The organism is Acidimicrobiales bacterium (genome assembly GCA_040219515.1).
Lineage (GTDB): Bacteria > Actinomycetota > Acidimicrobiia > Acidimicrobiales > Aldehydirespiratoraceae > JAJRXC01.
The window spans coordinates 288358-374454 of sequence record JAVJSI010000007.1; the positions used below are offsets into that span (position 1 = coordinate 288358).

85 protein-coding genes (1 of these 85 only partly in view) are annotated in these 86097 nt (G+C 68.0%); 34 read left to right on the forward strand and 51 right to left on the reverse strand.

Annotated features, from left to right (window positions below):
• Together RIB98_05840 and RIB98_05845 are read right to left on the reverse strand one after the other, a co-directional pair.
• Window positions 1–455, reverse strand: partial view of an error-prone DNA polymerase gene (locus RIB98_05840; protein MEQ8840481.1) — the 5' end (the start) only. Its footprint begins 2890 nt before the window's first position; the window shows 455 of its 3345 coding nt (coding positions 1–455); its start codon is at window positions 453–455; the stop codon falls past the left edge of the window.
• The gene (locus tag RIB98_05845; protein ID MEQ8840482.1) at window positions 400–1749 is read right to left on the reverse strand and encodes an O-antigen ligase family protein; all 1350 of its coding nucleotides are present in this window, start codon (window positions 1747–1749) and stop codon (window positions 400–402) included. Before RIB98_05845 ends, RIB98_05840 begins: the two co-directional genes overlap by 56 nt.
• Before the next feature lie 68 nt (window positions 1750–1817).
• Between RIB98_05845 and RIB98_05850 the strand changes: the two genes are divergently transcribed.
• From RIB98_05850 to RIB98_05860, 3 genes are all read left to right on the forward strand, one after another.
• On the forward strand, window positions 1818–3047 hold the full coding sequence (locus tag RIB98_05850; GenBank protein MEQ8840483.1) for an acyl-CoA dehydrogenase family protein: 1230 nt from the start codon (window positions 1818–1820) through the stop codon (window positions 3045–3047).
• A 72-nt stretch (window positions 3048–3119) separates the two neighbouring features.
• Window positions 3120–4004, forward strand: a complete 885-nt coding sequence (locus tag RIB98_05855) for a transposase (GenBank protein ID MEQ8840484.1) — start codon at window positions 3120–3122, stop codon at window positions 4002–4004.
• A gap of 117 nt (window positions 4005–4121) precedes the next feature.
• Complete coding sequence (locus RIB98_05860; protein MEQ8840485.1) at window positions 4122–5558, forward strand: ABC transporter substrate-binding protein; 1437 nt, start codon at window positions 4122–4124, stop codon at window positions 5556–5558.
• On the opposite strand, the gene RIB98_05865 is transcribed toward RIB98_05860, so the two are convergent.
• Genes RIB98_05865 through RIB98_05875 form a run of 3 tightly spaced genes read right to left on the reverse strand, consistent with a single transcriptional unit; the run spans window position 5548 to window position 11874 of the window.
• A complete protein-coding gene (locus RIB98_05865) occupies window positions 5548–8409 on the reverse strand; it encodes a branched-chain amino acid ABC transporter permease/ATP-binding protein (protein MEQ8840486.1) in 2862 nt (953 codons plus the stop codon). The genes RIB98_05860 and RIB98_05865 overlap by 11 nt on opposite strands.
• Before the next feature lies 1 nt (window position 8410).
• On the reverse strand, window positions 8411–10636 hold the full coding sequence (locus tag RIB98_05870; protein MEQ8840487.1) for an MFS transporter: 2226 nt from the start codon (window positions 10634–10636) through the stop codon (window positions 8411–8413).
• A 35-nt stretch (window positions 10637–10671) separates the two neighbouring features.
• Window positions 10672–11874, reverse strand: a complete 1203-nt coding sequence (locus tag RIB98_05875) for an acyl-CoA dehydrogenase family protein (GenBank protein ID MEQ8840488.1) — start codon at window positions 11872–11874, stop codon at window positions 10672–10674.
• Window positions 11875–11900: 26 nt separating this feature from the next.
• Here RIB98_05875 and RIB98_05880 point away from each other — a divergent pair, with 26 nt between their 5' ends.
• On the forward strand, window positions 11901–13133 hold the full coding sequence (locus RIB98_05880) for an amidohydrolase family protein (GenBank protein ID MEQ8840489.1): 1233 nt from the start codon (window positions 11901–11903) through the stop codon (window positions 13131–13133).
• A gap of 60 nt (window positions 13134–13193) precedes the next feature.
• Here RIB98_05880 and RIB98_05885 read toward each other — a convergent pair whose 3' ends face one another.
• The 8 genes from RIB98_05885 to RIB98_05920 all read right to left on the reverse strand — a co-directional run bounded on the left by RIB98_05885 (window position 13194) and on the right by RIB98_05920 (window position 22480).
• Window positions 13194–14333, reverse strand: coding sequence for a hypothetical protein (locus tag RIB98_05885; GenBank protein MEQ8840490.1), 1140 nt, complete (start codon window positions 14331–14333; stop codon window positions 13194–13196).
• Window positions 14333–14785, reverse strand: coding sequence for a sigma factor (locus tag RIB98_05890; protein MEQ8840491.1), 453 nt, complete (start codon window positions 14783–14785; stop codon window positions 14333–14335). Before RIB98_05890 ends, RIB98_05885 begins: the two co-directional genes overlap by 1 nt.
• A gap of 89 nt (window positions 14786–14874) precedes the next feature.
• Window positions 14875–16743 carry an ABC transporter ATP-binding protein gene (locus tag RIB98_05895; protein MEQ8840492.1) on the reverse strand — a complete coding sequence of 623 codons (1869 nt, stop codon included), beginning with the start codon at window positions 16741–16743 and terminating at the stop codon, window positions 14875–14877.
• Complete coding sequence (locus RIB98_05900) at window positions 16743–18536, reverse strand: ABC transporter ATP-binding protein (GenBank protein ID MEQ8840493.1); 1794 nt, start codon at window positions 18534–18536, stop codon at window positions 16743–16745. Before RIB98_05900 ends, RIB98_05895 begins: the two co-directional genes overlap by 1 nt.
• Window positions 18533–18970, reverse strand: a complete 438-nt coding sequence (locus RIB98_05905) for a MarR family winged helix-turn-helix transcriptional regulator (GenBank protein ID MEQ8840494.1) — start codon at window positions 18968–18970, stop codon at window positions 18533–18535. Before RIB98_05905 ends, RIB98_05900 begins: the two co-directional genes overlap by 4 nt.
• Before the next feature lie 10 nt (window positions 18971–18980).
• Window positions 18981–20168: a hypothetical protein gene (locus RIB98_05910; protein MEQ8840495.1), complete on the reverse strand. Its 1188-nt coding sequence runs from the start codon at window positions 20166–20168 to the stop codon at window positions 18981–18983.
• A gap of 39 nt (window positions 20169–20207) precedes the next feature.
• Window positions 20208–21779, reverse strand: coding sequence for a DNA polymerase Y family protein (locus RIB98_05915; protein ID MEQ8840496.1), 1572 nt, complete (start codon window positions 21777–21779; stop codon window positions 20208–20210).
• Entirely contained in the window at window positions 21779–22480 is a 702-nt protein-coding gene (locus RIB98_05920; GenBank protein MEQ8840497.1) for a hypothetical protein, read from the reverse strand. The genes RIB98_05915 and RIB98_05920 overlap by 1 nt, the downstream gene beginning before the upstream one ends.
• A 195-nt stretch (window positions 22481–22675) precedes the next feature.
• On the opposite strand from RIB98_05920, the gene RIB98_05925 reads away from it, so the two are divergent.
• On the forward strand, window positions 22676–22879 hold the full coding sequence (locus RIB98_05925; GenBank protein ID MEQ8840498.1) for a hypothetical protein: 204 nt from the start codon (window positions 22676–22678) through the stop codon (window positions 22877–22879).
• 309 nt (window positions 22880–23188) lie between these two features.
• Here RIB98_05925 and RIB98_05930 read toward each other — a convergent pair whose 3' ends face one another.
• From RIB98_05930 to RIB98_05940, 3 genes are all read right to left on the reverse strand, one after another.
• Window positions 23189–23380, reverse strand: coding sequence for a hypothetical protein (locus RIB98_05930; GenBank protein ID MEQ8840499.1), 192 nt, complete (start codon window positions 23378–23380; stop codon window positions 23189–23191).
• 313 nt (window positions 23381–23693) lie between these two features.
• Entirely contained in the window at window positions 23694–25436 is a 1743-nt protein-coding gene (locus tag RIB98_05935) for an S-layer homology domain-containing protein (protein MEQ8840500.1), read from the reverse strand.
• A gap of 112 nt (window positions 25437–25548) precedes the next feature.
• Window positions 25549–26211, reverse strand: a complete 663-nt coding sequence (locus tag RIB98_05940) for a winged helix-turn-helix transcriptional regulator (GenBank protein ID MEQ8840501.1) — start codon at window positions 26209–26211, stop codon at window positions 25549–25551.
• Window positions 26212–26328: 117 nt separating this feature from the next.
• Here RIB98_05940 and RIB98_05945 point away from each other — a divergent pair, with 117 nt between their 5' ends.
• From RIB98_05945 to RIB98_05960, 4 genes are all read left to right on the forward strand, one after another.
• Entirely contained in the window at window positions 26329–26715 is a 387-nt protein-coding gene (locus RIB98_05945; protein ID MEQ8840502.1) for a hypothetical protein, read from the forward strand.
• A 65-nt stretch (window positions 26716–26780) separates the two neighbouring features.
• A complete protein-coding gene (locus RIB98_05950) occupies window positions 26781–27335 on the forward strand; it encodes a TIGR03086 family metal-binding protein (protein ID MEQ8840503.1) in 555 nt (184 codons plus the stop codon).
• A 119-nt stretch (window positions 27336–27454) separates the two neighbouring features.
• Complete coding sequence (locus tag RIB98_05955; GenBank protein ID MEQ8840504.1) at window positions 27455–27838, forward strand: metalloregulator ArsR/SmtB family transcription factor; 384 nt, start codon at window positions 27455–27457, stop codon at window positions 27836–27838.
• On the forward strand, window positions 27835–28320 hold the full coding sequence (locus tag RIB98_05960; protein ID MEQ8840505.1) for an SRPBCC domain-containing protein: 486 nt from the start codon (window positions 27835–27837) through the stop codon (window positions 28318–28320). Before RIB98_05955 ends, RIB98_05960 begins: the two co-directional genes overlap by 4 nt.
• 6 nt (window positions 28321–28326) lie before the next feature.
• Here RIB98_05960 and RIB98_05965 read toward each other — a convergent pair whose 3' ends face one another.
• Window positions 28327–28779 carry a hypothetical protein gene (locus RIB98_05965; GenBank protein ID MEQ8840506.1) on the reverse strand — a complete coding sequence of 151 codons (453 nt, stop codon included), beginning with the start codon at window positions 28777–28779 and terminating at the stop codon, window positions 28327–28329.
• Between the two features lie 59 nt (window positions 28780–28838).
• Between RIB98_05965 and RIB98_05970 the strand changes: the two genes are divergently transcribed.
• Genes RIB98_05970 through RIB98_06010 form a run of 9 tightly spaced genes read left to right on the forward strand, consistent with a single transcriptional unit; the run spans window position 28839 to window position 37840 of the window.
• Window positions 28839–30269 carry a hypothetical protein gene (locus RIB98_05970; GenBank protein MEQ8840507.1) on the forward strand — a complete coding sequence of 477 codons (1431 nt, stop codon included), beginning with the start codon at window positions 28839–28841 and terminating at the stop codon, window positions 30267–30269.
• 18 nt (window positions 30270–30287) lie between these two features.
• Complete coding sequence (locus RIB98_05975) at window positions 30288–30725, forward strand: nuclear transport factor 2 family protein (GenBank protein ID MEQ8840508.1); 438 nt, start codon at window positions 30288–30290, stop codon at window positions 30723–30725.
• The gene (locus RIB98_05980) at window positions 30722–31465 is read left to right on the forward strand and encodes an NUDIX domain-containing protein (GenBank protein ID MEQ8840509.1); all 744 of its coding nucleotides are present in this window, start codon (window positions 30722–30724) and stop codon (window positions 31463–31465) included. Before RIB98_05975 ends, RIB98_05980 begins: the two co-directional genes overlap by 4 nt.
• Window positions 31462–33801, forward strand: coding sequence for an HAD-IC family P-type ATPase (locus RIB98_05985; GenBank protein ID MEQ8840510.1), 2340 nt, complete (start codon window positions 31462–31464; stop codon window positions 33799–33801). Before RIB98_05980 ends, RIB98_05985 begins: the two co-directional genes overlap by 4 nt.
• A gap of 38 nt (window positions 33802–33839) precedes the next feature.
• Entirely contained in the window at window positions 33840–34679 is an 840-nt protein-coding gene (locus tag RIB98_05990; GenBank protein MEQ8840511.1) for an SDR family NAD(P)-dependent oxidoreductase, read from the forward strand.
• Entirely contained in the window at window positions 34676–35506 is an 831-nt protein-coding gene (locus RIB98_05995; protein ID MEQ8840512.1) for an enoyl-CoA hydratase-related protein, read from the forward strand. The genes RIB98_05990 and RIB98_05995 overlap by 4 nt, the downstream gene beginning before the upstream one ends.
• A complete protein-coding gene (locus RIB98_06000) occupies window positions 35485–36168 on the forward strand; it encodes an SDR family oxidoreductase (protein MEQ8840513.1) in 684 nt (227 codons plus the stop codon). Before RIB98_05995 ends, RIB98_06000 begins: the two co-directional genes overlap by 22 nt.
• Window positions 36165–36977, forward strand: a complete 813-nt coding sequence (locus tag RIB98_06005; GenBank protein MEQ8840514.1) for an SDR family oxidoreductase — start codon at window positions 36165–36167, stop codon at window positions 36975–36977. Before RIB98_06000 ends, RIB98_06005 begins: the two co-directional genes overlap by 4 nt.
• Window positions 36974–37840, forward strand: coding sequence for a YegS/Rv2252/BmrU family lipid kinase (locus RIB98_06010; GenBank protein ID MEQ8840515.1), 867 nt, complete (start codon window positions 36974–36976; stop codon window positions 37838–37840). The genes RIB98_06005 and RIB98_06010 overlap by 4 nt, the downstream gene beginning before the upstream one ends.
• A 31-nt stretch (window positions 37841–37871) precedes the next feature.
• On the opposite strand, the gene RIB98_06015 is transcribed toward RIB98_06010, so the two are convergent.
• Together RIB98_06015 and RIB98_06020 are read right to left on the reverse strand one after the other, a co-directional pair.
• A complete protein-coding gene (locus RIB98_06015; protein MEQ8840516.1) occupies window positions 37872–38783 on the reverse strand; it encodes a formylglycine-generating enzyme family protein in 912 nt (303 codons plus the stop codon).
• Window positions 38780–39127, reverse strand: coding sequence for a WhiB family transcriptional regulator (locus tag RIB98_06020; protein MEQ8840517.1), 348 nt, complete (start codon window positions 39125–39127; stop codon window positions 38780–38782). The genes RIB98_06015 and RIB98_06020 overlap by 4 nt, the downstream gene beginning before the upstream one ends.
• A gap of 247 nt (window positions 39128–39374) precedes the next feature.
• On the opposite strand from RIB98_06020, the gene RIB98_06025 reads away from it, so the two are divergent.
• Window positions 39375–40034 (forward strand): alpha/beta fold hydrolase, encoded by a 660-nt coding sequence (locus tag RIB98_06025; GenBank protein MEQ8840518.1) that lies wholly within the window; start codon window positions 39375–39377, stop codon window positions 40032–40034.
• 26 nt (window positions 40035–40060) lie between these two features.
• Here RIB98_06025 and RIB98_06030 read toward each other — a convergent pair whose 3' ends face one another.
• The 4 genes from RIB98_06030 to RIB98_06045 are packed head-to-tail and all read right to left on the reverse strand — an operon-like array spanning window position 40061 to window position 44434.
• Window positions 40061–41257 (reverse strand): CoA transferase, encoded by a 1197-nt coding sequence (locus tag RIB98_06030; protein ID MEQ8840519.1) that lies wholly within the window; start codon window positions 41255–41257, stop codon window positions 40061–40063.
• 2 nt (window positions 41258–41259) lie between these two features.
• Entirely contained in the window at window positions 41260–42726 is a 1467-nt protein-coding gene (locus RIB98_06035) for an aldehyde dehydrogenase family protein (protein ID MEQ8840520.1), read from the reverse strand.
• A gap of 11 nt (window positions 42727–42737) precedes the next feature.
• Window positions 42738–44051 (reverse strand): bifunctional diguanylate cyclase/phosphodiesterase, encoded by a 1314-nt coding sequence (locus RIB98_06040; GenBank protein ID MEQ8840521.1) that lies wholly within the window; start codon window positions 44049–44051, stop codon window positions 42738–42740.
• Window positions 44048–44434: a hypothetical protein gene (locus RIB98_06045; protein MEQ8840522.1), complete on the reverse strand. Its 387-nt coding sequence runs from the start codon at window positions 44432–44434 to the stop codon at window positions 44048–44050. Before RIB98_06045 ends, RIB98_06040 begins: the two co-directional genes overlap by 4 nt.
• Before the next feature lie 607 nt (window positions 44435–45041).
• Here RIB98_06045 and RIB98_06050 point away from each other — a divergent pair.
• Entirely contained in the window at window positions 45042–46241 is a 1200-nt protein-coding gene (locus RIB98_06050) for an acetyl-CoA C-acetyltransferase (GenBank protein ID MEQ8840523.1), read from the forward strand.
• Between the two features lie 77 nt (window positions 46242–46318).
• Here the strand turns inward: RIB98_06050 and RIB98_06055 are convergent, their stop codons facing one another.
• Window positions 46319–47113, reverse strand: coding sequence for an amidohydrolase family protein (locus RIB98_06055; protein MEQ8840524.1), 795 nt, complete (start codon window positions 47111–47113; stop codon window positions 46319–46321).
• Window positions 47114–47132: 19 nt separating this feature from the next.
• Here RIB98_06055 and RIB98_06060 point away from each other — a divergent pair, with 19 nt between their 5' ends.
• From RIB98_06060 to RIB98_06080, 5 genes are all read left to right on the forward strand, one after another.
• A complete protein-coding gene (locus RIB98_06060; GenBank protein MEQ8840525.1) occupies window positions 47133–49589 on the forward strand; it encodes a DUF87 domain-containing protein in 2457 nt (818 codons plus the stop codon).
• 231 nt (window positions 49590–49820) lie between these two features.
• Window positions 49821–51320 carry a sugar transferase gene (locus RIB98_06065; GenBank protein MEQ8840526.1) on the forward strand — a complete coding sequence of 500 codons (1500 nt, stop codon included), beginning with the start codon at window positions 49821–49823 and terminating at the stop codon, window positions 51318–51320.
• Window positions 51245–52624 (forward strand): MFS transporter, encoded by a 1380-nt coding sequence (locus tag RIB98_06070; GenBank protein MEQ8840527.1) that lies wholly within the window; start codon window positions 51245–51247, stop codon window positions 52622–52624. The genes RIB98_06065 and RIB98_06070 overlap by 76 nt, the downstream gene beginning before the upstream one ends.
• Before the next feature lie 26 nt (window positions 52625–52650).
• On the forward strand, window positions 52651–53898 hold the full coding sequence (locus RIB98_06075) for a cytochrome P450 (protein MEQ8840528.1): 1248 nt from the start codon (window positions 52651–52653) through the stop codon (window positions 53896–53898).
• Window positions 53898–54716, forward strand: coding sequence for an SDR family oxidoreductase (locus tag RIB98_06080; GenBank protein MEQ8840529.1), 819 nt, complete (start codon window positions 53898–53900; stop codon window positions 54714–54716). The genes RIB98_06075 and RIB98_06080 overlap by 1 nt, the downstream gene beginning before the upstream one ends.
• Window positions 54717–54735: 19 nt before the next feature.
• On the opposite strand, the gene RIB98_06085 is transcribed toward RIB98_06080, so the two are convergent.
• Both RIB98_06085 and RIB98_06090 read right to left on the reverse strand, forming a co-directional pair.
• Window positions 54736–55362 (reverse strand): DJ-1/PfpI family protein, encoded by a 627-nt coding sequence (locus RIB98_06085; GenBank protein ID MEQ8840530.1) that lies wholly within the window; start codon window positions 55360–55362, stop codon window positions 54736–54738.
• Window positions 55359–56381 carry a DJ-1/PfpI family protein gene (locus RIB98_06090; GenBank protein MEQ8840531.1) on the reverse strand — a complete coding sequence of 341 codons (1023 nt, stop codon included), beginning with the start codon at window positions 56379–56381 and terminating at the stop codon, window positions 55359–55361. The genes RIB98_06085 and RIB98_06090 overlap by 4 nt, the downstream gene beginning before the upstream one ends.
• A gap of 140 nt (window positions 56382–56521) precedes the next feature.
• Here RIB98_06090 and RIB98_06095 point away from each other — a divergent pair, with 140 nt between their 5' ends.
• A complete protein-coding gene (locus RIB98_06095) occupies window positions 56522–58981 on the forward strand; it encodes a DUF3516 domain-containing protein (GenBank protein MEQ8840532.1) in 2460 nt (819 codons plus the stop codon).
• 13 nt (window positions 58982–58994) lie between these two features.
• Here the strand turns inward: RIB98_06095 and RIB98_06100 are convergent, their stop codons facing one another.
• Window positions 58995–59228: a hypothetical protein gene (locus RIB98_06100; GenBank protein ID MEQ8840533.1), complete on the reverse strand. Its 234-nt coding sequence runs from the start codon at window positions 59226–59228 to the stop codon at window positions 58995–58997.
• A 140-nt stretch (window positions 59229–59368) separates the two neighbouring features.
• On the opposite strand from RIB98_06100, the gene RIB98_06105 reads away from it, so the two are divergent.
• Entirely contained in the window at window positions 59369–60208 is an 840-nt protein-coding gene (locus RIB98_06105) for an SDR family oxidoreductase (GenBank protein ID MEQ8840534.1), read from the forward strand.
• Here RIB98_06105 and RIB98_06110 read toward each other — a convergent pair.
• From RIB98_06110 to RIB98_06120, 3 genes are read right to left on the reverse strand one after another with little or no spacing between them, the layout of a single operon-like run.
• On the reverse strand, window positions 60191–60580 hold the full coding sequence (locus RIB98_06110; GenBank protein MEQ8840535.1) for a DUF952 domain-containing protein: 390 nt from the start codon (window positions 60578–60580) through the stop codon (window positions 60191–60193). The genes RIB98_06105 and RIB98_06110 overlap by 18 nt on opposite strands.
• A complete protein-coding gene (locus tag RIB98_06115) occupies window positions 60577–61299 on the reverse strand; it encodes a hypothetical protein (GenBank protein ID MEQ8840536.1) in 723 nt (240 codons plus the stop codon). Before RIB98_06115 ends, RIB98_06110 begins: the two co-directional genes overlap by 4 nt.
• Window positions 61296–62012 (reverse strand): maleylpyruvate isomerase family mycothiol-dependent enzyme, encoded by a 717-nt coding sequence (locus RIB98_06120; protein MEQ8840537.1) that lies wholly within the window; start codon window positions 62010–62012, stop codon window positions 61296–61298. Before RIB98_06120 ends, RIB98_06115 begins: the two co-directional genes overlap by 4 nt.
• Before the next feature lie 39 nt (window positions 62013–62051).
• Here RIB98_06120 and RIB98_06125 point away from each other — a divergent pair, with 39 nt between their 5' ends.
• Window positions 62052–62870: an SDR family oxidoreductase gene (locus RIB98_06125; GenBank protein MEQ8840538.1), complete on the forward strand. Its 819-nt coding sequence runs from the start codon at window positions 62052–62054 to the stop codon at window positions 62868–62870.
• 26 nt (window positions 62871–62896) lie between these two features.
• On the opposite strand, the gene RIB98_06130 is transcribed toward RIB98_06125, so the two are convergent.
• A complete protein-coding gene (locus tag RIB98_06130; protein ID MEQ8840539.1) occupies window positions 62897–63586 on the reverse strand; it encodes a hemolysin III family protein in 690 nt (229 codons plus the stop codon).
• 59 nt (window positions 63587–63645) lie between these two features.
• Between RIB98_06130 and RIB98_06135 the strand changes: the two genes are divergently transcribed.
• Together RIB98_06135 and RIB98_06140 are read left to right on the forward strand one after the other, a co-directional pair.
• Window positions 63646–65163, forward strand: coding sequence for an MFS transporter (locus RIB98_06135; GenBank protein ID MEQ8840540.1), 1518 nt, complete (start codon window positions 63646–63648; stop codon window positions 65161–65163).
• Between the two features lie 17 nt (window positions 65164–65180).
• Window positions 65181–66008, forward strand: a complete 828-nt coding sequence (locus tag RIB98_06140; protein ID MEQ8840541.1) for a L,D-transpeptidase — start codon at window positions 65181–65183, stop codon at window positions 66006–66008.
• Here RIB98_06140 and RIB98_06145 read toward each other — a convergent pair.
• From RIB98_06145 to RIB98_06180, 8 genes are read right to left on the reverse strand one after another with little or no spacing between them, the layout of a single operon-like run.
• Window positions 65971–67176: an MraY family glycosyltransferase gene (locus RIB98_06145; GenBank protein MEQ8840542.1), complete on the reverse strand. Its 1206-nt coding sequence runs from the start codon at window positions 67174–67176 to the stop codon at window positions 65971–65973. The two genes, RIB98_06140 and RIB98_06145, sit on opposite strands and share 38 nt — an antisense overlap.
• Window positions 67177–67200: 24 nt before the next feature.
• Window positions 67201–68454 (reverse strand): serine hydroxymethyltransferase, encoded by a 1254-nt coding sequence (glyA, locus tag RIB98_06150; GenBank protein MEQ8840543.1) that lies wholly within the window; start codon window positions 68452–68454, stop codon window positions 67201–67203.
• A 49-nt stretch (window positions 68455–68503) separates the two neighbouring features.
• Window positions 68504–68959: a ribose 5-phosphate isomerase B gene (gene rpiB / locus RIB98_06155; GenBank protein MEQ8840544.1), complete on the reverse strand. Its 456-nt coding sequence runs from the start codon at window positions 68957–68959 to the stop codon at window positions 68504–68506.
• Window positions 68960–68968: 9 nt separating this feature from the next.
• Window positions 68969–69562: an L-threonylcarbamoyladenylate synthase gene (locus RIB98_06160; protein MEQ8840545.1), complete on the reverse strand. Its 594-nt coding sequence runs from the start codon at window positions 69560–69562 to the stop codon at window positions 68969–68971.
• 2 nt (window positions 69563–69564) lie between these two features.
• Window positions 69565–70455 carry a peptide chain release factor N(5)-glutamine methyltransferase gene (gene prmC, locus RIB98_06165; protein ID MEQ8840546.1) on the reverse strand — a complete coding sequence of 297 codons (891 nt, stop codon included), beginning with the start codon at window positions 70453–70455 and terminating at the stop codon, window positions 69565–69567.
• Between the two features lie 6 nt (window positions 70456–70461).
• Complete coding sequence (prfA, locus tag RIB98_06170) at window positions 70462–71526, reverse strand: peptide chain release factor 1 (protein ID MEQ8840547.1); 1065 nt, start codon at window positions 71524–71526, stop codon at window positions 70462–70464.
• A gap of 39 nt (window positions 71527–71565) precedes the next feature.
• Window positions 71566–72276: a hypothetical protein gene (locus RIB98_06175; protein MEQ8840548.1), complete on the reverse strand. Its 711-nt coding sequence runs from the start codon at window positions 72274–72276 to the stop codon at window positions 71566–71568.
• A gap of 60 nt (window positions 72277–72336) precedes the next feature.
• The gene (locus RIB98_06180; GenBank protein MEQ8840549.1) at window positions 72337–73110 is read right to left on the reverse strand and encodes a hypothetical protein; all 774 of its coding nucleotides are present in this window, start codon (window positions 73108–73110) and stop codon (window positions 72337–72339) included.
• Window positions 73111–73155: 45 nt separating this feature from the next.
• On the opposite strand from RIB98_06180, the gene glpX reads away from it, so the two are divergent.
• Window positions 73156–74148: a class II fructose-bisphosphatase gene (glpX, locus tag RIB98_06185; protein ID MEQ8840550.1), complete on the forward strand. Its 993-nt coding sequence runs from the start codon at window positions 73156–73158 to the stop codon at window positions 74146–74148.
• On the opposite strand, the gene RIB98_06190 is transcribed toward glpX, so the two are convergent.
• Entirely contained in the window at window positions 74149–74979 is an 831-nt protein-coding gene (locus RIB98_06190) for a hypothetical protein (GenBank protein ID MEQ8840551.1), read from the reverse strand.
• A 78-nt stretch (window positions 74980–75057) separates the two neighbouring features.
• Here RIB98_06190 and RIB98_06195 point away from each other — a divergent pair, with 78 nt between their 5' ends.
• Both RIB98_06195 and RIB98_06200 read left to right on the forward strand, forming a co-directional pair.
• Complete coding sequence (locus tag RIB98_06195; GenBank protein MEQ8840552.1) at window positions 75058–75861, forward strand: polyphosphate kinase 2 family protein; 804 nt, start codon at window positions 75058–75060, stop codon at window positions 75859–75861.
• Window positions 75862–75893: 32 nt separating this feature from the next.
• Complete coding sequence (locus RIB98_06200; protein ID MEQ8840553.1) at window positions 75894–76817, forward strand: phosphoribosyltransferase family protein; 924 nt, start codon at window positions 75894–75896, stop codon at window positions 76815–76817.
• Here RIB98_06200 and atpC read toward each other — a convergent pair.
• From atpC to RIB98_06255, 11 genes are all read right to left on the reverse strand, one after another.
• Window positions 76792–77187, reverse strand: a complete 396-nt coding sequence (gene atpC, locus RIB98_06205) for an ATP synthase F1 subunit epsilon (protein MEQ8840554.1) — start codon at window positions 77185–77187, stop codon at window positions 76792–76794. The two genes, RIB98_06200 and atpC, sit on opposite strands and share 26 nt — an antisense overlap.
• The gene (gene atpD, locus RIB98_06210; protein ID MEQ8840555.1) at window positions 77187–78635 is read right to left on the reverse strand and encodes a F0F1 ATP synthase subunit beta; all 1449 of its coding nucleotides are present in this window, start codon (window positions 78633–78635) and stop codon (window positions 77187–77189) included. The genes atpC and atpD overlap by 1 nt, the downstream gene beginning before the upstream one ends.
• Before the next feature lie 19 nt (window positions 78636–78654).
• Window positions 78655–79638, reverse strand: coding sequence for a F0F1 ATP synthase subunit gamma (locus RIB98_06215; GenBank protein MEQ8840556.1), 984 nt, complete (start codon window positions 79636–79638; stop codon window positions 78655–78657).
• A gap of 11 nt (window positions 79639–79649) precedes the next feature.
• Entirely contained in the window at window positions 79650–81272 is a 1623-nt protein-coding gene (gene atpA / locus RIB98_06220) for a F0F1 ATP synthase subunit alpha (protein ID MEQ8840557.1), read from the reverse strand.
• A gap of 28 nt (window positions 81273–81300) precedes the next feature.
• Window positions 81301–81825 carry an ATP synthase F1 subunit delta gene (gene atpH, locus RIB98_06225; GenBank protein ID MEQ8840558.1) on the reverse strand — a complete coding sequence of 175 codons (525 nt, stop codon included), beginning with the start codon at window positions 81823–81825 and terminating at the stop codon, window positions 81301–81303.
• 40 nt (window positions 81826–81865) lie between these two features.
• Window positions 81866–82390, reverse strand: a complete 525-nt coding sequence (locus tag RIB98_06230; protein MEQ8840559.1) for a hypothetical protein — start codon at window positions 82388–82390, stop codon at window positions 81866–81868.
• Between the two features lie 11 nt (window positions 82391–82401).
• Window positions 82402–82920 carry a F0F1 ATP synthase subunit B gene (atpF, locus tag RIB98_06235; protein MEQ8840560.1) on the reverse strand — a complete coding sequence of 173 codons (519 nt, stop codon included), beginning with the start codon at window positions 82918–82920 and terminating at the stop codon, window positions 82402–82404.
• A 19-nt stretch (window positions 82921–82939) separates the two neighbouring features.
• Complete coding sequence (atpE, locus tag RIB98_06240) at window positions 82940–83164, reverse strand: ATP synthase F0 subunit C (GenBank protein MEQ8840561.1); 225 nt, start codon at window positions 83162–83164, stop codon at window positions 82940–82942.
• Window positions 83165–83293: 129 nt separating this feature from the next.
• Complete coding sequence (atpB, locus tag RIB98_06245) at window positions 83294–84049, reverse strand: F0F1 ATP synthase subunit A (protein ID MEQ8840562.1); 756 nt, start codon at window positions 84047–84049, stop codon at window positions 83294–83296.
• A gap of 11 nt (window positions 84050–84060) precedes the next feature.
• Entirely contained in the window at window positions 84061–84573 is a 513-nt protein-coding gene (locus tag RIB98_06250) for an ATP synthase subunit I (GenBank protein ID MEQ8840563.1), read from the reverse strand.
• Window positions 84570–84878, reverse strand: coding sequence for an AtpZ/AtpI family protein (locus RIB98_06255; protein ID MEQ8840564.1), 309 nt, complete (start codon window positions 84876–84878; stop codon window positions 84570–84572). Before RIB98_06255 ends, RIB98_06250 begins: the two co-directional genes overlap by 4 nt.
• Window positions 84879–85045: 167 nt before the next feature.
• Here RIB98_06255 and RIB98_06260 point away from each other — a divergent pair, with 167 nt between their 5' ends.
• Window positions 85046–85942, forward strand: a complete 897-nt coding sequence (locus tag RIB98_06260; protein MEQ8840565.1) for a glycosyltransferase family 2 protein — start codon at window positions 85046–85048, stop codon at window positions 85940–85942.
• Window positions 85943–86097 lie beyond the last annotated feature (155 nt).

Sequence of the window (86097 nt, forward strand, 5' to 3'; positions counted from 1 at the left end):
AGGTGCTCCCCCACCGGATCGGCCGGGCCGGGACGCGAGAGATCACTCGTCGATCCCCCCGGAGAGGAGCGATCGAGTGTGAGCTCGGCGCCGAAGACGGTGGGCAGCCCGACCGCCCGAGCGGCCTCGGCGAAACGGACGATGCCGTAGAAGCCGTTGTGGTCGGTCAAGGCCAACGCCGTCAGGTCGAGTCGAGCCGCTTCCTCGGCCAGTTCCTCGGGGTGTGAGGCGCCGTCGAGGAACGAGAAGTTCGAGTGGCAGTGGAGTTCGGCATAGGGCACCCGACTCCGATGACGGGGCGCCTCCGGCACCGGCTCGTAGGCCGGACGCTTGCGCGACCACGCCGGACTGTCACCCCCGTCGCCCACCGGAATGGGTGGGCGATCACTGGCTGGGTGATCAGAGAGCGTCCGCTCGAGGTCCTTCCACGGGACGTCGGGGTTGTTCCATCCCATCGCCGTGACCGTAGGCGAACACATGTTCGTTCTCAAGTCGGTCGATCTGGGCCACGATCGCCCCGACTGCGAGCACGTAGAAGACCAGCGGCGACGCAGTCTCGAAGACCGAGTCGGTCAGCGAGAAGACGGCGTAGCCCACGACCACCACGAGACCGGCGCCTCCCAGCGCCCGCACGTCGTCCTGGCGCCGCAGGAAGGAACGCAGACAGATCCAACCCGGCACCGCCAACAACGCCAGCAACGTGATCAAACCGACGATCCCGCCGCTGCCGAGATGCGACAGATACTGGTTGTGGGGATGATCGTGCTCGGCGATGCGTTCGGCCCGCACCCCGGCGTCCACGTCCTCGGCGAAACGATCGTCCATGTTGCCCCAGCCGATGCCCAGGGTCGGCGACTGGCGAAACCCGGCGAACGCGCTGCGCCACATCTCGAACCGCGCACCGACGGACGTGGATCCGCTCTCGTCGGCGCCGTGGTTGACCATGTACTCCACCGTCTCGGACACCCCCCGGTCGAAGGCTCGCAGGGCGGCTCGATCGTTCGCGGTCACCGCGATGGCCATCACCGGGGTCAGCACCAGCACGAGCACCGCGAGATAGCGGGCCAGTCGCTGGTTGGGCGACCGATAGTGATGGATCGCGGTCACGATGAGGATGGCCGGCAGGGCGACCCAGCCGCCGCGGGCGTGCGACAGCACCGCGGCCACCAGCGACGCCAGGATCGCCACGAATGTCCAACGATCGATGTTGCGCCGGTTGCCCACGGCGAGCCCTCGGGTGATCGCGGCGATGAAGCCGAGTACCAGCGCCATCTCGCCGAAGTGGATCGGATTCACGTAGGACGTCGGTCGCCCGACCTCGGCGATCACGAGCATCAGGACGGCAAGTCCGCCGGCCGCGATCGAACCCAGCACCGCGCCCAGCCAGATCGCCGGTCGCAGATCGACCCGGGCCGAGCCTCGTACGACAGCAAAACCGATCGGCACGAGCGCGAAACGAGCGATCTCGGCGGCGGCACCGAAGCCACCGTGACCGGCCAGGCCCGACCACAGTCCGGCCAGGGCGAACGCGACGCCGGTCACCATCAGATCGTTGCTGGCGAACCGTGTTGCCTGAGGCCCGGCGTGGCCCCGGATCAGCCGGAACACGACCATCGCGGCCACGGCGAGAACGAGGAGATAGTCGGGAGCGACGATGATCAGCACGGGCGCGACGAGAGCGGCACCCAAGTACCACCCCGCCTCGCGGCTCTCCGCCGGTCCGCGGGCCGCTGCAACGCTGACCGCCATGCGCGAATCGTACGCACACGCGCGGCCAAATGGACGTCATGGTGACCAGTGGCACTACGGTCCATGCCATGACGATCAGAGAGACGGTTCGCGCCTGGGCGGCCGCGAAATGGGACCCGGAGATGACGGTCGCCGAGTGGTGGCAGATCCTCGCTGACGAGCGCTATTCGCTGCCCTCGCTGCCCGAGCACGCCCACGGGCGCGGCTACTCCCGTCAGGAAGAGAACGAGGTCAAACTCGGCCTCAACGACGCCGGCACCCTCGGTCCGCCCGGCGGCATCGCGACGATGATGGCGGCACCCACGATCGCCGCTCACGGCACCCCTGAACAGATCGACCGGTTCGTGAAACCGATCGTGAACGGCACGGCCTCCTGGTGTCAGCTGTTCTCCGAACCGGGGGCCGGATCGGACCTCGCCGGTCTCCAGACGAAGGCCGAACGCGACGGTGACGAATGGATCGTCAACGGTCAGAAGGTCTGGACCAGCCTCGCGGAGGGCACCGACTTCGGCATGCTGCTCGCCCGTACCGATCCGAACCAGCCGAAGCACGCCGGCATCACGTGGTTCGCGTTCCCGATGATGCAGGACGGCGTCGACATCCGGCCGCTGGTCGAGATGACCGGTCAGGCGTTCTTCAACGAGGTGTTCATGGACGACACCCGCGTGCCGGACGCCAACGTGATCGGTGATCTCAACAACGGTTGGCGAGTCGGCAACACCACGCTCGGCTTCGAGCGCGCCAGCCTCGCCGGTGCCGGCGTGGAACTGCCCTTCGCCCGCGCCGGTTCCACGTCGGCGGACCTCACGAAGCCCGCCGGAAGCTTCGGTCTGCGCACCGAGGGCGGTCCTCGACTGAAGATCGACGCCGCGCCCACCGCCGTCCGCTTCGGGCGCTACGCCCGCGACCTCGGCCTCGACGACGCCACCCGGCGCGATGCTCGCGTGCGGCTCCACATCCGCGAGGAGGTCAACCGCCTGCTCGGGCTGCGGTCACGTTCCGGCGCGGTACCCGCCATCGGCAACCTGGGCAAGCTCGCCATGAGCGAGATCGCCCGCATGAAACGCGAGGTCGGCAACCAGTCCATCGGCGCCCACGGCATGCTCACGGGCGCCGACGCCGCGGCGGGCCCCGGCAACGGCGAGGTCCAGGCCTCGACCCTGCACTCGCCCGCACCGGCCATCTACGGCGGCACCGACCAGGTCCAGCGCAACATCCTGGGAGAGCGCTTTCTCGGCCTCCCCAAAGAACCCGGCCCCGCCAAGACCACCCCCTTCAAAGACCTCCCCAGAAACTGACCGTTGCATTGGGGGTCAGACCCCCGTTGCAGTTCGGGCGCAGTGTCACACCGACTTCCTAGGTTCGCGTCCATGGCGAGACGCACGAGATCTGCAGTGGAGGCCGACTGGCACCATGTGATGAACCGGGGCGCGAGAAAGCTGCCGGTGTTCGGTGACGATGCCGACCGCCATCGTTTTCTTCACCTGTTGGCCGATGCGGCCGCAGGCGTAGGAGTGGAAATCCACGCCTACGCCCTGATGGGCAACCACTACCACGGGCTGTTCCGATCGCAGGTCTCGGCGCTGTCGGCGATGATGCAGACGACCGGCTCGAGATACACGCAGTCCTTCAACGCCAAGTACGGGCTCGACGGCCCCTTGTTCCGGGGCAGATTTCGGTCACAACCGATTCTCGAGGAGACATATCTCTGCACCGTCGTGCGCTACATCCATCGCAATCCGATCGCAGGATTGGAACGCTTCGACCGAGCGGCATTCGACTGGACGAGCCATCCCGCCTACGTCGGCGAGGCGAGGGTGCCGGCGTGGCTCAGGACCACGACGCTGCTACGACTGATCGGCGGCACTCCCGATTCGTTCCGGCGCTTCGTCGAAGGTCCCGAACCGGTCGACCACTTGCCGACCCCGATCCGGTCGATCTCTGGGCCTCGCCCACTCCGTCCGGCCGACATCGAGGCGGCGGTGGGGGTGTCGTCGCCGATGGAGTTCGAACTCGTCCGGGCGGGCGGGCGAGGCATCCGCGATCCGTTGCGAGCCGCCACGCTGATTCTGTGTCGAGAGTTGACCGACGTCACCGCCGACGAGCTCGCGTCTCGATACGGCTACCGCAGCGGAGGTAGCGTTCGCAGCGCCGCGACCCGAGCGGCTCAGCGCTTGGCCACCGATCCGCTGCTGCAAGAGTTGGTCGACGATGCCCGACGGAGGCTCATCCCGTCCGTGCGCCGGAGCGCGTAGACCCCGGCACGCCTCAACCGCAACGGGGGTCTGACCCCGAGTGCAACGGTGTGACGGATGACACGTTGGAGCGAATGCGTGGTACAACATGGCAGTTGTTGGACCAAGGGGGGCTCCATGACCACACGCCGCACTCGACGGGTTTCGTCGCTTCTGGCCGTCTTCACGCTCTTTGCACTGCTCGCTGCCGCGTGCAGCAGCGGTGACGACGGGGGCGAAACCGAGAGCGGCGAGGGGGCAGAATCGTCCACCACCACCGCCGCGCCCGACGACGGGACCACCACACCGCCCGACGACACCGAGGACACCTCTACGACCGCCGCACCCGCGGACGACGTCGAACCGTTCGACTCGTACCGCGGCGTCACCGCCGACACGATCACCGTCGGCGTCGTCAGCAGTGACCTCGACGAACTGCGGGAGCTGGGTCTGGTCGACATCAACAACGGTGACGTCCCGCTCATCTGGGAGACCCTCATCGCCGACGTCAACGCCAACGGGGGCGTTGCCGGCCGCCAGCTCGAGATGATCTACACCGAGTACAACCCGGTGTTCACCGCGTCCGCCGACGACGCGTGCGTCCAACTCACCCAGGACAACGAGGTGTTCATCGTGCTCGGTGGTATCACCGGGCCGGCCATCGACAGCGTGATGTGCTTCGTGCAGCAGAACGAGACGATGATGATCGGCGGCACCCACACGCCGGCCCACTTCCCCCAGGCGACCGTGCCTTGGGCCGCGATCGCCATGAGCGCGGAGCGTCGCCATGAGGGAACCCTCGCGCTGTACCAGGAGCTCGGCCTGCTCGACGGCAAGGTCGCCACCTACGACGACTCGTCGGAGAACCAGTCGATCACTCAGGATGTCGTGCTTCCCGCACTCGCGGATCTCGGTGTCGAGGTCGTCGAGTCGTTCACGAGCACCATCCCGCAGGGCGACGAGGTGGCTCTCGCCAACCAGGCAGAGATCTACGCCGAGGTAGCGAAGGACGAGAACATCGACACCCTGATCGTCGTCCAGTCGCAGCTCGCGTTCGGCATCGCCCACATGCGAGAGGCCGGATTCGAGGGCAACATCGTCGCCATCGACACCGGCGAGACCGTGTCGACGATCGGCGGCTTCGACGAACGCGACCCCGCCATCTACGACGGCACCTACTCGCCGATGGGGGCATCACGCGACGAGTCGTGGGACCTCGAGGCATCGCAGGCGTGCTACGACATCCTGCGCGAGGCCGAGGGCATCGAGGTGCTCGATCCCGCCGACGTGCCCGACGGCGAGGCCAACTGGGCCGGCGGGATGCAGGCGCCCTGCGCGTATCTCTCGGTACTGAAAGCGGCCGGCGACCGGGCGGGCGGGGACCTCAATCCCGACACCTTCCTGGCCGGGTTGGAAGCGATCGGGGCGATCGATCTGGCCAACATCCCGTTCGCCAGCTTCGGCCCGGGCAAGTACGACGCGGCCGACGGGCTGCGCATCGGTCAGTTCGACCCGACGCTCGGCGAGAACGGCGGCCTGGTCGAGGTGACCGAGCTCACCGACATCACTCAGTGATCGCGCCGCTGCGATCGATGGCCCGGCGATCGGTCCCGAGGTAGCTCGCGATCACCGCGGGGTTCGACCGCACCGTTTCGGGGGTTCCTTCCGCGATCACGATGCCCTCGTCGAGGCAGTACACCCGATCCGACAGCGACATGATCAGACCCATGTCGTGCTCGATCACCACCATCGTCGCCCCGAGCTCCTGCTGGATCGACTTGATCAGCGGTCCGAACGCCTCGGTCTCCCGTTGGGCGAGGCCGGCGGTCGGTTCGTCGAGGCACAAGACATGGGCATCGAGGGCGAGCAGGCCGGCGAGTTCGACGATGCGGCGAGTGCCGGTGGAGAGCTCGTTGATGAACGTGTCGGCGTAGCGGCCGAGGCCGAGGAAGTCGATGAGGTCGGCGGCCTGGCTGCGCTTGACCCGGTCCCGCCGGATCGCGCCGGGCCAGAACAACGCGGTGGAGACGAGGCCGGTCCGGTGTCGGGCCTCGAGGGCGACGAGCACGGTCTCACGCACTGTGAGCTCGGGGAAGAGGTCGGCCGCCTGAAACGTGCGACCGAGGCCGGCCCTGGCCCGTTCGTGCGCGGCCAGACGAGTCACATCGCTGCCGTTGATCTCGATCGTTCCGGTGGCAGGGACATATCCCCCGATGGCGTTGAGCAGCGTCGACTTGCCGGCGCCGTTGGTTCCGATCAGACCGACGATCTCGCCGTGGTCAGCGTCGATGCCGACCCCCGAGACAGCCAGGATCCCCCCGAAACGGACCTCGATGTCCGTCGCCCGCAGGGCGACCTCGCCGCGGCGCTCCTTGGGCTCATGGGTGACGACCGTCGCCGGGGCGGGGCGGGAGACACGCACCGGCGGAGGTGGGCGGCGCGCCGCGACCCAGTCGACCACGGCGTCTCGTGCCACGTAGCCCACGTGCACGAGACCGGCCGGGAAGTAGAGGAGCAGGACGAGTAGGCCGATGCTCGAAGTGAGAAGCGGGACGAGCTCGTTGTCGGGCCAGAAGGACGGGAGGCCCACGACCCAGAACGCCCCGATCAGCGGACCGAGCAGCGTTCCGAGCCCGCCGATGACGACCATCGCCACCACCTGGAGCGAGTCGTCGAGGGTGAAGAAGCGGTTGGCCAGCGGAACGCTCTCGATGATGCCGGCCAGCAGTGCCCCGCCGAACCCCGCGATGCCGCCGGCGAGCGCGAACGCCATGAGCTTCATGCGAATGGGCGACACGGCGTAGGCGCTGGCCGAGTCCTCGTTGTCGCGCACCGCGATGATGCTGCGCCCGATGCCGGAGCGTCGGAGCCGAGCGACGACCACCAGCAACACGACCAACGAGATCATGGTGAAGTAGTAGAAGTCACGCTCGCTCTCGACCTCCCACCAGCCCACCTTCCCCCGCTCGAAGGCCACCGAGGACCCCTCGCCGTCGTCGAGGGCGTCGCGCCGGAAGAGATACACCTGCGCCGCCAACGCGAAGGCGAATGTGCTCACCGCGAGGAGCAGTCCGCGCACCCGCAACGAGCCGACCCCCACGATCGCGGCGATGCCGGCCGTGACGAGCGCGGCCAGGAACATGGACACCAGGAATGGCAGGTCCGGAAGAGTGACGTCGAACCATTGCCACTGCCCCCACCCGACGCCGAAGTGCAGGCCCCTGCTGAAGCCGGCGGCGAGGAGCGCACCGAATCCGGCGAACGCCATCTGGGCCAGCGACACCTGGCCCGACCATCCGGTGATGACGGTGACGGAGACCGCACAGACGGCGAAGGCGAGCACCCGGGCGTAGATGCGATGCCGACTCGGCAGGTCGATCAGCAGCGGCACGACGATCCCGGCGACGAGCAGCAGTGCCGGTCCGAGGTGCACGAAATGACGGACCCACCAGATCGAACGAAGGTGCTCGGGAACGGGGCGCCGCTTGGAGATGAAGGCGAACGAGGCCCGGCCCTCGCCGTCAGCCCTGTTCGAGAAAACGATCGCGGCGACGACGAGCACGAAGAGCACGAGATCGAACAGGCCCGGATCGGTGAGGTGGATTCGCACGATGTGCGTCTCCAGCAGACCGATCCCGATACCGGCCGCCACCGCACGCGGGAACGAGTACATGCCGGCGAGCACGGCGGCCGCGAGGGCACGCGTCATCGTGACGGGACCGAGGTTCTGGATGCCGGTCGCCTCACCCCGCCGACCGGCCAGCAGGATCATGGCGACGGCGCCGACGAAGCCGGCGACCGTCCACACGAACAGCGAGACCGTGCGGGGGCTGATGCCCTGGAGGCGGGCCAGATCGGCGTTGCCGGCCGAGGCCTGCACGGTCTGACCGAACACGGTCCGGTTCAGGAAGAGCGCGAGACCGATGGCGATGATCGGCACGACGACGATGACGGTGAGGTCCGGGCCGTCGACGCTGATACCCCAGAACGGCTCCCAGGAGGAACCGACCGGGATCGGATAGCCCTGCCCGGTCTCGGGCGTGGGGTCGGGCAGGGCGAACAGGATCGCCTGCATCAGCTGGGCGATACCGATCGTCGCCACGAGCAGGATCACCCTCGGAGCGTCGAAGAGGCGACGAACCACCGCGAGTTCGAGGATCCCGCCGCCGATCGTGCCCACCGCAACCGCAACCGCAAGTGCGATCCAGTACGGGAAGTCGTAGTTGACGACCATGATCACCATCAGCCCCATCGCGGGCAGACCCATGTTGCCGACGGCGAGGTTGATGACCTTGGTCGAGCGGTAGATCAGCACGATCCCCATGGCGATCAACCCGTAGATCAGGCCGATGGTGGCACCGTTGAAGACGAGCTGCCACGAGCTCCGGTCGACCCACCAGGCCCAGATCGCGTCCCAGATCGCCATGTCAGCCGCCCTCGTCGCCGAGGAACACGGCCCGGGCGATGTCGTCCCGCTCGAGCAGCTCGCGGGCCGACCCCTCGAAGCGGATCTGGCCCTTCTCGAGGAAGATCGCCCGGTCGCTGATCTGCAGAGCGATGTTGATGGACTGCTCGACGACGATCATCGTCTGCCCCGCCTCCCGCAACCGGTCGATGAGCTCGAGCAGCTCCGACACCACCGACGGGGCGAGCCCGAGTGACAGCTCGTCGATGAGGAGTACGTCGGGCTCGTTGAGCATCGTGATCGCGAGGGCGAGCATCTGCTGTTGCCCTCCCGACAGGGTGCCGGCCTGGTCGTTCTCGCGTCCGACGAGCGCCGGGAAGAGCTCCTGCACCCGCTCGATGCGACGACGCACGTCGGCTCGGTCCTTGCGGTACTTGTAGGCCCCCATGACCAGGTTCTGGCGCACCGTCATGTCGGCGAAGACGCCACGTCCGCCGGGGAGCTGCTGGATGCCGAGCTGCGAGCGCACCTGGGGGGAGCTGAACGTGATCGTGCGCCCGTGGTGGCGGATCACCCCTCGCGACGGGGTGCCGAGTCCGCTGATCACCCGCAGGACCGTGGACTTGCCGGCACCGTTCGTGCCGAGCAGCGCCAGCGACTCGCCCTTGGCGAGCTCGAAGCCGACGTCGAAGAGCACCTGGACCCGGCCGTAGCCGAAGTCGAGGTTGTTGATCTGGAGAGCCGGGATCGCGTCGGGTGCCGCGGCGCGGCGATCGGATTCCTCGAGCTCCTCCTGGAGCTCCTGCACTACCTGTGAGAGATCGCGTTTCACGAACGAGGCAGCCCTCATCATGAGCCCCCCGCCGACGATGGTGGTGGGCACGCTCAGCACCAGCACAGTGGTGCGGGCCCCCCAGGCGTCGGCGAACAGCAACGCGACGAGTCCACCGCCCAACGCACCCGTGAAGAAGATGTAGAGGGTGCCGAGGGCGGCACCCAGACCGCGGAGCCGGTACGGAATGATCGACTGGAGCATCGGCTGCACCATCGCGAAGGCCGAGAACAGCATCACCTCGCGGGGGATCGACATGATCACGAACGCCGGCACGTTGGGCATGAAGTACTGCACCGGCATGAGGAAGGCCGAGAAGAAGACGAGCCCGCCGACGAGACGCAGCACCAGCGACGGGTCGCGTCGGTAGAGCCGATCGAAGCGGGGACCGATGAACACGAGGGCGACCATGACGAACACGCCACCGGCCGTCTTGGCGATGCCCCGGTCGAGTGCTTCGAGGTCGAAGCGATCCTCGAGGAAGATGTTCTCGAGGAACGGCGCGGTGAAGATGCCGAAGCCCATCGCGCTGAACCCGACGATCACCCCCTTGAGGGTCCGGATCTGCCAGAGCCGGGCGAAGGCCGCGTCCATGCTCGGCGGGAGCGGATCGTCTTCGGCGATGGCCTGGCCGAGCACATCCTGCTTCTCCCACTGCCCGCGCGTCGGCTCCTTCAGCCGGAAGGCGGCGAAGGCGAAGAACAGAACCGGTACGCCCAGGATGTAGTAGGCCCACCGCCAGCCGTCGACCTCACCCGGACCGTTGGCGATCTCGACGATCACACCCACGAGCAGGGGGCTCAGCACGGCCACGCCCCGACCGGCGATGGCGGTGATCGCACCGATCCGTCCGCGGATACCGATCGGGTAGGCATCGGCGATCATCGAGCCATGGACCGGGATCGTGTTGGCCTTGGCGATGCCGACACCGAAGCGGGCCCAGAAGAATGCGAAGGCGTTGGGCACCATGCCGCTCAGGAAGACGCTGATGCTGAAGGCCAGGCTCGACCAGCCGATGACCGGTCCCCGCCGGAACCGGTCGGCGAGCCAGCCCATCGGTACGGCGCCGAGCACCACGAACGCCGCCGAGATGGCACCGATGAACGTGATCACGCCGTCGCCCACGCCGAAGTCGTCGCGGATGTCGGGGGCGAGGAGGGCGAACGCGGAGGCCTGGAGTTCGTCGAGGGAGTTGAGCACCAGGAGCACGACGAAGGTCGCGGCGCCGCCCCCCATCACCAGGCCCCGCTTGAGGCTCAGCTCCTCGCTGCCGACGCCGGGCAGCAGTTCGTCGGCGAAGAGGATCTCCTCCACCTCGGACGCGTCGCGTCGTGCCGCTTCCTCCTCGAGCACCAGACCGGCGAGCGCGGACGCATGCGGTCTCGACTCAACGGTGTTGTCGTCCCCCTCGGCCATCGTCCCCCCGGATCGGCCTGCTTCTCGATGTTGCCTTAACGCTCTGCCCTGTCTGCCTGACGATCCGTTTTCTGTGCCTCTCGCCAGGTCAGCCCCTGCTCCACGTCGATGTCGTGAGGCAGGCCAAGTAGCCGCTCGGCGATGACATTGCGTAGCACCTCGCTCGTCCCCCCACCTACCGTGAGCGCCGGCGAGAAGAGGAAGCCGTCGTTCCACTGGGCCCAGCTACCGTCGAGCGGCCCATCGGCCAGCATTCCCGCCGCACCCTCGAGATCGACGGCCAACTCGTAGACGACCTTGCCGTGCGGGTCGGCCAGTGCCTTGCGCAACGACGCATCCGGCCCGGGCGTCTGGTTCACCTTGGCGGCCACCAACGCGAGCCGGTGGTAGCGGAGAATCTCGCCCTCGATGTAGGCCCGAACCAGGCGATCGCGGTGGGGGCCGGGTGCGATGCCGCCGCGCTTCTCGACCGCCTCCACCAGGTCACGAACGGTCGGGCCGTGACCCCACCGCAGTCCGCCCTGGCTGAGTGACACTCGTTCGTTGGCCAGCGTCTGCTTGGCCATCGACCAGCCGTTGTGCTCCTCGCCGATGAGGTTCTCGGCCGGGATCCTCACTTCGTCGAAGAACACCTCGTTGAACAGGCCGCCACCGCTCATGTTGACGATGGGTCGTACCTCGATGCCCGGCGTCGCCATGTCGACGATGAAGTAGCTGATGCCGGTGTGCTTCGAGACCTCGGTGTCGGTGCGAGCGATGAGGATGCCGAAGCGCGAGACGTCGGCCAGCGAGGTCCAGATCTTCTGCCCGTTGACGATGTACTCGTCGCCGTCACGCACCGCCCGGGTGGAGAGGTTGGCGAGGTCCGAGCCGGCCTCGGGTTCGCTAAACAGCTGGCACCACATCTCCTCGCCGGTGAGCATCGGCGGCAGGTAACGCTCCTTCTGGGCGTCGGTGCCGTGGACGATGATCACGGGCCCGCAGTGGCCGGTGCCGATCGGGTTGATCGGCTTCCTCGCCCCTGCCCGCTTCATCTCCTCTTCGATGATCAGCTGGTGCACCGGCTCGGCGTCGAGGCCCCACGGGGTCGGCCAGTGCGGCACCACGAGACCGGCGTCGCGGAGCTGCGCCGGTGTGGGGTCGGGATGATCGGAGAACCACGAGCGGAGTTCCTGGCGTCGTGGGTCGTCGTCTCCCGGCAGCTCCAGGGTCATCGTCGATCCGGGACTGGCAGCCATGCGGCACATTAGGTCAATGTGGAGGCATGACCGCCACCGACGCATCGACTGAGCACTACACCGTCATCTCCGCCGACACCCATGCCGGCGGGAGCCACCAGGCATATCGCGAGTACCTCGCCGAGGAGTTCCGCGACGAGTTCGACGCCTGGCGCGGAAAATACAAGAACCCCTACAAGGATCTCGGCGACAACCGTCGGCTCCGCAACTGGGACAACGACATGCGCAACCAGGCGCAGCTCGACGAAGAGGGCGTGGTCGGCGAGGTCATCTTCCCCAACACCGTGCCGCCGTTCTTCCCGAGCTTCGTGCTGTTCGCCCAGCCCCCGACGGCCGAGCAGTACCGCCAGCGTCGGGCCGGTATCCAGGCTCACAATCGTTGGTTGAAGGAATTCTGCGAGGACTATCCCGAGCGGCGCGCCGGTGTGGGCCAGATCTTCCTCAACGATGTCGACGACGCCATCGAGGACGCCAAGTGGATCAAGGAGAACGGGCTGCGCGGCGGCATTCTCCTGCCCAACATCGCCCCCGACGTCAAGTGGGTCAAACCGCTCTACGACCCCTGCTACGACCCGCTGTGGGAGGTGCTCACCGATCTCGACATGCCGATCAACATGCACTCGGGCACCGGCAACCCCGACTATGGCAAGTACCCGATCTCGATGCTGCTCTACATCGGCGAGGTCGGCTTCTACACCCAGCGGCCGCTGGTCCACATGATCCTCGGCGCCGTGTTCGAGCGCTTCCCGACGATGAAGTTCGTGCTCACCGAGATCGGCGCAGCGTGGATCCCGCCGCTGCTCGAACAGCTCGACGGCACCATCTCGCGCATCCGCGACACCGGTGAGACCGGCGAGATCAAGTACGACCGCGGAGTGCTGCCGTCGATGCTCGCCTCGGAGATGTGGGCCCAGTGCGGCTACGTCGGCGTGTCCGGTCCGGGGGCGGGCGACATGGAGGCTCGCCACGCGGTCGGCGTCGACCGTTTCATGTGGGGCAGCGACTACCCCCACGACGAGGGCACCCATCCGAACACCAAGGAGCACCTGCGTCGTCGCTTCGCCGACATCCCCCACGAGGACTGCGTGAAGATGTTGGCCGGCAACGCGGCGAAGCTCTACGACTTCGATCTCGACAAGCTCGCGCCGCTGGCCAAGCAGTACGGCCCGACCCGGGAAGAACTGCACACCCCGGTCGACGGCCCCGACGACGCCGACTACCTCGGCATCGGCGAAGACATGGACACCGACGCCCTCTGACCGTTGCATTCGGGGTCAGACCCCCGTTGCAGTTGGGGTCAGACCCCCGTTGCACCACTTCTAGGAGACTGCGCGGCGAACGATCGTCGTCGGGGAGTCCTTCGTCGCCGACCAGATCACATTCGGTTCGGCGCCACGGCCGACCGCACCCGCAGCGACTCCATCGATCGTCCGGATCGCCCTGCTGCCCCGATCGATGAGGAAGGTGGCTCCGTCGGCGGCCAACGCGAGGACACCGGCATCGATCTCCAGTAGGTCGATGGCGCGGGTCCCCAGGTCAATGGTGTCGAGCAGCTCGCCGTCGGCGATTCCAACAACATAGACACTGTTGTCCTGGCCGTTCCCTCTGATCCATACCTCGTCGCCGAGAATCGCCGATCCTGCCAACGGCACACCCAAGTCGGCGATCTCTCGTCCGCCGCCACGAACATCGGCGACGGTCACGATCCCGTCGTACGGGCTGGTGAGCACGGCGATGTCATCGCGTGCGGAGACGAACAGCGGTGGAGTGAGCTCGCCGCCCTTGAGACCGCCGCGATAGCCGCCGTTCTCGCCACCGATGTACTCCACCGATCCCACGCCATCGAGCACCCATGCACCCATCGTCGATGCAGCGATGCCGCCGTCCGTTTCTGTGGTCCTCTCGATCGGGGCGTACGTGCCGTCTGGGGAGATCTGGACGAATCCCGATGGAATCGACATCCATCCGGCCGTTCGGACCCACACCGAGTCGGCGCTGAACGCAATGTCGGTGGGCTCGCCGGTGACCCTGATGTCGTCGACGACGTCGCCGGTCACCGGGTCGAGGCGAAGCACATGACCCATGCCGCCGGACTCCTCGGTGTCGATCGATCCTCCGACCACCCAGAGGCTGCCGAACGCCTCCCCCAATGCGGTCGCGGCGAACGGCACCTCGATCGTGAGGTCGGTGAGCTCTGACGTCGCCGGCCCGTCACCGGCCGCCCCGCCGGTCGTCGGCGATGTCGTCGTCGTGGGGCTGGTGGCAACGTCGGGCCCGTCGGTGCCGACTGGCCACACGGCGAGGACACCGGCCGCGACGAGGAGCCCGGCCAACAGGAACCCCGCACCGAGCCGCCGGCGTCGGCCTCGGTTCTGCGCAACGGCGGCGGCCTCGACCGCGGCCGCGCCGCGAACCGTGCCTCGCACTGCGAGTCGACGAAGTTCGTCGCGATCGTCCATCAGGCCAGTCCTTCCATGTCGAGTTCGTTTCTCAGCCGGGTCCGCCCACGGCTCGCCCGAGCTCGAGCCGCCTCCTCGCTGCACCCGAGCACGGCTGCAACCTCGGCGTACGTGGCGTTCTCGACGTCGACCATCCAGAGGACCGCACGCACCTCGGGCGCCAGCCGGGTCAGATCGCTCACGTCCGACGGGTAGCGATCCGCGCTCGTCGTGTCGGCGGTACCGATACGCACCAACGCTCGGCGAAGTCGGCCGAGCGACCGGCGTCGATTGGACGCCAGATTCAGGATCGACCGACGGAGGTACGCCTCCGGGTGTTCGACAGCCCGGTCCGATCGTCGCCGCAGCATTCGGGCAAGCGCCTCCTGGACGAGATCATCGGGTTCATCCTCGGACGGCCCGACGACCGCTGCGAACGCCCGCAACCGCGGGTAGAGCGCAGCGAAGTCCATGGCCGTCATCATCACAGAGACACCGAACCGCTCGGATTCGTGACAGGTCGTTCTCAACTGCAACGGGGGTCTGACCCCGAATGCAACGGTCAGGTGAGGCCGCCGGTTTGCCACATGTCGGCGAAGTGGCCGCCGGCCGCGATCAACTCGTCGCGGGTGCCGACCTCGGCGATGCCACCGTCGGCGACAACCACGATGCGATCGGCTCGCATGGTGGTCTGGAGACGGTGGGCGATGATGATCGCCGTGCGGCCCTCGAGGACGACGTCGAGCGCGTGTTCGACGGCCTGCTCGGTGCGCAGGTCGAGCGAGGAGGTCGCCTCGTCGAGGACGAGCAGTCGCGGCTGTGACAGGAAGGCGCGAGCGAGCGCGAGCAGCTGACGTTCGCCGGCCGAGAGCGAGACGCCACGCTCGTGGCACGGGGTGTCGAGTCGCTCGGGGAGTCGGTCGAGGAGGCGGCCGAGACCGACCTGCTCGCACGCGGCTTCGAGCTCGTGGTGTTCGAGGTCGCGTCCGCCCATCAGCAGGTTCTCGCGAATGGATCCGGCGAACAGGAATGGCTCCTGCGGCACGACCCCGATCTGGCGCCGCAACGACGCGAATGTGACATCGCGCACATCGTGACCGTCGATCGTCACCCGGCCGACCTGGGGGTCGTAGAAGCGGTTGAGCAGCTTGGCGATGGTCGACTTTCCCGCACCGGTGGGACCGATGACCGCGATGGTCTCGCCGGGGTGGATCTCGAGATCGACATCGGCGATCACCGGCACGTCCGGGTCGTAGCCGAACGTGACGTTCTCCAGCCGGATCTCGCCGACCACCGGGGGCAGCGGGTGAGCGCCGTCCTTCTCGGCGACCGTCGGTTCGCTGGCCAACACGCTGTCGATCTTGACCACCGACGCCGCACCCTGCTGGTAGATGTTGAGGAGGGCCACGATCTCGGTGATCGGCGCGAAGAACGCACCGACGTAGAGCACGAAGGCGATCAGTTCGCCGAGCGTCACGCGACCCTCGAGCACGAACTGGCCGCCGATGACGAGCAGGACCATCTGGGCGAAGGGTCCCATTGCCTCGGAGCCCGGGCCGTAGACGCCGTTGATGAAGGCCGTGCGATCGTTGGCATCGAGATACTCGCCGGCCTCGTTGCGATGCTCGACCACGGTGCGCTCTCGCCGGTTGTGGGCGGTGACGAGCCGGATGCCGGCGAGGCTCTCCTGAAGGTGGGCCAGCACGTCGGCGATCGTGTCGCGCACGCGGATCTGGGCGATCTCCGCCACCCGCCGGTACCAGAGCGACAGGGCGAGCGTGCCCGGGATCACCGCCACGAGGGTGATCAATGCCAGCAGCGGGTTCAGCAGGAACAGCGCGATGGTGACGGCCACGAGGGTCACGCCCTGGACCGCGAGTTGCACGAGCCCTTGTTGGAACAATTGCTGGAGAGGCTCCAGGTCGCTCGTCATGCGGCTGAGGAGGCGCCCGGCCCGCTCGTTCGTGTAGTAGTCGATGCTCAGCCGCTGGAAGTGGGAGAACATCTGCACCCGTAGGTTCGCCATGATCCGCGCGCCGACCCGGCCGGCCACCATGGTGCGGATCGTGCCGACGACGACCGCGACGGGGACGAACACGGCGAAGACGACGCCCAGCGTCACGACGAGGCCGCGGTCGCCCTTGCGGATGCCCTCGTCGATCGAGATCTGGAGCAACAACGGCCCGGCCTGCGACATGACCGCCTCGAGCGTGACCAGCAGGAACACACCGAACAGCGGCAGTGCGTAGGGCCGCAGGAAGCGGGCCATCGTGAAGCGGCGATGGCTGTAGCGGGTCTGGCTGAACTCGGGCGGGTCGACGGCGACGTCGGGAGGACCTTCGGCCATCCATTGCTCGACCTTGTCGCGCACCTCGGGCGGCACGCCGCTGAATCCGGTGTCGGCCGCGCCTCCCCATCCGGCGTTGGACATCAGTCACCACCCTCGTCGAGATGGGCGAGCAGTTCTCGGTAGCGCGGCTCGCCGGCCATCAGGTCGTCGTGGGTGCCGGTGGCGGCAACGACACCGCCCTCGAGGAACACGACCCGGTCGGCGAGCGCGATCGTCGACAGCCGGTGGGCGATGACGATCACCGTTCGGCCGGCGGTCGCTTCCCGCAGTCCCGAGTGGATCTTCTCCTCCACGCGGACATCGATGGCGCTGGTCGCGTCGTCGAGCACGAGGATCTGCGGGTCGTGCAGGAGCGCCCGAGCCAGCGAGATGCGCTGGCGCTGTCCGCCCGACAGGGTGTAGCCCCGCTCCCCCACCACCTCGTCGAAGCCGTCGTCGAGTTCGTCGATGAACTCCATCGCCTGGGCCGCGGCTGCCGCGGCGCGGACCTGCTCGTCCGGTGCGGTGGGATCGGCGAACGCGATGTTGTCGCGAATGCTCATCGAGAAGAGGAACGGATCGTCGAATGCCACTCCCACGGTCGCCCGGAGACTGCGCAGCGTGGCGTCGCGGACATCGATCCCGTCGATCTCGATGGCACCCGATCGAACGTCGTAGAACCGGGGTAGCAGGCGGGCCACGGTCGACTTTCCCGACGCGGTTTCACCGACGAGCGCCACGGTCTCACCCGCGGCGATGTCGAGTGTGAATCCGTCGAGCACGTCGGCGTCGCCGCCGTAGCCGAAGTGCACATCGCGAAACGTCACCGCGCCTCGGGCCCCGGCGAGGTCGACCGCGTCGTCGCGCTCGACGATGGTCTCGGGCTCGTCGAACAACTCGTAGACCCTCATCGCCGAGGCCTTCGCCCGCTGGGCCATCTGCACGAGATGCCCGATGAATCGGAACGGCACCTGCACCATCACGACATAGGAGCTGAAGGCGACCAGCGCGCCGATTCCGAGGGTGCCGTCCTCCACCAGGAGCCCGCCGTAGAGCAGGACGATGGCGAAGCTCAGGCGGGGCAGATGCTCCAGGGCGGGGATGTAGCGGGCCGACACGTCGGCGCCCTTGACCATCGCCCATCGGAGCTGGTCGGCGACACCGGCCATGCGAGCGACCTCGTGCTGCTCGCCGGCGAAGTTCCGCACGACCCGCACACCGGCGATGTTCTCCTCGACCAGTGTGGCGACGTCGGCCTGTCGAGCCATCACGAGCCACCACGCCGGTAGTTGCGGGTGACGACTCCGAAGTCCGATGACCGCGACGAACGGCACCGGAATGATGGTGACGAGGGTCAACGGGACACTCACCGAGAGCATCAGCACCAGCGCGAAGCCGAGACTGGCGAGCGAGATGACCATGAACGGGCCGAAGTTCAGGAACATCTGCACGGCACGGATGTCGCCGTTGGCCCGGGCGAGGAGCTGGCCGGTCTCGCTGCGGTCGTAGAAGTCCGCCGACAGGCGCGAGATGTGGTTGAAGACGGCGTAGCGGAGCGCGTTCTCGACGCGGAAGGCCACCTCGAACATCGCCCGACGCGCGTAGAAGCCGCTGAGCGCTCCCAGCGCCGTCAGCCCCGCCAGGGTCCACGCGTAGGGGGCGATCGAGGCGGTCCGTTCGTCGAGCGCGTCGTCGATCGCCAGCATGAGAACGGCCGGCACCAGCATGCGCGCCGCCATTCCGACGGTCGTGCCGATCACCGCAACGGCGAAGCCCCAGCGCAGCGGCGACAGCACCGGCCAGAGGCGACGCAGCCAACCCTTCGACGCGTCGGGATCGGGGCGTCCCTGCGGCTCGGCGTAGCGGGCCAGCGCGTCGGTGGCGAGCGCGGTCACGGCGCGGTCCGCTTCGCATCGAGGGCGTCGCGCCAGAGGTCGAGCCCCGCCAGGGCCGCTTCCCGCGCCGACTTGTCGAGCGACGACGCCAATGACGCGAGCGCGCCGTCGGCGGCTGCGTTGGCCTCCGTGAGCGCGTCGACACCGCTCGGCGTCAGCTCGTAGTCGACTCGGCGGCGATCGTCGGCTCGGCGGGTGCGGGCGACGAGACCGTCCTCGACCAGGCCCTGCATCACGGTCGTGACCGTCGGCGGGCGCACGGCGAGGAACCGGGCGAGTACGCCGCTGTTGGTGATGCCCGCACGGACCAATGCCAGTGCCCGGAACTGCGAGCTGGTCAGGCCTGTCTCGTTGACCGCGATCTCCATCGAGCGGCCGAGCGCGATCACCGTGACCGCGTGGGCGCGGTCCGTCGCGGTTCCCTTTGTCCCCATAACTATTAGCTTAGCTAATGACCCTCTCGGGGACCAAGACCCGGAGGTACACGGCCCGCACCGCGAGCGCCTCGCGGATCTCAGACATCATCCCCTCGGCGAAGTCGGCCCGGTACGCCTCGTCGGTCACCACCTGCACCGCGAACTGCAGGCCCGACATCATGCCGATGAAGGCCGACACGAGCACGAGCTGACGCGTGAAGATCAGTTCCGACCCGAGGACCGACCAGCGCTCGGCCCAATCGAGTTCCGCCGTCAGTGTCTCGGCCGTCGTCCACTGGAGCAGCGTGGTCTCTCGCACGGTGAACAGGCCGAACACCAGGTAGAAGGCCATGATCACCAGAGCAACCAGCAGGATCTGGATCGCCTGGGAGACGAAGAGCAACAGGGCGACGTTGAGTTCGGCCCGCCGACCGAGCCGGAGAGCTCCGGGCGGCGGCGCATCGTCGCCGGGAACCAGGTCGGCCACCGGCGTGTCGCCGCAGTACGGCCGCACCTCGGACCAGCGCTCGAAACGGGCCAGGTCCACGGTGATGCGGCGCACCGCCACCATCACGAACGCGCTACCGATCGACAGAACGATCACCAGCACGCACAGGAAGTAGGGCATCGTGAAGTCGTTGGCGACCTGCCACATCTCGGCGTTGAGGAAGATGAAGGCCGAGAAGATCAGCAGGATCGGCAGCGACTTCATCGCCAGGGTCGCGATGTCGTTGATCTGGGCCCAGACCTGGCCGATCGACCACCGCAACATCGGGATGATGCCCCAGGCGGTGAGCACGAAGCCGACGACGAGCACGCTGGCGTTGAACGCGAACAGCCACAAGAGGTTGTCGCTCCACGAATCCTCGGCACCGATGGCCGTGGGGATCGCGGGCAGCAGGAAGAAGAGGAGCAGTTCCGGGATGCCGACGTCATCGGGCAGCATCCAGAGTGGTCGCCCCCGCAACCGGTTGACCACGAGGAACGCGCCGACCATGAGGGCGAGGCCGCCGACGACGGCGAGCGCCTGCGCGACCCCGACCCATCGATCGCCGAAGACGAGGAACACCTCGAGGAACACCACGAGCGACAGGAACGGGAACATCCGGGTGAGCACGTCTTCGCGCACCGAGTAGCGGTCGATGAGATACGGCAGACCCTGACGAACGAACCAGCGCTCGGTGCGGCCCCTCTGCATCTCGTCGGCGGTCGTCATCGCAGTGACCCTGCCACAGAACCGCCGGCTCGCGACGGCTCAATCCCAGAGTGCGGTGACCCACCATCGGCCCTGCTCGAGGGTGACGAGACGAGCCTGACCGTCGTCGGTGAGCAGCTGGAACCGGGCCCGGCGTCGATGGTCGTCGGTGTCCCACCAGCGCTCGTCGACCGGCCACGGACCGGCCCACCCGACGATCGACAGCGTGCGGCTGCGGATGCCCAGCGTTACCGGTGCCCCCGAGGCCATTCCCCGGCCGGTGACGGTGACCATTTCGCCATCGCCGTCGAGGAGCTCGACCACGCGGGGCTGCGCCGGGACTCGACTCGGCGAGGGCGCCGGGAGCCGACCGGGCCACGGGGCCGGTCCGTCGCCAGCCCGGTCGCCGGACGGCGCAGCGACCGAACGGCCCCGCAGCTCGACCGTGGACGCCGATACGAGCACCAGCTGTTCGCCGGGGTGACGGCCACCCCGACGCTCGGGCACCTTCACCGCGTCGGCACCGAGCTGGCCCTGAAGACGGGCCGCCACCCGCGCGGCCCGCTCGTCGACCTCGGTCTCGCCGCCCCAGAAACCGAGCTGGCGGCCTTTCGCCGGCACGATCTCGTCAGGGAGCAGCGTGACCCGGGAGATGCCGCCACTCGGCCGGGTGGCGGCCGAGCCGTTGAGCCAGCCGTCGAGCTGCCATCGCACCCGATCGGCGATCGCCCCCGCCGACAATGCCCCTTCGTGGCGCCAGAGACGCAGCAGGGTCTCGCCGAACTCGGTTTCCGCCTCGATGGCGATGCGCACACACGAGACGCCTTCGCGTTCGAGCCGCTGATGGAGTTCGTCGGCCAGACCCCGGGCACAGAACGCCACCCGATCGATGCGATCGGCCGGCGGGTCGATCTCGGTGGTGATGGACCAGTCGGGCGGCGTGAGCCGAGCGTCGGGCGGGCGCTCGTCGAGACCCGACGCGAGCCGATGCGCGCACCGTCCCTCGTCGCCGAACCGGGCGAGCACATCGGCCGGCGGCAGCTCGGCGAAGGCACCGAGGCTGCGCAAGCCGAGCCGTACCAACACGTCGGTGAGTTCGGGCCGGTCGAGCACGGAGATCGACATCGGGGCGAGGAACGCGGCACTCCCACCGTCGGCGACGATGTGCACCGGACGGGCGGCCCGAGCAGCGAGCCCGGCCGCGAACGGGCCGTCGGCGATACCGATGCGAATCTCGGTGCGGCCGTCGAGCACCTCGCCCATCCGCTGCCGCATCAGCGTGGCCACCGCCTCGTCACCGCCGAAGTAGCGCGAGGGACCGCGCATGGCGATGGCACAAGTGCCGGGGCGGGTGACCTCGACCCTGGGGGTGATGTCGTCGAGCGCGGCGAGGACCGGCTCGAACGTGCGGGCCTCGCGCGCCTCGTCGCGCTCGAGCACCTCGAGCTCGGCACAGCGGGACTGGGCGACCCGGCGACGCAGGTCGCGCACCACACCGTGATGACGCGCGGCCGGCGATGAGGCGACGACCCGGTTGGCGTGCACGACCGCCACGGGTTCGTCGAGCGGGCGACCGAGCGCGACCACCGGCCAGTCCGGACACCAGGCGACCAGTGTGCGAACCGGCCCCATCAGGCCAGCGCCGCCAGCTCGGGCGGGTCAGCCGACGCAGGCGCAGGCTCGCCCAGCGGCACCGGCTGACCATGCGGACCCGGCAACAACAAGGCCGCGCCGCGAGGACGGGCCGCCGACCCGCGGCCGCTGGACTCGACTCGCACTCGACGGACCCGGAGCAGTCCATGGCCGATGCCCAGCCCGCTCCATTCGGACTCGACGATGCGCAGGCCGATGTCGACCCCGGGCTCGTCGAGCGCGCCGAGGCGGATCAGCACCGAACCCCGTTCCCGCATCCGGGCCGACAATCGGCGCAGGTCGGCCGGTCGGATCCGCACCCCGGGGCCCACCAGCACCACATCGACCGCACCGACGAGTGCGGCCACCACACCGGCCGCACCCGATGACCCCTGCGGGTCGACGACGAGCATGCGTTCGAGCACCACCCCCGCTTCTTCGGCGGCGGCGAGCCCGAGCCCCGGGTCGCCGACCACCGCCACCCACGACCCTGCGGCCGACGGCCCGGCCGCCACGGCGAGGGCCAGCGACGTTGCGCCGACGCCTCCGACCGCCACGGTCGAGCCTCGGCGCAGGCCTCCTTCGGGGAAAAGGGAGGTCACCGCGGGCAGCAGCGGCATGGTGTGTTCGCGGGCCAGCACGAGCGGCGCGACCCTGTCAGCGACAAGCCGAAGGCTTCCGACTCGCTCCGCAGCAGCCATCCCGCGAGTATCGAACACATGTTCGCTTTCCGCAAGAGGGGAATGTGGCCCTCTCCCACACGTTCATCGGAACACATGGTTCACTGGACCATGGACCTCGAGCTGACCGACCGTGCCGCGCACGTCATTCGCCGCAAGGGCGGCACCGCCGTGGTCGACCTGCTCGAACCGTTCGGTTGAGGCAAGAAGTTCGAGGTGTCAGTTGACACCAGAACCAAGGGCCGCCGCCTCGACGGCTACACCCGGTACATGGTCGATGGCCACGAGCTGCTGCTCGACCCCGACCTGCTGAAGCTCCCGGTCGAACTCACCATCACCACCGGCGGCATCTTCGGCCGCGGCCTCAGCGCCACCGTCGACGGCCTCAACGGCGCCGCCTGCCCCATCGAACTGCTCTGACCCAAACGCGAGGAGGGGCGGTAGTCGATCATCGGCCGCGAGGTAGTGTCGGATCCATGGATCCGAGGGAAACCATCCCAGTTGTCGAACCGGGGCGAGCAGCTCCCAGCTGACAGGGATGAGGTGTTCCGTGCCCATGACCTGCCCGAAGCGATCGAGGCGCTGTGACTTGTCGACTGGTGGAGCCTGCCAGAGGTCGCGCAGTCCCCGGGCATTCGTCGATTCCCGCTGGACCCGACAGGTAGCTCGGTGGAACGGCTCCACCTGCCCGATCGACCTGCTCTGAAGGGCTGTCCCTCGTTCCTCAGATCAGGCGAGGTCGATTTCAACGCTGAACAGCACGATGGACCCGTCGTCGACCAGCTGACCGACCACGAGCGCGGCTCGCACGAGCTTGCCGGCGACCACGAGATAGCAGTAGTCGCCGCGGTCGGGATACATGGCGGGGAACTCGTCAAAGCGCTCGGCGAACGCATCGGAGATCGTCGGCAGGTCGATCACCAAGAAGTCGCTTGCGGACGGCTCGCCGGCCGGTCCTCGAGAATCGCTCAGTTGCGGGTCGAGCTCAGCGAAGAACTGCGCATGTCGCCCTCGCTCGATCAGATCAGTGGGGATCTTCTCAGGTTGGTCACGAAGCCCGAACGGATCACCTCGTCGCGTTCGTCGGGCGTGAGCGCTTCGAGCTCTGCTGTCCAGATCCGATCAGCGTTCGCCGATCTGACGCGGATGCGTCCCCGACAGAGACACCCGGACCCGAGAACGGTTGAGTGCGGAGCCGATGGCCCCGCACTCAACAGCTCGAGGAGGGTTCGGCTCAGTCGCCCGGGTAATCCCAGTCGGAGTCGGTGGCCATCCGGAACAGGAAGGCCGCCATCTGACCCCGAGTGACGTTGTCGTTGGGCGAATAGGTGGTGGCACTGGTGCCCGTCGTGATCCCCTGGTCCTTGAGCCAGCGGACGGCCTCGGCGTAGAACGAGCTGTCGGGGACGTCGCTGAAGCCGTGCGCCGGGTTGCCGTCGGGGGCACCGGCGAGCCGGTGCAGGAACGCCGCCATCTGCGCTCGGGTCACGTTGTCGTCCGGTGAGTAGGTCGACGGCGTGGTGCCGGTCGTGATCGCTTCTTCCTTGAGCCAGCGCACGGCCTCGGCGTAGAACGTACCCTCCGGCACGTCACTGAAACCGTGAGCGGGGTTGTTGCCCGGTTCACCGACCATCCGCCACAGGAAGGCGGCCATCTGGCCTCGCGTCACGAGCCCGTCGGGCGAGTAGGTCGTCGGCGACGTACCGGTCGTGATGCCCTCGTTCTTCAGCCAGGCGACCGCGTCGGTGTAGAACGCACCGGCCGGCACATCGGTGAAGCCGGTGCCACCACCGCCACCGCCACCGCCACCGCTGGACGCGGCGAAGCGCACGACCGCGCCCGGGGCGGACAGCACGTTGGAATAGGCCACGAAGAGTTCGCCGTCGCTGGTCGCCGTCACCCGGGCACCCGTCGACGAGTTGAGGCCGACACTCCAGAGCTCTGCGCCATTGCTGACGTCGTAGCCGACCAGGACGCCTTCCTCGAAGGCCGCCTCGGCGGGGATGGCCGTGGCGACGATCGTCCCGTCGGTGGCCCGCTCCAGATCGAACAGGTTGTCCCCCGGTGTCCGGCCGTAGGTCTCGCTGTTGTCTGCCGCATAGCGGTAGAGCAGTCCGTTGTTCGACGTTGCGAAGTACTGCCAACCACCGACCATGTAGCCCCCGTCGGGTAGCGCAGCGACGCCCGTGAGCATGTTGGACACACCACTCGTGAACGGCGTCGTCAGCAGTAGTTCGTTGCCGGCGGTGTCGATACGAAGGATGAGGCCGCTGCCCCGGGTGTCGAAGGAGACCGTCCCTTCGCGGGCCGCCCCGACGATCAGGATGCTCCCGTCGCTCAGCACTGCGGCGTCCTCGGCCAGGTCGTTGAGCGACGTGCCGAATTCCTTGGTCCAGACGACTGCCCCGTTGGCGGTGTACTTGCGCACGACGATGTCCCGTGCGCCACCACCACCGGCGCCGAACGCAGTGCCGATCGCGTAGACGGAGCCGTCGGCCCCGACCACGACCTCGGTGAGGATCTCGTCCTCCGCGGTGCCGAATTGGTCGGTCCACCGCACCGTGCCGTTGCCGGCCACGGCGTGAACCAGAGCGTCGTTGCCTCCACCGTACGTCCCTGCGACTGCGGCGCGGGTCGTGCCGACCGCGTAGATTCGCTCATCGCTTCCGGTGGCGACGCCGTAGAAGGCCTTGAAGCCCTCGATTCCGCCACCCAGCTTGCCCAGCCACTCGAGGTCGCCGTCGGCGTCATAGCGCTTGATCGTCGCGGGGACCATGTTCATCGCGTCGCTCTCGGCGCCAACAGCGACGACGTCCGCGCCCACGGCCGCGACGTCGTACTCCTCGTCGCCGAGCGGGACTTCGACCTCCCACACCCGCGTGGGTTCGGTGTCGATGGCCCCGGCGGGGCTGGCGAGCATCGCCGAGATCAGCGCAGCGATGCCCAGGATCGCTCCCGCGCAGGTTCGTATTCTCATGGTCGTGTGATGTCTTTCTGTGAAGGCTGAGCACGGCATAACAAGCGCCCACCAACGGATCACCAACAGAATCCGCCGACAGATTTCCCTTCCCCGCCGGCGCGCCGGGGTGTCAGTCGGACTCGGCTGCGACGATCGATGCCACGGGAGATTGCCCGAAGGCGACGATGAAGGACCGCACCGCCTTTTGCGAACCGACCAGCTCGACATCCCCTCGGCGGTTGGCCTCTGCAAGCGAGTTCTTGCCGAGGTAGGTGCGGTACAGCGCAGCTCGGTCGGTGCGCAACGTCACGTCGACCTCGAAGCCCGGGTCCGCGAGGCAGATCGACGCCTCACCCTCGACGACGATCCAGTAGCGCTTCGGGTGGTCGGCCAACTGCACGTAGACGGTGAAGCGAGGCTGAGGGAGCTCTGTCGCGTCGAGCTGGCGGTGGAGCCACCACAACAGCAGATCCGGGTCGAGCTCGTCGATGGCCGGTTCACCGAGGACCCAACGCGCACCCCAGGTCGCGAGGCCGAACACGATCGGTTCGAGCGCCCGTCCCGATTCGGTCAACCAGTACGATCCGTCCTCGGCCTGCTCGACCACGCCCGCCATGGTGAGCTGGCGGAGTCGGCGGGTCAGCAGCGCCCGAGACAGCCCCGGGTTGCCGCGGATCAGCTCGTTGAACCGGTTCGTGCCGGTCAGCAGGTCACGCACGATGTGGATCGTCCACCGATCACCGAGCAGCTCTGCCGTGCGTGAGATCGGACAGTACTGACCGTAGGACTTCATCGACCGAACCTAGCGGTTCAGTATTGGAACTACCCGAGGGGACGATCCTCGTCTTGAGTTGTCTCCACGACCACCGAGCCGACCGGCTCGGCCGAATCATCCAGCAGAGGACAGCAAATGCGTATCTCGAAGAGCGACATCCCGACGAAGATCGATGTTCCCGGCGCAGTCGCACGCCAGGCGCGGGACTTTGGCGATCCGTCCGCATTCTCCTCGCTGGGGGCCGAGTACTTCTCGCTCGCCGCGGGTACCGACATCGCACCGCTTCTCGCAGGTTTGGTCGACGACGCCTGTCACGCACCCCACTGGGGATTCATGCTGTCGGGCCAAGTGGTGGTCAACTACACCGATGGAACCGAGGAGACCTGCAGTAGCCAGGACCTCTTCTACTGGCCGGCCGGTCACAGCGTTCGCGTCACCGATGATGCCGAAGTGATCCTGTTCAGCCCCCAAACCGAGCACACCGCCGTCATGGATCACATGCTGGCGACCATGGCCGGCTGAGCACTTCGCACCCCCATCGACAGACATCTATATCCCCACCATCCATCCACAGACAGGGAACGATCATGCAAGGCAACGAACAACTGGCCGTCATCATCCCGAAGCTGCGTGAGGTCGGGTCTGCGATCGATCCGAGCCAGCTCGACGCCCCGACCCCCTGCAACGACTTCGATGTCGCCGGGGTACTCGACCACATGACCGCGCTGGCGTCGACCTTCGCGCCGATGTTCCGAGGCGAGGACGCGACGACCGGCAACGCACCGGGCGAGATGACCACCGAGTTGTCCCGTTTCGACAGCGCGATGGCTGCACTACTCGACGCGGTGCAGTCCCCGGGGGCGCTGGATCGGACGATCCAGACCCCCAGCGGAGAGATGACTGGGGCCGACTTCGCGCGACTCGTCGCGTTCGACGGGCTCGTCCACGGATGGGACCTCGCCTCTTCGACCGGACAGGAATGGGAGCTCGCTGACGACCTCGTCCGCGAGGTCGACGCCTTTGCCCGGCGGGCAATCACCAACGAGATGCGTGATGGTGACGCCTTCGATGTCGAGCAGGAGCCATCCGGCGGAGCCACGCCGGTCGAGCGCCTGGTCGCGTTCTCCGGCCGAGCAACATGATCGGCCCGAGGGAGTGAACCGGCTGACCTCCGGTCGGTGCGCTTGACAAACGTCGACAAGTCAAAACTTTCTGTCTAGGTTAATTAGACAACTCGGAAAGTATGACGAGGTTGGCTCCGGTGACGAACGCGCTGATCGACCAACAACTCGATGACGAACGGCTCGACAAGACCTTCGCCGCGCTCGCCAACTCGACCCGGCGGGCGATCCTCGCTCGTCTCGCCCAAGGGGAGGCCAATGTCAACGAACTGGCGGCGCCGTTCGACCTGACACTCCCGGCGATCTCCAAGCACATCAAGGTGCTCGAGCACGCCGGCCTCATCGCCCGCAGCAGAAACAAGCAGTTCCGACCGTGCGCCATCGACGCCGCGCCGCTGGCCGAGGTGTCGACCTGGGCCGACCAGTACCGCCACATCTGGGACGACCGCTTCGACCGCCTGGACGCCTACGTCCGAGAACTCCAGTCCGACGACAAGAACCCTGACCGGAAAGACGAGCAATGACCGACACCAACGATGTCCGACTCGAACGAACCTTCGAGGCACCGATCGACCTGATCTGGGAGATGTGGACAGACGCCGAGCACTTCGCCAACTGGTACGGCCCGATGGGCGCCCGGATCCCGACTGCCGAGATGGACGTCCGGATCGGCGGTCGGCGCCGCATCACCATGGAGATGGACACTCCCAACGGTTCGATGCAGATGTTCTTCGTCGGCCAGTACCGGGAGATCGATCCCAAGACCCGCCTCGTCTACACCGAGAGCGTGGCCGACGAGGCCGGCAACACCATGACGGCCGAACAGATGGGCATGCCCGCCGGCACACCGATGGAGACGTCGGTCGTCGTCGAACTCGAGGACCTGGGGCCACGCACGAAGATGACCCTCACGCACGTCGGCGTTCCCGCCGACTCCCCCGGCGGCCAGGGCTGGACCATGGCGCTCGACAAGCTGGAGGCCCTGGTGGCCGGGGCCGGCGACTGAACCCGCCTAGCGCGCGACGGCGTCGGCGGTGACCTCCATGTGGCCGAGGTGCTGGAAGAGCTCCTCGAGCACGTGCAGCACGAGCGCGTCGTCCGACCGGTCGTCCCCCGGGAGGAAGGCCCGGAAGTCGTGGTCGATGGCGGTCGGTCCGGCGGCGAACTCCGGCACCAGCACCGCCAGCCGCGCCAGGGTCTCCTCGATTCGCTGACGGAGCTCCGCCACCGTCGCCACCGTGGAGAATTCCGCATCACGATCGCGGTCCGATGGTCGACCGAGCCCCGGCATCTCGAACCATGACGGGGCGAGCTCACAGCAGTGCACCACGAGGCCGGCGATCGAGTTGGTGCCCCAACCGTCGGGCGTGGCGTTGACGGTGGTGTCGTCGACCCGGTCGAGCACCTTCCCGATGCCGCCGAACGCAACGTTCAGATAGAGCAATGCGGTGTCGGGAGCGAGCATCGATCCAAGTTAGGCGGGTCGACCTCGTCAGCCCAGCCGACGCCGGTACGGTGCGATGCATGTCGCTCCCCCGCGCCCGGATCGTGGTCGCCCTCGTCATCGCGATCCTGGCCACGGCCTGCGCCCCCGGGCCCGATGTCGGCGGTAGCGGCAGCGCGACAGCGACGATCCCGCCGAGCAGCACGACCTCGGTCGTGCCACCGACCACCGTGCCCGACGAGGGCGCGCCAGAGGGCCTCGGACCCCAGGCCGGTCCGCCCGAACTGTTCCCCGTCGACCCCGCCGATCTCCCGCCCGTCGACTTCGTCGACGGACGCATCGCGTTCCACGGCGCGACCGCGGCCATTCGCAGCGGAAAGGTGACGACCGATCTGGTCATCGACACCCTTCCGGCGCAGCCCACATGGTCGCGAGACGGCAGTCGGCTCGCGGTCGTGGCCCTCGACGGTCGCGAACCGACGATCAGCATCTTCGACGGCGAAACCGGCGACCCACTCTTCACCAATCCCACCGACCGCCTCTACTACTTTCTCAGCTGGAGTCACGACGGGACCCGCATCGCAGCCCTGGGCGGCGAGATCGACGAGAACGGCACACCTCGGACGGTGCTCGATCTGCTCGACGCCGATGGCACCGTGGTCCAGTCCGACGTCGCCTCGGCCGGGTCGCTCTACGTCGCGTGGGATCTCGGCGATCTCCGGCTCGTCGCCCACGCCGACGACCGTCTCCTGCGCGTCGATCCCGACGGCACCGCCACCGACATCGGCGCGGCCGGACTGCAGTTCTTCGCCCCCAAGTGGATTCCGCAGACCGACGACATCCTCGTCGTCGCCGACATCGAGGGCAGCGACTACCTGGTTCGCCGCACCGTGAACGGACTCGACACGCTGCAGAGCCTCGGCGAGGCCGACACAGAGATCGGGATCTCGGTGAATCCCGACGGCCGGGTCGCCGCGATCTCGCGCAACTTCGAGGTCGAGGGTGGCGAGGGCGCGGAGCGCATCGGTCTGCCGGCGGTGTTCCCCCAGACCGCCACCACAATGTCGGGTGCCATCGAGATCCTCGATCTCGAGACCGGCACCCGGGTCGAGGTGTTCAGCGGCCTCAATCTCTGGGCCGAGTGGAACCCGCAGGGCACCCACCTCCTCATCTACGAAGCGGGCACCGCTCCCGAATCCGAGGCCGAGGAGGATGCCGAGTTCGACACCGGGACCTGGTGGGTCTACGAACACGATCCCACCGCGTTCGAGCCCAACCCGCCCGTCGAGGTCGTCACCTTCTCCCCGACGCCGACCTTCGCCCGGTCCTACCTGGCGTTCGGCGACCAGTACATCGAATCGCCCCGGCTGTGGTCCCCCGACGGCACGCGGTTCGTCTACGCCGAAGTGACCGACGCCGGTTCTCTCGTTCGCACCGGCGACATCGACGGCGCCGACACCCCGACCACGGTGGGCGCCGGTGAGGTCGGCTTCTGGAGTCCGGGGACCTGAACCCGTAGCCTGCGCTGCGTGAACATCCAAGAACTCTCCGACCGCCTCGAGATCAACGAACTCCTCAACCGCTACGCGCGGTCGGTGGATCGCAAGGACTGGGACCTCTACCGCGAGGTCTTCACGCCCGACGCCGACATCGACTACACCTCGGCCGGCGGCATCAAGGGCGACACCGAGACCCAGGCCGCGTGGCTCGCCGAGGCCCTCGCGCAGTTCCCGGCCACCCAGCACATGGTCGCCAACGTGAGCATCAGCTTCACCGACGACGACAACGCCACGGTCGAGGCGATGTTCCACAATCCGATGATCATGCCCGACAAGTCGGCGTGGGTCACCGGTGGCTGGTATCACCACGAGGTCCGCCGCACGTCGGACGGTTGGCGCAGCGTCAAGCTGGTCGAGGAGTCGGCATACTTCTCTGGCATGCCGACCGATCTGGACCGCCCTGAATGACCGCTGAGGACCGCGTGGGCCGAGACAAGGCCCGGATCGACGAATGGATCCGTTACGCGGCCACCAGTGGTGAAACCCCGGCGATCGACGCGGCCACCGTGGTGGTGCTGCGCGACGGCGACGACGGCGTCGAGACGCTGATGCTGCGCCGCAACTCGAAGATCGCCTTCGGCGGCATGTGGGTGTTCCCCGGCGGCCGGGTCGACGAGGCCGACCGCGCCGCGGCTGCCGACGCCCTCGATGCGGCGCGGATCGCCGCCGTTCGCGAGGCCGAGGAGGAAGCCGCGCTCGTCATCCCCGCCGGCGAACTCGTCATGTTCGCCCACTGGATACCTCCCCCGATCGCACCGAAGCGCTACGCGACCTGGTTCTTCGCGGCCCGGGTGGCCGACCGCGCCCATCGCATCGACGACGGCGAGATCGTCGAGAGCGACTGGATGACCCCGGAGGAATGTCTGGGTCGCCATCACCAGGGCGAGATCGAACTCGCCCCACCCACCTGGGTCACGCTCCACTCGCTCCGGGGCCACGGCCGTGTCGACGGCGCGCTGACGACCCTCGCGGACCGGCCCGCCCGCCACCACGCCACCCGGATCGGACGCACCGATGAAGGGCCCGTGGCCATGTGGGAGGGCGACGCCGGGTACGACGCGGCCGACCCCACCATCACCGGGCCCCGTCACCGTCTCGAGATGTACGCCGAGGGCTACCACTACGACGACTCCGGGGTACGCGGGTGACCCCACTCACCGGGCTGAGCACAGCCGAGGTCGAGGAGCGGGTCGCCGACGGGCGCGTCAACGACGTACCCGACGCGCCGGTACGTTCGTTCTCGGAGATCGTCCGGGCCAATGTGTTCACGCCGGTCAACGGCATCATCGGATCTTTGCTGGTGCTGATCCTGGTGGCCGGCTACCCGGCCGACGCGCTCTTCGCCGGCGTCGTCGTGTCGAACAGCGTGATCGGCATCGCCCAGGAGCTCCAGGCCCGGCGAACGCTCAACGCCCTGGCCGTGCTCTCCGCGCCGCGGGCCCGGGTTCGCCGGGACGACACCGTGAGCGAGATCGGCGTCAGCGGTGTGGTGACCGACGATCTGCTCGAACTCGAGCCCGGCGACCAGATCGTGGTCGACGGTGTGGTCGCCTCGGCCTTCGGGCTCGAGGTCGACGAATCGCTTCTGACCGGTGAATCCGACCCCGTCGAGAAGTCGGAGGGCGACGAGGTTCGCTCCGGCTCGTTCGTGTCGGCGGGATCCGGCGCCTACCGGGCCACCCACGTCGGGGCCGACTCCTACGCCGCGAAGCTCGCCGAGGAGGCTCGCCGGTTCGAGATGGCCGGGAGCGAACTCCGACGCGGTGTCAACAGGATCCTCAAGTGGCTCCAGATCATCATCCCGCCGGCGGCGCTGCTCCTGCTGCTGCGCCAGCTCGGCACCGAGGACCGTTGGGAGAACGCCCTCCAGGCCACCGTCGCCGCGGCGGTGGCGATGGTGCCCGACGGCCTCGTGCTGCTCACCAGCCTCAGCTTCATCACCGGCGTGATCGCGCTGGCCCGCCGCAAGGCGCTGGCCAAGGAACTCGCGTCGGTCGAGCTCCTCGCCCGCGTCGACACGCTCTGTCTCGACAAGACCGGCACGATCACCACCGGTGAGATCTCACTCGGTCAGGTCGAACCGCTCGGGGAGTACACCGCCGAAGAGGCGGCGCTCGCGCTGGGAGCGATGGGCGCAGCCGACCCGGCTCCCAACGCGACCCTCGCCGCCATCGCCGGAAGCCACCCATCGCCTGACTGGGTGATCGGCGAGAACCTGCCGTTCTCGTCGGCCCGCAAATGGGCCGGCGCCGACTTCGCCGACCACGGCGTGTACTACCTGGGCGCGCCCGACATCCTCTTCGACGACGATGACGACGCCGAGCGGGCGCGGGCCGACGAAGCCTCCGCGGCCGGCACCCGCGTCCTCCTGCTCACTCGGGCCGACGGTCCGTGGGCGGGAGACTCCCTGCCCGTCCAGCGGCATCCCGTGGCGCTGATCCACCTCGAGGACACGGTGCGCGACGACGCACCCGAGATCCTGGCGTTCTTCCGCGACCAGGGCGTCGACATCAAGGTGATCTCCGGCGACAACGCCGCAACCGTTGCCGCCGTCGCCCGCCGGGCCGGCATCCGGTTCGGCGACGACCACGGCAACGTCAACGGCAGCGGCTTCATGGACGCGCGCACCCTCCCCGAGGATCAGGAAGGCCTGGCCGACGTGCTCGAGACCACCACGGTCTTCGGGCGGGTGACCCCGCATCAGAAGCGGGCGATGGTTCACGCGTTGCAGTCGCGCGGACGCATAGTGGCGATGACCGGCGACGGCGTCAACGACGTCCTCGCGCTGAAGGACGCCGACATGGGTATTGCGATGGGTGCCGGGTCCTCGTCGACCCGAGCGGTCGCCCAGCTCGTGTTGCTCGACAACAAGTTCGCCACGCTCCCTCGTGTGCTCGCCGAGGGCCGCAAGGTGATCAACAACATCGAACGGGTGGCCAACCTCTTCATCACCAAGGCCGCCTACGCCGTGCTGCTCACTGCCCTCGTCGGCATCGCCGGCTCGCCGTTCCCCTTCCTGCCTCGCCAGCTCACCCTGATCGGCACGTTCTCGATCGGGGTGCCCGGGTTCTTCCTCGCCCTCGCCCCGAACCACGCGCTGGTGCGGCCCGGCTTCCTCGAACGCGTGCTGCGCTTCTCGTTGCCCGCCGGCGCGGTGGCCGGCACGGTCACCTTCGTGCTCTACGAGATCGTCCGCCGGATGGACGACGTCACCATCACCGAGGCCCGTACGGCAGCCACCGCCACGCTTCTCCTGCTCGGCCTCGTGATCCTGCTGCTGATCAGCCGGCCGTGGAAGCCGTGGAAGGTGGGGCTCGCGGCGGCCATGGCCGGGTGCTACGTGCTGGTGATGGTCTGGCCGTTCGCCCGCGAGTACTTCGAACTCGAGCTGCCCACCGCGCCGGCGTGGGGGGCGGTCGGCGCGGCGAGCGCAATCGGTGCGATCGGCATCTGGACCGCCGGCAAGATCTTCACCGACGACTGAGTGTTCACCGACGACGGACTCGTCCTAGTGTCCGGGCCATGACAGGACGACTCGAGGACCGCCGCACGATCATCACGGGTGCGAGCCGCGGTATCGGTGCGGGCATCGCCGAGCGATCGGCCGGCGAGGGAGCGCGACTGGCGTTGGTCGCCCGCACCCTCGATGCGCACCCGACGCTGGCGGGATCACTCAACGAGACGGCCGAACGCTGCCGCGCCCTCGGCGCCGACGTCGTCACGATCGTCGCCGATCTCACCGACGAGACGGACCGGGCCCGGGTCGTGCCCGAGGCAGCCGATGCGCTCGGCGGTCACATCGAGGTGCTCGTGAACAATGCGGCCGGCGCGATCTATCAGACCCTCGACACCTACCCGTTGAAGCGGCGTCGCCTGATGACGGAGATCAACATCCACTGTCCGCTGGATCTCGCGCAGGCTGCCCTGCCGGGGATGGCCGCAGCCGGCGAAGGGTGGATCGTGAACCTGTCGAGCGGATCGGCCCGACCGCCCGACGGCCCGCCCTACGACCTCGGCGGGGTGCGCGGCACCTACGGGTTCTATGCCGCGTCCAAGGCGATGCTCAACCGGCTCAGCATGGCGATGGCCGCGGAATGGCACGAGCACGGCGTGCGGGTCAACACCGTCGAGCCGAAAGCCGCGGTGCTCTCGGAGGGGGCCGACGAACTCGTGGGCGCACAGCTCTCCGAGGACCAGATCGAGTCGATGGAAGCCATGTGCGAGGCCGCCCTCTGGCTCTGTGACTGCGGCCCCGATCACACGGGCAAGGTCGAGGCGAGCCTCGACCTGCTCACCCGCGAAGGGGTGGCACCGATGAACCTGCAGGGCACGGCCCTGCACCCCAACGGCCATCGACGATGAGCCTCCACGACGACTACGACGACCTCCGGGTCGAGGTCGACGGCCAGGTGGCGATCCTCACGCTGGATCGGCCCGAGCAGCTCAACGCGTTCTCCGGCGCCATGGGCCGCAGCCTCACCGCCGCGTTACGGGCCGCCGACGCCGACGACGGCGTGCGCGTCGTCGTGCTGACCGGCGCGGGACGAGCATTCTGCGCAGGTGCCGACTTCTCCGGCGGATCCGGCGTGTTCGGTGCACCGACGAAAGAGACGTTCTCCTCGGACCCCCTCGACGACTTCCACCCGTGGGATGTCCGCAAGCCGGTGATCGCCGCCATCAACGGCCACGCGGTGGGTCTGGGCATGACGATGACGCTCCAGTGCGACATCCGCATCGTTGCCGAGGACGCGAAGCTCGGCATCGTCCAGGTACGGCGGGGCATCCTCCCCGATCTCCACTCCCACTGGACGCTTCCCCGGCTCGTGGGCCACACGCGGGCGACCGAGCTGCTCCTCACCGGTCGCATGTTCAGCGGCCGCGATGCTCTCGAATGGGGGCTCGCAACCGACGCGTTGCCCGCTACCCAGGTCCTCCCCAACGCCCTCGAACTCGCCCACGAGATCGCCGCCCAGACCGCACCGATCTCGGTCGGCGCCTCGAAGCGGCTGATGTGGATGAACGCACCCACACCCGAGCGCATCAACACGCTCGAGCGCGACATCCACCTGCATCTCATGGGCACCGCGGACTCGAAGGAAGGCGTGATGGCATTCATGGAGAAACGTGATCCCGAGTGGTCGCTGTCGATGAGCGAGGACTGGCCGACATGGCTCGACGAACTGCACTGATCGTCGGTGCCGGCGATCCCGCCGACGGCATCGCCGCCGGTCTCGCCGACGAAGGGTGGGAGGTGTTGCGGCTCGCCGACGACGATCTCGCCTGGACCGACCAGACCATCAGCGAGCAACTCCCTGGTCCGAACGGCGCTGATCACGAGGGGCTCGACCTCGTGGTGCATGCCCGGTACCCGGCGCCCTCCCGGCGGCGAGCCGACCTCATGGACCTGACGCCCGACGACTGGCATCGGATGGCCGACGAACCGCTCGAGGCGGCCGTGCGGCTGGCCCGCAGCGCCCATCCACACCTCGCCGCGTCGAAGGGCACGCTCGTGTTCCTCGTCCCCCTGATGGCATCCGCGGGCGGCGAGGGGTTCACCCCGATCGCCTGCGCGGCCGAAGGCATCCGACTCCTGGCCAAGTCGGTGGCGAAGTCCTGGGGCGACCACGAGATCCGTGTCCACGCCATCACTCTCGACCCGGGTGCCTTCCTCTCCCCCGCCGATGCGGAAGGGATGGCCGAGGCCAACTCACTCCAGGACCCACCGCTCGGTCGGGTCCCCGACCTGACCACCGAGGTCGCCCCCATCCTGGCGGCCCTCACGACCGACGACTTCACCGCGCTGGTCGGCGCCTCCCTGGTCGTCGACGGCGGACTCTGGATGCCCGGATGAACCCTCCCACCACCGACCACGAACCCAATCCCCCGCTCCCGCACCTGGCCGGGCTGCTCGACGGGCGGGTCGCCATCGTCACCGGCGCCGGTCAGGGCGTCGGTGAGGGCATCGCCGCCGCGATGGCCGCAGCGGGCGCCACCGTGCTGATCGCCGCTCGCCGGGCCGAGACCGGCGAACCCGCAGCCGCCCGCATTCGCGACGCCGGCGGCACCGCCCAGTTCGTACGCTGCGACGTCACCGAACGAGCCGACGTGGACCACGCGGTCGCCACCGCGATCGCCGACCACGGGCGGCTCGACGTGATGGTCCACAACGCGGTCTCCCCGCCGGGGCCGCCCCGACAGATCCAGGATGTCGACGACGAGACGATCGCACTGCAGATCGCCACGTCGACCACCGCCGCGTTCCATTGTGCGCAGGCCGCGTTTCCGTATCTGCGGGCCGACTACGGCACCTTCATCCTGCTCACCTCACCGGCCGGCATCGAGGGCAGTGGTCACCTGCCGATGTACGGCACGGTCAAGGGCGCCCAGCGCGGCATCCTGAAGAGCCTCGCCCGCGAATGGGGCCCGGCCGGTGTGCGCGTCAACGCGATCGCCCCGGTGGCCTGGACCCCGGCCATGGATGTCGCCACCGAGGCCAACCCCACGCTCGAGGCCCGGCTGCGGGGCCGCACCCCGTTGCAGCGGATCGGCGACCCGACCGACGACATCGGCCCGGTCGCGGTGTTCCTCGCCTCGCCGATGGCCCGGCACATGACCGGCCAGACGCTCGCCGTCGACGGTGGTCGGTACCTCGGGCTGTGAGTCGCGTCCACCTGCTGATCGGCCCCGAGTCGGGCAAGGGACGGGCCGCCGCAGCACGTGAAACGGTCATGGCCACGATCAGCGGCGAGGGACACGAACCCGTGGACATCACGGGCTCCTCGGCCGCCGCGAGCAGGGCCGCGGCTGCCGCTGCGGTGGCCGACGGGGCATCGCGTCTCATCGTCGTCGGGGGCGACGGCATGGCCCAGCTCGCGGTGTCCGCGGTGGCCGGCACCGACACGGTCCTGGGCATCGTCCCGATCGGCACCGGCAACGACTTCGTGCGCGGCCTGTCCACCATCCCCGACGACATCACGGCGGCGGCCCGGTTGGCGCTGGGCGAGGGAAAGCCGCTCGACGCGATCCGCACCGAGACGGGTTGGGTTGCATCGGTGGCGACCGCAGGCTTCTCGGGTGACGTCAACGAACGAGCCAACGGCATGCGGTTCCCCCGCGGGTCGTCTCGCTACACCCTGGCGACGCTGGCCGAGCTGCCCACGCTGCGGGCCCGCCACCTGCGGCTGACGATCGACGGCACCACCACCGAACTCGATTCGGTGCTACTGGCCATCGCGAACACCGGCTGGTTCGGCGGTGGCATGCACATCGCCCCCGACGCGGAACCCGACGACGGGCTGCTCGACGTGACCGTGGTCGGCGCCGTGGGACGTCTCGAACTGCTGCGCTTCTTCCGGCTGGTCTTCAGTGGTCGCCACACGACCCACCCGGCGGTGCAGACCCTGAAGGGCCGTCGCATCACGATCGAAGCCGACGACCTCGATCTCTGGGGCGACGGCGAGGCGATCGGGCCAGCGCCGGCCACGTTCGAGGTCGTGCCGGGCGCGCTGCACATTGCTCGATGAAGCATTGCTCGCTGAAAACATGGCTCGATGATCAACGGGGAGGGAATGCCACCCGGAACCCCATGTTGCCCGTCGAGGTGTCGAAGGTGTTCGACGAACGGGCGCCGACCCGATAGCGGTTGCAGTAGGAGTCGTGGCACAGATACGAGCCGCCGCGGATGACCCGGTGATTCGGGCGGTCGGCGAACTCGTCGGCGCACCACTCCCACACGTTGCCGGCCGTGTCGTGGAGTCCCCAGGCGTTGGGCGGATACGTCCCGACCGGCGACGTCCCCAGATACCCGTCGTCGAGCGTGTTGCGCATCGGGAACTCGCCCTGCCAGATGTTGCACATGTGCCGGCCGGCGGGCGTCAGCTCGTCACCCCATGGGTACTCGAACTGATCGAGTCCGCCCCGGGCCGCCCGCTCCCATTCGGTCTCCGTCGGCAACCGACCGCCGACCCACTCCGCATAGGCCACGGCCTCGTGCCACGAGACGTGCACCACCGGGTGGGCCTGCAGTCCGGTCAGATCGCTGTGTGGACCACAGGGGTGACGCCAGTCCGCGCCCTCGACCGCTCTCCACCACTCGGCCCCCACCACTCCTCGGGTGGCGCCGAAATCATCGGGAAGGAGGCCGCCGAACACGAACGACCACCCCTCGGTCTCGGCGATCGTGCGACAACCGGTGGCGTCGGCGAAAGCGGTGAACTCGGCATTGGTGACCGGTGCGGTCGCCAGCTCGTACGCATCGGTGTGCGCCGAGCGGATCGGTCCTTCATGGTCACCGGGGAACCGTCCGTGGGCGGTGCCCATCCGGAACGATCCGGCGTCGATCGCAATGGTCGGAGGTCGAAGGACGGACGGAGTGTCGGACCCGGGGGCCGGGGTCGAGTCGGCACGCGCCGACGGGGTCCGTGGATCGCCGTCGCGAGACGGCGCACAGCACGGTTCGTCGTTCAGGAGGCGCTGGCCATCGCGTCGCGAGCACGCTGCTCGGCGACGCGCTTGCGCCCGATGATGGGAGTGGTGGGAGGGAAGCCGGCCTCGGCTCGCTCGGACTCGCTCTCGCCGCCCCAGAAGCCGAGCTCCCGATTGCTGCGGGCGTAGTCACGGCACGACGCGAGCCCGACACATCCCTGACAGATGACCCGCGCGGCGGCCTCACGGCGCACCCGCGCCTCGGGCCGTTCGGCGAACGGAGCGAAGAACAGATCGCTGTGGCCGGCACAGGCCGCCACGTCCATCCATTCCGTCGATCCACTCGGCCCCATCGGCATTTCGGCCGGTTCGATGATCTCCAACACCTGTCACACCCGCTTCCCTGGAGCCCTTCCCACCCGGTTCGTGTGGTGCGGTGCCCCGTTCGGCTACACCAAGCAACCTAGGAAACCGCAGCGTGAAAGTCCCGTGAACTCCGATGATTGTTCGCGCTAGCGGCCATCGCGAAAAGTGATCGACCACCCAGCGTCGGTCTGTCCGACAGAATTCCGTCTGACGGTGTGTCAGTTCGATCGATGCCAAGTCGGCGCCGCAGGCCTAGGGTGCTCGCCCATGGGGCCTCCTGTCGTTCTTCTCCACGGCTTCGCCACGTCGACCGAACGCACCTGGCGCGAACCCGGGTGGTTCGATCTGCTGAAGGACGCTCGGCGGCGGGTGTTCGGGATCGATCTTCTCGGCCATGGCGATGCCGACAAGCCCACCGACCCGGCGGCCTACGACGATCTCGTCGCCCCGGTGATGGACCAGTTCCCCGAAACCCCGGCCGACGTGGTGGGCTACTCGCTCGGCGCCCGCACCGCGCTCGAGATCGCCATCCGCCATCCCGACCGGGTGAACCGGCTCGTGCTCGCCGCCGTGGGCGAGAACCTGGTCGCCACCTCCGACACCGCCGCCGGTGAGATGACGCCCAACGTGGCCGACCACTTCGAGTCCCTCATCGCCGCCCCCGGCAACGACGCCGACGCACTGCGCGCCTGCATCAGCCGCGAACGGCGCACCTTCTCCGCGGCCGAGCTCGCCACCGTTCGGGCGCGGTGCCTGATCGTCATCGGTTCCGACGACTTCGCCGGTCCGCCCGAGCCGTTGGCGGACCTGCTCCCCGACGCCACCATCAAGGTGCTGCCCGGCATCGATCACTTCGGCCTGCCGAAGCAGTTCGGCTTCATCGACGCCGCGCTCGAGTTCATCGAGGCCGTGCCCGACTGGGGCTGACCCTCAGGCCAGTGTTCCTCGCTGTGTCAGGCCACGGTTCCGTCGTCGCGCAGCGCGCCGATCTCGGCACCCGTGAGACCCAGCACGTCGCCGAGGATTTCGTCGGTGTGCTGGCCGAGTCGCGGCGCAGCCACGGGCTCCTGTGGGAGCAGGCCGTCGAACGCCACCGGCGAGCCGGGGCTGAGGTAGCTGCCGATACCGGGCTGCTCGACCTCGCGGAACAGCTCACTGTCGGTCGAGCAGCGAGGGTCGTCGTCGACCAGCTGACGAAACGACTGGTAGCGGCCCCAGCACACACCGAGCTCGTCGAATCGAGCGGCGACCTCGGCGAGGGGGCGGGCCGCGATCCACGGAGCGACGCACGCGATGACCTCGCTGCGGGCCAGGAACCGGTCGCCTTCATCGCGGAAGTTCCAACCGCCCGCCGACTCGACCGCGGCCACCGCGTCGGTGGCCTCGGTGGCCTCGAGCAGGCTGCGCCACTGCTTCGGGCTGATCCCGACCGCGTAGACCCGTTCGCCGTCGGCGGTGCCGAACTCGGCCCCGAAGGCGCCATACAGGTCGTTGCCGAAGCGTTCGCGCTGTGTCCCGTTGATCTGGGCTTCACCGACATGGCCGAGAGCGGCCACTGCGGCGATGGCGACATCGGACAGAGCCAGGCTCATGTTCGCGCCCACCCCGTTGCGGAGCCGATTGCGGTCGGCGGCGAGGAGGCCGAGCGCCGCGGTCTGTCCGCACACGAGATCCCATGCGGGCAGCACGTGGTTGACCGGGTCGTCGCGATCGACGGGACCAGTGGCCAGTGGATAGCCGACCGCACAGTTGACCGTGTAGTCGAGCGCCGTCGTGCCGTCGCGGTTGCCGGTCACGGCGAGCATCACCAGGTCTTCCCGCTCGGCCGCCAGGGTGTCGTAGGCCATCCATCCCGAGGCCGGGAAGTTCGTGAGGAACGTGCCGGCCCGCCGAATCAGTTCCGTCAGGATCTCACGCGCCCGGGGAGAACGCAGATCGACGGCGATGGACCGCTTGCCCTTGTTCAGGCCGGCCCAGTAGATCGACTCGCCCTCGGCCGTGAGCGGCCAGCGGCGGGCGTCGAGCCCGCCACCGATCTGATCGAAGCGGATCACGTCGGCACCCAACTGGGCGAGTGTCATCCCGCCCGAGGGCGCGGCAACGAACGCCGATCCCTCGATGAGCTGGAGGCCCTCGAGGGGCGGGATCACGCTCAGCCGATCCAGCTGATCGACTGGAGTTCGCTGTAGGCCTCGATGCCCCACTTGCCGCGATCGCGACCGACCCCCGACATCTTGAAGCCGCCGAACGGCGCCTCCATGTGGGGCTGGATCACGTTGAGGCCGACACAGCCGGTCTCGAGCTGCTGGCCGAGATGGAAGGCCCGCTTCGTGTCGCCCGAGAAGACGTAGGAGTAGAGGCCGTAGTCGGAGTCGTTGGCCATCTGCACGGCCTGCTCGTCGTCGTCGTAGGGCATCACGACGATGACGGGACCGAACGCCTCTTCACGCACGACGTGCATGTCGGGCGTGCAGTCGGCCAACAGCGTCGGCGCGATGAAGTAGCCGGGGAGATCCGGACGCTCGCCGCCGCACACCATCGTGGCGCCGGCGTCGGTGCCGGACTTGATGAACTCCTCGACCCGATTTCGGTGCAACTCGGTGATGACCGGACCGATGATGGTCTCGCGGTCGGTCGGGTCGCCCACCTTCATGAATCCGGAGAAGGTCTTGAGCGTCTCGACGAGCTGGTCGTAGACATCGCGATGGGCGATGACCCTCGTCGGCGCGGTGCAGATCTGGCCGGAATGGAAGCCCCACACGGTGGCGATGGCCTGCGCGGCCACGCCGATGTCGGCATCCTCGGTGACGATGGCGGCACCCTTGCCGCCCAGCTCCATGAGCAGTCGCTTCATCGTCTTGCCGCCGTTCTCCATGATCTTGGCGCCGACCGGCGACGAGCCGGTGAACGAGATCATGTCGACGTCGGGCGAGTCGACCAGCGCCGCCGGTGCCTCGGGGCCGGAACCGTTGATGATGTTGACGACGCCGGCCGGGAAGCCGGCGGCCTCGACTGCCTCGCCCACGAGGAAGATGCCGAGGGGATCCTGGGGTGCCGGCTTGATGACGGTGGTGCAGCCCGCCGCGAGCGCGGGAGCGATCTTGCCGGCCACGTTGGTGATCGGGAAGTTGTAGGGCGTGATGGCGGCGACGACACCGACGGGCTGACGCTTCACGTGCGCACTCATCAGCCCGGCCGGACCGAGGGGACCGGCCGCCGTGGGGATGGGACGGAGGTTCTCGTCGAGATCGATCGGGTGTGCGTAGTAGCGGAAGCGATCGACAGCGGGGCCACCGACCTGGAGGTTCTCCGTGGTCGTGAGCGTGGCCCCGGTCTCCGCCTGCACGGTGGCGACCCAGTCGGGTGAACGCTTCGCGATCTCGTCGCCCAGTCGACTGATGTGGGCGCACCGCTCTTCGCGCGAGAGTGCCTTCCAACCGGCGAAGGCCGCCTTGGCTGCTGCGGCGGCGTCGTTCGCCTGATCGACGGTGGCCTCGGGCGCGTGCCCGACGACCTTCGTGGTGGCGGGATCGATGATGTCGTAGGTACCCGCACCGGGGTCGACCCACTCGCCATTGATCAGCAGTTGCCAGTTCTTGTCGACGTCGATCGTGCTCATGGCACGGGACTCTATCCCTGACGCGCCGACCGATACGAAGTGACGTCGAAGGGGGTTTCGGCCACCACGAGTGCATCGATCTCCGTGGCGGGCAGCGGTCGTGCGAACAGATAACCCTGTCCGACCCGGCAGCCGAGCCGCCGCAGCGTCGCTGCCTGCGCCGCGGTCTCGACACCTTCCGCGACCACGTCGATCGCGAGGGCGTGGGACAGGGCGATCACGGCGGCGGCGAACGAACCGTCGTCCTCGGTGCCGCCGGTCAGCTCCCACACGAGGCCGCAGTCCACCTTCACTTCCGAGACGGGGAACCTCCTCAGATAGGAGATCGAGGTGAAGCCGGCACCGAAGTCGTCGATCGAGACCCCGACGCCGGTCTCACGCAGCTTGCGCAGGCGACGAGCCACGATCTCGGGATCCTCCACCAGCAGCGTCTCGGTGAGTTCGATCGTCAGCTGGGCCGGATCGAGTCCGCCTTCCATCGCGAGCGCGCGACGCACCTCGGTGTCGACATCGATGCGGGCCAACTGCCACGCGCTCATGTTGGTCGACAGCAGGAGGCGGGGGCCGTGGGGTCGCAAACCGTTCCACCGACGCAGATCGCACAGGGCGGTGGCGAGCACCCAGCTGTCGATACGGGCGATCAACCCACTCGATTCGGCCAACTCGATGAACTCCGACGGAGGCACGAGACCCACGCCCGGCCGTTCCCAGCGCACGAGCGCCTCCACGCCGACCATCGCGCCGGTCATGAGGTCCACCTTCGGTTGGTAGAGCGTCCGCAGCTCGCCCTCGTCGAGCGCCCGACGGAGTGCGGCCTCGAGATCCACCTGGTCGCGGGCACGACCGCGGAGCTCGGCGTCGGCGACGATCACCTCGCCCTTCGTTCCCTGCTTGGCGGAACGGAGGGCGAAGTCGGCCACGTCGAGAAGCTCGGTCGGTTCGAGATCGTCACCGGTCACCGCGACGCCGATCGACGCACCGACCCACGCCTCGCGTCCGGCGAGAAGGATGGGGCGGGAGAGACTCTCGACGACGCGGTCGGCGAGGTCTTCGGCCGCCGCTGCGTCGCCAACGAGGGTCGACACCACGACGAACTCGTCCCCGGCCAGGCGAGCGACCGTCCAGTCGGGTCCTGCCGTGTCGGTCATCCGACGGCCGACGATCCGCAGCAGTTCGTCTCCGGCGGGGTGTCCGAGCGTGTCGTTGACCGCCTTGAACCGGTCGAGATCGACGAGGAGCAGCGCGGCCGGTCCCCGATCCAGATCGGCCATCAGCGTCTCGATCGCTCGACGATTCGGGAGTCCGGTGAGCGGGTCCTCTCTCACCAGTGTGTCGAGGCGCCGAGCGAGCCTCGTGTTCTCCGACGCCAAGTAAGAGAGTGGGCACCACCGACGACCAACACGAGCAGCTCGGTCCAGCCGTCGTGCTGCTGCACCGACACGTGGCTCACCACCGACGCGACCGCCCAGGCGACCAGCGGTGCCCACGTGACGACCAACTGCCCCTCCCCCGGCTGCAGCGTGCGGGCCCGCGGTTTGGGCGCCCCCACGGTCGCGATGGCGGCGATCGCTGCGCCGCCGAATGCGAGCGTGAACGCGTAGTCCTCGATCGACCCGTGCGTGACGGCGCCGTTGACATGGGCGACGCCGAAGACGCCCTGCGCCGCGGCGAGGGCCACCACCGGTCCGGCCAGGCGCAGCAGGGCCATCCGGTCGGCCCGTCGACAGGCGAACAGCAACAACCCCAGCACGGCCGCCAGTGCTGCCGCGTTGAACTGTTGCGCAGTGAGACTGACCCGCGTCGACTCCGCCAGGTCCGCCGGGACCCGATGCTGCGGATCAGGTCCCGGGCCAGGACCGCGACCGCCATCGTGTGCAGCGCGGTGACCGCCGGACCGATGCGGAAGGCCAGCGGGTACGAGGTTGTCCCGGGCTCGACCGGGTCGACGGCGTACAGCAGGAGCACGGCCGCCATCGAGACGAGGAGCACCGTCCACGCACGACGATCCGGCCCCTCGCTCCGCCGTAGCCCCCAACCGAAGCGACGAGCATCGCGATCCCGTTGACCAGACTCGCGCCATCGGAGATCAGCCGAGTCGTCGCCGTTCCGAGTGGAGCGGCGAATGCCACCGCCGTGACCACGAGGACGACCACGACCGCACAACTGAAGGCGCGAAACTGCGCGTGTTCCCGGCTGACCGTTGCATGCATCGCTCGACCATCGGCACCGAGGCCCCTCGAATGGAGCGTCTCTTCCGCTCGGCATTCCGACGGAATCTGTCTAACCTCCCGACTACTACCGAACGAGGAGTCGTCATGGCAGAAGCCGTCATCGTTGCAACATCTCGGACGCCGATCGGGCGTGCGAACAAGGGCTCGCTGGTCGACGCCCGCCCCGACGACCTGTCGTCGTTCATCCTGGCCGACGTCATGGGCAAGGCCGGCGTCGAAGCCGCCGATGTCGAGGACGTCATCTGGGGTATCGGGCAGCCGGGCGGCGAGGGCGGCTACAACATCGCCCGTGTGATCTCGGCCATGCAGGGCCTCGAGATCCCCGGCGTCACCGTCAACCGCTACTGCTCCTCCTCCCTGCAGACCATCCGCATGGCGGCCCATGCGATCATGGCCGGCGAGGGTGACTGTTTCGTCGCCGGTGGCGTGGAAACGGTCAGCCGCTACATGCACGGTGCGGCCGACTCGGGCCCCCACAACGAGAAGTTCGCCGACGCCGAGGCTCGCACCAAGAGCCGGACCAGTGGCGAGGACGGTCCGTGGGCCCCCGCCGCAGGCGTGCCCGACATCTACATCGCCATGGGCCAGACGGCCGAGAACGTCGTCGAGGCCACCGGCATCAGCCGTGAGCGCCAGGACGAGTGGGGCGTCAGTTCCCAGAACCGGGCCGAGGCCGCGCTCAACCGTGGATTCTTCGAGCGCGAGATCACTCCCTACACCCTGCCCGACGGCACCGTGGTGTCGACCGACGACGGCATCCGCGCCGGCACAACGCTCGAGAAGGTGTCGCAGCTCCAGCCGGTGTTCCGTCCCGGTGGCACCGTCACCGCCGGCAACGCATGCCCGCTCAACGACGGCGCGTCTGCCGTGGTCGTGATGAGCGACACCAAGGCCAAGGCCATGGGCATCGAGCCGATCGCCCGCATCATCTCCTCCGGCGTGTCCGCCCTCAACCCCGAGATCATGGGTCTGGGTCCGATTGATGCCTGCCGTCAGGCCATGGCCCGCGCCGGCATGAGCATCGGCGACATCGACCAGGTCGAGATCAACGAGGCGTTCGCCGTTCAGGTCATCGGCTCGGCCGACGAACTGGGCATCGACATGGACAAGCTCAACCCCAACGGCGGCGCCATCGCCCTCGGTCACCCCTTCGGCATGACCGGCTCTCGCATCATGACCACCCTGCTCAACGGCCTCCAGGACTCCGGCGGCACCATCGGCATGGAGTCCATGTGCGTCGGCGGCGGCCAGGGCATGGCGATGATCGTCGAACGCCTCAACTAGGCCGGGTCATCGCCGTCCGGCCGAAGGCCGGACAAGACAACACCGCGATGATCGTCGAACGCCTCAACTAGGCCGGGTCAGAACCAGAGACGGGCGGTCGTTCCTTCGAGGACGGCCGCCCGTGTCGCGTCCGGGAGTCCGTCGACCGATGCGCGGCCGAGCGCGGCGAGTGTGTCGTAGTCGCGGTCGCGCACCTGGGGATGGTCGGATCCCCAGGCGAGCCGCTCGGTGCCGACCAGGTCCAACAAACGTCGGACCGTGGCCCCCGGGTCGAGCGCGCTGTGATCGAAGACGCCGCTGCTGAGCTTGAGCACGACGTTGGGTCGACGCACCAGCAGCGCGAGGTCGCCCTCATCGCCACCCACCGACACGAACCCGGCGTGATCGATCGCGAATTCCATGTCGGCGAACTCCGTGACGAGTTCGGCGGCCGCCGCCAACTCCTGTTCGAGACAGCAGATCGTGGGGGTGAGGCCTTGTTCTCTGCACGCCGTGGCCACCTCGCGGCCACGATCGGCGTCGAGCCAGCTGACCTCGGGCAACGGGACCGAGAACATCCGCACCCCGGCGGCACCGGCGGTTGCTGCTCGTTCGACGCTGTGCACCGGGTCGGGGTCATCGGCACCGACCGCGGCGACCGATCGCCAGGCGGGACCGAGCGCAGCCGCACTCTCGATGGCGAAGGTGTTGTCGAACCCGTGGGCGCCGACCGCCTGCACCAGCACGCCGCCGCGGACGTCGGCCCGCTCGAGGCGCGCGGCCACCGTTGCGGGCATCGCATCGATCGCTTCCCACCATGCCCCGTCGGGGTGGCCGGTTCGATCGGGGCCCGCGGTGGCGCCGTCCACCACATGGAGATGAGCGTCGATCATTCCTCCTAGCATCGCACCCATGGACAGCAGCACCATCGATGTCGAACCGGGTCACTTCTTCCTCGGACCCGATCTCCCGGGCGATGATGGGAGCGAGTCGGGCGGCGAGCCCGCCAACGTCATCTACGAGGCCGCCGACCTCACCACCCACGGGGTGATCGTCGGCATGACCGGATCCGGCAAGACCGGCCTGGGCATGGTGCTCATCGAGGAAGCGCTGCTGCAGGGCATCCCGACGCTCATCATCGATCCCAAGGGTGACATGGGCAACCTCCTGCTCACCTTCCCCGACCTCGCGCCGAGCGACTTCCGACCCTGGATCAACGAGGGCGAGGCCCAGCGCGACGGTGTGACACCCGACGAGCTCGCGGCGTCGACCGCCACGATGTGGGAGGAGGGTCTGGCCGGTTCCGGCATCGGCAAGGATCGCATCGCTCGTCTCCGCGAGATCGCCGACTTCACGATCTACACACCGGGATCGGAAGCCGGGGTCGGACTGAACGTCATCGGCGACCTCTCGGCCCCCGCCACGAGCGGCGACGCCGCCGTGTCGGCGGAAACCGTGCGGGAGGAGATCGACGGACTCGTCCAAGGCCTCCTGGCACTCGTCGGGGTCACCTCCGACCCTCTCTCCGGTCGAGAACACGTGCTCCTCGCGAATCTCGTACAGCACTCGTGGACGGCGGGCATCGACCTCGATCTCGCCACACTGCTGGCGCAGATCCAGAACCCGCCCATGCGCAAGCTCGGCGTGATCGAACTCGACACGTTCTTCCCGCCCGACGAACGGACGGCGCTCGCCATGAAGCTCAACGGCCTGCTCGCCTCGCCGTCGTTCGCGGCGTGGGGACAGGGCGTGCCCCTCGACATCGCGTCGATGCTCACGGGCGACGGCGGCAAGCCGAAGGCCGCCATCGTCTCCATCGCGCACCTCTCCGACGACGAGCGACAGTTCGCGGTCACGCTGATCCTCTCCAAGCTGGTCACCTGGATGCGCTCGCAGCCCGGCAGCCCGGACCTGCGCGCCCTGGTCTACATGGACGAGGTGTTCGGGTTCGTCCCTCCCACCGCCGAACCACCGGCGAAGCGACCGATTCTCACGATCCTGAAGCAGGCTCGCGCCTTCGGTGTCGGCATGGTGCTGTCCACCCAGAACCCGGTCGACCTCGACTACAAGGCGATCAGCAACGCGGGCACCTGGATGATCGGTCGTCTCCAGACCGAGCGGGACAAGGCCCGTCTGCTCGAGGGCATGCGGGCCGCCGGTGGCGAGGCCGACATCGACGCGATCGGCGACACCATCGGTGGGCTCGGGAAGCGCACGTTCCTGCTGCACACCGCCCGCGGTGGCGTCCCTCGCACGTTCGGCACGCGTTGGGCGATGTCGTACCTCCCCGGGCCGCTCACTCGCGACCAGATCTCGATCCTGACCGCCGACCAGCGACCGGCCGTGGCGGCGTCGGCGGCGACCACGACCGCCGATACGGCAGTACCGGACGCGCCCACCACGGCAACAGCAGCGCCGGCACTCGCCGACGACGAGACCTCGGTGGCGCCCGAGGTCGCCGACGGCGTGGAGGTCGTCTACCTGGACCCCGCGGCCCCGTGGGCCGACAAGGTCGGTGCCCGACCCGGCGGGCGACGGCTCCGACCCGCACTCGCGGCGCGGGTCCAGCTGCTCTTCGACGACACGAAGGGCGATCTTCGTCACGAAGCCGAATGGGAGGCCGTGGTCGGACCACTCGGCACCGATGTCGACGGCGACGACTTCATCCCGGTCGACTACGACGACCGCGACCTCCGCACCGAGCGCCCGGACGGCACTGTCTATGTCCTCCCCGAGGCCAAGATCCACACCAAGACCTTCTTCACGAACGCCACCCGTGTCCTCAAGGACCACCTCTATCGCAACGAGTCGCTCCTGCTGATGCGCAACGACGAGCTGAAGCTCTTCTCCCGCGTGGGCGAGACGGAGGAGGAGTTCGCCGAGCGGTGCCGCCGCGCCGGCGAGGACAAGGCCGACGAAGAGGCCGACGAGCTTCGGGCCACCATGGCCGAGAAGGAGGACCGCGTCCGCGAGACGATAGCCAAAGCCGAGGATCGGGTGCGCGAGCTCGAAGCCGATTCCGGTGACCGGAAGCGCAACGAGGTGCTGAGCGGTGCGATGGACGTCATCGGTGGCCTCCTCGGCGGCCGAAAGTCGACCAGCAGCATTCTGAGCGGCGTCCGGCGGGCCACCTCCTCACGACGCACCTCGTCCAATGCGGCAGAACGGGTCCGAAGCGCCAAGAACCGCCTCGAGGAACACGTCGACGAACTCGAGGATCTCGCCGCGGCGCTGACCGACGCCCTGGCCGAGAGCCACGACGCGTGGGCGGACGCATCCGGCCGGATCGACACCTTCGAGGTGGGACTCGAGAAGACCGACATCGCGGTCGAGGATCTCGTTCTCGTGTGGATCCCCACCGAAGGGTGAGACGGACCTGCGACAGTTCATCCAAACGACAGGTGAAATCAACCCACCGCGTGCGCGATAATGTCACTGACTGTGCAATCATCAGATCGGCGGACACGGGGCGGACGCAGCGTGCTCGAGATCGAACAATTCCTCATGCTTGGCGGCAACAATGGAAGAACCATGGGAACTACGGCCTAGAGACGCCCGGTTCTCGAAAGTCTACTCTTTGGGCACTGAGCGTGACCTGACATGACTTCGACCGAGATACCCCCATCGACGGCGACACCCGAGTCGCCCTCCGTGATGCTCTACCCCGACAGCGACTCGCTGCCGGGGGGTCCCACGCGCCGAAATCCGCTCAACTCCACGAAGATCACCCTCGTCATCGCCGACCTGCTCATGGTCTCGGTGGCACTCGTGGCCGGCACCTGGCTCAACGACGTCCTGAACGAAGGCGACCCGACCGGCACGGCCGAGTACATGGGCCTCGTGCTCGCCTCGCTGCCGATCTGGCCCATGGTCTTCACCCAACAGCTGCTCTACCGCGCTCGTTACCTCAGCCGCCGTATCGACGAAACGAACCGGGTCGTGCGCAGCGTCGCCGTCGGCATGCTGATGACCGGCGGTCTCAGCATCCTCATGAAGGTCACCGTCGGACGCCGCTGGGTTCTGCTCACCGGGGCGCTCCTGCTCATCTTGCTGGTGACCGAGCGGCTCATCGCCCGATCGCTGTTCGACCGAGCCCGTCGCAACGGCCAACTGCTTCGTCCGGTCGTCATCGCCGGTCGCAATGCGGAGGGACAGTTCGTCCGCGAGATGCTCGAGGGCGACAGCGCCCTCGGCTACGTCTTTCACGGCTTCATCGAGGACCTTGTCGAGCGCGAGCCGGGCGAGTCCCCCCTGGCGCTCCTCGGCGATCCGGCGAAGGTCGTCAGCAAGGTGAAGGAGATGGGGGTCAACAGCGTCATCATCGCCGCCACCGCGATCGACGTGGGCAGCTCCAACCGTCTGATCCGTTCGCTGACCGAACACGGCATTCACGTGGAGCTCTCGTCCACACTGTGTGACATCGCGGCGAGCCGTCTCACCGTGCGGCCCGTCGGCCGGGTGCCCATGATGTACGTCGAACCCGTCCGCCGCACCGGCTGGCGCCCTCGCACGAAGCGGACCTTCGACGTCATCACCGCCTGCGCCCTGCTGGTCGTCTCGGCGCCGCTCCTGCTCCTCTCGAGCCTGGCCGTGAAGCTGAGCACCCCGGGACCTGCGGTGTTCTCCCAGCCGCGTGTCGGTCGCGACGGCGAGCTCTTCGACATGCACAAGCTCCGCACGATGGTGATCGATGCCGAGGACCAACTCGCCTCCATCGAACACCTGTCCACCGCGACCGGGCCGCTCTTCAAGATCGAGAACGACCCGCGGATCACCCCGGTCGGCAAGTGGCTGCGCAAACTCTCGATCGACGAACTCCCGCAGCTCCTCAACGTGATCAAGGGCGAGATGAGCCTGGTCGGACCCCGACCGGCTCTGCCGCGAGAGGTCGAGGCCTGGGACAAGGAACTCCACAACCGACTGCGCGTGCAGCCCGGCATCACCGGCATGTGGCAGGTCATGGGACGCAGCGACGGCGACCACGACTCCCGCTACGCCCAGCTCGACCTGTACTACGTCGACAATTGGAGCCTGGTGACCGATCTGGTCATCGTCGCTCGTACCATCCCTGTCGTGTTGGGACGCAAGGGTCAGTACTGACCGGCGCGGCCGACGAGGTCCGCACCGGGCCCACCGGCCTCGCCGCACGCTTCATCCGGTCCGAGAAGGGTCGGGGCTTCATCGCGTTCCGACATCGGGCCTATCGGCTGATCTTCACCGGCTTCCTGATACAGCAGATCGGCTTCTGGATGAGCCACGTGACGCTGCAGGGCCTCGTGGAGGACCGTGCCGCCGACGGCGACAACCTCGCCATCACATGGCTCTTCGTCGCCCTCTTCACCCCCCAGCTGGTCATCGGGCCGTTCGCCGGGGTGTTGGCCGACCGACTGGAGCGACGCCGGATCGTGGTCGCCTGCTACAGCGCGGCCGCGCTCACCGCCTCGTTGCTCGCGGTTCTCACCTATCTGAGTGACGCCCCGCCGCTCGTCGCCATCTATCTCCTGGCCCTCGCCCTGGGGAGCAGCTTCTCGTTCATCGGCCCGTCGGCCGGTGCGCTCGTGGTGAACAGCGTGTCGCCCGACGAGGTGACGAGCGCGATCTCGATGCAGGCTGCGGTCCAGAACATGACCCGGGTCGCAGGACCGATCCTGGCCGCCGGCATCATCGCCTCGCAGCGATTCCACCTGGCCTTCGCCGCGTTCGCCGTTGCGACCGCCATCGCCGCGGTGATGATGTCGAGGGTGCAGGTCGCACCACAGAGGATCGTCGCCGACTCACTCGGCGTCTTCGCACGAATGGCGGTCGGATTCCGCCATGCGCGCGACCGCAGGCCGGCCCTGCTCGCCATCGCCACGGTTGCGGTGGGGTCGATCTTCGGCGTCGCCCACACGGCCCTCATCCCTTCGTTCACCAGCGAGGTGCTCGGCGAGGACGCCGGCCGCTTCGGCGTGATCGTGGCCGCCACCGGCATCGGGGCCATCGTCGGCGCCCTCACGGTCGGCTACAGCAAGCGGGAGCCGAGCATGGCCCGCGGTGCACTGGCGCTCGTGCTCTACGGCGTCTGTCTCGCCGGTTTCGCGCTGTCCGGCTCGCTCGTGATCGCCGTGATCTGGCAGGTCGTGCTCGGCTTCTTCTACTTCGGCACGATGACCACACTCCAGACACTGGTGCAGCAGGTGGTGGCCGACGAGATGCGGGGCCGGGTCATGTCCCTCTTCGGCATCGCCTGGGGCGGCCTGGTGTGGGTCGGCACGCTCGTTCTCGGCCTTGCCGCCGACCAGCGTGGTCTCGACCTGGGCGAACGCACCACCCTGCTGCTCTCTGCGGGGGTGCTCATGGCCTACGGCGCCGTTGTCGCAGTCGTCAGTCGCACCATGCCCACCGGATCCAGTTACCCCGACTGATCACAAAGTCTCTAGGGTGCACGCCCATGGCTGCCGCGCAACCCATCGCCCCGACCGACCCTCGTCCCCTCGACATTCTCGACGGCGACTTCTATGTCGACGACCCGTACTCCCGCTACGCATGGCTCCGCGAGAATTCGCCCGTGCACTGGGATGACATCAACGAGATGTGGGTCATCACCCGCTACGACGACATCGTCGAGATCGAGAAGAACAAGCGGGTGTTCATCAACTCCGACAAGGAGAAGGGCGGGTACCGCCCGAACATCCCCGCCGACGAGTCGATCATCGGCACCGACGATCCGCTGCACATGGCCCGTCGCAATCTCGTTTCCCGCCGCTTCACCCCGCGAGCCGTTCGGCGCTGGGAGGACCACGTGCTCGACACCGTCGACCAACTGCTCGATGCTGCGCTCGCCAAGGGGCGAGCCGAGATCGTCGGTGAACTCGCGGCACCACTGCCGGCCCAGATGATCGGCCTGCTCCTGGGTTTCCCCACCGAGATGTGGCCCAAGCTCCAGCACTGGTCGGAGACCACCATCGCGCTGGGCGGCGGACCCCGCTATCACGACGAGGAAGGCATCACCTCGGCCATGGACTTCGCCGTGGCCGCCGGCGGGCTCTACGAGGAGAAGAAGGGCTGCCCGGCCGACGACGTCATGTCCCACTGGATCAGCATCGAGGAGGAGCGCAACGGCGAGGTCGGCGGTGCGCCCTTCGGCCTCAACGAGATCATCTCCGACTGCCTCCTCCTGCTCGATGGTGGGGCCGAGACCACCCGCACCGTGATCGCTCGCACCCTGCTGGCGCTCGCCGACCACCCCGACGAGTGGGCCAAGCTCCAGGCCGGCGCCGACATGGAGGTGGCCGTCGAAGAGTTCATCCGCTGGGTCACCCCGATCCACAACTTCTGTCGTGTGGCCACCGAGGACTACGAGATGCACGGCCGGACCATCGCCAAGGGCCAGCAGGTGTTGCTGGCCTACGGCGGCGCCAACCGCGACCCCGCCCACTTCGACGACCCGGAGACGTTCGACGTGACCCGGTCCGACAACCACCACATCGCGTTCGGCTTCGGCACCCACTTCTGCATGGGTGCGTCGCTCGCCCGGCTCGAGATCCAGACCTTCTTCGAGCGCCTCGTCGCCCGCGTCGAGAAGCTCGAACGACTCACCGACGAACCCCACGTCGAGATGCCGAATGCGTTCGTGTTCGGCCTCAAGGAGGCGCACATGGCCTTCACCCCCAAGTCCTCGGCAAGCAAAGGAACCTGATGTCCGGTCTGTTCAGCTACGACGGCAAGAAGGTCGTCCTCACCGGTGGCACCACCGGCGTCGGCGCCGCCGCGGTCGAGCTCCTCGTCGAGGGCGGTTGCACCGACCTGACGGTGCTCGACATCAAGGAGCCCACCGGCCCGGCCACCCGGTTCATCCCGACCGACATGTCGGATCCCGCATCGATCGACGAGGCCGTGTCATCCATCGGCCAAGGGGTCGACGTGCTGTTCAACAACGCGGGCGTGGCCGGTGTTCACCCCACCGACTTCGTGATCCGCGTCAACTGTCTCGGCGTACGACGGCTGACCGAGGGACTGCTCCCGGGCATGACCCGCGGTGGGGCGATCGTGAACACCGCCTCCATCGCCGGCCAGGGGTGGCCCGACAATCTGGCCAAGATCCTGGAGTTCATCGGCATCGACGACTGGGACACGGCGCTGCAATGGGTGGCCGACAACGACGAGCTCGCGTCGGCCGACGTCTACGCGTTCTCCAAGCAGATCGCCCAGGTGTGGACCATGTACTCCTCGGTTCGCAGTCATCGAGACTTCGGCGTGCGCACGAACTCGGTGTGCCCCGGCCCGATCGACACGCCGTTGATGGACGACTTCATCAAGCACATGACCGAGCAGGTCATCCAGTGGACGGTCGATCAGACCGGCGGCACGATGCTCACCGCCGACGACATCGCCCGCACCCTCGTGATGATGGGCACCGACGCCTCGATCGCGATGAACGGCCACAACACCGTGGCCGACAACGGTTTCACCGCGGCGATGACCACCGGCCAGATCGACTTCTCCGGACTCGGCTGACACTCACGGCAGCTCACTCTCAGAGGATTGCGACCTCGGCGTACGGCGGCGCGGGGTCGTACTGGATGTAGTGCTGCGTCGCCCGTGCGTGCGCGGGCGTCTCGATCTGTCCCACGAGCCACAACGCCATGTCGATGCCGGCCGACACACCCTGGCTGGTGACGACCGTTCCTCCTGCACCCGTGTCGTCCACCACCCAGCGTTGGTCGCGTACGACCGCACAGTCGCCTCTCGCCTCGAGTGCGTCCTCGAAGCCCCAGTGAGTGGCCAGGCGACGACCCCGTCCCGGGCCTGCCTCGTGCAGGAGCAACGACCCGGTGCAGACACTGGTGACCCAGGTGGCCGTCTCGGCGACACCCGCGAGCCAGGCCATGAGCCCGGGGTTGTCCTTCTCCGTGCGGGTGCCCTGACCGCCGGGAACCAGCACGACGTCGAGCGCCGGATGATCGGTGAGGGTGTGGTCGGGCAGCACCCGCATCCCCTTGTTGCACCGGACGGGTTCGAGCGCTTCGGCGATGAGAACGACCGTGTCGGCCGGGCGGCCGTCGAAGGTCTTGAGCATCGACGAGGCGGTGAACACCTCCCAGGGTCCGACGAAGTCGAGCTCTTCGGCGTCGTCGAAGACGAGCAGTCCGTAGGTGGTCATCGGTGGTACTCCATTTCAGGCCCGGGGCTGGTCCCCGGGCTCCGGTCGTGGGCGAATCGGTTGCGGTACTCGGACGGCGCGACCCCGACGATGCGCAGGAACGCCCGGCGCATCGTCTCGGCGGTGCCGAAGCCGCAGGCCCGAGCGATCGCGGCGACACCGGTGGGCGCCTGCTCGAGCAGGCGGCGGGCCTCGTCGACTCGCACCTGCTCGACATAGCGGCCCGGCGTCGTGCCGATCTCGCGGGTGAAGGTACGGGAGAAGTTGCGTTCACTCATGCCGACCCTCGCTGCCAGTGAAGCCACGGCGTGCGGGGCACCGGGCTCGGCATGCACGAGCTGTTGGGCCCGGCGAACAGGAGGCGACTCGGCCGGTTCGGCCCAGACGGCCGGTGCGAACTGCGATTGGCCGCCGGGGCGACGGAGGAACATGACGAGATGACGAGCGACGGTCTGGGCGACCTCGACGCCATGGTCGACCTCTACCATCGCGAGGGCCATGTCGATCCCCGCCGTGACACCGGCAGACGTCCAGATCGGGCCGTCGACGACATGGATCGGATCGATGTCGACCTCCACGCTGGCGTGGGCCCGCAACTCTCGTTCCCGGTACCAGTGCGTGGTGGCGCGGCGGCCGTCGAGCAGCCCGGCCTCGGCGAGCAGCAGCGCGCCGCTGCACACCGACGCGGTTCGGCGCGCCCGGCCCGCCGCCCGCCGGATCCAGTCGACGAGTTCTCGATCCTCGATGGCCGCCTCGACCCCGGTACCACCGACGACCATCAACGTGTCGGCCGCCGTTTCGGCGGCCCGGTCACGCCACGAGCCGGTGGCGCACACCGCGAGGCCGCTCTCGCCCTGCACCGGCCCGGCCGTGCGAGCCACGATCTCGGCGAGGTACGCCGGCGGGCACCCCTGCCGAACCAGCACCTCGTTGGCGCCGACGAACACCTCGTGCGGGCCGACGAGGTCGAGCGGCTGAAGGCCGGGGTAGATGACGAAGAGCACTCGCTGCGGGACCACGCCTCCACCATGGGGGTGGGTCCTCGTTGGCGTCAATGACCTACTGCCCACGTATTCGGCCAGATCGGCGGGGGACGGCCAGCGCTAGGGTGGGCGGCGATGAGCGAACCGACCCTCGACACCCTGTTGATCTTCACCCCATGTTGATCACGAGGGTGCCGCCCGAGGCCGACGCCGAGAGTCTGCTGCTGGCGTTCCTCGAATGGGCCAACGACCGCGGCCTCGAGCTCTACCCCCACCAGGAGGAGGCCATCCTCGCCATCCTGGCGGGCGACCACGTGGTTCTCGCGACGCCCACGGGGTCGGGCAAGTCACTGGTGGCGGTGGCCGGCGCCTTCGCGATGGCAGCACAGGGGAAGAAGGCCGTCTACACCGCGCCGATCAAGGCGCTCGTGAGCGAGAAGTTCTTCGAACTCGCCGCCGAGCTCGGCGCCGACAACGTCGGCATGGTCACCGGCGACGCCAGCGTCAACGCCGATGCCCCGGTCGTCGTGTGTACGGCGGAGATCATGGCCAACCGGGCATTGCGCGACGGCCCCGACTGCGACGTCGACCTCGTCGTGATGGACGAGTTCCACTACTACGGCGACCGCGACCGCGGCTGGGCGTGGCAGGTCCCGCTGCTGGAACTGCCCGACACGCAGTTCCTGCTCATGAGTGCAACGCTCGGCGACACGACGGATCTGCGCGATGACCTCGCGGCCCGCACCGGCCGCTCGGTCGAGCTGGTGGCCGATGCCGAACGCCCCGTGCCACTCGACTTCGAGTACCGGGAGACCCCGCTGCTCGAGACCATCGGCGAGCTCCTCGACGACGGCCGGACCCCGGTCTACATCGTCCACTTCACCCAGAAGGAGGCCACCGCGAGGGCACAGAGTCTCACCAGCCTCGACGTGCTCACCAAGGACGAGAAAACCCTCGTGAAGGAGGCCATCGGCGGATTCCGCTTCGACACCCCGATCGGCAAGGACCTGAAACGCTTCGTCGAAGCGGGCATCGGCGTGCACCACGCCGGCCTGCTCCCGAAGTATCGCCTGTTGGTCGAAAAGCTCGCCCAACAGGGCCTGCTCAAGCTGATCTGCGGCACCGACACACTGGGTGTCGGCGTCAACATCCCGATCCGATCGGTGCTCTTCACCCAGCTCTGCAAGTACGACGGCCGCCGCGTGCGAGTGCTGTCGGTGCGCGACTTCCAGCAGATCGCCGGCCGAGCCGGCCGCCGCGGTTTCGATGTTGCCGGCAGTGTGCTCGTGCAGGCACCCGAGCACGTGGTGGAGAACAAGCGGGCGGAAGCAAAGGCTGCGGTCGACCCGAAGAAAAAGAAGAAGCTGGTGAAGAAGAAGCCACCGGAGCGGGGCTACGCCCACTGGGACGGCGACACGCTGGTCCGTCTCAGCGAAGGCACGCCGGAAACGCTCTCCTCGAGCTTCGCCGTCTCCCACGCCATGATGCTGAACGTGCTCGACCGGCCCGGCGACGGCTGTGCGGCCATGAAGCAGTTGCTCACCGACAACCACGAGACCCGCAAGGCCCAGCGCGGCCACATCCGGCGGGCGATCGCGGTGTACCGTTCGCTTGTCGACGCCGAGATCATCGACACCGATCCGCTGCGGGTGAACCTGGACCTGCAGGACGACTTCCGTCTCAACCAGCCGCTGTCGCTCTTCGTCGTCGAGGCGCTCGACGGGCTCGACCCGGACGCACCCGACTATCACCTCCAGATACTCAGCCTGGTCGAGTCGGTTCTCGCCGACCCGATGGTGATCCTCATCGCCCAGAAGGACAAGGCCAAGGACACCCTGATCAGCGAACTCAAGTCGCAGGGAGTCGAGTACGAGGAGCGGATGAACCGGCTCGAGGAGGTCACCTGGCCACGACCTGAGGCCGACTTCATCGAACCCGCCTTCGAGATCTTCGCCCGGCACCACCCGTGGGTCGGGCGCGAACGGGTGAGCCCCAAAGCGGTGGCCCGGGAGATGCTCGAGTTCGCCGAGACGTTCAACCAGTTCGTGGCTCGCTACGGCCTGAAGCGCTCCGAGGGCCTCGTCCTGCGCTACCTCACCGACGTCTACAAGACGCTGCTGCAGACCGTGCCGATGGACAGGTCGAACGACGATCTCGACGACGTCATCGAGTGGCTCGGCGCGATGATCCGTCGCGTCGACTCCAGCCTGATCGACGAGTGGGAACGACTCCGCAACCCCGACCCCGAGGCCCCCACCCCCGAAACGACCGACGAACCCGACGACATCACCGCGAACCGTCGGGCCTTCCGGGTGCTCGTACGCAACGAACTCTTCCGATTCGTGACCGAACTCGCCAACCGTCGTTCGGCGTTGCTGGCCGACGACATCGCGCCGTACTGGGACGAACACGAGTGGATCGGCATCGATGCCGATGCTCGGAGCGGCGAGTGGTTCGACTTCGACCGGAACGCGGACGGTTCGACCACACCCGACGCAAGCACGTGCATGGCCACCCAGACCCTGTTGGATCCGAGTGGCCATCACGAATGGGTGCTCGAAGCGGAGGTCGACCTCGAGGCGTCTCGCACCGAGGAACGAGCGGTGGTTCGGCCGGTCCGCGTCGTCCGACGCTGAACCGACCGCGACGCTAGGCCTCGGGGGTCCCGGGGGCCTCGGGGGCGTCGTCCTCACCGTCGATCTTGTCGACTGCCTTCTTGACTGCGTCGGGCACCTTGCCCCCAGTCATGTCGTCGACCTTGTCGACGGCCGCCTCGGCGGCGTCGCCGGCCTTCTCACGAACGGTCTCGGCAGCGTCGCCGGCCTTCTCGGCCACGCCGCCCAACCTGGCCTTGGCCTTGGCGGCAAAGTCCTTGATACCCATCGCATGCTCCTGATCGTGTCGGGGGATTGGAATCGGGGGATTGCAGGACCGCCAGTGCCGGTCACCCCTCTCGACGATAGGTCAGTGGGGAGCGTCGCGCATTCGCACGAAAATTCCCCGGCTCGCTAGGGTTCTGCGCCATGGCATCCATCGAAGGTCTTGCAACACTCGTCACCGGCGGCGGCAGCGGCATCGGCGAAGCGGCGGCGGCGAAGCTGGCCGCCGACGGCGCCCACGTCACGATCTGCGGTCGCACCGAAGACAAGCTCGTCGGTGCGGTCGAACGGATCGCGTCAGGAGCCGCCGACGGTGTCACCGTGCAGCACGTCGTCGCCGACGTCACGAACGAGGACGACGTCCGCGCCGCGGTCGCGAGCGCGAGCTCCATCACCGGCCGTCTCGACGGACTGTTCGCATCGGCCGGCGGCTCGACCGGCATGGGCCCACTCGCCACCTCCGAGGTCGAGACCATCCGGTCCACGATGGAACTCAACTACATCGGTACGTTCCTGTGCCTCAAGCACGGTGGCACCCAGATGGCCAAGCAGGGCGGTGGCGGGTCGATCGTCGGGTGTTCCTCCCACGCCGGACACGATCCGATGCGCTACCTGGGCGGTTACGGCGCCGCCAAGGCCGGCTTGGATCACCTCTGTCGGGTGAGCGCCGATGAGATGGGTCGCTTCGGCGTCCGCGTCAACTCGGTGCAGCCCGGCATCGTCGCCACCGAACTCATGGGCCCCATCACCGGTGGTGGCGCCCTGCTCGACGACTACCTGCCCCAGATCCCGCTCGGCCGGGTGGGCGAACCCGAGGAGATCGCCGAGATGGTGCGCTTCCTCATCGGGCCCGAATCCTCGTGGATCACCGGCCAGGCGTTCGCCGTCGACGGCGGCCAGAACCTCCGCCGCGGCGCCGACTACGGCACCCTCCTGCGGGAGTTCGGACCCGACCCGCTCGACGACCTAGCGGCCGAGGGGTGAACGCACCGCCCGCACGAGTGCGGGCGGCAACACGAACGATCCGTCGGGACCGGGCGGAAAGGCGATCTCGTTGAGCACCGCGGCCGTGGGCAGCGACGCGTAGAGGTGCGGGAACAGCTCGTCGGTGTCGGTTCCGGCCTCCCACACCACCGCGCGCTCCAGATAGTGGGCGTCGAGCACGAGCGCCACCAGATCGTCGCGCCCGCGGTAGAAGCGGTTCGCCGGCGTGAGCACCTGGTCGATCGCCGAGAGATGGATGAATCCGTCGCGGTCCCATTCCTTCGGCAGATACGTCTCCCCGGGGGCGCACGCCGCCCACACGTCGAGTTCGGCGAGGTGGACCAGCCGAGCCGGGCGGTCGACCTCCGTCACGATCTGATCCGCCCGGACTCCTCCATCAGGTGTGTGATGCCCGGATAGTCGGGGATCGGATCCAGTGTGCGATCGATGTAGATCAGCGCGCCGGTGATACAGGCGAAGGACACGATGAAGTTCACGCCCGAACGAGTGAGGAAGAAGAAGCCCAGTCCTGAGTTGTTGTAGAGCCAGATGTCCCAGACGGAGGTGAGCAACTCGAACGCCACGAGCACCCACGTCGCCCCGTTCATCGCCTTGCGGAAGCGGGGGTCGGCGATGACCGTGGCCGGCAGGGGCACGACCTTCGGGATCAACCACGCGAGGATGGGCCGGCCGGCGAAGATCGTGAGGGCACACGCCACGCCGATCAGGATCTTGCCGATGATCCCGAACCCGAAGTAGACCGCGTCGGCGCTGACGTCGACGTCGATCCAGCTCCTGTCGACGGCGATCGTCAGCCCCGCCCGCACGGTCAGGTAGGTCGCGATCCCGGGCAGAAACCATCCGACGCCCACGCCGCGGCGATGACGGCTGATCGCCGCCTTGATCGACCACAGCAGCGAGGCGACCACGGCGAGCACGAGATTGTCGAGCACGATCCGGAACCCGAAGAACAAGATGATCGGCATCAGCTGGTCGAGGTTGTTCCCCCCGGCGAAGCTCTTCGGCGTCATCTCCTCGATGAGCTCCTCGGATTCATCGTGCGCGTCGCGCTCGTCATCGGCGTCGTTCATGGAGCCAACGCGATCCACTGCTCGACGACGGAGCGGTCGCCGAACACCTCGAGCCCGTCGAGCGATAGCCGGCCGTACATGGTGAGCAGCAGGTCCGCCCCTCCGGCCCGCACCGCAGCATCACCCTTGCCGTGCTCGTGCGTCACGGCGATGCGGCCGTCGACCACCGTCAGCATCAGCTCACCTTCACCGTCGGTCTGGTGCAGGTGGAGCGATCCGGCGGGCGAGGCGCCGTCGAACCCGGCGAGCAGCACGGAGTAGAGCTCGTCCACTCCGTCGAAGGCGATGTCGGGATCGATCGGCGAGACCTGCCCCACCGCCTGCTCGGCGTCGACTCGGTGCACCGCCGTCTCGATGAGCGTACGCCGGTGGTAGAAGCCGACGTCGGCGATGCCCGACCAGGTCCAGACGGGCCGGGTCGGGTCGCTCGACCCGATGACCGGCACCAACAGCGCAAGCCGCTCGGCGGCGAAGCGGGCGATGTCGTCGGGCTCCTCGGGTGTGGGCGCGAGCCGACCGAAATCAGGCGGCTCGGTCGAGCCGGACTCGACGATGACCCGGAACGCCTCCCATCCGTTGGCCACGTGGCCGAGCAGCTCCGTCACCCGCCAACCGGGGCAGGCGGGCACATCGGCCTCGAGATCGACAGCCGCGACATCGAGGAGGCGGCTGCCCTCCGCCTCGAGCGCAGCACTCCGTTCGACTGGATCCATTTGCCCAGTTTGGCGCGGCCGGACGATCATCGTGCACCAGTGCATGACGAACGGAGCAATGTGGGGACCTACGCGATCAGCGGATCGGCATCCGGAATCGGCGCCGCCACCCGGGCCAAGCTCGAGAACGCCGGCAACACGGTCATCGGTATCGACCTCCACGACGCCGAGGTGGTCGGCGACCTCTCCACGGCCGATGGTCGAGCCGCCGTCCTCGAGGCCACCCTCGACCGGTGCAGCGGCACGCTCGATGGCCTCGTCACTGCGGCCGGGGTCGGACCCCCGCTGCGCGGCAACCTGATCGCAAGGGTCAACTATTTCGGTTCCCACGCGCTGCTCGATGGGCTCCGGCCCGCGCTCGCGGCTGCGGGGGCCGCGCAGGTGGTGCAGGTCGGATCGAACTCGTCCACCACCTCGCCCAACCTGCCGCCGGAACTGATCGAGGCGTTCCTGACCGGCGACGAGGAAGGCGCCGTCGCCATCGTCGGCGACGTGCCCGAGCCCTTCGACGGCGCGATCGCCTACGGCGGGGCCAAGCTCGCGATCTCACGCTGGTGCCGGCGAGCGGCCGTGACCGACGAGTGGGTCGGCCAGGGCATCACCCTCAATGTCATCGCGCCGGGCCCGGTGCAGACTCCCCTGTTCCAGGCGGGCAAGGACGATGCCGACTTCGGGCCTCTCCTCGAGGGCTTCCCGATCCCGACGGGTGAGCCGGCAACGCCGGACCTCATGGCCGACTGGATCATCTTCATGCTCTCACCGGCGGCTCGCTTCGCCTGCGGGTCGGTCGTCTTCGTCGACGGCGGTGCCGATGCGCTGATCCGCAGCGACGCGTGGCCCGAGACGTTCACCATGTGACTCCCCGCTGCGCGCAGCGTTGCCCGCTACCAGGCGAGTGAGACCGCCATGGCGGTGTGCAGCGCCACGCCCACCACCACGAACACGTGCCAGATCTCGTGATAGCCGAACGAGTCGGTCCACGGGTCGGGCCAGCGGGCACCGACCACGATGGCACCGACGGTGTAGGCGGCGCCACCACCGAGCAACAAGGCGACCTCGGACAGCGTGAGGTGGGCGATCATCCACGGCACGAACACGAGCATTGACCAGCCGAACACCAGATAGGCCGCGTTCATCACTCCCGCCGGCGGATGCACGGGTGTCCATTCCGCGGCGATCCCGAGCAGCGCGCCGGTCCAGGCGACAGCGAGGAGCCAGGTCGAGACGGCGCCATCGAGGCCCAGCACCGCGATCGGTGTGGCCGTCGTCGCGAACATCAAGAAGATGGTCGTGTGATCGAGCCGAACCATCATCTCGACGCGCTCGATCGGCCAGTCCCGCAGGTGCACGATCGCGCTCACGCCCAACATCGCCGTGTTGCCGAAGGCGAAGATGGCCATGACCGTCGCTGCCCTACTGCCGTCGGCGCCGACGACGAGCACGATGCCGATTGCGACCGAGGCGACGGCCGCCCACCGGTGGAGGAGCCCACGGAATCTCGGACGCGGTCGTCGTAGCAACCGCCGGGCGGAAGGAGAGAGGTGCTCGGCCCGCGGATCGTCAAGCAATTGCACGACGGGAAGGATACGCGAGCGCACCGAGATGGCGTGAGCCGGGCCTACGATCGGTGGCCGTGAGCCGACGCCGAGTGATCCGCACCGAGACCACGTGCGACGACACCGAGCTCGACCGCCGACGGGAGCCCCGCGACGACATCGTCGCCGAGACCCCGGAGACCGATGGCCGCTACGGCCTCGCCCAAGGACCCTTCGCCTACTACGAGCGGACGCTCGACGCGTCCCGCGAGGGCGACGAGTGGCGCGTCCAGGAGACCACCACCTACCGCCTGGCGATCCCCGTCTGGGGGTGGCTGTTCCAGTTGCCGATTCGCCGGGCCCTGCGCCGGCGCCAGGATCGCTTCGACTACTGGTGGGCGCCGCCCGATCGCCTCGACGCGCGGGCGGCGATGGTGCTGGGCCTGCTCGCCGCCGCCCAGATCGTCGACGGCTATCTCGGCACCGTACTCACGCAGACCATCAGCTTCGCAACCGACGAGTTCGGCCGCGGCAACAGCGCCCAAGGATGGGTGCTCGGCGTCGCCCGCGTGGGGGTGCTCTTCAGCCTCGTCGCAGTGGCGCTCGCCGATCGCCGGGGCCGACGGTCCATGCTCGTCATCGCCGGACTCGGGAGTTGCACGTTCACGCTTCTCGGCGGTCTCGCGCCCGACATCTGGACACTCGGCGGTACACAGCTGATCGCCCGTGGCCTCTCCACCGGACTGGGCATCATCATCGTGATCGTCGCCGCCGAGGAGATGCCGGCCCGCAGCCGCGCGTGGGCGGCGTCCGTGCTCGTGCTCAGTGCGGCGTTCGGTGCCGGAATCGCCGTCAACGTTCTCCGCCTCGCCGATCTCGGCATACGCGGTTGGCGGGGCGTGTACCTGGTGGGCGGACTCGGCATCTTCGTGATCATCTGGGTCGGACGACGGTTGCCGGAGACGTTGCGGTTCACCCAGTCGGTCGAGTCCAGCGCGCCGATCCTCACTCCCGACCAGCGACAGCGGCGCCGCCAACGACTCATCCTCCTGGCCGGGTCGGCGTTTCTCCTCTCGATGTTCTTCTCCCCCGCCTCGAGCTTCCAGAACGACTTCCTCAAGGACGAGCACGGCTACAGCGCGTCGGGGATCTCCAACTTCACCCTCGTGACCGGTACGCCGGCCGGGCTGGGCGTACTGCTCGGCGGCTACCTCGCCGAGACGAAGGGGCGCCGAAGGGTCGGCGCCATCGGCATCCTCCTCGGGACCGGATTCTCGGCCCTCGCCTACTTCTCGGCCGGGCCCGCGCTCTGGCTCATCACCATGGTCGGGGTGGTGCTCGGCGGTATCGCGGTGCCGGCGATGGCCGTCTACGGACCCGAGCTCTTCGGCACCCACGATCGTGGGCGGGCGAACGGGGTGATCGTCACCGTCGGCGTCGTCGGGAGCGCCGTCGGGTTGATCTTCGTGGGCCAGGTGTCGGATCGCCTCGGCGAGATCGGCCCTGCGCTGGCGATACTGCTGGCGGGTCCGCTCGTGGTCGCCTGGCTGGTCCTGCGCCGCTACCCGGAAACCGCGGGACTCGAGCTCGAAGCGATCAACCCCGAGGACCGCTGAGCGATACCGTCATGGCGATGGAACGACGCTCATTCCTGCTGGGCGCCGGCGCACTCGGCTTGGCGGCGTGCGCGGCGCCTGAACGCGACCTGCTCGAGGCCTACGAGGGGGTCGACATCGACCTCGGGCCCGGCGCCGGCCCGTCCGGCGAGGTCATCCCCGATCCCACCGCCGGCGCCGGCTCGGTGTCGCCGATGCAGGCGCTGCGCGATTCGGTCGAACCGCCCGAGGATCGGGTCGGATTGTCCTTCGTCGCCGTCGCCCGCGGTGACCAGGTCGACGTCGTCGACGCACCCGGTGACGACATCGCGTCCCACACATTCGCCAACCCGATCGCATCGGGCGACGAGCTCGTGTTCCTCCTCGACGACTTCGACGGGTTCGAGCACTATCGGGTGCTCCTGCCCACCCGACCCAACGGGTCCTTTGGCTGGGTCCACCGAGACAGCGTCGATCTCCGGCGCCACAACTTCGCGATGAGGGTCGAACTCGACGAGTTCCGACTCACCGTCTTCGATCACGAGCAGGTCGTGATGGAGACGACCGTGGGCGTTGCCCGCGACAACGCGCCCACACCCCTGGGCCGGTACTACACCACCGAACTCCTGCGTCCGCTCTCACCCGACTCGGTCTATGGCGCCTTCGCCTACGGACTCTCGGGTTACTCCGACACCTTCACCACGTTCAACGGCGGTCCGGGCCAACTCGGCATCCACGGCACCAACGATCCGACCACGATCGGTACGAACGTGTCGTCAGGCTGTATTCGCGTGCACAACGACGACATCACCCGCCTCGTCGAGGACATCAGGGTGCCGACCGGCGTCCCCGTCGAGATTCTCTGAGACGCGACCTCTCGACCTTCGCCTTCGCCGCGTCGATCGCCTCGAAGTCCGCGGCATCGGCCTCGACCACCGAACCCCGCCAGCGCGGATGGAAGACGGTGAACAACCCGAGGGCGAGCGCCGCCACACCGATGGGAACAATGGCGTCACCTTCGCCCGTGTAGGTCGGATAGAGCACGAAGGCCGACAGCAGTGCGGTCCAGAGCCACAGGATCAGCACCGAGCGCCGGTGGCCGTGGCCCAGACGCATCAGCCGGTGGTGGAGGTGTTCCTTGTCGGCCTCGGCCACGGCGGTCCGTTTCACCGCCCGACGGGTGATGGCGAACAGCGTGTCGAGGATCGGCACGCCGAGGATCACCAGCGGGATGAAGATCGGCGCGAAGAAGAAGAACGCCTGACCGGAGAATTCCTCGGTGGTCCGCCCGCCGACCGACATGGTCGATGCGGCCATCAGGAGGCCGAGCAGCAGCGCCCCGCTGTCGCCCATGAAGATCCGGGCGGGGTGGACGTTGTGCGGGAGAAAGCCGACACACAGGCCCAGCGTGATGGTCGCCCAGAGCGCACCGGGATTGTTCGGATCGAGCACACCCTCGTTGCCGAGCTGGAGGGCGTAGAGCAGGAACGTCGCCGACGCGATGGCGATGATGCCGCCGGCCAGACCGTCGAGACCGTCGATGAAGTTCACGGCATTGGCCATGCCGAGCACCCACATCACCGTGACCAGCGCCGACCAATCAGCCGACAGGAAGAGCAGATCGAAGAACGGCACCCGGAAGAAGAGGATCGAGACCCCGGTGAGCGACATCACCGAGCCGGCGAGCACCATGCCGGCCAGCTTCGCGGGCGCCGAGATCTCGCGGACGTCGTCGATGAAGCCGACACTCCAGATCACGCCGGCGGCGATGACCACGCCGATCATCTCCGTACGGGCCGACATGACGCCGGAGAATTCGTCCAGCAGCGCGGCCGCGCCGAACGCCACGAGGAGTCCGAACATCATCGCCGCCCCACCGCCGCGCGGCGTCGGGACGAGGTGGACGTGTCGTTCGTCGGGCTCGGCGACCGCGCCGATACGGATCGACATCCGCCGCACGATCGGCACCGCGAGAAACGTGACGATCGCCGCGGTGGCCCCGACGAGGAGATAGGCCGAGAGGGCCGGCATCATGACGCCGCCTCCGGTGACCGGGCCTCAGGCTCCGAGGTTCGGGTAGGGCGGGAACTCGGCGCAGAGAGTGGCGGCATCGGCCTTGACCGCGGCGACCGCGCCCGGGTCCGCCCGCTCGCGCAGGGCGCGGGCGATCAACTCGGCGATGACGGCCATCTCGGCCGGTCCCATTCCCTGCGTGGTCACGGCCGGGGTGCCGATGCGCACGCCCGAGGTGACGAACGGCGAGCGGGGATCGTCGGGGATGGTGTTCTTGTTGAGACTGACGCCGGCGTCGTCGAGCACCGCCTGGGCCTCTTTGCCGGTCAGCTCCTCGTCGAACGTCCCGAGATCGACGAGCATCAGATGGTTGTCGGTGCCGCCGCTCACCAGTCGGAAGCCATGGCCGGCCAGCGCCTCGGCCAGCGCGCCGGCGTTGGCCACGATGCGGGCCGCGTAGTCGGCGAACTCGGCGCTGGCCGCCTCGCCGAAGGCGATGGCCTTTGCCGCGATGACGTGTTCGAGGGGTCCACCCTGGATGCCGGGGAAGATCGCCTTGTCGATCTTGGCCCCGAACTCCTCACGAGTGAGGATGCAGCCGCCTCGCGGTCCCCGGAGGGTCTTGTGGGTGGTGAAGGTCATGACATCGGCGAGCGGCAGCGGGTTCGGATGCGCCCCACCGGCGATCAGCCCGGCGATGTGCGCCGCATCGAACATCAGGAGGGCCCCGACCTCGTCGGCGATCTCACGCAGCGGCTTCGGGTCGATGATGCGCGGATAGGCGGTGGCACCCGCCACGATCATCTTCGGCTTCGCCGCGTGCGCCTTGGCCGCCATGTCCTCGTAGTCGATGCGCTCGTCGCTGGCGGTGACGCCGTAGGACACGAAGTCGTACTGGAGCCCGGAGAAGTTCACGGGCGAGCCATGGGTGAGGTGCCCACCGTGGTCCAGGCTCATGCCGAGGACCGTGTCGCCGGGTTCGAGCAGGGCCTGGTAGACGCCCATGTTGGCGACCGCGCCGGCATGAGGCTGGACGTTCGCGTGTTCGGCGCCGAACAAGGCGCAGACACGCCGGCGCGCCTCGTCCTCGATCTCGTCGACCACCATGTTGCCGCCGTAGTAGCGCTTGCCCGGATAGCCCTCGCTGTATTTGTTGGTGAGCACCGATCCGGTCGCGGCCATGACGGCGGGCGAGGCGAAGTTCTCCGATGCGATCAGCTGGATCGTGGAGTTCTGGCGGGTCTCTTCCTTCGTGATCAGGTCGAGCACAGGATCATCGGCGGCGCTGGGCCAGGGCATGGTGTCCTCCAGAATGCGAGATCAACGCAGAGCGTACCGTCCGAGTGAATCAGACCGGGGCGACGGACTCGCCACCGAGGGCATCCAGCTTGGCGACCCGAGCGGTGTGGCGACCGCCCTCGAAGGTCGCCCCGAGCCAGGCGTCGAGTGCGTCGACTGCGACCTGCGGCCCGGTGAGTCGCTCACCGACACAGATCACATTGGCATCGTTGTGTTCGCGACTCAATCGGGCCGATGTGGCGTCGTGGACCGTCGCGGCCCGTACCCCGGCGATCTTGTTGGCAGCGATCGCGATGCCGATCCCGCTGCCACACACACAGAGTCCACCGTCGGCCTCGCCCGACGCGACCGACCGACCGACAGCCGCGCCGAAGTCGGGATAGTCGACCCGGTCCTCGGAGTGGGTCCCGCAATCGACGACGTCGTGACCCTCGTCGCGCAGATGCTGGGCGAGCGACTGCTTCAGGTGGAATCCGGCATGGTCGGAACCGACGGCGATACGCATGGGCCGAGCCTAGGAGTCGGAGGCGACGATGGCCTCGATCTCGGCCTCGGTGATCGATCCCTCCCGCAGGACGACCGGTGTCGGGCCGACCACCGACACCACGGTGGACGCCACGCCCGGCCGGGGACCGTCGTCGAGCACCGTCGCGATCGTGGGGAACAGGGCCGCGACCTCGGCTGCGCGGACCGGCGTGTCGCCGCCGTGCACGTTGGCGCTCGTCGCCGAGATCGGACCCACCGCCGAGGCGAGCGCGACCGCCACCACATCGTCGGGACAGCGCACGCCGAGCGTCTCGTCATCGCCGGCCGCGAGGGACCCGACGACGTGGCGCGGGGCCACGATCGTCAACGGACCGGGCCAGAAGCGCGCGGCCAGGGCCTCGCCCGCCGGGCCGAGATCCACATAGTTGCGAGCTTGATCGATGTCGGCCACGAGCACTGCGACCAGCACATCGACGGGTCGATTCTTCAGCGCGAACATCGCATCGACCGCGGCACTGTTCTCGGCCGCAGCGGCGAGGCCGTAGACCGTGTCGGTGGGGATGATCACGACGCCCCCGCTGCGAAGGTCGCGCACGGCGTTCTCGAGGTCGTCGGGCTCCATTGCTACTCCGCGTTCTTCCTGGCCACGACGGCACGGGGCCGGCCGGTCAGGTCGGGATGGATGGTGGCGCGCAGCCGAAGGGCCTCGGCCCAGCCGGCGACGGTGTCGGTCTGGTCGGGGGCCATCTCGAGGACGAGCACTCCCTCGGCCGCGAGCCAGCGGGGCGCGTCGTCGACGAGACGGCGCAGGTCGTCGAGTCCGGTGGCACCGGCGCGCAGGGCCGTGGGCGGCTCCCACTCCCCCACAACCGGGGGCAGCTCCTCGCCGTCGGCGACGTACGGGGGGTTCGACACGATCAGGTCGAGCGAACCCTCGACAGCGGGCGGGAGGGCCGAGTACCAGGACCCCTCGTGCAGCGAGACCCTGGTGGCCGCCCGGCCGACGCCGGCGAGATTCGCCCTCGCCACCGCCAGCGCGTCGGTGGAGGCATCGGTCGCCATCACCCGGGCGGTCGGACACTCGACCGCGATCGCCAGACCGATGGCGCCGGAGCCGGTGCCGAGGTCGGCGACGAGCAGATCCCTGCTCACGTCGTGGATTCGAGACGGCACTGCTTTGGAAGAAAGTGCCTCGATCGCCAGCCCGGCGACGACCTCGGTCTCCGGCCGAGGAATCAACACACGGCGGTCGACCATGAGATCGAGCGAACGGAAGCCCCATCGTCCCAGGACGTACTGGAGTGGTTCGCCGGCCACACGACGGGCGACCATCGCATCGAAACGGGCGACCCCGCGTTCGGTGGCGAGTTCGTCGAGCACACGATGCAACCGGCCCGGGTCGGCCCCGGTGACTTCCTCGACGATGCGGCGCGCGTCGTTCGCCCCCACTCGTTCGGTCGCCTCCGCGAGCAGCGCCGACCACGCGACCGTGCCCTCAGGTGCCGTCGGGTCCAACGCCGATCACTCCGTGTCCTCGAGTTGACGCTGGCGCTCCTCGGCCACGAGGGCGTCGCTCACGTCGTCGAGCTCGCCCGCGAGCACGCGGTCGAGCTTGTGAATGGTGAGTCCGATGCGGTGGTCGGTGACCCGGTTCTCCTTGAAGTTGTAGGTGCGGATCTTCTCGGACCGATCACCGGTGTTGACCTGGCTCTGTCGAAGGTCGGACGCCTCGGCGTTGGCCTTCTCCTGCTCGAGGGCAAGGAGCCGCGAACGGAGAACTCGCATGGCCTTGTTCTTGTTCTTGAGCTGGCTCTTCTCGTCCTGCATCGAGACCGTGACCCCGGTGGGGAGATGGGTGATGCGCACCGCGGAGTCCATCGTGTTGACCGACTGCCCACCCGGACCACCGGCCCGGTAGGTGTCGATGCGGAGGTCGTTGTCGTTGATGTCGACCTCGACCTCCTCCGCCTCGGGCAGCGCCAGGAGCGTGGCCGACGAGGTGTGGATACGGCCCTGCGACTCGGTCACCGGCACCCGCTGCACACGATGGGTGCCCGCCTCGTGCTTCATCCGCGTCCACACCGCATCGCCGCTCAACAACGCAGTGACCTCGGTGAACCCACCGAGGTCGGAGGGTGATGCGCCGAGCATCTCGAGCCGCCAGCCCTGTCGCTTCGCGTAGGCCTCGTACATCGTGAAGAGCTCACGAGCGAAGAGGTTCGCCTCTTCGCCCCCCGCCGCGCCGCGGATCTCGATGATGACGTTGCGGTCGGCGTTGGGATCCGGCGGCAGCAGCAGCAGCCGGAGCGCCTCTGTTTCCGTCTCGATCTTCGCCTCGAGCTCGCGGATCTCGGTCCGCATCTCCTCGCGATCGCCGCCGTCGGCATCGCGGAGCATCTCATTGGCGACCTCGAGGTCGCCGATCGTCGCTTTCAGCCCCAGGCCCGCCGCGACGACCTCCTCCAGCTGCTTGTAGCGGCGGCCGAGGTCGGCCATCTGGGCCTGGTCCGACTGCACGGCGGGGTCGCTGAGCCGAATTCCGACGTCGCGAAGCTCTTGCTCCAGGCTCTCGATGCGATCCCACACCCTTGCGAGACTAGAGGCCCGCCGTGACGATGACGCTCGTCAGCGGGCCAGGAGGATCCGTCGGGCCTCGCCGATGTCGGCGATGCGTTGGGCGGCCTGGTCACCGGCACCGCCGTGGTCGGGGTGTGCCGCGAGCAAGGCATCTCGGTAGCCGCGCTGCACCTCGCCCTTGGCGGGGCGCTCGTCGAGCGCCGACAGCCCGAGGATGCCCATCGCCCAGCCGACCGGATCGGCCATGGCGCTCGAGGAGAGTGACGAGTGACCACGACCGGCCAGGTGCGCCAGCAACGCCGGCCCGATGTCACCTGTCCACGACAGTCCCCGTCGAACGGCCGCGAGCACCTCGCCGCGTGAGCCGATCGGGAGCGCGCCGGCGGCGTAGACCGCACCGAGCACCTGCTGGGAGGGAGCACCCTTGTTCGTCGTGAGCTGCAACCGCATGCCATCGGTGTCGTCGTCGCGGTGGAGTCGGTGGGGGCTGTGCGTCAGCCCCACCCGGTCGTCCTGGAAGCGATGGCGCAGGCGGGGCTGAGGGATTCGGCGACCGGCCTCGAGCTCGTGGGTCAACGCCACGATGTCGGGAACGTCGTCGGGATCGAGGTCCATGCCGAACCGGGCGGCGATCCCGCCGAGCAGCAGTCCTGCGAACCCCGGGGCGGGGTCGCACGGCAACAGCGTGTTGCCGATCGCGACACGGCGCGTGGGCGCAATCGGGCGCGAGTGGTAGATCTCGAGCTCGGCCAACAGCATCGCTTCACGGTAACGCGACTGCGGTGTCGATGAGACGTCAGATCACCTGCGGGATCAGGGTCAGATCAGACGCTGGAGGTCGTCGCGCAACCGGAGCGCCAGGTCGCTGATGTCGCCGTCGATCGAGTCCTCCGACTCGATCAGGTCGCACAGTTCGGCTGCGGCATCGCGCAACGCGGTCCAGGTCGTGGCGGTGAACCCGAATGGTGTCGCCGACGACTGGAGCCGGCGCCCGTGCTCGAGTACGCCGAGGACGCCCCTGGCGTCGTGGACGTCCTTGCGGAGACGGTCGGTCGCCCCGAACAACGCGCTGAGGAGATCATTGGCCTCGAGGCCGGCGAGTTCCTCGAGCCCCTCGTCCCCGGCCCGGGTGAGCAGTTCGTCGATGACCAGTTCGACCTGTTCCTCGTCGGCCTCGTGACACACGAGGTCGCCGTCGGTGTCGAACTCGTGGGGCACGCCGACACTGCCCAGCCGTTCGGCCAGCGCAGCCTGGAGCTCACCCGACCACCCCTCCATCTCGAACGCGACCTGTGCCTCGTCGGGGTCGAGCTCGCGCTGTTCGGCCTGCTCCACCTCTTCGAGCAACGCGTCGACCTGCTCCTCGACGCTCTCGTGGGCGAGCAGCGTCGTGCCCTGCCAGGAGTGGGTGACGCCATCGGCCAGGAGGAGTTGGGCCAGCATCGAGCGCGACTCCGACGCCCACTCGTGGAGCTCGTAGGCGAGCCATTCGCCACTGTCGTCGTCGGCCAGCTCTGCTGATCCGTCGGCCGCGTCATCGCCCTCCGGGATCGGCTCGACGTCTCTGTTCCGGGATCGGTTTCGGAAAGCCACGGCCGACATCCTCGCACGTCGCTGGGCCATGTACCGTTGCTGACCATGACGAATCAGGAAGTTCCGGACCGCAACCTCGCGCTCGATCTGGTCCGGGTGACCGAAGCGGCCGCCATGGCCGCCTCCCGCTGGATGGGCCGCGGCGACAAGGAAGGCGCCGACGGCGCCGCCGTCGACGCGATGCGTGTCGTACTCGGCACCATCCCGATGGACGGACTGGTCGTGATCGGTGAGGGTGAGAAGGACGAGGCGCCGATGCTCTTCAACGGCGAGCAGATCGGCGACGGCTCGCCTCCGCTCACCGACATCGCGGTGGACCCGATCGATGGCACGACACTCACTGCCCTCGGCCGCGGCAACGCGATCGCCGTCATCGCCGTGGCGCCCCGCGGCACCATGTTCGACCCGGGCCCGTGCGTCTACATGGAGAAGATCGCGGTCGGCCCCGAGGCCGCCGGGGTGATCAGCATGGACATGTCGATCACCGAGAACCTCCACGCCGTGGCCGAAGCCAAGCGCGAGTCGGTACGCGACCTGACCGCGGTCATCCTCGACCGAGGCCGACACGAGGAGATCATCGCCGAGGTGCGCGAGGCCGGCGCCCGCATCCGCCTCATCCCCGACGGCGACGTCGCCGGTGCGATCTCCACGGCGTGGAAAGGCTCCGGCGCCGACATCCTGTTCGGTATCGGCGGCACCCCCGAGGGTGTCATCACCGCGGCGGCCCTGAAGTGCATGGGCGGCGAACAGCTCGGCCGTCTGTGGCCGCGCAACGAACGTGAACGCACCGAGGCGGTCGAGGCCGGCTACGACCTCAGTCAGGTGCTCCGGGTCGACGACCTCGTCCGCAGCGACGATTGCTTCTTCGCCGCGACCGGCATCACCGACGGCGACCTGCTCAAGGGTGTCCGGTTCGACAACCAGGGTTGCCACACCGACTCACTCGTCATGCGCTCGCGGTCGGGCACCGTCCGCAAGGTGGAAGCCCATCATCAGATCGACAAGCTCGCCGAGTTCAGCTCGATCAACTACGGCTGATCACGCCCTCGCGTTGACCGCCGCGTCATAGCGTTCGAGCAGCAAGGGCTGCACCTCCCGCAGGGGGCTCTGGAGGCGAACCGTGGCGTCCTGCACGAGTCGTTCGACCTCGGCCCGGGCTCGCTCGTAGCCGATCAGGGCGAACTCCTGGTGCCGCCAGGGCGCCTGGGCAGCGAGCATCGACTGGCGATGGGCGACCCGATCGGCGAATGTCTCCGACCATTGTTGCGCAGCGAACTGCTGGTGGGCCTCGTCACCCCCGGCCTCTCGGAGGTAGGCCGTCTCGAGACCCTCGACGTCGGCGCCGGCATGGGCCCGAATGGCGTCGTCGGCCGCGTTGCGGGCCTCGACGAGGCCATCGGTCGACGGGAGCACATCGAGCACCTCGGCCATCTGGTGATGGAGTTCGAGACATCGTGCCTCGATGTCCTGCGCGAGAGCAGAGCGGACCGCTTCTCGATTGATGTCCGAAGAGGCCGCGGCGGTGTCGACGAGCGACTTGAGGTCGGATTCCGCCACCTCCATGGTGGTGATCACCCGTTGCTCCAACCACTCGAGGATGGCGGCGATACGGTCACGCAGGGATCGACTCTGCGGCTTCACGGTCGCTTCCCAGTACGCCTCCGGGTCGGCGAGCTCGGGATAGGGCACCGATTCCGGGTCGTCGACAGCTCGCCGGACCTCCTCGCGGAGGGCGGCGAGAAATGCCGGCGTCGGGCATGCCGGCTCGAGGATGGCGCCGATGCGTTCACGGGCGTCAACGATCGCAGCCCGGAATTCATTGGTCAGCGCAACTTCCGTTGCGCGAGCTTCGTTCTCGGCGGGGGACACCCACACACCTCCCCTGTTCGGCTTGGACTCCAATGCCCTGTCGGCACATTCGGCCGCAAGATCAAGCATGCTCTACAGATGGACCTCTCAAAGTACCGCGTCGTCCCCGGCTCGGCCGTCGACCTCGACGACTGGAAAACCGACGAGAGCGGCGAGCACAGCCGGGATGACGCAGAATCACGAACCGACGAACTGAACGATCGGCTCGAGGAGCTCCAGGAGCTGTTGTACGCCGAGGGCAAGCACAAGGTGCTGGTGGTGATCCAGGCCACCGACACCGGCGGGAAGGACGGCACGATCCGCCACGTGTTCGACAAGGTGAATCCCCAGGGCGTCAAGGTGGCGTCGTTCAAGCGACCCACCGAGGAAGAACTGGGCCACGACTACCTCTGGCGAGTGCACCGGCACACACCGAAGTCCGGGGACATCACGATCTTCAACCGGTCGCACTACGAGGACGTGCTCGTCGTCCGCGTCCACGACATCGTGCCCGAGAAGCGCTGGTCACGGCGCTATGACCACATCAACGCCTTCGAACAGCTCCTGGCCGACGAGGGCACCACGATCATCAAGCTGTTCCTCCACATCTCGAAGGACGAGCAGAAGGAGCGCCTCCAGTCCCGCCTCGACGAACCGAACAAGCACTGGAAGTTCGATTCCGGTGACCTGGCCGAACGCGAACGATGGGACGACTACCAGGAGGCGTTTCGCGTCATGCTCGAACGAACGAGCACCGACCATGCTCCGTGGTACGTGATTCCGGCCGACCGCAAGTGGTTCCGTACCCTGCTGGTCAGCGAGATCATCGTCGAGACGCTCGAAGGGCTCGACATGGCGTACCCACCGGCCGAGCCCGGCCTGGCCGACCTGGTGATCGAGTGACTCGCGGCGTCCCCCGGGTCAGCTTTCGTGACGTGGGTGACCTCGACCGGGTCATCCTGCGCTCGCTCCACATGTTCCACGAGGAGATCGATCTCGTGGTCGGCATCCCCCGCTCCGGTCTGCTCGCGGCCAACCTCGTCGCGCTGCATCTCGGCGTACCGCTCGCCGACCTCGACGGTTTCCTCGAAGGGCGGGTGCTGAGCACCGGTGCTCGGTTGCATTCGAAGACCGGCCCCGAGGTCATCGACACCGCCCGCCGCATCCTCGTCTTCGACGACAGCGTGTTCTCGGGTTCGGCGCTCGAGACCACCCGTCGGCGAATCGAGGCATCGTCGATCGCCGGGGAACTCCTCTACGGCGCCGCCTTCGTCGTGCCGTCGGCGACGACGATGGTCGACATCGCGTGTGAGGTCGTCTCACCGCCTCGTGTGTTCTCCTGGAACCTGATGAGCCACAGTGTGCTGGAACGATCGTGCCTCGACATCGACGGCGTGCTGTGTCTCGATCCGACACCCGAGCAGAACGACGACGGCCCGAACTATCGGACGTTCCTGCGGTCGGCGGTACCTCACATGCTTCCGGGCCAACCGGTACAGGCCCTGGTCACCTCACGGCTCGAGAAGTACCGAGCCGAGACCGAGGAATGGCTCGCCCACCATGGCGTGGTCTACGACGCCCTGCACATGCTCGATCTACCCGATGCCGCGGCACGTCGCGCCGCCAACGCACACGCGGCGTTCAAGGCATCGGTCTATCGAGGCTGCGACGCGATTCTCTTCATCGAGTCGAATCCGAGACAGGCTCGGGAGATCGCCCGGACGGCGAACAAGGCCGTGCTCTGTACCGGCGACTTCAGCTTCCACGAGGGCAACACCACCATGCAGCCCGTTCGCCGGCAGGTCCGCCGGGTGCGCGGAAAGGTCCGACGAATCAGGTCGTTGCGGCGGCGACCCTGAGGCGAAGCTCTGCCCGGCCCAACGCGGCGGCCGCAGCGGCGTCGTTCGCATCGGCGCGCAGCGCTGCTTCCGCCCGGTCGCGAGCCGCCTCGGCACGACGAACATCGATCTCTTCGATCGCCTCGGACACGTCGGAGAGAATGGTCACCTGGTCGCCGCTGACCTGCACGAAGCCACGGTGTACGGCGAAGGTGTCGCGTTCTCCGTTCGCCTTGATGACGTCGACGGACCACACGGCGAGGTTGCCGATGAAGGGCACGTGACCCGTCTGGAAGGCGATGTCGCCACCGTCGACGGTGCGCGCGATGACCATCTCGGCTTCGCCGGTGTAGGACACCGATTCAGGAGAGACGACCTCGACGGTGAACATCAGGCGTCGGCCTGCAGCTCTGCGGCCTTGCGTTCGGCATCTTCGGCGCCGCCGACCATCTGGAACGCCTGCTCGGGCAGGTGGTCCAGATCGCCGTTGATGACCGCTTCGAAGGACTCGATGGTCTCTTCGATCGGCGTGAAGATGCCGTCCTGGCCGGTGAACTGCTTGGCCACGAACATCGGCTGCGAGAGGAACTTCTCGACCTTGCGGGCCCGGTTCACCGTGACCCGGTCTTCCTCGGAGAGTTCATCGAGGCCGAGAATGGCGATGATGTCCTGGAGCTCCTTGTAGCGCTGGAGCACTTCCTGCACTCGGCGAGCGGTGCGATAGTGACGGTCACCCACGACCAGCGGGTCGAGGATCGTCGACGACGATGCCAGCGGATCCACGGCGGGGTAGATGCCCTTGGCGGCGATGTCACGAGAGAGCTCGGTGGTGCCGTCGAAGTGGGTGAACGAGGTGAACGGGGCGGGATCGGTGTAGTCATCGGCCGGCACGTACACGGCCTGCAGCGAGGTGATCGACTTGCCGCGGGTGGAGGTGATGCGCTCCTGGAGCTCGCCCATCTCGTCGGCGAGCGTGGGCTGGTAGCCCACCGCCGACGGCATACGACCCAGAAGGGTCGATACCTCGGAACCGGCCTGCACGAAACGGAAGATGTTGTCGATGAAGAGCAACACGTCCTGGTTCTGCACGTCACGGAAGTACTCGGCCATCGTCACACCCGAGAGAGCGACGCGAAGGCGGACTCCCGGCGGCTCGTCCATCTGTCCGAACACCAGCGCGGCCTTGTCGAGCACGGTGGTGACGCCGTCGCCCATGACGGTCTCGCCCATCTCGATAAAGAGGTCGGTGCCCTCACGGGTGCGCTCGCCGACGCCGGCGAACACCGACACGCCACCGTGGTTGGAGGCCACACGGGTGATCATCTCGGTGATGAGCACGGTCTTGCCCACGCCGGCACCACCGAACAGACCGATCTTGCCACCCTCCTTGTAGGGGGTCAGCAGGTCGATGACCTTCACGCCGGTCTCGAACATCTTGGCCGACGGCTCGAGGGAATCGAAGGTGGGAGCGGAGCGATGGATGTCCCAGCGTTCCTCCGTGGTGTGGCCGGGAACGTCGAGGCAGTCGCCCATCACGTTCCAGATGTGGCCCAGCGTCTCGTCGCCGACAGGGGCCTGCACGCCGTGACCGGTGTTGTCCACCGGGGCGCCACGGGTGAGGCCATCGGTCGGCTTCATGGAGATCGCGCGGATGCGATGATCGCCGATCTGTTGGGCTACCTCCGCAGCGACACGGGTGGTCTCGCCGGCGACGGTGACGTCGAACTCCAGCTGGGTGTTGATCTCGGGAAGGTGCCCGGCGGGGAACTCGACGTCGACCACGGGGCCGGCGATGCCGACGATTCGGCCGCTCTTCAGATCGTTCTCGGTGACGGTCATTTCGGTGTGGTGCTCCTGATCAGGACTGCGGAGAGGGGTTGGTGTTGCCGGCAGCGGCAGCTGCCATCGGGTTGTAGAGCTCGAGGAGGGCGGCCGCCGCACCGTCGCTGGATTCGCCGGCGCCGAGCGCCTCGGCGCCGCTGACGATCTCCATGATCTCGGTGGTGATCGCCGCCTGGCGGGCGGTGTTCATCTCACGCGAGAGCTTGGTGATGAGTTCCTCGGCGTTGTCGGTGGCGGATTTCATCGCCCGCTGTCGGTTGGCGTGCTCGGATGCGGCCGCATCGAGCAGGGCACCGAAGAGGCGGGCTTCGATATAGCGGGGAAGCAGGGCTTCGAGCACCGCCTCGGGCGACGGCTCGAATTCGAAGGCGGCGGCCGCGTCGCCGCTGCCGGCCGCGGCCATCGTCTCGGTGTTCCCGAGCGGCAGGAATCGGCGAACCGACACCTTCTGGGTACCCATCGAGATGAACTCGGTGTAGATGAGTTCGACTTCGTCGATCTCGCCGCTGATGAACGCATCGGCGACATCCTCGGCGATACGCCGAGCGTCCTCGTAGGCGGGACTGTCGCTGAAACCCTGGTAGCTGTGGTCGACGCGATAGTTGCGGAAACGGAAGTAGGCGTTGGACTTCTTGCCCACGCAGAACAGGGAGTAGCCCTTCCCCTCGAGCTTGTGCGCCTCGATCTGGCGCTCACACGCACGGATCGGATTGGTGTTGTAGGCACCGGCGAGTCCACGGTCGCCGGCCATCACGATGAAGCCGACGTTCTTGACCTCGTCGACCTCTCGTAGGAGCGGGTGGTTGGCCTCGGCGCCGCCGGCCGCGAGGTTCTCGATCACCGAGGTGATCTGACGGGCGTAGGGGCGCGCCGCATCGGCTCGGTTCATGGCCTTGACCACGCGGGTCGCGGCGATCAGTTCCATGGCGCGCGTGATCTGCTTCGTCGTCTGGATACTGCCGATCCGTCGTTTGAGCTCGCGCTCCTTGCCACCGGGCACGCTGCGTTACCTCAGCCCTCGTCTCGAGTGATGTCTTCTTCGGGCAGGGTGACGTCGCTGTCGACCATGGTCGAATGGGCTGCGCCCTGCTCGTGTGCTTCGGGCTCCTCGCCGTCGACCACCGAAGGGGTGAACTGGGCGGCGAAGTCCCGGATGGCGGCCTCGAAGGCGTCCTCATCGGGGATCTTGCCCTCGTTGCGGATCGTGGCCATCACGTCGCTGTGACGGGTGCGGAACCAGTCGAGCAAGCCGGCCTCGAAGCGCAGCACGTCGTCCACGGGCAGCGAGTCGAGATAGCCGCGCGTGCCGGCAAAGATCGACACGACCTGATCCTCGACCGGGTAGGGCGAGTTCACGCCCTGCTTGAGCAACTCGGTGAGGCGATAGCCACGCTCGAGCTGGGACTTGGACACGGCGTCGAGGTCGGAGCCGAAGGCGGCGAAGGCCTCGAGCTCACGGAACTGCTGGAGGTCGCCCTTGAGCGTGCCCGTGGCGGTCTTCATGGCCTTGACCTGCGCGGCCGAACCCACGCGTGACACCGAGATGCCGACGTCGACGGCCGGACGGATACCGGACTTGAAGAGGTCGTCCTGCAGGAAGATCTGGCCGTCGGTGATCGAGATCACGTTGGTCGGGATGAAGGCGGACACGTCGCCGGCCTTCGTCTCGATGATCGGCAGCGCGGTGAGCGAGCCGGCCCCGAGCTCGTCAGAGAGCTTGGCGGCCCGCTCGAGCAGGCGGCTGTGGAGGTAGAACACGTCACCGGGGAACGCTTCGCGCCCCGGCGGGCGGCGCAGCAGCAGCGACACCTGGCGATAGGCCTCAGCCTGCTTCGAGAGGTCGTCATAGACAATGAGTGAGTGCTCGCCGTTCTCCATCCAGTGCTGACCCATGGCGCAACCGCCGTAGGGAGCCAGGTACTTGAACGGGGCCGGGTCGGAGGCGGGCGCGACCACGACGGTGGTGTACTCCATGGCGCCGAGCTCTTCGAGCGTGGCGACGTTCTGCGCGACGGTGGAGGCCTTCTGGCCGATCGCCACATAGATGCACTTCACGCCCAGACCCTTCTGGTTCAGGATCGTGTCGAGCGCAATGGTGGTCTTGCCCGTCTTGCGATCGCCGATGATCAGCTCTCGCTGGCCACGGCCGACGGGGATGAGCGAATCGATCGACTTGATGCCGGTCTGCATCGGCTCGTGCACGGGCTTGCGACCGAGGATGCCGGGGGCCTGGATCTCCATGCGGCGGGGCTGCACGTTGGTGAGTGCGCCCTTGCCGTCGATGGGCTCGCCCAACGGGTTGACCACACGGCCGAGCAGGCCGTCGCCGACCGGCACGGAGAGGATCTCGCCCGTGGCGACCACGGTCTGGCCTTCCTCGATGCCTTCGACGTCGCCCAGCACCACGGCGCCGATCGAGTCCTCGTCGAGGTTGAGGGCGAGCCCGATGAGCCCGTTCTCGAAGCGGAGCATCTCGTTCACCGCGGCGTCGGGCAGGCCCGACACGCGGGCGATGCCGTCGCCGACCTCGAGCACGCGGCCCACGGTGGTCTGCTCGACCGAGGGGGAGAACCCTTGCAGGTTCGCCGTGAGCGCCGCCGTGATCTCGTCGGTGTTGATCTGTAGATCAGCCATCTGTCTCTTCTCTCTGCGTTCTTCTCAATCAGCCGAGGTGAGTCTTCACCTGGGCGAGGCGGCGACGGACACTGCCGTCGATGACGGTGTCGCCGATGGTGGTCACCACGCCGCCGAGCACGGCGGGATCGATGGTGACCTTGATCTCGACGTCTTTGCCGGTAGCGGTCTTCAGCGACGAGGCGAGGCGGGCCTTCTGCTCGTCGGTGAGCGCCACCGCGGTGCGAACCTCGGCGATCTCCTTGCCGCTGGCGGCCGCACCCTTGGCCACGAGCGCCCGGGCGATGGCCGGAAGCTCGGCGGCGCGACCGGCACCGACCACGAGCGACACCGCGGCCCGAGCGACGTGCGATGCCTTGCCCTGGAGCAGGTCCTCCACGATCTGCTGACGCTTCTCGGCCGGCACGTAGGGGTCGGACAGCGTGTTGCGGAGCTCGTCGTTGCCTTCGAGGGCCTGGGCGAAGCGGAAGATCTCGTCGTCCGCTCCGGTGGCACCCTCGGCGCGCACGACGGCGAGCAGTGCTTCTGCGTATCCGTCGATGGTGTCGCTCATGTGTTCGTTCCTCGGAGTAACTGGTGGGGCCGGACCGCGCTCAGCGGGCGAGCTGGCTGATGTAGTCGTCGATCAGTGCGGACTGTGTGGCGGCATCGCCGAGATTCTGGCGAACCACGGCATCGGCCGCGACGCGAGCCTGCTCGGCCACCGCGGCCCGAAGGTCGGCGAGTGCCTGATCGCGTTGGGCCTGGATCTCGATGCGCGAACGCTCCTTGGAGTCGACCACGTCGGCCTCGGCGCGGGCCAGGAGATCCGCTTCGAGCTTGGTGGCCTGGTCGCGTGCATCGGCGATGATCCTCGCCGCTTCGGCGTCGGCATCGCCGAGTTCGCCGGAGAGCGTGGCCAGCTCGGCTTCGGCGGCCGACTTCTGCGCAGCGGCACCGGCCAGTTCCGCTTCGATGCCGGCGGTGCGCGCCTTCATGGCCTTGGAGATGGCGGGCACACCCTTCCAGAGGAAGATGACGAAGATGATGCCGAAGGAGAGCGAACCCCAGTAGAGCTCGTTGATGTCGCTCGGGATGAAGTACCCGTTCGGGCCTTCGGCGGCAAGGATTCCGATCATTTCGGCTCCGATCACTCGGCCGCGAGGGCCTGGTCGATGACGGACTGCTGCGCACCGGCGTCGAGATTGCGACCCAGCACGGCGCCGGCAGCACCCACGGCCAGCGTGGCGACGTCGCCCCGCATGCCGGAGAGCGCAGCGGCGCGGGCCTGTTCGATCTCGTCCTGCGCATTGCGGCGCAGGACGGCGATCTCGGCGTCGGCTTCCGCCTGCAGCGCGGCACGGCGTTGGTCGGCAGCAGTTCGGGCAGCAGCGATGATCTCGTTGGCCTCGTTGCGGGCGTCGACGAGGGAGGCCTCGTAGTCGCGCCGCGTGGAGCCCAAGGATGCGGTGGCCGCGTCGGCGGCATCGCGATCACCCTGGATGGTGTTGGCGCGTGTTTCCATCGCCCGAGTGATCGGGGGAAGGAGCACGTACCTCATGAGAAGCCACAGCGCGACGAAGAAGATGACGGCCCAGACGATCTCGTTGACCTCGGGGATCACCGGGTTCGGCGGGTCCTCCGTGCTCTCTGCGGCTAGGACCAACATCAAATTCACAGCGGGTACCTCAGACGAACTTCAGCAGGATGAAGACCACGAAGCCGATGAGGGCGAGGGCCTCGGTGAAGGCGATGCCGAGGAACATGGTGGTCTGGACCTGACCGGCGGACTCGGGCTGACGGGCCATGGCCTGGACGGCCTGACCGACGAGGTAGCCGATGCCGATGCCCGGGCCGATGGCAGCGAGGCCGTAGGCGTAGCCGGCGCCGGAGGCGGCGCTGGCGTTCTTGATGTCGTCGGGCGTCTGGGCCACGGCATCAGCCTCGGCGGCAAGCGCAGCAAGCTGGCTCAGGGTGCTCATTGGGTGCTCTCCTGGATTGTGTTGGTTAGAAGACTGGGATTGAAACTGGGGATCTGGGATCTAGTGGGCCGGGTGCAGCGCCATGCCGATGTAGACGGCGGTGAGGATGGTGAAGACGAAGGCCTGGATCAGCGACACGCCGACCTCGAAGGCGGTGAAGGCCAGCAGTCCGGGGAACGTACCGAGTTGCACGAGGATCAGCGCCGAGGCGGAGAACACCGAGATGCACAGCACGGTGAAGGTCACGAGCAGGATGTGGCCGGCGAGCATGTTGGCGAACAGACGCACTGCGTGACTGAAGGGCCGGATGAGGAAGTTCGAGAGGAACTCGATCGGTGTGACCAGTAGGTACAGCGGCTTCGGCACACCCGGCGGCACGAGGACGTCCTTGATGTACCCGAGGCCGTTGTGCTTGATGCCGACCGAGATCCACATGACGTAGACGATGAGGGCGAGCACGAGCGGGCCGGCCATGCGGGCGTTGCCCGGCATCTGGAAGAACGGGACGACCTCGGTGATGTTGCCGATGAAGATGAAGAGGAACAGGGAGGTGAGCAGCGGCATGTAGCGACGACCGTCGGGGCCGATGGCCGCCTGGATGATCTGGCTGTCGATGAACTCCACGATGCCTTCGGCCGCGGTGCGGAAGCCTCGGGGCACCAAGGCGTCGCCACGATTGGCGAGGAGAAAGAGGATGGTCGGAAGCGCCATGCCGAGGAAGTAGATGAACCCGATCTTGCTGAAGGCGAAATACTCGGAATCCTCGAACAAGAACGCCGGCCACTCGATCACGTTCTCGATCGGTGGGAACTCCACGGCTCCGAAAATCACAATTGCTCCTGTTGCTCGACGGGGTTCATCTCAGGCTCCTGGATGATGCGTCGTTCGTTCGGCGGCGGCTTAAGCCCGGGGAAGGCTAGCGACGCCGACACGAAACGCATCTCCCAAAACAGCAATCCGAGGTGAGAAATGATCAGAGAGATTCCGAGAGGGACGAGTTCGACCCATGGTTCGTTGCGCACGAGCAGCACTGCGATGGTGATGAGCCCGAGGCGAATGAGAAAGCCGAACAATGCGGCCCCGGCCATCAACGCCAGGGAGATGCGAGCGGCGTAGCCGAGCATCGCGGCCGCGAGGAGGAAGTTGACGACGACGATGCCGAGGCCCAGGGCCACCGACAGTGCCCCATCCGTGCCCCAGAAGACCGCACCGAGGACGATCGATGCCGGCGCGATCATCACGCCGCGGCGGGCGAGGTCCTTGGCGACCGCGACAGCCGGCGACGGACCCTCCATGCGCTGCGCGAGCACATTGGGCTGCGTCGTGGTGGGAAAGCTCATCTGACTGCCTCTCCGGCCGGCGGTCCGCTCGCGGCCGCCTTGCGCAGGCTGGCGGCTTCGGCGAGGAGTCGGTCGCGCTCGGCGGTGGCCACCGCCATGCCGTGCTTCCACTCGTAGTAGACCTTCGCGCCGGCGCCGATCGCGCCCAGCACGAGCAGGAGGATCATGAAGATCGGCGCGGTGTCGAAGCGGCGATCGAGCCACAGACCGCCGAGCGACAAGATGACCGGGCCGAGGACGAGGTCGAAGCCACCACTGGACCGCCACAGGGCTTCCTGGAATTCGCGCTGCGCGTTCCGTTCCATCGGATCCTCGTCGCTGTCGGGACAGCATGGCCGAGGGGCGCCGTTGCCCGCTCGTGAAACCATGCACAAGCTATCCACCGAGACCACCGCCATGCAACTCGAACCGACAGTTCGCGTCGACCGGCAACCACTCGCCTGCAACCGAACCCCTCTAGCCTGACTCCGACATGCCCTTCGATTCCGTCTCCGTCGTCGTCGTGACCTGGAACAGCGCGAGCACGATCGTCGATTGTCTCCAGCCCCTCGCCGGACAACCCGATCTCGAACTCATCGTGGTCGACAACGACAGTGCCGACGACACGCTCGCCGTCGCCCGAGGCGTCGCGCCCCACGCCACCCTGCTCACAACGGGCGGCAATTGCGGCTTTGCCACCGGCGTGAATGCGGGAGCCGAGCACGCGACCGGCGACGTACTCGTCCTCCTCAACCCCGATGCCGTGGCCACCGCCGAAGGCCTTCGGCGGCTTGCTGCCTGCGTGCGCCGGGGCGCGGCGATCGCCGCGCCGAGGATCACCGACGAGCGGGGCACGACGACCCGATCTGTTCGAAAGCGCCCAACGGTGCGGGATCAGTTCGTGGTGGCCGGTGGGCTCCACCGGCTCGTGGATTCGCTCGACCCCGATGATGACGACGGTGCATCGACGACCGACGCCGAGATGACCGTCGACGTCGTCTCCGGCGCATGTTTCGCAACCGGACTCGAGCGATTCCGCGAACTCGGAGGGCTCGACGAACGCTTCTTCCTCTATGCCGAGGAGGTCGACTATTGCGCGCGGGTGGCCGACGCGGGTGGGCAGATCGTCTACGACCCGCAGGTGGCCGTCGCCCACATCGGTGGTGCGTCGGCCGAACAGGTCGAGTCCGGCACCGACTTCTTGTTGATGGAGTCGCGCGTTCGTTGGTTCGACAAACACCGGACACCGCTCGCGACCCAGGCCGTGCGGTTCGCACTCGCTGTATGGGCGTTGCGCCGACGCGACCGAGCGGCGTTGAGGGCCATGGCCCGCCCGATGGCCCGAATCCTCGAGCCGACGCATCCGCGGGCTGATCCAACGACGGTGTGAACGGTCGACGTCGGCCTAGACATCCCACGGGTCGTAGGTGTCAAGCGGCGAGTTCGTGGCGGTGTGCCCAGGCGGTGTGTTCGTCGTAGTGGGTTTGGTGTTTGAGGCAGCCGTGGAGGATGCCGACGAGACGGTTGGCGAGGGCGCGTAGGGCG

Bases quoted from the DNA above. Each gene is read 5' to 3' on its own strand.
- RIB98_05845 (MEQ8840482.1), bottom strand. From the start codon at position 1,749: ATGGCGGTCAGCGTTGCAGCGGCCCGCGGACCGGCGGAGAGCCGCGAG.
- RIB98_05850 (MEQ8840483.1), top strand. From the start codon at position 1,818: ATGACGATCAGAGAGACGGTTCGCGCCTGGGCGGCCGCGAAATGGGAC.
- RIB98_05855 (MEQ8840484.1), top strand. From the start codon at position 3,120: ATGGCGAGACGCACGAGATCTGCAGTGGAGGCCGACTGGCACCATGTG.
- RIB98_05860 (MEQ8840485.1), top strand. From the start codon at position 4,122: ATGACCACACGCCGCACTCGACGGGTTTCGTCGCTTCTGGCCGTCTTC.
- RIB98_05865 (MEQ8840486.1), bottom strand. From the start codon at position 8,409: ATGGCGATCTGGGACGCGATCTGGGCCTGGTGGGTCGACCGGAGCTCG.
- RIB98_05870 (MEQ8840487.1), bottom strand. From the start codon at position 10,636: ATGGCCGAGGGGGACGACAACACCGTTGAGTCGAGACCGCATGCGTCC.
- RIB98_05875 (MEQ8840488.1), bottom strand. From the start codon at position 11,874: ATGGCTGCCAGTCCCGGATCGACGATGACCCTGGAGCTGCCGGGAGAC.
- RIB98_05880 (MEQ8840489.1), top strand. From the start codon at position 11,901: ATGACCGCCACCGACGCATCGACTGAGCACTACACCGTCATCTCCGCC.
- RIB98_05885 (MEQ8840490.1), bottom strand. From the start codon at position 14,333: ATGGACGATCGCGACGAACTTCGTCGACTCGCAGTGCGAGGCACGGTT.
- RIB98_05890 (MEQ8840491.1), bottom strand. From the start codon at position 14,785: ATGGACTTCGCTGCGCTCTACCCGCGGTTGCGGGCGTTCGCAGCGGTC.
- RIB98_05895 (MEQ8840492.1), bottom strand. From the start codon at position 16,743: ATGTCCAACGCCGGATGGGGAGGCGCGGCCGACACCGGATTCAGCGGC.
- RIB98_05905 (MEQ8840494.1), bottom strand. From the start codon at position 18,970: ATGGGGACAAAGGGAACCGCGACGGACCGCGCCCACGCGGTCACGGTG.
- RIB98_05910 (MEQ8840495.1), bottom strand. From the start codon at position 20,168: ATGACGACCGCCGACGAGATGCAGAGGGGCCGCACCGAGCGCTGGTTC.
- RIB98_05915 (MEQ8840496.1), bottom strand. From the start codon at position 21,779: ATGGGGCCGGTTCGCACACTGGTCGCCTGGTGTCCGGACTGGCCGGTG.
- RIB98_05920 (MEQ8840497.1), bottom strand. From the start codon at position 22,480: ATGGCTGCTGCGGAGCGAGTCGGAAGCCTTCGGCTTGTCGCTGACAGG.
- RIB98_05935 (MEQ8840500.1), bottom strand. From the start codon at position 25,436: ATGAGAATACGAACCTGCGCGGGAGCGATCCTGGGCATCGCTGCGCTG.
- RIB98_05940 (MEQ8840501.1), bottom strand. From the start codon at position 26,211: ATGAAGTCCTACGGTCAGTACTGTCCGATCTCACGCACGGCAGAGCTG.
- RIB98_05945 (MEQ8840502.1), top strand. From the start codon at position 26,329: ATGCGTATCTCGAAGAGCGACATCCCGACGAAGATCGATGTTCCCGGC.
- RIB98_05950 (MEQ8840503.1), top strand. From the start codon at position 26,781: ATGCAAGGCAACGAACAACTGGCCGTCATCATCCCGAAGCTGCGTGAG.
- RIB98_05960 (MEQ8840505.1), top strand. From the start codon at position 27,835: ATGACCGACACCAACGATGTCCGACTCGAACGAACCTTCGAGGCACCG.
- RIB98_05965 (MEQ8840506.1), bottom strand. From the start codon at position 28,779: ATGCTCGCTCCCGACACCGCATTGCTCTATCTGAACGTTGCGTTCGGC.
- RIB98_05970 (MEQ8840507.1), top strand. From the start codon at position 28,839: ATGTCGCTCCCCCGCGCCCGGATCGTGGTCGCCCTCGTCATCGCGATC.
- RIB98_05980 (MEQ8840509.1), top strand. From the start codon at position 30,722: ATGACCGCTGAGGACCGCGTGGGCCGAGACAAGGCCCGGATCGACGAA.
- RIB98_05990 (MEQ8840511.1), top strand. From the start codon at position 33,840: ATGACAGGACGACTCGAGGACCGCCGCACGATCATCACGGGTGCGAGC.
- RIB98_05995 (MEQ8840512.1), top strand. From the start codon at position 34,676: ATGAGCCTCCACGACGACTACGACGACCTCCGGGTCGAGGTCGACGGC.
- RIB98_06000 (MEQ8840513.1), top strand. From the start codon at position 35,485: ATGGCTCGACGAACTGCACTGATCGTCGGTGCCGGCGATCCCGCCGAC.
- RIB98_06005 (MEQ8840514.1), top strand. From the start codon at position 36,165: ATGAACCCTCCCACCACCGACCACGAACCCAATCCCCCGCTCCCGCAC.
- RIB98_06025 (MEQ8840518.1), top strand. From the start codon at position 39,375: ATGGGGCCTCCTGTCGTTCTTCTCCACGGCTTCGCCACGTCGACCGAA.
- RIB98_06035 (MEQ8840520.1), bottom strand. From the start codon at position 42,726: ATGAGCACGATCGACGTCGACAAGAACTGGCAACTGCTGATCAATGGC.
- RIB98_06045 (MEQ8840522.1), bottom strand. From the start codon at position 44,434: ATGGCCCTGCTGCGCCTGGCCGGACCGGTGGTGGCCCTCGCCGCGGCG.
- RIB98_06050 (MEQ8840523.1), top strand. From the start codon at position 45,042: ATGGCAGAAGCCGTCATCGTTGCAACATCTCGGACGCCGATCGGGCGT.
- RIB98_06055 (MEQ8840524.1), bottom strand. From the start codon at position 47,113: ATGATCGACGCTCATCTCCATGTGGTGGACGGCGCCACCGCGGGCCCC.
- RIB98_06060 (MEQ8840525.1), top strand. From the start codon at position 47,133: ATGGACAGCAGCACCATCGATGTCGAACCGGGTCACTTCTTCCTCGGA.
- RIB98_06065 (MEQ8840526.1), top strand. From the start codon at position 49,821: ATGACTTCGACCGAGATACCCCCATCGACGGCGACACCCGAGTCGCCC.
- RIB98_06075 (MEQ8840528.1), top strand. From the start codon at position 52,651: ATGGCTGCCGCGCAACCCATCGCCCCGACCGACCCTCGTCCCCTCGAC.
- RIB98_06080 (MEQ8840529.1), top strand. From the start codon at position 53,898: ATGTCCGGTCTGTTCAGCTACGACGGCAAGAAGGTCGTCCTCACCGGT.
- RIB98_06085 (MEQ8840530.1), bottom strand. From the start codon at position 55,362: ATGACCACCTACGGACTGCTCGTCTTCGACGACGCCGAAGAGCTCGAC.
- RIB98_06095 (MEQ8840532.1), top strand. From the start codon at position 56,522: ATGTTGATCACGAGGGTGCCGCCCGAGGCCGACGCCGAGAGTCTGCTG.
- RIB98_06100 (MEQ8840533.1), bottom strand. From the start codon at position 59,228: ATGGGTATCAAGGACTTTGCCGCCAAGGCCAAGGCCAGGTTGGGCGGC.
- RIB98_06105 (MEQ8840534.1), top strand. From the start codon at position 59,369: ATGGCATCCATCGAAGGTCTTGCAACACTCGTCACCGGCGGCGGCAGC.
- RIB98_06115 (MEQ8840536.1), bottom strand. From the start codon at position 61,299: ATGAACGACGCCGATGACGAGCGCGACGCGCACGATGAATCCGAGGAG.
- RIB98_06120 (MEQ8840537.1), bottom strand. From the start codon at position 62,012: ATGGATCCAGTCGAACGGAGTGCTGCGCTCGAGGCGGAGGGCAGCCGC.
- RIB98_06140 (MEQ8840541.1), top strand. From the start codon at position 65,181: ATGGAACGACGCTCATTCCTGCTGGGCGCCGGCGCACTCGGCTTGGCG.
- RIB98_06145 (MEQ8840542.1), bottom strand. From the start codon at position 67,176: ATGATGCCGGCCCTCTCGGCCTATCTCCTCGTCGGGGCCACCGCGGCG.
- glyA (MEQ8840543.1), bottom strand. From the start codon at position 68,454: ATGCCCTGGCCCAGCGCCGCCGATGATCCTGTGCTCGACCTGATCACG.
- rpiB (MEQ8840544.1), bottom strand. From the start codon at position 68,959: ATGCGTATCGCCGTCGGTTCCGACCATGCCGGATTCCACCTGAAGCAG.
- RIB98_06160 (MEQ8840545.1), bottom strand. From the start codon at position 69,562: ATGGAGCCCGACGACCTCGAGAACGCCGTGCGCGACCTTCGCAGCGGG.
- RIB98_06175 (MEQ8840548.1), bottom strand. From the start codon at position 72,276: ATGCTGTTGGCCGAGCTCGAGATCTACCACTCGCGCCCGATTGCGCCC.
- glpX (MEQ8840550.1), top strand. From the start codon at position 73,156: ATGACGAATCAGGAAGTTCCGGACCGCAACCTCGCGCTCGATCTGGTC.
- RIB98_06195 (MEQ8840552.1), top strand. From the start codon at position 75,058: ATGGACCTCTCAAAGTACCGCGTCGTCCCCGGCTCGGCCGTCGACCTC.
- atpC (MEQ8840554.1), bottom strand. From the start codon at position 77,187: ATGTTCACCGTCGAGGTCGTCTCTCCTGAATCGGTGTCCTACACCGGC.
- atpD (MEQ8840555.1), bottom strand. From the start codon at position 78,635: ATGACCGTCACCGAGAACGATCTGAAGAGCGGCCGAATCGTCGGCATC.
- atpA (MEQ8840557.1), bottom strand. From the start codon at position 81,272: ATGGCTGATCTACAGATCAACACCGACGAGATCACGGCGGCGCTCACG.
- atpH (MEQ8840558.1), bottom strand. From the start codon at position 81,825: ATGAGCGACACCATCGACGGATACGCAGAAGCACTGCTCGCCGTCGTG.
- RIB98_06230 (MEQ8840559.1), bottom strand. From the start codon at position 82,390: ATGATCGGAATCCTTGCCGCCGAAGGCCCGAACGGGTACTTCATCCCG.
- atpF (MEQ8840560.1), bottom strand. From the start codon at position 82,920: ATGTTGGTCCTAGCCGCAGAGAGCACGGAGGACCCGCCGAACCCGGTG.
- RIB98_06250 (MEQ8840563.1), bottom strand. From the start codon at position 84,573: ATGAGCTTTCCCACCACGACGCAGCCCAATGTGCTCGCGCAGCGCATG.
- RIB98_06255 (MEQ8840564.1), bottom strand. From the start codon at position 84,878: ATGGAACGGAACGCGCAGCGCGAATTCCAGGAAGCCCTGTGGCGGTCC.
- RIB98_06260 (MEQ8840565.1), top strand. From the start codon at position 85,046: ATGCCCTTCGATTCCGTCTCCGTCGTCGTCGTGACCTGGAACAGCGCG.